Source organism: Companilactobacillus nodensis DSM 19682 = JCM 14932 = NBRC 107160, assembly GCF_000615905.1.
GTDB lineage: Bacteria > Bacillota > Bacilli > Lactobacillales > Lactobacillaceae > Companilactobacillus > Companilactobacillus nodensis.
This window is the reverse complement of the sequence record NZ_BAMN01000004.1, coordinates 1-115,343: the sequence shown is the minus strand read 5'-3', so window position 1 is coordinate 115,343 and position 115,343 is coordinate 1. Positions and strand designations below refer to the sequence as shown.

115 protein-coding genes, 1 other RNA gene, 4 pseudogenes, 1 CRISPR repeat array, 1 riboswitch and 1 other annotated feature (1 of these 123 running past the window's edge) are annotated in these 115,343 nt (G+C 38.5%); of the genes and pseudogenes, 102 read left to right on the top strand and 18 right to left on the bottom strand.

The window, feature by feature from the left end; translation table 11 throughout:
• The 24 genes and pseudogenes from JCM14932_RS04215 to JCM14932_RS04100 all read left to right on the top strand — a co-directional run.
• Positions 1-138, top strand: partial view of a BMC domain-containing protein gene (locus JCM14932_RS04215; RefSeq protein ID WP_025023783.1) — the 3' end only. 162 nt of this gene lie to the left of the window's left edge; 138 of the gene's 300 nt are visible here — the last part of the coding sequence; its start codon lies off the left edge, out of view; its stop codon occupies positions 136-138.
• An 18-nt stretch (positions 139-156) separates the two neighbouring features.
• Complete coding sequence (locus JCM14932_RS04210) at positions 157-465, top strand: BMC domain-containing protein (protein ID WP_025023782.1); 309 nt, start codon at positions 157-159, stop codon at positions 463-465.
• Positions 466-483: 18 nt separating this feature from the next.
• On the top strand, positions 484-1,938 hold the full coding sequence (locus JCM14932_RS04205) for an aldehyde dehydrogenase family protein (protein ID WP_025023781.1): 1,455 nt from the start codon (positions 484-486) through the stop codon (positions 1,936-1,938).
• A gap of 22 nt (positions 1,939-1,960) precedes the next feature.
• Complete coding sequence (cutC, locus tag JCM14932_RS04200) at positions 1,961-4,513, top strand: choline trimethylamine-lyase (protein WP_025023780.1); 2,553 nt, start codon at positions 1,961-1,963, stop codon at positions 4,511-4,513.
• Between the two features lie 25 nt (positions 4,514-4,538).
• Complete coding sequence (cutD, locus tag JCM14932_RS04195; RefSeq protein WP_025023779.1) at positions 4,539-5,492, top strand: choline TMA-lyase-activating enzyme; 954 nt, start codon at positions 4,539-4,541, stop codon at positions 5,490-5,492.
• Positions 5,493-5,647: 155 nt separating this feature from the next.
• Positions 5,648-6,001 carry a BMC domain-containing protein gene (locus JCM14932_RS04190; protein WP_025023778.1) on the top strand — a complete coding sequence of 118 codons (354 nt, stop codon included), beginning with the start codon at positions 5,648-5,650 and terminating at the stop codon, positions 5,999-6,001.
• The gene (locus tag JCM14932_RS04185; protein ID WP_025023777.1) at positions 5,998-6,429 is read left to right on the top strand and encodes a EutP/PduV family microcompartment system protein; all 432 of its coding nucleotides are present in this window, start codon (positions 5,998-6,000) and stop codon (positions 6,427-6,429) included. Before JCM14932_RS04190 ends, JCM14932_RS04185 begins: the two co-directional genes overlap by 4 nt.
• Before the next feature lie 15 nt (positions 6,430-6,444).
• Positions 6,445-7,587, top strand: a complete 1,143-nt coding sequence (locus tag JCM14932_RS04180) for a 1-propanol dehydrogenase PduQ (RefSeq protein ID WP_025023776.1) — start codon at positions 6,445-6,447, stop codon at positions 7,585-7,587.
• On the top strand, positions 7,587-8,159 hold the full coding sequence (locus tag JCM14932_RS04175; RefSeq protein WP_025023775.1) for a hypothetical protein: 573 nt from the start codon (positions 7,587-7,589) through the stop codon (positions 8,157-8,159). The genes JCM14932_RS04180 and JCM14932_RS04175 overlap by 1 nt, the downstream gene beginning before the upstream one ends.
• A complete protein-coding gene (gene eutJ, locus JCM14932_RS04170) occupies positions 8,143-8,982 on the top strand; it encodes an ethanolamine utilization protein EutJ (RefSeq protein WP_420834777.1) in 840 nt (279 codons plus the stop codon). Before JCM14932_RS04175 ends, eutJ begins: the two co-directional genes overlap by 17 nt.
• Before the next feature lie 14 nt (positions 8,983-8,996).
• Positions 8,997-9,299, top strand: a complete 303-nt coding sequence (locus JCM14932_RS04165; RefSeq protein ID WP_025023773.1) for a bacterial microcompartment protein — start codon at positions 8,997-8,999, stop codon at positions 9,297-9,299.
• Complete coding sequence (locus JCM14932_RS04160) at positions 9,293-9,556, top strand: EutN/CcmL family microcompartment protein (protein WP_025023772.1); 264 nt, start codon at positions 9,293-9,295, stop codon at positions 9,554-9,556. The genes JCM14932_RS04165 and JCM14932_RS04160 overlap by 7 nt, the downstream gene beginning before the upstream one ends.
• A gap of 14 nt (positions 9,557-9,570) precedes the next feature.
• Positions 9,571-10,305: a EutQ-related cupin domain-containing protein gene (locus JCM14932_RS14470; protein WP_369342635.1), complete on the top strand. Its 735-nt coding sequence runs from the start codon at positions 9,571-9,573 to the stop codon at positions 10,303-10,305.
• Entirely contained in the window at positions 10,208-10,882 is a 675-nt protein-coding gene (locus JCM14932_RS17540) for a BMC domain-containing protein (RefSeq protein ID WP_025023771.1), read from the top strand. The genes JCM14932_RS14470 and JCM14932_RS17540 overlap by 98 nt, the downstream gene beginning before the upstream one ends.
• A gap of 26 nt (positions 10,883-10,908) precedes the next feature.
• Positions 10,909-12,465, top strand: a complete 1,557-nt coding sequence (locus JCM14932_RS04145; RefSeq protein ID WP_025023770.1) for an acetaldehyde dehydrogenase (acetylating) — start codon at positions 10,909-10,911, stop codon at positions 12,463-12,465.
• A gap of 16 nt (positions 12,466-12,481) precedes the next feature.
• On the top strand, positions 12,482-13,171 hold the full coding sequence (pduL, locus tag JCM14932_RS04140) for a phosphate propanoyltransferase (protein ID WP_025023769.1): 690 nt from the start codon (positions 12,482-12,484) through the stop codon (positions 13,169-13,171).
• Positions 13,172-13,183: 12 nt separating this feature from the next.
• On the top strand, positions 13,184-13,483 hold the full coding sequence (locus tag JCM14932_RS04135; RefSeq protein ID WP_025023768.1) for a BMC domain-containing protein: 300 nt from the start codon (positions 13,184-13,186) through the stop codon (positions 13,481-13,483).
• Positions 13,484-13,581: 98 nt separating this feature from the next.
• Positions 13,582-14,912 (top strand): annotated as a pseudogene (nox, locus tag JCM14932_RS14465) (H2O-forming NADH oxidase).
• 133 nt (positions 14,913-15,045) lie between these two features.
• Complete coding sequence (locus JCM14932_RS04125) at positions 15,046-15,726, top strand: DUF4867 family protein (protein WP_025023767.1); 681 nt, start codon at positions 15,046-15,048, stop codon at positions 15,724-15,726.
• A gap of 765 nt (positions 15,727-16,491) precedes the next feature.
• Positions 16,492-17,466: a mannose/fructose/sorbose PTS transporter subunit IIA gene (locus tag JCM14932_RS04120; protein ID WP_025023766.1), complete on the top strand. Its 975-nt coding sequence runs from the start codon at positions 16,492-16,494 to the stop codon at positions 17,464-17,466.
• A gap of 31 nt (positions 17,467-17,497) precedes the next feature.
• Positions 17,498-18,307: a PTS mannose/fructose/sorbose transporter subunit IIC gene (locus tag JCM14932_RS04115; RefSeq protein ID WP_025023765.1), complete on the top strand. Its 810-nt coding sequence runs from the start codon at positions 17,498-17,500 to the stop codon at positions 18,305-18,307.
• 17 nt (positions 18,308-18,324) lie between these two features.
• On the top strand, positions 18,325-19,236 hold the full coding sequence (locus JCM14932_RS04110) for a PTS system mannose/fructose/sorbose family transporter subunit IID (protein ID WP_025023764.1): 912 nt from the start codon (positions 18,325-18,327) through the stop codon (positions 19,234-19,236).
• A gap of 111 nt (positions 19,237-19,347) precedes the next feature.
• The gene (locus JCM14932_RS04105; protein ID WP_025023763.1) at positions 19,348-19,728 is read left to right on the top strand and encodes a DUF956 family protein; all 381 of its coding nucleotides are present in this window, start codon (positions 19,348-19,350) and stop codon (positions 19,726-19,728) included.
• A 258-nt stretch (positions 19,729-19,986) separates the two neighbouring features.
• Positions 19,987-20,718: a CPBP family intramembrane glutamic endopeptidase gene (locus tag JCM14932_RS04100; protein ID WP_025023762.1), complete on the top strand. Its 732-nt coding sequence runs from the start codon at positions 19,987-19,989 to the stop codon at positions 20,716-20,718.
• 34 nt (positions 20,719-20,752) lie between these two features.
• Here the strand turns inward: JCM14932_RS04100 and JCM14932_RS04095 are convergent, their stop codons facing one another.
• The gene (locus JCM14932_RS04095) at positions 20,753-21,577 is read right to left on the bottom strand and encodes a DUF5067 domain-containing protein (RefSeq protein ID WP_025023761.1); all 825 of its coding nucleotides are present in this window, start codon (positions 21,575-21,577) and stop codon (positions 20,753-20,755) included.
• A 217-nt stretch (positions 21,578-21,794) separates the two neighbouring features.
• Between JCM14932_RS04095 and JCM14932_RS04090 the strand changes: the two genes are divergently transcribed.
• The 3 genes and pseudogenes from JCM14932_RS04090 to JCM14932_RS14460 all read left to right on the top strand — a co-directional run bounded on the left by JCM14932_RS04090 (position 21,795) and on the right by JCM14932_RS14460 (position 23,758).
• A complete protein-coding gene (locus JCM14932_RS04090; RefSeq protein ID WP_225423011.1) occupies positions 21,795-22,010 on the top strand; it encodes a hypothetical protein in 216 nt (71 codons plus the stop codon).
• A gap of 98 nt (positions 22,011-22,108) precedes the next feature.
• The gene (locus JCM14932_RS04085) at positions 22,109-22,987 is read left to right on the top strand and encodes a cation diffusion facilitator family transporter (RefSeq protein WP_025023759.1); all 879 of its coding nucleotides are present in this window, start codon (positions 22,109-22,111) and stop codon (positions 22,985-22,987) included.
• Positions 22,988-23,090: 103 nt separating this feature from the next.
• Positions 23,091-23,758: pseudogene (locus tag JCM14932_RS14460) on the top strand (2,3-bisphosphoglycerate-dependent phosphoglycerate mutase).
• A gap of 41 nt (positions 23,759-23,799) precedes the next feature.
• On the opposite strand, the gene JCM14932_RS04075 reads toward JCM14932_RS14460, so the two are convergent.
• The 5 genes from JCM14932_RS04075 to JCM14932_RS04055 all read right to left on the bottom strand — a co-directional run bounded on the left by JCM14932_RS04075 (position 23,800) and on the right by JCM14932_RS04055 (position 31,301).
• On the bottom strand, positions 23,800-25,884 hold the full coding sequence (locus JCM14932_RS04075; RefSeq protein ID WP_025023758.1) for a KUP/HAK/KT family potassium transporter: 2,085 nt from the start codon (positions 25,882-25,884) through the stop codon (positions 23,800-23,802).
• Positions 25,885-26,018: 134 nt separating this feature from the next.
• Positions 26,019-28,439, bottom strand: a complete 2,421-nt coding sequence (locus tag JCM14932_RS04070; protein ID WP_025023757.1) for a Xaa-Pro dipeptidyl-peptidase — start codon at positions 28,437-28,439, stop codon at positions 26,019-26,021.
• Between the two features lie 504 nt (positions 28,440-28,943).
• Entirely contained in the window at positions 28,944-30,284 is a 1,341-nt protein-coding gene (locus JCM14932_RS04065) for a C1 family peptidase (protein ID WP_025023756.1), read from the bottom strand.
• Positions 30,285-30,311: 27 nt separating this feature from the next.
• Complete coding sequence (gene rpiA / locus JCM14932_RS04060) at positions 30,312-31,001, bottom strand: ribose-5-phosphate isomerase RpiA (RefSeq protein ID WP_025023755.1); 690 nt, start codon at positions 30,999-31,001, stop codon at positions 30,312-30,314.
• Positions 31,002-31,301, bottom strand: coding sequence for a GNAT family N-acetyltransferase (locus JCM14932_RS04055; RefSeq protein ID WP_025023754.1), 300 nt, complete (start codon positions 31,299-31,301; stop codon positions 31,002-31,004).
• Positions 31,302-31,434: 133 nt separating this feature from the next.
• Between JCM14932_RS04055 and JCM14932_RS04050 the strand changes: the two genes are divergently transcribed.
• The 36 genes from JCM14932_RS04050 (at position 31,435) to csn2-St (ending at position 60,818) form a co-directional block, all read left to right on the top strand.
• Complete coding sequence (locus JCM14932_RS04050) at positions 31,435-31,977, top strand: dCTP deaminase/dUTPase family protein (protein ID WP_025023753.1); 543 nt, start codon at positions 31,435-31,437, stop codon at positions 31,975-31,977.
• A 24-nt stretch (positions 31,978-32,001) separates the two neighbouring features.
• Entirely contained in the window at positions 32,002-33,372 is a 1,371-nt protein-coding gene (gene radA, locus JCM14932_RS04045; RefSeq protein WP_025023752.1) for a DNA repair protein RadA, read from the top strand.
• A 17-nt stretch (positions 33,373-33,389) separates the two neighbouring features.
• On the top strand, positions 33,390-34,640 hold the full coding sequence (locus JCM14932_RS04040) for a PIN/TRAM domain-containing protein (RefSeq protein WP_025023751.1): 1,251 nt from the start codon (positions 33,390-33,392) through the stop codon (positions 34,638-34,640).
• Positions 34,621-36,117, top strand: a complete 1,497-nt coding sequence (gene gltX / locus JCM14932_RS04035) for a glutamate--tRNA ligase (protein WP_025023750.1) — start codon at positions 34,621-34,623, stop codon at positions 36,115-36,117. The genes JCM14932_RS04040 and gltX overlap by 20 nt, the downstream gene beginning before the upstream one ends.
• Positions 36,118-36,198: 81 nt before the next feature.
• Positions 36,199-37,602, top strand: coding sequence for a cysteine--tRNA ligase (gene cysS, locus JCM14932_RS04030; RefSeq protein WP_025023749.1), 1,404 nt, complete (start codon positions 36,199-36,201; stop codon positions 37,600-37,602).
• A complete protein-coding gene (locus JCM14932_RS04025; RefSeq protein ID WP_025023748.1) occupies positions 37,595-38,008 on the top strand; it encodes a Mini-ribonuclease 3 in 414 nt (137 codons plus the stop codon). The genes cysS and JCM14932_RS04025 overlap by 8 nt, the downstream gene beginning before the upstream one ends.
• On the top strand, positions 37,989-38,786 hold the full coding sequence (gene rlmB / locus JCM14932_RS04020; protein WP_025023747.1) for a 23S rRNA (guanosine(2251)-2'-O)-methyltransferase RlmB: 798 nt from the start codon (positions 37,989-37,991) through the stop codon (positions 38,784-38,786). Before JCM14932_RS04025 ends, rlmB begins: the two co-directional genes overlap by 20 nt.
• 192 nt (positions 38,787-38,978) lie before the next feature.
• Positions 38,979-39,533, top strand: coding sequence for a sigma-70 RNA polymerase sigma factor region 4 domain-containing protein (locus tag JCM14932_RS04015; protein ID WP_025023746.1), 555 nt, complete (start codon positions 38,979-38,981; stop codon positions 39,531-39,533).
• 84 nt (positions 39,534-39,617) lie between these two features.
• Complete coding sequence (rpmG, locus tag JCM14932_RS16255; protein WP_076613567.1) at positions 39,618-39,767, top strand: 50S ribosomal protein L33; 150 nt, start codon at positions 39,618-39,620, stop codon at positions 39,765-39,767.
• Positions 39,768-39,780: 13 nt separating this feature from the next.
• Positions 39,781-39,969 carry a preprotein translocase subunit SecE gene (gene secE / locus JCM14932_RS04010; RefSeq protein WP_025023745.1) on the top strand — a complete coding sequence of 63 codons (189 nt, stop codon included), beginning with the start codon at positions 39,781-39,783 and terminating at the stop codon, positions 39,967-39,969.
• Positions 39,970-40,066: 97 nt separating this feature from the next.
• Positions 40,067-40,606: a transcription termination/antitermination protein NusG gene (gene nusG, locus JCM14932_RS04005; RefSeq protein ID WP_025023744.1), complete on the top strand. Its 540-nt coding sequence runs from the start codon at positions 40,067-40,069 to the stop codon at positions 40,604-40,606.
• Between the two features lie 125 nt (positions 40,607-40,731).
• The gene (rplK, locus tag JCM14932_RS04000; RefSeq protein WP_025023743.1) at positions 40,732-41,157 is read left to right on the top strand and encodes a 50S ribosomal protein L11; all 426 of its coding nucleotides are present in this window, start codon (positions 40,732-40,734) and stop codon (positions 41,155-41,157) included.
• 90 nt (positions 41,158-41,247) lie between these two features.
• Complete coding sequence (gene rplA, locus JCM14932_RS03995; protein ID WP_025023742.1) at positions 41,248-41,928, top strand: 50S ribosomal protein L1; 681 nt, start codon at positions 41,248-41,250, stop codon at positions 41,926-41,928.
• 30 nt (positions 41,929-41,958) lie between these two features.
• Positions 41,959-42,076: a sequence feature (ribosomal protein L10 leader region), on the top strand.
• 49 nt (positions 42,077-42,125) lie between these two features.
• Positions 42,126-42,632, top strand: a complete 507-nt coding sequence (gene rplJ, locus JCM14932_RS03990) for a 50S ribosomal protein L10 (RefSeq protein WP_025023741.1) — start codon at positions 42,126-42,128, stop codon at positions 42,630-42,632.
• A gap of 33 nt (positions 42,633-42,665) precedes the next feature.
• Positions 42,666-43,034, top strand: a complete 369-nt coding sequence (gene rplL, locus JCM14932_RS03985; protein ID WP_025023740.1) for a 50S ribosomal protein L7/L12 — start codon at positions 42,666-42,668, stop codon at positions 43,032-43,034.
• 91 nt (positions 43,035-43,125) lie between these two features.
• Positions 43,126-43,728, top strand: a complete 603-nt coding sequence (locus tag JCM14932_RS03980) for a class I SAM-dependent methyltransferase (RefSeq protein WP_025023739.1) — start codon at positions 43,126-43,128, stop codon at positions 43,726-43,728.
• 4 nt (positions 43,729-43,732) lie between these two features.
• Positions 43,733-44,209, top strand: a complete 477-nt coding sequence (locus JCM14932_RS03975; protein ID WP_025023738.1) for a nucleoside deaminase — start codon at positions 43,733-43,735, stop codon at positions 44,207-44,209.
• 43 nt (positions 44,210-44,252) lie between these two features.
• Positions 44,253-44,335: signal recognition particle sRNA small type (gene ffs / locus JCM14932_RS16250), an RNA gene on the top strand.
• A 125-nt stretch (positions 44,336-44,460) separates the two neighbouring features.
• Positions 44,461-46,188, top strand: a complete 1,728-nt coding sequence (dnaX, locus tag JCM14932_RS03970; protein WP_025023737.1) for a DNA polymerase III subunit gamma/tau — start codon at positions 44,461-44,463, stop codon at positions 46,186-46,188.
• 35 nt (positions 46,189-46,223) lie between these two features.
• The gene (locus tag JCM14932_RS03965) at positions 46,224-46,532 is read left to right on the top strand and encodes a YbaB/EbfC family nucleoid-associated protein (protein ID WP_304515674.1); all 309 of its coding nucleotides are present in this window, start codon (positions 46,224-46,226) and stop codon (positions 46,530-46,532) included.
• A gap of 3 nt (positions 46,533-46,535) precedes the next feature.
• A complete protein-coding gene (recR, locus tag JCM14932_RS03960) occupies positions 46,536-47,135 on the top strand; it encodes a recombination mediator RecR (RefSeq protein WP_025023735.1) in 600 nt (199 codons plus the stop codon).
• Position 47,136: 1 nt separating this feature from the next.
• The gene (locus tag JCM14932_RS03955; RefSeq protein WP_025023734.1) at positions 47,137-47,424 is read left to right on the top strand and encodes a YaaL family protein; all 288 of its coding nucleotides are present in this window, start codon (positions 47,137-47,139) and stop codon (positions 47,422-47,424) included.
• A 241-nt stretch (positions 47,425-47,665) separates the two neighbouring features.
• Positions 47,666-48,316 carry a dTMP kinase gene (gene tmk, locus JCM14932_RS03950; protein ID WP_025023733.1) on the top strand — a complete coding sequence of 217 codons (651 nt, stop codon included), beginning with the start codon at positions 47,666-47,668 and terminating at the stop codon, positions 48,314-48,316.
• 1 nt (position 48,317) lies between these two features.
• Entirely contained in the window at positions 48,318-48,641 is a 324-nt protein-coding gene (gene darA, locus JCM14932_RS03945) for a cyclic di-AMP receptor DarA (RefSeq protein ID WP_025023732.1), read from the top strand.
• Between the two features lie 2 nt (positions 48,642-48,643).
• Positions 48,644-49,597 (top strand): DNA polymerase III delta subunit-related protein, encoded by a 954-nt coding sequence (locus tag JCM14932_RS03940; RefSeq protein WP_025023731.1) that lies wholly within the window; start codon positions 48,644-48,646, stop codon positions 49,595-49,597.
• Positions 49,598-49,608: 11 nt separating this feature from the next.
• Positions 49,609-49,959, top strand: coding sequence for an initiation control protein YabA (locus JCM14932_RS03935; protein ID WP_025023730.1), 351 nt, complete (start codon positions 49,609-49,611; stop codon positions 49,957-49,959).
• 97 nt (positions 49,960-50,056) lie between these two features.
• A complete protein-coding gene (gene rsmI, locus JCM14932_RS03930; protein WP_155832072.1) occupies positions 50,057-50,848 on the top strand; it encodes a 16S rRNA (cytidine(1402)-2'-O)-methyltransferase in 792 nt (263 codons plus the stop codon).
• A 1-nt stretch (position 50,849) separates the two neighbouring features.
• Positions 50,850-51,587: an acyl-[acyl-carrier-protein] thioesterase gene (locus JCM14932_RS03925; protein ID WP_025023728.1), complete on the top strand. Its 738-nt coding sequence runs from the start codon at positions 50,850-50,852 to the stop codon at positions 51,585-51,587.
• 83 nt (positions 51,588-51,670) lie between these two features.
• A riboswitch (THF riboswitch) is annotated at positions 51,671-51,767 on the top strand.
• A 69-nt stretch (positions 51,768-51,836) separates the two neighbouring features.
• Complete coding sequence (locus tag JCM14932_RS03920) at positions 51,837-52,361, top strand: folate family ECF transporter S component (RefSeq protein ID WP_025023727.1); 525 nt, start codon at positions 51,837-51,839, stop codon at positions 52,359-52,361.
• Between the two features lie 220 nt (positions 52,362-52,581).
• Positions 52,582-53,304: a tRNA (adenosine(37)-N6)-threonylcarbamoyltransferase complex dimerization subunit type 1 TsaB gene (tsaB, locus tag JCM14932_RS03915; protein WP_025023726.1), complete on the top strand. Its 723-nt coding sequence runs from the start codon at positions 52,582-52,584 to the stop codon at positions 53,302-53,304.
• Positions 53,288-53,824 (top strand): ribosomal protein S18-alanine N-acetyltransferase, encoded by a 537-nt coding sequence (gene rimI / locus JCM14932_RS03910; RefSeq protein ID WP_025023725.1) that lies wholly within the window; start codon positions 53,288-53,290, stop codon positions 53,822-53,824. The genes tsaB and rimI overlap by 17 nt, the downstream gene beginning before the upstream one ends.
• Before the next feature lie 33 nt (positions 53,825-53,857).
• On the top strand, positions 53,858-54,850 hold the full coding sequence (gene tsaD / locus JCM14932_RS03905) for a tRNA (adenosine(37)-N6)-threonylcarbamoyltransferase complex transferase subunit TsaD (protein WP_034542576.1): 993 nt from the start codon (positions 53,858-53,860) through the stop codon (positions 54,848-54,850).
• Between the two features lie 139 nt (positions 54,851-54,989).
• A complete protein-coding gene (cas9, locus tag JCM14932_RS03900; RefSeq protein ID WP_025023723.1) occupies positions 54,990-58,382 on the top strand; it encodes a type II CRISPR RNA-guided endonuclease Cas9 in 3,393 nt (1,130 codons plus the stop codon).
• 128 nt (positions 58,383-58,510) lie between these two features.
• Positions 58,511-59,479 carry a type II CRISPR-associated endonuclease Cas1 gene (gene cas1, locus JCM14932_RS03895; protein ID WP_369342658.1) on the top strand — a complete coding sequence of 323 codons (969 nt, stop codon included), beginning with the start codon at positions 58,511-58,513 and terminating at the stop codon, positions 59,477-59,479.
• Between the two features lie 11 nt (positions 59,480-59,490).
• Positions 59,491-59,799, top strand: coding sequence for a CRISPR-associated endonuclease Cas2 (gene cas2, locus JCM14932_RS03890; protein ID WP_034542574.1), 309 nt, complete (start codon positions 59,491-59,493; stop codon positions 59,797-59,799).
• The gene (gene csn2-St, locus JCM14932_RS03885) at positions 59,796-60,818 is read left to right on the top strand and encodes a CRISPR-associated protein Csn2-St (RefSeq protein ID WP_025023720.1); all 1,023 of its coding nucleotides are present in this window, start codon (positions 59,796-59,798) and stop codon (positions 60,816-60,818) included. Before cas2 ends, csn2-St begins: the two co-directional genes overlap by 4 nt.
• Before the next feature lie 21 nt (positions 60,819-60,839).
• Positions 60,840-61,403: a CRISPR direct-repeat array (repeat unit 36 nt; unit sequence GTTTTAGTACTCTCAAGAATTTAGTAACAGTAAAAC).
• 127 nt (positions 61,404-61,530) lie between these two features.
• Here csn2-St and JCM14932_RS03880 read toward each other — a convergent pair.
• Positions 61,531-62,388 (bottom strand): DUF368 domain-containing protein, encoded by an 858-nt coding sequence (locus tag JCM14932_RS03880; RefSeq protein WP_025023719.1) that lies wholly within the window; start codon positions 62,386-62,388, stop codon positions 61,531-61,533.
• 72 nt (positions 62,389-62,460) lie between these two features.
• Positions 62,461-64,377 (bottom strand): ABC-F family ATP-binding cassette domain-containing protein, encoded by a 1,917-nt coding sequence (locus tag JCM14932_RS03875; RefSeq protein ID WP_025023718.1) that lies wholly within the window; start codon positions 64,375-64,377, stop codon positions 62,461-62,463.
• Positions 64,378-64,517: 140 nt separating this feature from the next.
• Here JCM14932_RS03875 and JCM14932_RS03870 point away from each other — a divergent pair, with 140 nt between their 5' ends.
• The 3 genes from JCM14932_RS03870 (at position 64,518) to JCM14932_RS03860 (ending at position 67,761) form a co-directional block, all read left to right on the top strand.
• Positions 64,518-65,177, top strand: coding sequence for a redox-sensing transcriptional repressor Rex (locus JCM14932_RS03870; protein WP_025023717.1), 660 nt, complete (start codon positions 64,518-64,520; stop codon positions 65,175-65,177).
• 27 nt (positions 65,178-65,204) lie between these two features.
• A complete protein-coding gene (manA, locus tag JCM14932_RS03865) occupies positions 65,205-66,173 on the top strand; it encodes a mannose-6-phosphate isomerase, class I (RefSeq protein WP_025023716.1) in 969 nt (322 codons plus the stop codon).
• Positions 66,174-66,480: 307 nt separating this feature from the next.
• Positions 66,481-67,761: a cation:dicarboxylate symporter family transporter gene (locus JCM14932_RS03860; protein ID WP_025023715.1), complete on the top strand. Its 1,281-nt coding sequence runs from the start codon at positions 66,481-66,483 to the stop codon at positions 67,759-67,761.
• Between the two features lie 496 nt (positions 67,762-68,257).
• Here JCM14932_RS03860 and JCM14932_RS03855 read toward each other — a convergent pair whose 3' ends face one another.
• Positions 68,258-68,884, bottom strand: coding sequence for a CPBP family intramembrane glutamic endopeptidase (locus tag JCM14932_RS03855; RefSeq protein WP_025023714.1), 627 nt, complete (start codon positions 68,882-68,884; stop codon positions 68,258-68,260).
• A gap of 134 nt (positions 68,885-69,018) precedes the next feature.
• On the opposite strand from JCM14932_RS03855, the gene groES reads away from it, so the two are divergent.
• The 24 genes and pseudogenes from groES to trxA all read left to right on the top strand — a co-directional run bounded on the left by groES (position 69,019) and on the right by trxA (position 96,880).
• Positions 69,019-69,306 carry a co-chaperone GroES gene (gene groES / locus JCM14932_RS03850; protein ID WP_025023713.1) on the top strand — a complete coding sequence of 96 codons (288 nt, stop codon included), beginning with the start codon at positions 69,019-69,021 and terminating at the stop codon, positions 69,304-69,306.
• A 53-nt stretch (positions 69,307-69,359) separates the two neighbouring features.
• Positions 69,360-70,994 carry a chaperonin GroEL gene (gene groL / locus JCM14932_RS03845; protein WP_025023712.1) on the top strand — a complete coding sequence of 545 codons (1,635 nt, stop codon included), beginning with the start codon at positions 69,360-69,362 and terminating at the stop codon, positions 70,992-70,994.
• Positions 70,995-71,250: 256 nt separating this feature from the next.
• A complete protein-coding gene (locus tag JCM14932_RS03840; protein WP_025023711.1) occupies positions 71,251-72,060 on the top strand; it encodes a MerR family transcriptional regulator in 810 nt (269 codons plus the stop codon).
• Positions 72,061-72,134: 74 nt separating this feature from the next.
• A complete protein-coding gene (locus JCM14932_RS03835) occupies positions 72,135-72,812 on the top strand; it encodes a DUF554 domain-containing protein (RefSeq protein ID WP_025023710.1) in 678 nt (225 codons plus the stop codon).
• A 110-nt stretch (positions 72,813-72,922) separates the two neighbouring features.
• On the top strand, positions 72,923-73,900 hold the full coding sequence (locus JCM14932_RS03830; protein WP_025023709.1) for a ketopantoate reductase family protein: 978 nt from the start codon (positions 72,923-72,925) through the stop codon (positions 73,898-73,900).
• A gap of 118 nt (positions 73,901-74,018) precedes the next feature.
• A complete protein-coding gene (locus tag JCM14932_RS03825; RefSeq protein ID WP_025023708.1) occupies positions 74,019-74,825 on the top strand; it encodes a TIGR00282 family metallophosphoesterase in 807 nt (268 codons plus the stop codon).
• A gap of 28 nt (positions 74,826-74,853) precedes the next feature.
• A complete protein-coding gene (gene mutS, locus JCM14932_RS03820; RefSeq protein WP_025023707.1) occupies positions 74,854-77,508 on the top strand; it encodes a DNA mismatch repair protein MutS in 2,655 nt (884 codons plus the stop codon).
• A gap of 17 nt (positions 77,509-77,525) precedes the next feature.
• A pseudogene (gene mutL, locus JCM14932_RS15870) lies at positions 77,526-79,450 on the top strand (DNA mismatch repair endonuclease MutL).
• A 2-nt stretch (positions 79,451-79,452) separates the two neighbouring features.
• Complete coding sequence (ruvA, locus tag JCM14932_RS03810; RefSeq protein ID WP_025023706.1) at positions 79,453-80,043, top strand: Holliday junction branch migration protein RuvA; 591 nt, start codon at positions 79,453-79,455, stop codon at positions 80,041-80,043.
• 15 nt (positions 80,044-80,058) lie between these two features.
• Positions 80,059-81,078 carry a Holliday junction branch migration DNA helicase RuvB gene (gene ruvB, locus JCM14932_RS03805; RefSeq protein ID WP_025023705.1) on the top strand — a complete coding sequence of 340 codons (1,020 nt, stop codon included), beginning with the start codon at positions 80,059-80,061 and terminating at the stop codon, positions 81,076-81,078.
• A gap of 74 nt (positions 81,079-81,152) precedes the next feature.
• The gene (queA, locus tag JCM14932_RS03800) at positions 81,153-82,187 is read left to right on the top strand and encodes a tRNA preQ1(34) S-adenosylmethionine ribosyltransferase-isomerase QueA (RefSeq protein WP_025023704.1); all 1,035 of its coding nucleotides are present in this window, start codon (positions 81,153-81,155) and stop codon (positions 82,185-82,187) included.
• 63 nt (positions 82,188-82,250) lie between these two features.
• Complete coding sequence (gene tgt, locus JCM14932_RS03795; protein ID WP_025023703.1) at positions 82,251-83,393, top strand: tRNA guanosine(34) transglycosylase Tgt; 1,143 nt, start codon at positions 82,251-82,253, stop codon at positions 83,391-83,393.
• A gap of 90 nt (positions 83,394-83,483) precedes the next feature.
• A complete protein-coding gene (gene yajC, locus JCM14932_RS03790) occupies positions 83,484-83,993 on the top strand; it encodes a preprotein translocase subunit YajC (protein WP_025023702.1) in 510 nt (169 codons plus the stop codon).
• A gap of 614 nt (positions 83,994-84,607) precedes the next feature.
• Positions 84,608-86,050, top strand: coding sequence for a glucose-6-phosphate dehydrogenase (gene zwf / locus JCM14932_RS03785; protein WP_025023701.1), 1,443 nt, complete (start codon positions 84,608-84,610; stop codon positions 86,048-86,050).
• A gap of 18 nt (positions 86,051-86,068) precedes the next feature.
• On the top strand, positions 86,069-87,199 hold the full coding sequence (gene dinB / locus JCM14932_RS03780; protein WP_025023700.1) for a DNA polymerase IV: 1,131 nt from the start codon (positions 86,069-86,071) through the stop codon (positions 87,197-87,199).
• A complete protein-coding gene (locus tag JCM14932_RS03775; protein WP_025023699.1) occupies positions 87,196-88,152 on the top strand; it encodes a DHH family phosphoesterase in 957 nt (318 codons plus the stop codon). The genes dinB and JCM14932_RS03775 overlap by 4 nt, the downstream gene beginning before the upstream one ends.
• Positions 88,153-89,493: a DEAD/DEAH box helicase gene (locus JCM14932_RS03770; RefSeq protein ID WP_025023698.1), complete on the top strand. Its 1,341-nt coding sequence runs from the start codon at positions 88,153-88,155 to the stop codon at positions 89,491-89,493. It abuts the gene before it with no gap.
• A 236-nt stretch (positions 89,494-89,729) separates the two neighbouring features.
• Positions 89,730-92,369, top strand: coding sequence for an alanine--tRNA ligase (gene alaS / locus JCM14932_RS03765; RefSeq protein WP_025023697.1), 2,640 nt, complete (start codon positions 89,730-89,732; stop codon positions 92,367-92,369).
• A gap of 63 nt (positions 92,370-92,432) precedes the next feature.
• Complete coding sequence (locus JCM14932_RS03760; RefSeq protein ID WP_025023696.1) at positions 92,433-92,690, top strand: IreB family regulatory phosphoprotein; 258 nt, start codon at positions 92,433-92,435, stop codon at positions 92,688-92,690.
• Positions 92,690-93,124 carry a Holliday junction resolvase RuvX gene (gene ruvX, locus JCM14932_RS03755; RefSeq protein ID WP_025023695.1) on the top strand — a complete coding sequence of 145 codons (435 nt, stop codon included), beginning with the start codon at positions 92,690-92,692 and terminating at the stop codon, positions 93,122-93,124. Before JCM14932_RS03760 ends, ruvX begins: the two co-directional genes overlap by 1 nt.
• A gap of 31 nt (positions 93,125-93,155) precedes the next feature.
• Positions 93,156-93,464 (top strand): DUF1292 domain-containing protein, encoded by a 309-nt coding sequence (locus JCM14932_RS03750; RefSeq protein WP_025023694.1) that lies wholly within the window; start codon positions 93,156-93,158, stop codon positions 93,462-93,464.
• Between the two features lie 71 nt (positions 93,465-93,535).
• On the top strand, positions 93,536-94,069 hold the full coding sequence (locus tag JCM14932_RS03745) for a CvpA family protein (protein WP_025023693.1): 534 nt from the start codon (positions 93,536-93,538) through the stop codon (positions 94,067-94,069).
• Between the two features lie 67 nt (positions 94,070-94,136).
• Positions 94,137-96,491, top strand: a complete 2,355-nt coding sequence (locus JCM14932_RS03740) for an endonuclease MutS2 (RefSeq protein WP_025023692.1) — start codon at positions 94,137-94,139, stop codon at positions 96,489-96,491.
• A 77-nt stretch (positions 96,492-96,568) separates the two neighbouring features.
• Positions 96,569-96,880, top strand: a complete 312-nt coding sequence (gene trxA / locus JCM14932_RS03735) for a thioredoxin (RefSeq protein ID WP_025023691.1) — start codon at positions 96,569-96,571, stop codon at positions 96,878-96,880.
• Between the two features lie 74 nt (positions 96,881-96,954).
• Here trxA and JCM14932_RS03730 read toward each other — a convergent pair whose 3' ends face one another.
• A complete protein-coding gene (locus JCM14932_RS03730; protein WP_025023690.1) occupies positions 96,955-97,452 on the bottom strand; it encodes a DUF2507 domain-containing protein in 498 nt (165 codons plus the stop codon).
• Positions 97,453-97,577: 125 nt separating this feature from the next.
• Here JCM14932_RS03730 and murI point away from each other — a divergent pair, with 125 nt between their 5' ends.
• The 4 genes from murI (at position 97,578) to JCM14932_RS14445 (ending at position 99,844) form a co-directional block, all read left to right on the top strand.
• Positions 97,578-98,390: a glutamate racemase gene (gene murI / locus JCM14932_RS16950; RefSeq protein WP_025023689.1), complete on the top strand. Its 813-nt coding sequence runs from the start codon at positions 97,578-97,580 to the stop codon at positions 98,388-98,390.
• The gene (locus JCM14932_RS16945) at positions 98,387-98,986 is read left to right on the top strand and encodes an XTP/dITP diphosphatase (protein WP_025023688.1); all 600 of its coding nucleotides are present in this window, start codon (positions 98,387-98,389) and stop codon (positions 98,984-98,986) included. The genes murI and JCM14932_RS16945 overlap by 4 nt, the downstream gene beginning before the upstream one ends.
• 76 nt (positions 98,987-99,062) lie before the next feature.
• On the top strand, positions 99,063-99,470 hold the full coding sequence (locus JCM14932_RS03715; RefSeq protein WP_025023687.1) for a DUF948 domain-containing protein: 408 nt from the start codon (positions 99,063-99,065) through the stop codon (positions 99,468-99,470).
• Positions 99,471-99,472: 2 nt separating this feature from the next.
• On the top strand, positions 99,473-99,844 hold the full coding sequence (locus tag JCM14932_RS14445) for a YtxH domain-containing protein (protein ID WP_025023686.1): 372 nt from the start codon (positions 99,473-99,475) through the stop codon (positions 99,842-99,844).
• Between the two features lie 54 nt (positions 99,845-99,898).
• Here JCM14932_RS14445 and JCM14932_RS03705 read toward each other — a convergent pair whose 3' ends face one another.
• Positions 99,899-100,999 carry a M24 family metallopeptidase gene (locus JCM14932_RS03705; protein WP_025023685.1) on the bottom strand — a complete coding sequence of 367 codons (1,101 nt, stop codon included), beginning with the start codon at positions 100,997-100,999 and terminating at the stop codon, positions 99,899-99,901.
• 169 nt (positions 101,000-101,168) lie between these two features.
• Here JCM14932_RS03705 and ccpA point away from each other — a divergent pair, with 169 nt between their 5' ends.
• Positions 101,169-102,170: a catabolite control protein A gene (gene ccpA, locus JCM14932_RS03700; protein WP_025023684.1), complete on the top strand. Its 1,002-nt coding sequence runs from the start codon at positions 101,169-101,171 to the stop codon at positions 102,168-102,170.
• Between the two features lie 57 nt (positions 102,171-102,227).
• Here the strand turns inward: ccpA and JCM14932_RS03695 are convergent, their stop codons facing one another.
• The 5 genes from JCM14932_RS03695 to JCM14932_RS03675 form a co-directional block, all read right to left on the bottom strand.
• Positions 102,228-102,542 carry a hypothetical protein gene (locus JCM14932_RS03695; protein WP_025023683.1) on the bottom strand — a complete coding sequence of 105 codons (315 nt, stop codon included), beginning with the start codon at positions 102,540-102,542 and terminating at the stop codon, positions 102,228-102,230.
• Positions 102,543-102,565: 23 nt separating this feature from the next.
• The gene (locus JCM14932_RS03690) at positions 102,566-102,868 is read right to left on the bottom strand and encodes a hypothetical protein (RefSeq protein ID WP_025023682.1); all 303 of its coding nucleotides are present in this window, start codon (positions 102,866-102,868) and stop codon (positions 102,566-102,568) included.
• Positions 102,869-102,980: 112 nt separating this feature from the next.
• Positions 102,981-105,725, bottom strand: coding sequence for a transglycosylase domain-containing protein (locus tag JCM14932_RS03685; protein WP_025023681.1), 2,745 nt, complete (start codon positions 105,723-105,725; stop codon positions 102,981-102,983).
• A 118-nt stretch (positions 105,726-105,843) separates the two neighbouring features.
• Positions 105,844-107,241 carry a dipeptidase PepV gene (gene pepV, locus JCM14932_RS03680; protein ID WP_025023680.1) on the bottom strand — a complete coding sequence of 466 codons (1,398 nt, stop codon included), beginning with the start codon at positions 107,239-107,241 and terminating at the stop codon, positions 105,844-105,846.
• Positions 107,242-107,327: 86 nt separating this feature from the next.
• Positions 107,328-108,758, bottom strand: a complete 1,431-nt coding sequence (locus tag JCM14932_RS03675; RefSeq protein ID WP_025023679.1) for a glycerophosphodiester phosphodiesterase — start codon at positions 108,756-108,758, stop codon at positions 107,328-107,330.
• Positions 108,759-108,823: 65 nt separating this feature from the next.
• Between JCM14932_RS03675 and JCM14932_RS03670 the strand changes: the two genes are divergently transcribed.
• From JCM14932_RS03670 to JCM14932_RS03645, 6 genes and pseudogenes are all read left to right on the top strand, one after another.
• Positions 108,824-109,159, top strand: a complete 336-nt coding sequence (locus JCM14932_RS03670; RefSeq protein ID WP_025023678.1) for a hypothetical protein — start codon at positions 108,824-108,826, stop codon at positions 109,157-109,159.
• Positions 109,159-109,769 (top strand): annotated as a pseudogene (locus JCM14932_RS14440) (metallophosphoesterase). Before JCM14932_RS03670 ends, JCM14932_RS14440 begins: the two are co-directional and overlap by 1 nt.
• An 8-nt stretch (positions 109,770-109,777) precedes the next feature.
• On the top strand, positions 109,778-111,151 hold the full coding sequence (locus JCM14932_RS03660) for a bifunctional metallophosphatase/5'-nucleotidase (protein ID WP_025023677.1): 1,374 nt from the start codon (positions 109,778-109,780) through the stop codon (positions 111,149-111,151).
• 17 nt (positions 111,152-111,168) lie between these two features.
• The gene (locus JCM14932_RS16245; protein WP_025023676.1) at positions 111,169-111,726 is read left to right on the top strand and encodes a YutD family protein; all 558 of its coding nucleotides are present in this window, start codon (positions 111,169-111,171) and stop codon (positions 111,724-111,726) included.
• A gap of 21 nt (positions 111,727-111,747) precedes the next feature.
• Positions 111,748-112,527 carry a TIGR01457 family HAD-type hydrolase gene (locus JCM14932_RS03650; RefSeq protein WP_025023675.1) on the top strand — a complete coding sequence of 260 codons (780 nt, stop codon included), beginning with the start codon at positions 111,748-111,750 and terminating at the stop codon, positions 112,525-112,527.
• Positions 112,520-113,125 carry a TIGR01906 family membrane protein gene (locus JCM14932_RS03645; protein WP_025023674.1) on the top strand — a complete coding sequence of 202 codons (606 nt, stop codon included), beginning with the start codon at positions 112,520-112,522 and terminating at the stop codon, positions 113,123-113,125. The genes JCM14932_RS03650 and JCM14932_RS03645 overlap by 8 nt, the downstream gene beginning before the upstream one ends.
• Before the next feature lie 29 nt (positions 113,126-113,154).
• On the opposite strand, the gene JCM14932_RS03640 is transcribed toward JCM14932_RS03645, so the two are convergent.
• The gene (locus JCM14932_RS03640) at positions 113,155-113,799 is read right to left on the bottom strand and encodes a DedA family protein (RefSeq protein ID WP_162149786.1); all 645 of its coding nucleotides are present in this window, start codon (positions 113,797-113,799) and stop codon (positions 113,155-113,157) included.
• A gap of 93 nt (positions 113,800-113,892) precedes the next feature.
• Positions 113,893-114,885: an NAD(P)/FAD-dependent oxidoreductase gene (locus JCM14932_RS03635; RefSeq protein ID WP_025023672.1), complete on the bottom strand. Its 993-nt coding sequence runs from the start codon at positions 114,883-114,885 to the stop codon at positions 113,893-113,895.
• Between the two features lie 80 nt (positions 114,886-114,965).
• Between JCM14932_RS03635 and JCM14932_RS03630 the strand changes: the two genes are divergently transcribed.
• Positions 114,966-115,340 (top strand): CvfD/Ygs/GSP13 family RNA-binding post-transcriptional regulator, encoded by a 375-nt coding sequence (locus JCM14932_RS03630; protein WP_025023671.1) that lies wholly within the window; start codon positions 114,966-114,968, stop codon positions 115,338-115,340.
• Positions 115,341-115,343: the final 3 nt, after the last annotated feature.

Sequence of the window (115,343 nt, the reverse complement as noted above, 5' to 3'; positions counted from 1 at the left end):
GCCGCAGTTGAGGCATCCGTTGAAGCTGGAGCAATTGCAGCTGACTCAATCGGTAAGTTAACTGCCAAGAACGTAATTCCTAGACCAATCCCAGCAGTTGGCGATATCGTCTCAGTTCACGATATCGATCATCAGTAAAGTACGAGGAGAGAGAATATGAAGACATACCAAGCAATCGGTGCTATTGAAACATTCGGCCTCGTCTTTGTAGTTCAAGCAGCTGATGCAATGTGTAAAGCCGCAGATGTCGATGTAGTCGGTTATGAAAATACGGCTTCAGGTTATATCTCGGTAATCGTCCAAGGCGATGTAGCCGCATGTAAATCAGCCGTTGAAGCAGGGGTTAAAGCAGTAGAAAATATGGGAGCTGAAGTATACAGCTCAGTCGTTATCGCGAGTCCTCATCAAGACTTGAACAAGATTATCGACCGCTACTCATTAGACATATTATTGGATGAAGAATAATAGAAGGAGTTGGGCAAAATGCAGTTTGTGGATAAAGATCTGAAATCAGTCCAGGAAGCAAGGATATTAGTCGAATCTGCGCGCGATGCCCATGTTCTTTTGAAGGAATACGGTCAACAAGACCTTGACCGAGTAATTGATAAGTTAATGTCAGACATTCTCATTGAAATCCCTGAATTAGTGGATTTGGAAATTGCGGAAACAAAGGCTGGCGTTAAAAAAGACAAATTAAAACTATTTGAAGAATTTCTTCCTATTCTAGAAGACAAACTTAAAAATCAAAAAGTTATCGGAAGCTTGAAGGAGAATTCCCATAATCAAATCGAAACGATTGGTGTTTCACTAGGGGTCGTTGCAGTATTACTACCAACTGAAAATATTATTTTGAACAGTTTGTACGCAACACTGATTGCTATTAAATCCGGCAACACAGTTATCTTAGTACCACAACCAAGAACCGAAAAAGTCGTTGCAAGATTTTATAGCAAAGTAGCTCATATTTGCCAGGAATCGGGACTTCCACAAGGAGCCATCGGTTATATGGAGAACACAGCTGATGAAGGTGTTACACAGATACTTGCTCACCCCGATACAGCCCTTGTGATCGACATCGGTGTTCCAAAGTACTTCGACAACAATCAAGTTGTCAACAAGCCGATGATCTACGGTGGTACCGGATCAACACCAGTCTTCATCGAGCACACGGCTGATATTGTTCAGGCAGCAAAATCAGTTGTGGACAGTCGCTCATTTGATAACGGACTTTTACCAGCAGCTGAACAATTTGTTCTCGCCGAAGGCGTCATTGCTAACGAGGTCAAGTCAGACATGACAGAAGCAGGAGCTTACTTCTTGTCAGACAGCGAGGAAGAACAATTACTAGGCAGCTTATTCTTAGATGAAGATCATGTAAACCCATTATTCGTGGGACAAAGCGCCACATGGTTAGCCAAACAATCAGGATTCAGCGTACCGGAGAATACGAAGGTTCTTGTATCAGAGAAGCCTTACATCTTCGATGAGAATCCATTTACCAACGAGTTGAAGTGTCCGATCTTAACATTCTATGTTGAACCAGATTGGATGCACGCTTGCGAAAAATGTATCAGATTATTAAAGACCAAGAGAAACGGTCACACCTTAGCAATCTATTCAAAGGATGAAGCAGTTATCAAAGAATTTGCTTTGAAGAAGCCAGTCGGGAGAATGATTGTTAACGGACCAGCAAGTTTCTCAAGTATCGGAATAAATTCAACCTTACCAGTTTCATTGATTCTAGGCGGTTTAACTACTGGACGAGGATTCATTTCTAAGAACGTTGTAGCTGAGAACCTAACTTATCAAAGAGACATCGGGTATACAAAACCAAATATTCGTAACCATGTACAAGTTCAAGAAGTAACTCAAGAAAAAGATATTTCGGCAGACAAAGAATTATTAGCCAAAGTATTAAAGAAAATTATGGATCAATAAATTTAAGAAGTGAGGGAGTCAGATGGACGTTAAAGAATTTTCAACTAAACTCGCCGCAGCAACAGCTGATCTAAGCCAAGAAGAAAGAAATGCATTAATGAAGATGTTCTCATCAGTTTCAGATCATATTGAATCAACTGATGGAGCAATCGTAGCTGGTCAAGATCACTTAGACGATCAAACAACAACAGAAGTTCCAGATGGAATCACACCAAGATTGAGTGCCTTAAAAGACAACTACTTGGATCAAAAACCATCGATCACAACTTATCGTGCACGTGCCATTACTAAGATTGCTAAAGAAAATCCTGGTATGCCAAAAATTGAATTACGTGCTAAATGTTTCCGCTACTGTTGTGAAACAGCACCCCTAGTAATTCAAGACAACGAACTTATCGTTGGAGCACCTAACGGAGCACCTCGTGCCGGAGCATTCTCACCAGATATCGCTTGGCGTTGGATGGAAGATGAAATCGACACAATCGGTACTCGTCCACAAGATCCTTTCTATATCTCAGACGAAGATAAGAAGATCATGCGTGATGAACTCTTCCCATATTGGAAAGGTAAGTCAGTCGATGAATATTGTGAAGACCAATACCGTGAAGCCGGTGTTTGGGAATTATCAGGTGAATCATTCGTATCAGATTGTTCATATCACCAACTAAATGGTGGTGGTGATTCAAACCCAGGTTACGACGTAATCTTGATGAAGAAAGGTATGATCGATATCCAAAACGAGGCCAAAGAACACCTCGAAAAATTGGATTACGAAAACCCAGACGACATCGAAAAGATCTACTTCTACAAATCAGTTATTGATACTACAGAAGGTGTAATGATTTACGCTCGTCGTATGTCAGAATTCGCTGCAGAAAAAGCTGCTAAAGAAACAGATCCAAAACGTAAAGCAGAACTTCAAAAGATTTCTGAAATCAATGCTAGAGTACCTGCACACAAACCTGAAACATTCTACGAAGCAATCCAAGCTGTATGGACAGTTGAATCACTACTAGTTGTCGAAGAGAACCAAACAGGTATGTCAATCGGACGTGTTGACCAATACATGTACCCATTGTTCAAAGCCGATCTTGAATCAGGACGTATGAACAACTACGAAGCCTTCGAACTTGCAGGTTGTATGTTGATCAAGATGTCAGAAATGATGTGGATCACAAGTGAAGGTGGTTCTAAGTTCTTCGCTGGTTACCAACCATTCATCAACATGTGTGTCGGTGGTATCACAAGACAAGGTCAAGATGCTACTAACGATTTAACATACTTACTAATGGATGCCGTAAGACACGTTAAGGTTTACCAACCATCATTAGCATGCCGTATCCACGCACACTCACCTAGAAAGTATCTCAAGAAGATCGTAGATGTTGTTCGTGCCGGAATGGGATTCCCAGCATGTCACTTCGATGACACGCATATCAAGATCATGTTAGCTAAGGGTGTATCAATTGAAGATGCCCGTGACTACTGCTTGATGGGATGTGTTGAACCTCAGAAGTCAGGTCGTTTGTATCAATGGACATCAACAGCCTATACACAATGGCCAATCTGTATTGAGTTAACACTTAACCATGGTGTTCCACTATGGTATGGCAAGAAAGTTACACCAGACTTAGGTGACTTGTCACAATACAAGACATTCGAGCAATTCGATCACGCTGTTAAGGAACAAATCAAGTACATCACAAAATGGACTGATGTAGCCACAGTTATTTCACAACGTGTTCACCGTGACTTAGCTCCAAAACCATTGATGTCAATCATGTACGAAGGTTGTATGGAACATGGTAAGGACGTATCTTCCGGAGGCGCAATGTATAACTTCGGACCTGGTGTTGTTTGGTCAGGACTTGCTACATACACAGATTCAATGGCAGCAATTAAGAAATTAGTCTTCGATGACAAGAAATACACATTGGATCAATTAAACGAAGCTTTGAAAGCTGACTTCGAAGGATTCGAACAAGTACGTACAGATTGCTTGAATGCTCCTAAGTATGGTAACGATGATGATTACGCTGACCTTATTGCAGCTAACCTAATCAACTTTACTGAAATGGAACACAGACAATTCCATACATTGTATTCAATCTTGAGTCACGGAACATTGTCAATTTCAAACAACACACCATTTGGTCAAATGACAGGTGCATCAGCCAATGGTCGTAAAGCTTGGGTTCCATTATCAGATGGTATCAGTCCAACACAAGGTGCAGACTACAAAGGCCCTACAGCTATTGTTAAGTCAGTATCTAAGATGGCAAATGACAGTATGAACATTGGTATGGTTCATAACTACAAGATCATGGCCGGATTGTTGGATACACCAGAAGGTGAAGAGAGTTTGATCACATTACTTAAGACAGCAAATTCTCTAGGTTGTGGACAAATGCAATTCAACTACTTGGATAATCAAACATTGATCGATGCTCAAAAGCATCCAGAACAATATCGTGGTTTGATCGTTCGTGTTGCTGGATACAGTGCCTTCTTCGTTGAATTATGTAAAGACGTTCAAGATGAAATTATTAGTCGTACAATGCTAACGCAATTGTAGATTTTAGAGCTGGAGATGGGAAAGCATGGTTGATGAACAAGAAAAAGAACGGATAGAAAGAAAGGCCTTTGTTTTCAATGTACAAAAATATAGTCTGTATGACGGCCCGGGCATCCGAACCATCATCTTTCTCAAGGGTTGTCCACTACGTTGCAGATGGTGCGCTAATCCAGAAGGCCTTAATCGCAAATTCGAAGTAATGTACAAAGAAAGTATTTGTAGTCAATGTATGGCTTGTGTCGATGCCTGTCCAAAGGGTATCCACTACATTGATGAAAATGGTAATCACCAAGTACGTCGTGACATTTCATGTGACGGTTGTCGTAAATGTGAAGAGGTTTGTCCAATGAGTGCCATTCATATCACAGGTGAGATCAAGACAGTATCTGAATTAATGAAGATCGTTCATGAAGATGATGCTTTCTACGAAACTTCTGGTGGTGGCGTTACATTGAGCGGTGGCGAGTGTACTTCTCAACCTGATGCAGCCTTAGCAATTCTCAAGGCCTGCAAGGAAGATGGAATCAACACAGCTATCGAAACATGTGGACACAGTCGCATGGATCGTCTGATGGAAATGGCAGATTACATTGACTTATTCCTATTCGATATGAAACACATGGATCCAGTTAGACATAACGAATTGACTGGTATCAGCAACGAAAAGATTCTCGCTAACTTGAAAGAATTATTCAAGAGAGGATACAACGTTAAGATCAGAATGCCTATGTTGAAACAAGTTAATGATAGTCATGAAGAAATTCAACAAATCGTTGATTTCTTAACACCATACAAAGACTTGCCAAACTTCCACGGTATCGACTTACTTCCATACCACAAACTAGGAGTTGCCAAATATGGTCAACTAGGTATCGATTACCCAGTTAAAGAAGATCCAAGCTTGTCAGATGCAGATCTAACAAGAATTGAAGGATGGATCAAAGAATACGACTTCCCAGTAAGAGTTGTACGTCACTAGGCAGAGGGTGTTGAAAGTCGGTAACATCCGAGCATTACCTAGAATAGCGTGGGTGGCAACGCAGTTGGTACACTCGCTATTCGTAGTAAGCGGAAGATGTTGACTTTCAAAAGCCCGTTCAGAAGCGCAAGTTTCAAAGGAAAGGAGGAATTCCCATGGCAGTGGATAGCAAAGAAACCACTCAACGTATGATCGAAGAATCAATTCCAGGTAAGACAGTTACCTTGGCGCACGTGATTGCTTCGCCAATTCAAGATGTGTATCAAGCATTAGGCATCGAAGAAGATGGAGCCATAGGAATCCTCAACGTATCACCTTTTGAAACAGCAATGATTGCTGCAGACACAGCCGCAAAAGCAGCTGATGTCACAGTTGGATTCTTGGATCGTTTCACAGGTTCAGTAGTTATCTCAGGAGATGTACAAAGCGTTGAAGTCAGTTTGACCGAGGTTCTGCGAGTATTCAGAGATGTACTTGGCTTCGAAGTTGTCGGAGTAACGAAGACATGAGACCAAGAGTGATGCTCGTTGGGCCAAGGTTGAGCGGTAAAGCAACTATTGCTACATATCTTGAGCAATCAGAAGTGCCACTTAGAAAAGTTGACAATATCGTTTATCGCAAAGAGACAGTTACTGTACCGGATAATTACTTAGAATGTCCCTGGATGTACAACCACATCATAGCGTTACAACAAACAGCCAAATGTGGATTGTTCATTCAACCAATGAAAGCTCATAAGGATACTTATCCACCGAACTTCGCAAAAGTTTTCCGAATCCCCATATTTGGAATCATAACTTACCACGAATCATACACGGAGGACGAATATTCATACACCGAACGGCAATTAATGGAAACAGGGATCAAAGAAATAAATGCAATTATAAATCTGGATAAACCAGAAGAGTTAAGTAGATTAGATCAATTATTAAATTAGAGAGGAGGCGAAATAATGGGAAGTTTCAAAATGCCTACAAAGATTTATTCGGGACATGGCGCAGTTGATAAGATTCGTGACTTCGGTATCAACCGAGCACTCGTTATCTGTGACCCATTCATGGAAAAGTCCCACAAAGTTGACAATATCACCAAAGTATTTGATGAATTGAAGACACCATATGCAGTATTTTCAGAAGTAGTACCTGATCCAAGTATCGATGTTGTTTCAAAAGGAATCGCCAAAGCAATCGAGATCGAGCCTGATGCAATTATTGCTTTAGGAGGCGGTTCTGCATTGGACACAGCTAAGTCAGTTAGACATATTTATTACGGAGTTAAGAATGATAAGAAGATCCAACTGATCTGTGTTCCAACTACTAGTGGTACTGGTAGTGAAGTTACATCTTTCGCTGTAATCTCTGATCCCGCCAAAAACGGAAAATACGCATTAGTCGACGAATCAATGGTTCCCGATATTGCAATTTTAGATTCAGAATTTACATTAAGTGTACCTGCTGGTGTAACTGCTGACACAGGGATGGACGTATTGACCCATACACTTGAGGCCTACGTTTCAACCGATGCCACAGATTTTACAGATGCTCTTGCTGAAAAAGCAATGCGCATCATCTGGGAAGATCTAGTAGATGTCTACAAAGATGGAAGCAATGCTGAATTAAGAGAGAAAGTTCATAACGCATCTTGTTTGGCCGGAATGGCATTCAGTGAGGCATCACTTGGTATCAGCCACAGTTTGGCTCACGCCTTAGGCGGCAGATTCCACATTGCTCACGGAAGATGTAACGCTATGCTACTACCATACGTAGTCGCTTATAACGCTGGACTTGATCTACCAACTGATAGTGAACCAGCATTAGCTAAGTATCAACAAGCAGCTAAGATGTTGGGAGTTCAATCAGGAACAGCTAAGACAAGTGTTACCTTATTGATTTCCAGAATCCAAAGAATGTCCAAGCAAATGAATATTCCGAAGACGATCGAAGAATGCGGAATTGATAACGCTGAATTTATGGAAGCAATTCCAGATATGGCAGCGGCAGCTATGAACGACAAATGTACACTTACAAATCCAAGGCAACCTAAGAAGGAAGATCTCGAAGGGTTGTACAAGAGAATTTGCAGAGGTGGATTCTAATGCATTTCATAACAGAGCAAGACATTCAATTTGAAAACAGAAAAACTCCATTATCCAAATTCTTTCTTGCCTCTGACGATCGATTAACACCTGGAGCTCGACAATATTTGATAGATCATCAAATAAAAGTAGTTGATTCCAATTCCAAAGTTGATTCAGTGACGACCACAGTTGAGGACGTCGAAAAAAAGACCGAGGAGTTGAATCAAAACTTCCAATTGTTGGAACTAGAACTTCAAGATGCAGCTTTAAAGGCAAATGAAGTCGATCTAGCAGCCAGTCAGCGAATATTTTCACTGTCTGAGATGCCTGTGAAAATTCAACAAAACCAAGTAGTTGATTCATTAGAAGAAATTGTTCCAAGTAAGGAAGAACAATCTCAATTAAACAAACAAAACCTCCTTACACCACAAGGGAAGATTTTGATCAAACTAAAACGCAGCCAGGTGGTTGCCAATGGTTTGAAAGGTCAGACAACAGATTCCCAGAGTGATTCATTGGACAGTTTGATTCAATGTATCGACAACGAAATCCATTTATTGATAGGAGAAGGCCATGATGGTAGCGAATGATATGCAAAGATGCGACGAGCTGGTAAACCAATTCGAACAAGTGATCAAGAAGCCTATAAAGACTAAGACGAAGACTTATTACACCGGAGTCGATTTGGGAACAGCCTGCATTGTATTAGTAGTAATGGATGAAAATTATCAACCCGTCGCTGGAGCATATCGTTACGCAGATGTTGTCAGAGATGGAATGGTAGTCGATTACATCGGTGCTATTACGATAGTTAGAGAATTAAAAGAAAAGCTCGAAGAACAACTTTCCACAGAATTGATTTATGCAGCATCAGCAATACCTCCAGGGACAGATACCTTGGATGGAGGAGCAATTAAGAATGTTGTCCAAAGTGCCGGATTTGAACTGACAAATGTGCTAGACGAACCCACAGTGGCAAATCTAGTTTTGAATATCAAAAACGGTGCGGTCGTTGATATCGGTGGTGGTACTACCGGAATCTCGATTATCAAAGATGGAAAAGTTATCAAAGTAGCTGATGAAGCTACTGGTGGAACACACTTGACCTTGGTAACAGCTGGATCATACAAACTTCCATTTGACCAAGCAGAGTTGTTCAAACGCGATCCTAAGAATCAACCAGAATTGATTACAGTTCTAAAACCTGTAATTGAAAAGATTGCTTCTATTATTACAGAACAAATCGACGGATACGATGTCGACGGATTATATCTAGTAGGTGGAACGGCTTGTCTCGGTGGACTTGAAGATATCATTGAAGCCAGAACTAAGATTCCAACGTTCAAACCTGCAAATCCAATGTTTGTAACACCATTAGGAATCGCCTTAAGTTGTACGGATCAATTAATGTAAAGGAGAGGAAAATTATGGACTTAAGAATTATTAAATCACCTGGTGAAGGAACACTTGCCATTCTGAAACGTCGTAAGGGTTCAGGACCTAGAGAAGAAATTCCTACTCCTGATGCAGTAGGTTTGGTACAAGGTAAGTTGATCGAAATGGTATGTGCAGCAGATTTGGCTGAAAAAGCCGTAGGTGTAACTGTTGAAGATATTCGTGGGTCATGTCCACAAAACATGATCATGTTGGCAATCTTCGGTGATACCGCATCAGTAATGTCAGCGATGGAGACAATTGAAAAGGGAAGCAAGGCTCAAGAAGAATGGTAACAGCGAAACTAGTCGATAATATCTGGGCAACCAGAAAGTCCGACCGGTTAAACGGCTTGAAACTCATGCTTGCGGAATTGATCGGTGGCTCCCGTGATGGGGAACGATTGGTAGTCTGCGACGTGATCGGCGCAGGAATCGGTGATCGGGTAATTATTACCACCGGATCTTCTGCCAGAAGAATGCTGGAAGATGATGCGATTCCAGTGGATGCAGCTGTAGTCGGTATTATTGATGAAAATTGCGAATCTGTATAGGAGAGGGCTAGGCTATGAAAAAATTGATATGTGCTGACGATGTTACGAAGGCACACGAACAAGGCACTCAGACGATTTGTATTGATACTAAAAACACGATTATTACTCCTTCAGCAAGAGACATGGCTGATTCGCTAGATCTCAAGTTTGAAGAAGGAACAGCCAAAGAAGAGAATCCTCTGAATGTTGCCTTACCAAATGATTTGACTAAAGAGACACTCGTGGAAATGCTAAAAGCAATTTTAGCTGGAGATACGGCTAGTGATAAACCATTTATCTACAAGCAACATAGCAATGGCTTGAAGACCGTTGATGGGTCAAGCGTCAAAATGGATGTGTTCGATACAGGAAATCCAGAAGCAAACGTTCATTTTCAGGAAATTATTAGTAAAGAAGAATCTCATATAAGTGCGGGATTCCTGGAAATTGACCATTCACATTTTGATTGGGAATTGACTTATGAAGAAATCGATTATGTCATTGATGGAACATTAACCATCACGATCGACGGAAGTACATACACAGCTCATGCTGGAGATGTTGCCTTCGTACCTAAGGGCAGCAAGGTAACATGGGGCTCACCAGATAAAGTAAAGATTTTCTATGCAACGTATCCACCAACTGGGCCGATTTGGTCTAAAGGAGTAAGCGATGAAAGCATTAGGATTAGTAGAAACCCATGGTTTGATTGCTTCGATCGAGGCTCTCGATGTCATGTTAAAAACAGCAGAAGTACAGTTACACTCTAGAGAATTTGTCAGAGGCGGATTGGTGACGGTCACAGTTGTTGGCGATGTCGGCGCCGTTAAGACAGCTGTAGATGCAGCTGATTCTGCAGTCAGAAATCTCGGTGAAGAATTACTTTGTTCAACTCATGTAATTCCAAGGCCTGATAGTAGTATCGAGGGATTGTTTCCACAAGGACCTGAAACAATCAAATCAGACGAAGATGATGTAGAAGAATTAATGAAAGAAACAGAAAGCCAAATAGACGAGGTCAAATCCAGATCGAACCAAAACGATTCGGACGTAACTGATAAACATGATGAAGTTGATTCAGAAGAGCCATCGGCAGAAGAAGCAGACCCAACAGAGGATGTTTCGACAAATAATCCAACTGACAATGCGGATTCGGCAGATGTTCCAAAGACTGAAGAAACTTCTGAAGGTGCAATTACTGAAGAGGAATTGAAGAACATGAAGGTAGTTGATCTAAGAAACATGGCCAAAAAGCATTCGGATTTTCCGATAGCTAGAAAAGATATCTATCGAGTCAATAAAGAGAAGCTTATTAAGGCATTGTTCGACTACTTTAATAAAGATTGACCTGAGGAAGTAGAGGAGTATCAGTAATGAATAACTTTGACAAGGATTTACGCTCAATTCAAGAAGCACGTGATTTAGCAAGAGCAGGACATAAGGCAGCTGTAGAAATGGCTACTTTCAACGAAACACAAGTTAATGCAATTCTCGAAAGCATGAAGACAGCCGCAGAAAAGTTCTCAGTTAGCTTAGCTAAAGCAGCCGTTGATGAAACAGGTTTTGGTAAGGTAGCTGACAAAGCATACAAAAACCATGCCGCATCAACATTGCTATACGAACAAATCAAAGACGAAAAAACAGTTGGAATCATTCACGAGGACAAAGAAAAAGGTCTGATGGATGTTGCTGAACCGGTTGGATTAGTTCTTGGTATCGTACCTTCAACAAACCCAACTTCAACCGTAATCTTCAAAGCTATGATCGCCTTGAAGTCAAGAAATGCTATCGTCTTTGCTCCACATCCCGCAGCCGCTGAATGTACCAAAAAAGCTGCTGACATGATGAACCGTGCAGCCGTTGCTGCTGGAGCTCCTGAGGGTGTCATCAGTTGTGTTGGTAACTCAACAATGGGTTCAACTAACGAATTGATGCACGCTAAGGAAGTTAAGTTGATCATCGCCACAGGTGGTCCTGGAATGGTCAAGGCCGCATACAGTTCAGGTAAGCCAGCTATCGGTGTTGGTGCTGGTAACTCACCAGCCTACATCGAACGCAGTGCTAACGTTAAAGACGCTGTTGCTAAAATCGTAGCAAGTAAGACATTTGATAACGGAACAATTTGTGCTTCAGAACAATCAATTATCTGTGAAGAAGTCAACAAAGACGAAGTTATCAGTGAATTAAAGGCCAAAGGTGCATACTTCATGTCACCTGAGGAAACAAATATGGCAACCAAAGTTCTCTTCAAGAACGGTGGACATGCTATGAACGCAAAATTTGTTGGACGTTCTCCACAAACTATTGCTAACGCAGCAGGATTCACAGTTCCATCAACAGCAACATTGTTGATTGGAGAACAAGGCGGTGTCGGTGAAGGTTATCCACTTTCATACGAAAAACTTACAACTGTTCTTGGATTCTACGTGGTTAAGGATTGGGAAGAAGCTTGTCACTTGAGTATTGACCTACTACAAAATGGTATTGGTCATACAATGAGTATTCATACTAATAACCGCGACATGGTATTGAAATTTGCTGCTAAACCAGCATCACGTATCCTTGTAAATACCGGTGGTAGCCAAGGTGGTACAGGTATCAGTACTGGCTTACCAATTGCCTTCACATTAGGCTGTGGTACTTACGGTGGAAGTTCTGTATCAGAGAATGTTAGTCCTAAACATCTTCTTAATATCAAAGAAGTAGCATACGGCTTAAAGGACGTAACTACATTGGTAGAAGATGACAAGTCATTCAATCATCCAGAACTAGTGGATAGCTTTGGCGCAGATGAAGATTGTGAAGGTTCAAGCTGTCAAACAGCTCCGGCATCACAACCAGCAGCAGCTCCTAAGAAGGACTTCTCAGATGATGATTTGAAACAATTGTCAGATGTAGTTCGCAAGGTGTTAACACAAATGAACGCATAGAGAAAGGTGGGTCAGCATGGAAGATTATGAAGAATTATTAGGTACGCTTCTTGAGAAATTGAGCCCAAGTAGTAGTAATGCAGCGAAAATTACCAATGCAGCCGCAACTACAACAACGGCATCTAATGATCAAACGATTCCAGTAGGAATTTCTAATAGACATATTCACCTTTCTCAAGATGCACTAGATAAGTTGTTTGGAACAGGTTATCAACTAACTAAGTTGAAGGATTTGTCTCAACCAGGTCAATTCGCAAGTAAAGAATGCGTTATGATCTGTGGACCAAAAGGTATGATCAATAAAGTGAGAATCCTTGGTCCAGTCCGTCCCCAAACTCAAGTTGAGATCCTACAAGGAGACTCATTCAAACTTGGAGTTAAAGGAGTTCTGCGCTTGTCAGGCGACTTAAGCGGAACACCAGGGATCACAGTCATTGGACCTAACGGTTCACTTGAGATTCCAGAAGGTGTGATCGTGGCCAAGCGTCACATTCACATGCTTCCGGAAGAAGCAGCTAGATTCGGTGTTACAAATGGCAAATCAGTTGCCATCAAGTTCGATGGTCCAAGAGGCGGTACATTAACTGACGTTATCATTCGCGCTAAAGCGAATTCCGGCTTAGAAGTACATATTGATACTGAAGAAGCCAATGCACTAGGAGTTACACCAGGTACAAAAATCAAAATTATTAAGAGTGAAAATTAGGAGGAATAAAAAATGAAATCAGATGCATTAGGTATGATCGAAACTAAAGGACTAATCGGTTCAATTGAAGCAGCGGATTCAATGGTAAAGGCTGCTAACGTTACACTTGTAGGTAAAGAAAGAGTTGGCGGTGGTATCGTCACAGTTATGGTTCGTGGAGATGTTGGTGCTGTTAAAGCAGCTACAGATGCCGGAGCAGCAGCTGCACAACGTGTTGGAGAATTACTATCAGTTCACGTAATTCCTCGTCCACACGCAGAAGTAGAATCAATTTTGCCACACACAAACGCAGCCATCACAGAAGAAGACTAATCTAAAAAATTAAATTAAGAAGCTGACCGGATATCATTCGTAGATGGTTCAGCTTCTTTTTTCTTAATTAATAATAGGTAGATCAAGTAGGTGAAATAATGACAAAAACAATTATCATTGGTTCAAACCATGCCGCATCGCTGCCGCTAATACTTTGTTGGACAATTATCCTGATCAAGAAGTAACGATGATCGATCAAAACAGCAATTTGAGTTACTTGGGCTGTGGAACAGCACTCTGGGTCGGTCGCCAGATCGACTCATATGAGAAGTTGTTCTATACCAAGAAGGAAGACTTCGAAGCTAAGGGTGCCAAGATTTATTTAGAAACCTCCGTTTCAAAAGTTGATTTCATTACTAAAAAGATTTATTGCAATTCACTTGACGGCAAGTCATTTGTTGAGAAGTATGACAAATTGATCTTGGCTACAGGATCTGTTCCCATCAAGCCCAATATTCCTGGGGCTGACTTAGAGAATATCCATTTCTTGAAGTTGTTCCAAGACGGTCAAACAGTTGATAAATTGCTGGATCAATTTGATATCCGAAACATCGCCGTTATTGGAGCGGGATATATCGGAGTTGAGATTGCGGAAGCAGTTAAACGTCGTAATAAGAATGTTTTATTATTTGATACAGCTGATCGTTCACTATCGAGTTATTATGACAAAGAATTCACTGACAAGATGGATGAGAATCTGATCAAACACGGAATTGATGTCCACTTCAATGAACGTGCTCAGGAATATAAGGGAACGGATAAGGTTGAAGCGGTTGTAACTAACAAGGGTGAATATCCAGTTGACCTCGTTATCAATGCAATTGGCTTCTTACCTAATAACTTCTTAGGCAAAGATTATCTGGAATTATTCCGTAATGGTGCTTACTTCGTTGACAACCATCAACAGACATCTGACCCTTCTGTCTATGCTGTTGGTGATTGTGCAACAATCTATTCGAATGCCTTGGAGAAGACAACTTACATCGCCTTAGCAACCAATGCCGTTCGTTCAGGGATTGTTGCCGGTCATAATGTCGGTGGAACTAAGTTGGATGCAACTGGAGTGCAGGGATCGAATGGTATTTCGATTTTTGGCTTGAACATGGTCTCAACAGGGATGTCAGTAACTGCAGCTAAGAAGAATGGATTCAATGTCTTGTATACTGACTTTGAAGATACACAGAAGCCAGGATTCATGAAAGAAAATGCTGAAGTTAAGATTCGCATTGTCTATGACGCAGATAATCGCCGAGTTCTCGGGGCGCAGATGTGTTCAACTGCCGATATTTCTATGGGAATTCATATGTTCTCGCTGGCAATTGAACAAAAAGTTACAATTGATCAGCTCAAATTGTTAGATATCTTTTTCTTACCTCACTTTAATCAACCATATAATTACATTACAATGGCTGCTTTGAATGCCAAATAACGCTGATAAAATGGCGTTCATGAACTTTTTGCTGCTAGTTTGCTGCCAGAAGTTAGACTTGACTAAAACGTTTTCAGATGTTAGATTATGTTTGAAATGAACAACAACAAACAGTAAAAGGGGAAAGCATTTAATGAGTACATATGAAGATTTTCAAAAACTAAATCCAGATTATAAGATTTTAACGATCGATGATCCTGACTTTAAGAAGTATGGAACTGTTTATAATGACTATGATATTAGTGAGATCAACGACTTTATGAACAATAAGGTTAAGATCTCAAGTCCAGGTAATACATACGTACCTTCTAATCCAGCACTTGAGGAAATTAATACGATTCAAGAGATTGGAACGGATGTCTTCGCTGGTATGCCAATTGAAGCCGGTGAATGTACTGGACAATCAACTAGCTTTACAGCGATTGAATATCACCAAGGTAGTGAGTTGAACATCTTCCAAACAGATGTCATCATGGTTCTTGGTAAACGCCAAGTGTTAGATACAAAGGGCTTGTACAGCCCTAGCGAAGATGGACAAATCTTCTTTGTACCAGCTGGTACAGTGGTTGAATTCTACAGTGATACTCTTCACTATGCACCAATTAAGGTTCACGATTCAGGATTCAAGTTCATCGTTATGTTGATTGCAGGAACAAACCAAGAGTTACCCGCTGACTTCAAGAGCAACAATCCTCGTATTGTTAAGAAGAATAAGTTCCAAGTTGTTGATCCAAGCAGAAAAGATAAAATTGCCATTGGAGTTAAAGTTGGTTTGACTGGTAAATTAGTTACTATGAAACCTTTAGCTAAATAACAAAAAGTCTCTTCGTTCAAAAAAATGAGCGGAGAGATTTTTTTATTGTCCTATTTACCTGTTCATTCTGTGTACAAGTAATCCAGTGTATTTTTTAGAATGACAAGGTAGCCCTAGTTATTCAGATGAAGAAATATTGCGATTAAGTTAACTATTAAAATAGTTGTGGATTATTCCTAATTAAGAGGTAGTTACCACTTTCAGGAAATTAACTGGTCGCTACCAATTTTTAAAAATGCTATAACTATGGGATTAATAGGCGCAAGTAAGGTGCCATTACTAAATTCTATGAAAAACGACTTTAGAGAATCTTAATAAATAATTGGAAAAATGTAAAAAATTAGTTATTTCTCTAAAGTGGAACAAAAACATGAAAGTATCGGGGATCGTATGGCTTTTCAATACTGTTAGCTGACTACTATTGTTTATTTAGAACAATAGTAAACTTTGGGTTATACCGATACTAGTGCCGTCTGTAATACCTATTGCAGTAGGACTCCGTATCGTAACGAAGACGTAAAAAAATCAAAAAATGCGAATAATTATTCTTTGACGTTATGGCAATTTTTGTGCCAATTGATTTTTTTTGTTTAAAGTGGTGTTTTTTTTCTGAAAAAATGATATTATGAAAGGGTTCACATGAAGGGTGAGCTCATTAAAGCGTTTTGATTATGAAATAATTCAATTTTATTTTTGTGTACTCGTTACCATAAGGTAGCTGTTGTAAGCGCTTTAATACATATATAAATATAAGGAGGATTAAAGATGGTAGGGATTATCATTGCTAGTCACGGTGAATTCGCCAAGGGCATTAAGCAATCCGGATCTATGATTTTCGGTGAGCAAGAAGATGTACAAGCTGTTACATTGATGCCTGATATGGGACCTGATGACTTAAAAGCAAAGCTTGAAGAAGCAGTTGCTACTTTTAAAGACCAAGACCAAGTATTGTTCCTAGTCGATCTTTGGGGTGGTACACCTTTCAATCAAGTCAATGGCTTGTTTGAAGCACATAAGGACAAGTGGGCAGTTGTTGCCGGCTTGAACTTACCAATGTTGATCGAAGCATATGCTTCACGTCTATCAATGGAAAGTGCCCAAGAAATTGCCGCACATATCATTGAAACAGCAAAAGAGGGAGTTAAGGTTCGTCCAGAATCACTTCAACCAAAAGAAGCTAAAGCTGCCGCACCTGCTGATACTTCAGCTAATGCTGGTAGACCAGGATCATTTGATTACGTCTTAGCACGTATTGATTCACGTCTACTTCATGGACAAGTTGCTACTGCATGGTCAAAATCAGTAACACCTACACGTATTATCGTTGTATCTGATGCTGTTGCTAAAGATGATCTACGTACTCAATTGATTCAACAAGCTGCACCAGTTGGTGTTAAAGCTCACGTTGTTCCAGTTGACCAAATGATCAAATTAGCAAAAGATGACAAACACTTCGGTGGTCAACGTGCATTGCTATTATTCGAAACACCTCAAGATGCACTACGTGCTATTGAAGGTGGTGTTCCATTGAAAGAACTTAACGTTGGATCAATGGCTCACTCAGTTGGTAAAGTTCAACCTAATAAGGTTTTGGCTTTTGACCAAAATGATATCGATACATTCAAGAAACTTGAGGATAAAGGTGTTAAGTTTGATGTTCGTAAAGTCCCAACAGATTCAAAGGACAATATGGATGCCATCTTGAACAAAGCTCAAGATGAGATAAATAAGAATAAATAATTTTTAGATATATTATGGAGGGTTAATACTTATGCAATTAAATGCTATTCAAATTGTATTAGTCGTTCTAGTATCATTCCTAGCTGGTATGGAAGGTATTCTTGATGAATTCCATTTTCACCAACCCGTTATCGCATGTACTTTAATCGGCTTAGTTACAGGTAATTTAGTACCTTGTTTGATCCTAGGTGGTTCACTACAAATGATCGCCTTAGGTTGGGCAAATATTGGTGCCGCTGTTGCTCCCGATGCTGCTTTGGCATCTGTTGCTTCCGCAATTATTTTGGTTTTAGGTGGCGAAGGTAAGGCCGGTGTTACATCAGCCATTGCTATCGCTGTTCCTCTTGCCGTTGCTGGATTGTTACTAACAATCATCGTTCGTACAATCACAACTGGTATTGTTCATATCATGGATAAAGCTGCTGAGGAAGGTAGTTTTAGAAAGATTGAACTATGGCAAATTATTGCTATCTGTTTACAAGGTGTTCGTATCGCTATCCCTGCAGCTATGATTCTTGCTGTTGGTGCTGGTCCCGTTAGAGGTATGCTACAAGCAATGCCTACATGGTTAACTGACGGTCTTGCCGTTGGTGGTGGTATGGTTGTTGCTGTTGGTTATGCAATGGTTATCAACATGATGGCTTCTAAAGAAGTATGGCCATTCTTCGCAATTGGTTTCGTTCTAGCTACAGTTACACAGCTTACACTTATCGCACTTGGTACTATCGGTATCTCACTAGCCTTGATCTACTTAACTCTTTCTAAGAGTGGTGGTTCAAACAATGGCGGTGGAGGTTCAAACACCGGTGATCCAGTTGGCGACATAATAGATAATTACTAGGACGGAGGAAGAAAAAAATGGCAGAAGAAATAAAGTTATCTAAAAAAGATAGAATCTCCGTTTGGTGGCGTTCAACTTTCATCCAAGGTTCATGGAACTACGAACGTATGCAAAACGGTGGCTGGGCATATTCATTGATTCCAGCACTTAAAAAATTATATACAACTAAGGAAGACCGTGCCGCTGCTTTGAAGCGTCACTTGGAATTCTTTAATACTCACCCTTACTTAGCTTCACCTATCTTAGGTGTTACTATGGCCCTTGAAGAAGAACGTGCCAATGGTGCTCCTATTGACGACGTTGCTATCCAAGGTGTTAAAGTTGGTATGATGGGTCCTTTGGCTGGTATTGGTGATCCTGTGTTCTGGTTCACTGTTAAGCCTATTGTTGGTGCCTTAGCCGCTTCACTAGCTATGACAGGTAGCATCTTAGGACCAATCATTTACTTCGTAGTATGGAATGCAATTCGTATGGGATTCATGTGGTATACACAAGAACTAGGTTACAAAGCCGGTTCAGCTATCACAGAAGATATGTCTGGTGGTTTGCTACAAGACATCACTAAAGGTGCTTCAATTCTAGGTATGTTTATCTTAGGATCGTTGATCAACCGTTGGGTTGTTGTTAAGTTCACACCGACTGTTTCGACAGTTAAACTTGATAAAGGTGCCTTCATCGACTGGGCTCATTTACCAGCAGGTGCAAAAGGTGTTCAACAAGCTCTTATTCAACAAAAAGCTGGTTTATCACTAACACCTGACAAAGTTACAACATTGCAAGATAACTTGGATCAATTGGTACCAGGTTTGGCTGCTTTGTTACTAACATTCTTCTGTATGTGGTTACTAAAGAAGAAAGTTTCACCAATCATCATTATCCTTGGATTATTCGTTGTTGGTGTTGTTCTACACGTTCTTCACATTATGTAATAATTTAATCGAGCATTTGGCTCCTTATTGGATGGACTCTTATGGGTTCATCCTTTTTTTAGTTGTATAATATGAATAATTATTAATTGTCAAAGAAATGGAGTGGATTAAATGGTCCAATCAATCAACACAAAGTCCGATCTCGTCATCGATGGGACTTCTCACATGGGATTATCAGAATACGGTAAGATCATGATCGGTGATAAGGGATTTGAATTTTATAGTGATCGTGATAAGAAGAACTTTATTCAAATACCTTGGAAAGAAGTCGATAAAGTAATCGTCTCAGTTATTTTTGGCGGTAAGTGGATCCCACGTTATGCTTTCAAAACGAAGAAGAATGGTCTGTTTACTTTTTCATCAAAAGATCCCAAAAAAGCTTTGCGTACGATTCGCAAATATGTGAATCCTAATGATATTGTTCAATCGTTAGGATTCTTCCAAGTACTAGGTCGTAGTTTTAAAAATATTTTTACTAGAAAAAGCAAATAGACGCCGAATGGCGTCTATTATTTTTGAGTATTTATATTTTGGGGTCATTTACATGACCAACTTGAAAGTATCATTGAAGGGTGAGAATCTTTCAAGATTATCAAAGATTTGTTGGGATTACCGTCGAATAATGGTAACGACCACCACCAATCGACATGTATAGAGTACTATATCGAACGCGTTCCATGTCAAATAATTTTTAAAAATAATTAAAAATGTTAAAATTATTCAAAAATGAAAAGAGTGGCGTCAGATAAAATGAAAATAATTAAATCTTCACCCCTCAAGATAATTGTAGTTTGGTTGATATTTCCAATTATGTTGTACACTGCTGCGACAATCATACCGTCAGGATTGCCGACGAATACCAAACAAGGGTTAGCTGACCTGATTGTATTTTTAGTCGCATACTTCTTGAATCGACTGTGGTTTCACCAATCGATCAATTGGTTCAATGCAGATAAAATATTCGATCAGTTCAGTACTGCTTTACCCACAATAATTTTTGTAGCATATTCGAGTGCAGCAATGTTTTTTGTCAAAGACATGCGGTTCCAAATGGATGTACTGATCATGACGATTTTAGTCGGTTTAGCCGAAGAGTTTTGCTTCCGAGGGCTGTTGATCCCGTTGTTCTTAAAACAGTTCAGAGGTAATGCTTATTACGCTGTGGTCGGTTCTAGTATCTTATTTGGATTAATGCATTTGATCAATTTGAAAAGTATTTCCTTTGGATATGTTTCGATCCAAGTGATCTTCGCAATTTCCTTCGGATTACTGTTGGGTGCAATCTACGTTAAAACGAATAATTTGCTGCTTGTAGTGGCTTTGCATATGCTCAAAGACCTGTTCCCATTGTTGTCGCCAAGTACGCTTAGAGAGGCAGCTAAGATGCAATTCTCGATGGCAGCATTAATCATTTGTATCGTCTGGTTAATTTTGACAATTATTATTGCGCGTAAGCAAACTAAAGGCTTGATCATAAACTAAAAAGGATTCCCCGTGAGGAGAATCCTTTTTGGTGTTATTTTAGTTTGAATGGTTGCATCGTATCCATCAGGTCGTTCGTCTTAATATTTCTGAAGTACATGTTGACATCAGAATCAGTGTTATTTACTTTGACCAGTAATGCGCCGTCGAAGCTCTTACCAGGTTGAACTTGTTGCGTGTTGGAAGCATTGACTAGTCCAGCATAATCACCAGTTGCACCAGTGGGATCAAGTTGCTTATCATCTTGTTTTAAGATAATGGAATTGGCTTGAACTTGTTGCGGTATTTGTGCTGTTTGGGTCTTGTTAGTGTAATTATATTTGACTAGTAAAGCAGCTTCGCCATTGGCATCTTTGACAAGTTTGACATCGTTAGAAATCTTGAAAGTAAACCAGTCAGTGTCATAGCTGAGTTTGTTGTACGTACCAGCGTTATTGACGGAGTTTTCCTTTGAGTCATTCTTTTTATCAGCTTGTTTATCTTTGGTTTCATCGGTTGCTTTTTGAGCAGCCTGCTTGGTAGGTTTTTTAGCTTTAACTTTTTTCTTTGGCGTAGATTTTTTGCTCGATTGAACTTTTTCAATATTATTTGATTTAGGCGCAGTATCTTTTGAAGCGTTAACTCGCCAGATGATTAATCCAGCTACGATGATGACGATTGCCGCGATTATCATAGAAATAATAAAAGAGTTTTTTTGGTAAAAAGGTGTATTTTGACGCCGCATTGATCCGCGGGCAGAGCGGCTATTTGGAGCGGTGCTTCGTTCCATGTTTCTTTGAACTCTGCTTTGACTATTGTGATTATTATTTTGTGTATTAGAACTACGTTTACGGTTTTCTCTGTTAGTGCGTCTATCCATATTTTTCTCCCTAAATACGTATCCCATAAGTTAACTAAACAATTTTCTATTTATAGTCAATAATATCATATTTTTTTTCATGGAAAATAAGAACTATTGCACAAAGATTCTTTTTTAATGAATTTGATCAAAAGGTGTTGTAACGTCTTTTGAAAAGTGGTATAAATATCTGGTCGAAACATCAGGGGTATTTATCATTTTATAAAAGGGGGTCACAATGATGTTGTTTTTTGGTAATCATGGCGATTATGAAGTAACATGCAAATTCTTAGATAAGACAGGCCAACGAATTGCTAAGAAGCGCATTTGTCACAATGTTTCTAAGAAGGAAGCCAGTGACAGTATGAGAGATTATGTTACTAACAGATTCTCTGATATTATTGATGTAGCTCATCCAATTAAAGTTGTAGCTAAGCCAGCTATGACAAAATAAAGCGGAATAGTATTATGAAATAAGCTGAGTGTCAGATCAGCTTATTTTTTTGCATTTTTTTTGAAAATGGTAAGATGGAGTCAAAAGGAAGTGATGTCATGGATCATACAAAAATCACTGGAAAAAGATTTTTGGCTGTCACAGCTTTGAACCTTTTGATTACTGTTGCCGAATTCTTTGGTGGAATAATTTCTGGTTCTTTAGGATTGTTGTCAGATGCAATTCATAACTTGGAAGACTCGCTGTCGATCGTTATTTCATATGTCGCAAATGTGATCGGACGCCGTCAGAATAATTCAGAGAAGACCTTTGGTTACAAGCGTGCTGAGATCCTGGCAGCTTTTGTGAACTCTAGTATATTGATTGTCATTACAATATTTATGATCGTTGAATCTATTCGGAGGTTTCAAATACCACAACATATCAACGGTACTTTGATGATGGCAGTGTCAGTTATTGGTTTATTAGCGAATTTAGTATCGATGTTAGCACTGTGGTCAGGTTCCAAGAACAACTTGAATATCAAGGCGACGTTCTTACATATGTTGTCTGATACGTTGTCTTCAGTCGGAGTATTTGTTGCCTCGATTTTTGTGACATTATTTAATTGGAATTGGGTCGATCCAGCAATAACGATAATTATCGCCGTATGGCTCCTTAAAGAGGCTTTTGATGTAGTTAAGGAAACTATCAACATCTTGATGGAAGCTAGCCCCAAAATCGATTTAGAGGCTGTTAAGAAGACAGTTATGACTGTACCGGATGTGGTCGGTATACATCATGTCCATGTATGGATGATCGATGAAAATTTCATTATTCTGGATGCGCACATTAATGTCAGAAAAAAATGTAATATGGATCAACTGGAATCCGTCTATGATCAAGTGGACAAACTTTTGAAAGAAAAATTTGACGTCTCCCACGTTACACTACAGGCTGAATGTAGTCGTGGACTAGATGAACCGATGATTGACTAGAATTTTATAAATAAAAAAATGAATGAAAATCAATATAAGATTTTCATTCATTTTTTGTGATAATATAAGAGGGAATACGCAAGAAAGTTGGTAATGTCGGAATATGGTAAAACTTATCATGGTAAGACATGGACAAAGCACGGCTAATGCAACGAATGATTACACTGGCTGGAATGATGTTGAATTAACCCAAAAGGGAATCGATCAGGCACATGAGGCTGCTGATCAAATAAAGAACATAGACATACAAGAGGTCCATACTTCAGTTTTGAAGCGAGCAATTATGACGGCCTATATTATCCAAGATGATTTGGATATCAATTACGTTCCGATCATTAAGTCGTGGAGATTGAATGAACGCCATTATGGTGCACTTAGAGGACAGAACAAAGATGTAACTAGAGAAGAATATGGAGTTGAGCAGGTCAGACTCTGGCGTCGTAGTTATTACACAATGCCGCCTAAGTTAGCTGAGCCAGATCCGTTGGTAGGACCTTACAAGTATCTCGACCACGAGCAATGCCAGTCTCAGAGAGCTTATTTCAAGCATATAAGCGTATCGTCCCTTACTATACAGATGTTGTTGCTCCCCAACTACTTGATGGTAAGAACCAGTTGATCGTCGCACATGGAAGTACGATCAGGGCCTTGATCAAGTATTTGGAAGATGTTAGTGACAAGGATATCGATGGTATCGAAGTGGCTAATGGAGTTCCCTTGGTCTATGAACTGGATTCTAAGTTAAATATTATTAAGACTAATCGCAAATAAAAAGCTGATTTCCCAACGGAAATCAGCTTTATTTTTTACTATTATTCGTCATCATCGTCATCGATAGGTTGATCGATTGGGATATCTTGTAATGCTGAACGGTCCTTACGAACTAGACGAAGTCGATTCATTGAGACTTTGCCAAGAACTAATGGAACACGTTCTTCCATAACATCACTGTAAGATAATCCAAACCAACTGGCTGGTGAGATGAATTTTTGTAGAGCTAGACGAGCATGGATAATACTCTTCTTGATCCCACTGATCTTAGTGTCAGGGGAGAGCACTTCTTTGATAAGAACGAACGAGAAGTCGCCGACTTGACGGTCAGGGATCGTTGTATATTTCTGTGGTTGTGGCTTGATCTCACCGTTAGACATCATATCGTTGACGACTTGCCTTAGATAGACGTTAACTTTTTGATCGACACGGAAACCAAGATATAGTTGGACACTGACCATGTAGTCAGTATCGAAGGTTTCAACAGAGTAGGCGGCTGTATAAGGTTCATCGGTAACATTGACCGTTACGAACCAGTACACTTCAGCACGCTTAGGACGTTTATCAAGAATCGAGTAGAGGATATTCTTCTTGATACGATAACCATCATGGATCTTTGTTAGGTAAACCAAGTTAGTTGTATAGAGCGGATAACTTGGGTCTTTTCTAAGGTCATTCAATTGATGCTTGAATGCTAGTAGAGAAGCAAAGTGACTTCTGAACGTATTGTCGTCCATTAGACGGTCACCATATCTCCAGATGAACATAACACTGATAAGAACAGCAGCGATACCCATTGTGATATAGGCACCGTGAATGAACTTACTACTGTTGGTAACGAAGAAGATACTCTCGATGATGAAGAAGAAACTAATGATGATCGTAGTGAAGAAGCGATTAGCACGTTTCATCAACAACCATTGATGTAATAGGATCGTAGTCATCAACATAGTGATTGTGATTTCAAGTCCGTAAGCATTAGACATGTTTTCGGAAGTCTTGAAGAAGATAACGATGAATAGACAAACTACCCAGATAATTGAGTTGACAGTTGGAATGTACAATTGTCCCTTGAAGTTAGTTGGATAATATGTTTTCAAACGTGGGAAGATTCTTAGTTTTGTTGCTTCAGATACAAGTGTGTATGAACCTGAGATCAAAGCTTGAGAAGCAATGATAGCCGCAAAGGCAGACAACAAAATACCAAATAATCGTAGATTAGCAGGCATTGATTGGTAGAACGGATTCATAGCTGAACCCATTTGTTGCAATACCGTATTGTCCTTAAGACGCATCAGCCAAGCTGCTTGTCCTAAGTAGCTTAGTAACAAGCAGACTTTAACAAATGGCCAACTGGTATAAATATTAGGACGACCGACATGTCCCATATCGGAATAGAGTGCTTCGGCACCAGTTGTGGCAAGGAAGATACTTCCTAGAATAAAAATACCACGGATATTCATTGGACTACGTAATAGTTCGAAAGCGTAGTAAGGATTCAAGGCACGAATGATCGTCCAGTCGAATGAGATGTTGTAGATACCCATTAATCCGAGGAAGGAGAACCAAACTAGCATGATGGGTCCAAAGGCACGACCGATCAGCTGAGTACCGAATCTTTGAATGAAGAACAAGGTTGATAAGATGATCAAAGTAATGATGATAACTTGAGTTTGATTATTGATCAAAATATTATTATTGAACTTAACACCCTTCAAACCTTCAATTGCCGCCGTAACGGTAACTGCTGGTGTCATCATTCCATCCGCTAAGAAAGTGGCGCCACCAACCATCGCTGGTATGAGTAGCCACTTAGCGCGCTTCCTGACTAAGGTGTAAAGCGCAAAGATACCACCTTCACCACGGTTATCAGCACGTAAGGCGATTAACACGTACTTGATGGTCGTGACCAAAGTAAGTGTCCAGAATATTAAAGATACACTACCCAAAATAAAGTCGGTGGACATTTTTTCTAATCCACCATTACCCACCATCAATGAGTGCATAACGTATAGAGGTGATGTTCCAATATCTCCATACACGATTCCCAAAGCAATTAGGAAACCGGCAAAACTCATCTTTGAATGGGGATTACTCTTCAGTGAATTCAATTGATTTTTTTCCATATAAATAATCTCCAAATTAAACAGTTCAACGGCGATTATAACATTAGAAATGATTGCATGGAACCTTTTAATTTTGGTCTAGTCATGGCAACCTTGATGTCAATGTTAAAATCGATTTTTGGTTCAAATCGTTATTATTTGTGAATCGGAACCAAAAGATTAGATTCGCCAGTTTGAATTGAGTATTCAATATCTTGATTGCCACGAATAGTCATACCAAAGTCTGTTGCATAAACGATCAATCCTAGTTTGTGTCCCTCAGGAATGCGATAAAAAGTAGGTTGTAGTTCAACAGAAATTTGATAGAACTTATTTGGTTCAAGGTCGCTTACTCTATACGTATTTTCTCTGTTTTGCAAATTAATGTGACCCTTGGTTATCATCTTATAATTCGTTTCTGATCCAAGCTTGAATTCACGTAGATCATCTTCACGCCAATCATAAGTTTCAGCTAATCCATTATGAGCTAATAAAGCAGGTGAGACTTTGAATCGTTTGGCATTACCATAGTCAATCAATTGAAAGCTGAGCATACCCATATTCTGACTAGAAGCTACGTTCAAATTGACGTTTACTTTTCCATCAATAACAGTTTCTTCTATATTATTGGTTGTAAATAGGAGTCGGTGTTTTGACATTTTGTCGTTGTCCAAGTCTGCTAGATCTCGTTGCCATTCATCGTTATGGTTCTTGTAACGGTTAAATAAACTATCATCTAACTGGTCACTGAAGGTTAGTTTTTCACTGGTACGGTCGACTGTAGACAATTTATCACTTGATAAATTATATTTAATTTTAGGGTTATCGTCATTGCTCCAGTCTTCATAACTATTCCAAGTTTCAGGCTTGACGTTATCTTGGATTAGAACATCGGGAATTATTTTCTCAGCTTGATTATCTATTCCAAGCAGTTCGTGAGTTAACCAAAGATTGACGATATCGGTATAATCGACGGAACGAAAGGCATTGATGTAGATGTGTTGTCCTTGATGCAAAATTATTTTTTGTGTAACGCCGTTATGACGGATACCATTCCATAATCTTTCTACGTTTCGTGGCTTAACATTCCAGTCATTCAGACCGTGAACCATCAAAACATCAGCTTTGATGTTCTTAAAGTCCTTATGATAATTACGAGCATCCCAGAAGGTATTGTAGTCTCCGGTCGTTCGATCTTGTCCATTAGTAATTTCTTTAAGTTTTTTGTCCCATAGTGGCTTGATTTTGTGGAAGTCACCAGGTTGTAGGCGACGACTGAATGTTTCTTCAGCCAAGACATCCGCATCTTCACCGGGGAAGCCACCGGGAGCGATAACGAGTCCGCCATCACGATAATAGTCATACCAACTAGAAATGGCAGCTTCACTGATAACTGTCTTCAATCCTTCAACTCCTGAAGTGGCAGCGGCAGTTGCTAGTGTTCCCAGGTATGATCTGCCGGTCATACCGACTGACTTGTTAGACCACCAAGCCTTGATTTCGATATTATCGACCTTGTTAGTGAAGGCACGGCGATTTCCGGCTAACCATTCGATAATTGAGACAGTCGAGGTTGTTTCTTCGGGATCACCAGTTGTTCTCACACCATCAGAATCTTTTGTACCAATTCCGGCAGCATAGACGACAGCAAAACCACGTGCTAAGAAATAATCGTTCAAGGTATATGATTGTTCTCTGGCAAATGTTTCTTCGGCGACTTCATCTTGTCCAGTAACTGTTCTTGGTTCTGGTAATTTTTTGTCGGGTGCTTTGTATTCAATGTCCTCATACTTCAAGTTGTTTGGTTCTTTGTGCTCCAACGGAATGTTCACATTGTGCATTATTTTTTCGCCCGTTTCATCATTAGTTCCCTGATTATAAGGGCTAGCTGTATAAAGAACTGGAACCTTTAATCCGTCTTCTGTTTCAGCCGGGCGTAGGATCTCAGCCTTGAGTAGATCCAATTTACCATCGTTGTCAGTATCTTGGGGTGACTCAACGTAAACGACTTCACGAATTAATTTATGTGGATTAAAAACTGGCATTGATTTTCCGTTGAAGAGTAAAGGTTCACCGATCTCGCCATAGAAGGGAAGAAAGTATCCGTTAGCAGCTAATGAGTCAATGAATGTTTGCCCGTTCTTGTTGTGGGTTGCTAAAAGCCAATACCAAGCAGATTTTAATTCGTTGATTGTGAAGACATTACCTTCATGGTCAGCAATTTTTAATTGAATCTTCTTCATTGCAGCCAGAGGATCTTCGAATGAAAAATCTACATCGGGATTGAATTCCAGTAGTTGCAGGGCAATATTGTAGAATGCTTGAACTGACAGTTCATCGTTACTTTTTAGGTACTCCAGAGCATCTTGGTCAGGTGTTGCCATATAAGTGGATAATTTTTGTTCGAAGGCAGCCTTCGACTTAGCCTTTAAAAGACTAAGTCGCAAGAGATCTGTGTACAAATCGATCGGATCGTTCATCATTTCATTATTAGATGTTAAAAAATGAAGATTCTGTAATTCCTGAATCTGTGTGTCAAAGTCAGTTGGACGAATGGCAAATTGGTTATTTTTCATATGAACAACTCCTTCTTATTATAATTTTCATTATAGGGTATTGGAGTAACTAAAAAAAGGAGTTGTATCACACTTAATATAATCAGGTGTAATACAATTCCTCTTTGGATACAGTTAAATATTTAAATTTTGAATTTAGTGTAACAATTCAGTATAGATAATAATAAAGTATTTTAAAGAACAAACTAGTCGGAAGAGTGAGAATAGTTATCCGCTGTGAAAGTAGTGTTATGGCTTTAGCCATTTACACTATCGGGCGTGTTTTGAGACTTACCGATTTTGGGTAAGTCTCTAAACCGAGGGTCGAGACCGCTTCTTAGGCTCGAACCGTCCCGCATAGCGGTGAATATTCTCACTCTGGAGACGGATATAGTTTTATACGTTTTCTAAAACGAGTTGCGAAAGCCAGATTCCTGCGCCTGCTACAGATAGTAAATGCACCAACTTCGTTGGCACCTTCACTATCTTAGGCAGTGCTCAGAATCTCCCGGCATTCTCCACTCTCTATGCTAATGCTCCCATTGGATCCCAAGGTGCAAGCACTGTAGGTTCTTGAGATTCTGCCTCGAAGGTCTTCTTCAAATCATCACTCAAGTATTTCTTGTTGATAACCAATTGGTAAACATATTGATCGAACCATGAATCACTCATTACGAAGTAACCCTTTGTTCCGACTTTTTCACCCCATGAGTTTTCAACCTTCCACTTGGTTGGCTTGCCGTTTTCGTCTAAGTCAACACCCGTTAGTACCATGGCATGTGTCATCATACTTTCGGTGTAATCTAGTCTTTCAGCTTTGGTCATTGATAGGTCAGTGTTGAATAGTCCTTCAACGTCATAGATATTTGTATCCATGATACCGATCTTACGATCAGAGCTTTGACCCACATCACTACCGAACCAAACAGCTTCGCCGTCTTGTAGTTGTTTAACAGCAAGGCTCTTGAAGTCATTGATTTCAAGGTTCAAGTGACGTACTTGGCGTCCACCAAGTACATTACCTAACATTTCAACTGTGTAGACATGGTTGTATGGCTTGTCAGCTGTTGGTGCATTGATAGTTGAGATGTAGCTGTCTAGGTCCCAGCCAACGTACTTCTTGAAGAATTCTTGAGGTGTGATGTCTGTTTCCTTGTGATAGTTCTTGTCATCATCACGGTAAGCCCAGTCGAATTTAGTAGGTGGTTCACCGACTGTGTATACCAAAATCTTGTAGATTTCACTAAGCATTTCATTCTTAACGCGTTCGATATCTTCTTCAGACTTTCCGGCATTAACTAAGTCACGTAAGGCGATAGCATTTTTACGTAATTTAGTATTAAGAACTGTATTTAGTTCTGATGATTTAGTTCTACTGTATGTATCTGGCATCACGCTCTTAGGAACGACACCGTATTTTGCAACAAGTGCCATGATCATATCCCATTGGCCACCATCTTGTTGCGGTGTTGTCATCAAAAAGTCGACCTTACGATCGCCAACTGGAAGAGCAGCAGTGTTGATAACATTTTCGTAGAAGAAGTTAGACTTCTCTAGTTTGTCCCAGAATAGCATGTAGCCTTCTGATAATTCGAAGCCCTTGATCTTGAACTTAGCTTGGATAGGGTGTCTCATAGTGTTCAAGGCAGCGAATACCCAGCATAGTCCTGATTGCTTTTGATCAGATACTGATCCAGTATCTAATTCAACTGAAAAAGTAGGGTCCATTGCGATTTTAGAAGCGATAGTCTCACTTGATTGTAAGATGCCGTTGTTAGCAACTGCGTTCTTGATAGCGGATGAACCTGGTGTTTGTTCAAAGGCTGTTTGAAATTTTTCTAGTTCTTTTGAAGTAATTTCCTTCATAAAATCTCTCCCTCATTTATTAGTGTATTAACGTACGTCCTTGATAACTTCTGGGCCATCGTCACGTCCGACGATAACTGTATTGACCAAGTCTAGGAATAGACCATGTGCAACAATACCCACTTGGTGATCTAACCATTCAGCGAGTAAGTGTGGGTGATTGATCTCGCCCATCTTCAAGTCGATGACATAGTTCTTATTGTGAGTTAATACTCGCTTACCATTGTCATCCAAACGGAACTCGGGATGCAACTCTTCTGCCTGTAGGTCGGCAAAAGTCTTCTCACAACCGAATGGAATTACTTCGAGTGGTAGTGGGAAACTGCCAAGTTTGTCAGCCATTTTTGATTGGTCTACGATCCAAATATTCTTGTGAGAGTTTGTGGCAACCATTTTTTCAAGTAGGTGAGCAGCACCGCCACCCTTAATACCTTGGAAATTCTTGTCGATTTGGTCAGCACCATCGATCGTTAGATCAATGTGATCAACATCATTTAGATCTTTCATGGGAATGCCAAGACCTTCAGCTTGTTTTTGAGAACGTGAAGATGTCGCAACACCAACGATATTCTTGATCTCACCAGCTTGGTATCTTTTGCCAAGTTCTTCGATCATGTAATAAACAGTTGAGCCAGTACCTAATCCAACTACTGTGTTACTTTCAATGAAGTCAACGGACTTAATGCCGACGGCTTTTTTCAATTCATCTTGATTCAATTAACGTTCCTCCTCTAAGAGCTTTTGGTAATTTTCGGTTAATAAATAACGGATCTCTGGTTTGTTCTTGAATGCAAATTTGGCATATTCACACACAGGAACAATTTTTAAATTTTTCCCGTCTGCATAATCCAAAACTTCATTGAGCAATTTGCCAGCAATACCTTGTCCACGATAATTTTCATTCACAAAGGTATGATCGATCGAAATAACACCATCTTTGACTGGTGAATAGGTTATTTCACCGACAAGTTCATCTTCTTCAATAAAAAAACGACCGTCTTCTTGTTTTATTTCCATAAACTACCTTCTCTCTAAATATATTTACCTCAATATTACCGTATTAATGGAAGAAAGTCAGTCGAATCAATAGTTTTATAATGGTTTAAATGCTATTATTTTAGTTATCTAATGATAATGGGAGAGTTTCGATTTGACAAAAAAACGTGGCTTTGAAATTGTAAAAAAATATCAAAATAAGGGTATTAATTTACCAGTTCGTCAGACTAAAAACGCTGCTGGATATGACATTGAGAGTGCGGAAGACTTTGTTGTACCATCAATGTGGAAATTCGGTGTTTTGAATGTTATCAAATTTATTTTTGGTAAAGGTAAAATTGACGATACAAAAACAAAAGAAATTCAAAAAAATATTAAACCAGTTTTAGTACCAACTGGTGTCAAAGCATATATGCAAGATGATGAAGTACTGATCATCGCTAGTCGTTCAAGTAATCCTTTGAAACGTGGACTATCGATCCCGAACGGAATCGGTGTGGTTGACGCTGACTACTATAATAATGAAGGTAATGAAGGAGAATTGTTTATTCAATTGATCAATTTCTTCCCATTCGACTACACGGTTAAGAAAGGTGAACGTCTGGCACAAGGTATTTTTATCAAGTATCTAACAACTGATGAAGATGAGGGCGGCTTGAAGAAACGCCAAGGTGGTTTCGGTTCATCCGGCATATAATGTATTTAGAAAGGAATTATTTTATTGGCTAAATCAAAATCAAAGTTTGTTTGTCAAAATTGTGGCTATGTTTCACCTAAGTATTTGGGACGTTGTCCTAACTGTGGTGCTTGGAATCAAATGGTTGAAGAAGTAGAACACGCTGAATCAGCTAAGGCTACTCCGAGTCGTAGAACTAGTGACTTGGACTCCAAACCGATCAAAATAAACGATGTATCATTCCAAAAAGAACCACGTGTCAAAACTGATCTATCAGAATTGAATCGTGTCCTTGGTGGTGGAATTGTCCCAGGTTCACTTGTCTTAATCGGTGGTGACCCTGGTATTGGTAAGTCAACACTATTGACACAAGTTGCCGGTCAGTTGCAAAAGACTGGTGGCAAAGTATTATATGTGTCAGGTGAAGAGAGTGCTTCACAGATCAAGATGCGTGCCGATCGCTTAGATGTCCATGGGGATGAATTATACATTTATCCTCAAACCGATATGAGCTATATTCGTGACACTATCAATAGCATGAACCCAGACTATTTGATCATTGATTCGATTCAAACAATGGACGAACCAGAGATCTCATCAGCCGTCGGAAGTATTTCACAAGTGCGTGAAGTAACGTCTGAATTGATGAATATTGCTAAGCAACAAAACATCACTGTGTTCGTTGTTGGACATGTTACTAAGGGCGGTGCAATCGCTGGTCCAAAAATATTGGAACATATGGTAGATACTGTTCTATACTTTGAGGGAGATACTCATCACAGTTATCGAATTTTACGTTCAGTTAAGAATCGTTTTGGTTCGACTAACGAGATTGGTATTTTTGAAATGCAGACGAAGGGATTAGTTGAAGTTGCTAATCCGTCCGAAATATTTCTTGAAGAACGTCTAAAAGACGCCAATGGTTCGGCGGTTGTTGTTTCTATGGAAGGAACACGTCCAATTTTGGTTGAAATTCAATCATTGATTACACCTACTATCTTCGGTAATGCTAAGCGTACAGCAACGGGATTAGATCACAATCGAGTGTCAGTTATTATGGCGGTCCTCGAAAAACGTGGTAATTTAATGCTTCAGAACCAAGATGCTTATTTGAAGTCAACCGGTGGTGTAAAATTAGATGAGCCAGCTATTGATTTGGCATTGGCAATGGCCATTGCATCCAGTTATAAAAATATTGGTATTCCTGCCACTGACTGTTTTGTTGGTGAAGTAGGGCTTACTGGTGAAGTACGCCGAGTCAACCGAATCGATCAGCGTGTTAATGAAGCTGAGAAACTTGGTTTCCAACGTATTTTTGTACCTAAGAATAACTTAGGTGATTGGACTAAGAATAATAAGATTCAAATCATTGGTGTAAGTACTGTTCTGGAAGCAATGAACAAAATATTTAACTAGGAGGTATATATTTATATATGCGAAAATATATTATTAATGCAGTCTTCGCATTGTTTGGCTTAGCAGTCGGCGTTACGCTGTTGCCAGCATTGTGGATCGTTGCAGGATTAGATAGTGTGCGTTTATTAAATAACGGCTATGTTAACGGACTTATTGGATTAATTATATTTTATTTACTGTCGTTCCTATTTATTAAACCCATCACGGATTTAAATACTAGAATCGAAAAATATCTGAATTCTCGTTCACCGGGTTGGATTATTTTTGGTTCAGTATTCTTAATTGGAGGATTGGTTTTAGCAAACATCATTTCGATTCCTTTCTATATGATGCATAATTGGTTTGCTAATATCATTCCGGTTATCTTGATGATAATTTTTGGATTCTTAGGTTTTCGAATGGGAACTAGTCGTCGTAATGATTGGAAGAGCTTTTCAATTACCAAGCGTAAGGCGACTGAACCAGAAGACAATAAGAAGGATATGGATTACGATGGTGAGATCATGCGTCGTTCATCCAAGAAAGACTTTTATCCATACAAGATCCTTGATACATCAGTTGTTATTGATGGACGTATCCATCAATTAGCACAGACAGGATTCCTCGAAGGTAAGATCATGGTTCCAGACTTCGTTGTTCACGAACTTCAGCTTATCTCTGATTCTAGTGACAATCAGAAGCGTGAACGTGGTCGCCGTGGACTTGATATCTTAAATGAGATGAAGATGGATACAACCATCAATATCGAGACAACTACACGTGATTATGATAATATTCCTGAAGTTGATATGAAATTACTTAAATTAGCCAAAGAAATAGGTGGCGCTGTTTTGACTAATGACTATAATTTAAGTAAGGTAAGTGAATTTCAGAACGTTCAAGTGCTTAACATCAATGAATTAGCTAAGGTTTTGAAACCGATGGTTTTGCCAGGCGAAACAATGACTGTTAAAGTAATTAAAGAGGGTACTGAACGAGAACAAGGTGTTGCATATCTAGAAGACGGTACAATGGTCGTTGTCGAAGATGGTAAGTACTTCATCGACAAGTCGGTTGATGTCGTTGTAACTAGTGCATTGCAAACCGATGCTGGTAAAATGATATTTGCTAAGCCTAAGCATTCAATGAATGGTATCCAAAGCAACACAGGTAACAATAGTAATAAGAAGAATAGTTCTAAAGAGAATTCAAATAATGCCAATAAGAATTCTAAGAACAATTCTAGAAATAAAAGGGGAGAACGTAGAAATGGCAAACAAGTCAGATAATAAAATTCGTGTGAGATATGCACCAAGTCCAACAGGACATTTACACATTGGTAATGCTAGAACAGCTATCTTCAATTACCTATTCGCAAGAAGTCACAAAGGTACTTTTGTAATCCGTATCGAAGATACAGATACAAAGCGTAACGTTGAAGGTGGAGAACAAAGTCAGCTAGAAAACCTTAAATGGTTAGGCGTTGACTGGGATGAAGGTCCAGATGTTGGTGGAGATTACGGTCCATATCGTCAATCAGAAAGAAAAGATATCTACCAAAAATACATCCAAGAATTGCTTGATAAAGGTCTAGCTTACGAATCATATCTGACTGAAGAACAGCTTACAAAGATGCGTGAAGAACAAGAAGCCAACGGTGAAATGCCTCATTATGAGTATGAATTTGCTGGTATGAGTGAAGAAGAAAAGGCAGCTAAGATTCAAGAAGCAAAAGATGCCGGATTGACTCCAGTTATCAGAATTCATGTTCCAAAGGGTAAGACTTACGAATGGGATGACATCGTTAAGAGTAAGGTTTCGATCGATTCAGATACGATCGGTGGAGACTGGGTTATCCAAAAACGTGATGGAATGCCAACATATAACTTTGCCGTTGTAATTGATGACCACTTGATGGAAATCAGTCATGTTCTTCGTGGTGATGACCACGTTGCCAACACTCCAAAACAATTGATGATCTATGAAGACCTAGGTTGGGAAGCTCCTAAGTTCGGTCACATGACACTTATCATCAATACTGAAACTGGTAAGAAGCTAAGTAAACGTGATGAATCTATCCTACAATTCATCGAACAATATCGTGCTTTGGGTTACTTACCAGAAGCTATGTTTAACTTCATTACACTACTAGGATGGTCACCAGTTGGTGAAGAAGAATTGTTCACTCGTAAGCAATTCATCAAGATCTTTGATGAACACCGTTTGAGCAAGTCACCTGCTAAGTTTGACCAAAAGAAACTAGAATGGGTCAACAACCAATACGTTAAGACTGCCGACGTTAGTGAAATCACTGACTTGGTACTCGAGAACCTTATCGAAGGCAAACGTATTCCAGCCGATCCAGATACAAACACTATTCAATGGGTAAGACACTTAACAGAATTATATATGCCACAAATGTCATATACACAACAAATCGTTGAACTATCAGACATCTTCTTCAATCAACCAGATGTCTTGACTGGTGATGAACAAAAAGAACTTGTTGATGACGATTCACGTAAGGCTATCGAAGACTTACGTGGTAAGTTAGAAAAACTTGACCGTTTCACAGCTACACAAATCATGGCTGCTATTCAAGGTGTTCGTGCTGATACTGGTGTTAAGGGTAGAAAACTCTACATGCCAGCCAGAATTGCTGCTACGCGTACAATGCATGGTCCAGCAATTGCCGAAGCTATTGAATTGATCGGTAAAGAAAAGTCATTAGCTAATATTGATAAGACACTGAGTCAAATGAAATAAAAATTACATATCTTAAAAAAGAGGTTGAAGGAAAACTTTTGTTTTGCCTCAATCTCTTTTTTCTTGTAGAAAGGAGAATATATGCTCAAAATATTCAACACACTAACACGTGAAAAAGAAGAATTTAAACCACTAAACCCAGGCGAGGTTCACATGTATGTCTGTGGTCCGACTGTCTACAATTACATTCATATTGGTAATGCACGTTCCATCGTAGCTTTTGATACGGTGCGTCGCTACCTTGAATATTTAGGATATAAAGTTAAGTTTGTTTCCAACTTTACTGATGTTGATGACAAGATGATCAAAGAAGCTAACCGTGAGAATATCACTGTGCCAGAAGTAGCTGATAAGTTCATCAAGGCCTTCTTCGAAGACATTGATAAGTTAAATGTTCAACGTGCCACAGTCAATCCACGTGCAACTGAGAATATCAAAGAAATCGTTGATTTCATCGCTGACTTAGTTGATAAAGATTATGCATATGAGTCAGATGGGGATGTTTTCTACCGTGCTCGTAAGTTCAAACATTATGGTGAATTGTCAGATCAAAATATCGATCAATTAGTTCAAGGTGCTAGTGAACACGTTGGTGAGACTGAGTTCGATAAGAAGCAAGATCCAATCGATTTTGCTCTATGGAAAAAAGCCAAGCCAGGTGAGATTAAATGGGATTCACCTTGGGGTGAAGGTCGTCCCGGCTGGCATATTGAATGTTCAGTTATGTCGACTAAGTATCTCGGTGATACGTTTGATATTCACGGTGGTGGGCAAGATCTTGAATTCCCTCATCATGAGAATGAAATTGCTCAAAGTGAAGCTAAGACTGGCAAGAAGTTTGTTAATTATTGGATGCACAATGGCTTTGTCACAGTTGAAAATAATGAGAAGATGAGCAAGTCACTGGGCAACTTCGTCACGGTTCATGACATGGTCAAGGATATTGATCCACAAGTGCTGAGATTCTTCTTGTCTTCAACTCATTATCGTCGACCACTAGAATATTCGAAGTCTAACTTGCAAAAGGCTGCTGACAATTATGAAAGAATTAAGACAGCCTATAATAATTTGAGTTTCAGATTAGACAATGCTGATGGTCCTGCTGACGATGTTAAGTCAGAGGTAGATGCCATTGCTGACAAGTTTAAGACGGCTATGAATGATGATTTCAACGTTCAGAATGGAATAACTGAGATTTTTGAACTCGTTACATTGGCCAACAACTATAGTGCACAGGACAGCGTTAATGCTGACAGTGCTCAATATATTTTGAAGCAATTAGCAAGTTTATCAGGTATACTTGGAATTCAATTCGGTGAAAAAGAAGATTTGTCTGAAGAAATTCAAGCAATGGTCGAAAAACGTGATCAAGCTCGTGCCGACAAGGACTTTGCAACGAGTGATGAATTGCGCGATAAATTAAAGGAAATGGGAGTTATCTTGGAAGATACTCCACAAGGAACACGGTGGCATATAGATGGTTAAGATCGAACAATTAAACGGTGTGACATTGGCTTATTTGGGAGATGCTGTTTACGAAGTATTCATTCGTGAGCATCTGTTAGACTTAGATATCACCAAGGTCAACCAGTTACAAAACAAGGCGACACATTATGTTTCAGCCAAGGCACAAGCGGCTTTGATCACATTAATGATGGATGAGAATGCCTTATCAGAAGATGAAATCCGTATCTACAAGAACGGACGTAATGCTAAGAAATATACTAAGGCTAAAAATACAAGTGTTGTGACATATCATATGTCCACAGGCTTTGAAGCACTATTTGGTTATTTGGACGTCAGTGGGCAAAAAGACCGTGTAGCCGAACTTGCACAATGGTGTATCGACAAAGTAGAATCGGGGGAAACTGATGCAGAAGAATTCAAATAATAAGCGCGATAACGATAACGATCGTGATAATGATGATGAAGTAGAATTAATTTTTGGACATCATTCAGTAGTTGAACTATTGAAATCACCAACAGCTGGTCAACGTGTGAATAAGGTCTTGGTTCAAAAAGGACTTAAGAGCGCTCATATTGGTGAGGTCATCGAACTTGCCAAGCGTAGTAAGCTGATTGTTCAAGAAGTTCCTAAGAATAAGTTGGACGATATTAGTAATGGCGGTAATCATCAAGGGATGGCCGCATATATTGCTCCATATCAATATGCAGAATTAGATGATATTTTCAAGGCAGCTAAGAAGAAAAATGAAGATCCTTTTATTTTGATCTTGGATAGAATTGAAGATCCACATAACTTGGGTTCGATCCTAAGAACCGCCGATGCGGTCGGTGTACACGGAATTATTGTTCCTAAGCACCGTTCTACTGGATTGACTTCAGTTGTCGCTAAGACTTCAACAGGTGCCATTGAACACGTTCCTGTTGTCCGTGTGACTAACTTAGTTAATACGATCAATGATCTTAGGAAAGAAAATGTCTGGGTCTTTGGAACAGCTATGGAAGGTGACAATTACCGTACTTGGAATGCCAAGGGTGCAGTCGCACTTGTAATTGGTAATGAGGGTAAGGGAGTTTCACCACTAGTTCTCAAACAAGTTGATCAAACCTTGAGTATACCAATGGTTGGTCACGTTCAAAGTTTGAATGCCAGTGTTGCGACAGGTGTCTTGTTGTACCAAGCATTTGCTTCACGACACGCATAATTATAGAAAAGGATTTCATCAATTGATAACTGATGAAGTCCTTTTTTGGTATAAGAATGTTTTCATAGATAAAAATTGTAATTATCAAACGAAGTTTTTGTAAACAAATGTTCGCTATAAAACGGCATACGATACGTGATAATTTTAAATAGGAAAACCATTCTAAATAAATTATGAATGGGGCCCAAAAATATGAATGATCTAGAAATTAAACTTATAAAGTCGGTAAAGGAGGATAAGGATTCACCCGCATTGAAGTCGTTGGTTGACCGATATCGACCGATGATCGAGAATATGTATGGCCAGTACAAAATTGGTTTATATGATCAGAATGACTGGTACCAAGAAGCATTAATCATTTGTTATGCCACATGTAGTATCTTTGACGGAGCAAGTGGTTCCAAATTTGGCAGCTTCTTTAAACTTAAATTTAAAAATCATATTATTGATATTGTCAGAAAAGAAAATACCGTTAAACGGCAGGCCAATCAATTGGCGTGTTCTTACGAACAAATAATAAATGAGGAAAATTCTGATGAATTCGTTAGAAACTATGTTCATTTACTAGATACTTCGAGTCGACTGGAACAGGCGGTCGCAGAGCTGAGCAAACTGGAATTGATTGCATTACAATTTTTATTAGGAGAAATAAAAATGCAGATGGCGTGCGATATTGCCATGTGTGATTCCAGACAATTGAATCGTGCTATCAACAGGTGTAGACTCAAAATCGTGGAGTATTTATAATTTGTCATCTGTTTGTCATGGACTTTTGTGCTTTTAAAATCTATAATGTATGAGATATAAACTGCATAGAATGTGGAGAAACTCATGGGATTAAGAAAAGTAGCATTAGCTTGTAGCGTTTGTGGATCAAGAAATTACACGATTTCTGAGAATCCGAACCGTACAGAACGCCTCGAAGTTAAAAAATTTTGTAAGCATTGTGGTAAGCACACATTGCATAAAGAAACACGCTAATCTGGAGGACTAAATGAAATTATTTAAATTTTTTGGTAGTGTAAAAAAAGAAATGAAATTGGTTGTTTGGCCTACTGCAAAGGAAAACAGACGTGATACATGGACTGTTGTTGCTACATCTTTGATGTATGCTATTTTCTTCGCCGCTGTTGATTGGGGACTAGTAACATTGCTCCAACAATTTGTAATGGGAAGCAAATAAGATTGTAAGTATACAGATAATTTGATATTATTTGAGTAACGAAAGAAAACTTCGACCTTTGTTCGAGGTTTTTTTATTTTGATTTTTGGAGGAAATTATGGCTGAAGCTGGCGACAAACAATGGTATGTCTTGCATACCTACTCAGGATACGAAAATAAAGTTAAGGAAAATTTGGAATCACGTGCCTCATCAATGGGTATGGAAGACTATATTTTCAGAGCAGTAGTACCTGAAGAAGAAGAAACAGAAACAAAAAATGGTAAACAAAAGACAGAAATGAAAAAGACTTTCCCAGGATACGTATTAGTTGAAATGGTTATGAGTGACGAATCATGGTTCGTTGTTCGTAATACACCTGGTGTTACAGGATTTGTTGGAAGTCACGGTTCAGGAAGTAAGCCGGCACCATTATTACCAGAAGAAATCGATCATATTCTTGATGACCTTGGTATCAGCGTCAAAGCTGGTAATGACTTCGAAGTTGGTGAAAACGTAACTATTGTTAACGGACCATTCGCCAACATGACAGGTAAGGTTACTGAAATTGACGAAGATCATGACAAGATCAAGGTTGACGTTGATATGTTTGGCCGTATGACTAGTGCTGAAGTTGATTTCAGCGATGTACAAAAATAATAAATTATATTGATAAAGGGTAAGATCCGTGCTACTATAATACGGTATGTTTTTTGAACATACATGTGGGAGAGAAAATTTAAATTCTCAATATGACCACATCACGGATTAAGGAGGTATGCACCGTGGCTAAAAAAGTTGCTAACGTAGTAAAATTACAAATTCCTGCTGGACAGGCTACTCCAGCTCCACCAGTTGGTCCTGCTTTAGGACAAGCTGGTATTAACATTGTTGCCTTTACAAAGGACTTCAATGCTCGTACAGCAGATCAACAAGGAATGATCATTCCAGTTGTTATCTCTGTATACGAAGATCGTTCATTCGATTTCGTTACAAAGACACCACCTGCAGCAGTTCTTTTGAAGAAGGCTGCTGGCGTTGAAAAAGGCTCTGGCGAACCTAACAAGAACAAGGTTGCCACTGTCTCAAACGACCAAGTTCGCGAAATTGCTGAAACCAAGATGAAAGACCTAAACGCTGCAAGTGTTGAATCTGCAATGCGTATGGTTGCTGGTACTGCAAGAAGTATGGGCTTTACAGTAGAAGACTAGACAATAAGCAGTTTACAGGAATATGAAAGTATTCTTAACAAGTGGGAGGGGAAAATCCCCAATAGACCACAAAGCAAGGAGGAACTTAGCATGGCTAAGCATGGAAAAAAATATATTGAAGCTATGAAGCAAGTGGATAAGGATAAGACTTACACTGCTACAGAAGCTGCTGAATTACTTAAAAAAGTAAATTACGCAAAATTTGACGCAACTGTTGAGGTTGCTATTAACTTGGACGTAGATCCAAAACAAGCTGATCAACAAATTCGTGGTGCCCTTGTTCTACCTAACGGAACAGGTAAATCACAAAAGGTTATCGTTTTTGCTGAAGGTGCACAAGCTAAAGAAGCTGAAGCTGCTGGTGCTGACATCGTCGGTTCTGATGATCTTGTTGAAAAGATCCAAGACGGCTGGTTGGACTTTGATGTTGCTGTTGCAACACCACCAATGATGGCTAAAGTTGGACGTTTAGGTCGTGTACTTGGACCTAAAGGTTTGATGCCTAACCCTAAGACAGGTACTGTAACAATGGATGTTACAAAGGCTGTTAATGATATCAAGGCTGGACAAGTTACTTACCGTGTAGATCCTAACGGATTGATTCACGCACCTATTGGTAAGTTGTCATTCGATACTGACAAGATTGCTGCTAACTTTGACGCATTCTACGAAACTATCGCAAAGGCACGTCCTGCATCATTAAAGGGTAACTATATTGTTAGTGTTAATATGACATCAACATTTGGCCCTGGTCTAAAAATCAACGCTTAATGTTGACTAATAACCAAAATAATGATAATGTACAATAGTTGATTTCTACCGAAGACTCAGGTGATGTGAATCTTAATATCCTGCCGAGGCCAGAAGATTGTTAATTAATCTCTGTGTCTTTCGGGCGCAGAGATTTTTATTTTTAAGCCGAAATTTGTAGAATTAACTAAAATAAATTGTGGAGGTGAAACGTAATAATGAAGCAAGAAAAACTATCACAAAAAGAAGCACTCGTTACAGAAGTTGCTGCTAATCTTAAAGGCGCTAAGTCAGTTATCGTTGTTGATTACTTAGGTCTTACAGTTGAACAAGCTACTGCTATGCGTGCTGAATTACGTGAGCAAGGTGCTACTATGCAAGTTATCAAGAACACTGTCTTGAGACGTGCAGCAGAAGAAGCTGGACTAGAAGGTCTAGAAGAATTCTTCGTTGGCCCAACAGCTATCGCTTATTCTGAGGAAGATCCAGTTGCACCTGCTAAAGTTGCTGCTAAGTATGCTAAAGATGTTGAATCCGTTGAAATCAAGGGTGGAATCATCGAAGGCAAAGCTGCTACACTTGAAGAAATTCAAGCACTTGCAACACTACCAAACAGAGATGGCTTGCTATCTATGTTGGTATCTGTATTACAAGCTCCAGTTCGCGACTTCGCATTGGCTGTTAAAGCTGTTGCTGAAAAGAAAGACGACGAACCAGCTGCTTAATTAAAAAACAAACATAATTCGGAGGACATTAAAATGGCTTTAGATACACAAAAGATTATCGATGATTTAAAAGATGCTTCAATTCTAGAACTTAACGACCTTGTTAAGGCTATCGAAGAAGAATTTGACGTTACAGCTGCTGCTCCTGTTGCTGCAGGTGCTGCTGCTGGTGGCGACGATGCTGCTGAAAAGGATTCATTTGATGTTGAACTTACAGAAGCAGGTCAAGAAAAGGTTAAGGTTATCAAGGAAGTTCGTGGTATCACAGGACTTGGCTTGAAAGACTCAAAAGACCTAGTTGACGGCGCTCCTAAGGTTATCAAGGAAGGCGTTGCTAAGGCTGACGCTGAAGATATGAAGACAAAACTTGAAGCTGTTGGCGCAACAGTTACATTGAAGTAATAACCTTTTATAAGTTTATTATGATAAAATTAATCCTCGTAAGAGGATTTTTTTTTACCCTCATTTTTGCTTTTTTAGAAAGGAAACAAATATGGCTAACCAATATTTTGAAAATTCAGATGATCTGGAACATGAACTAAAAGATTTTAATTTTACTTTGAGAAATAATAATTTAACTTTTACATCAGATGCAGGAGTGTTTTCGCGACAAACAGTTGATTACGGTTCACGTGTCTTGATCGAAGCAATCAGCTTTGATGAGGTTCCGGCAGGGAATATTCTAGACGTTGGCTGTGGATATGGTCCCATCGGATTATCTCTCGCCAAGGAACAAACAGGTCGTTCAGTTGATATGACAGATGTTAACTTACGTGCGATGGATCTCGCAAAGAAAAATGCTGAAACAAATCGAATTAAGAACGTAAATGTTTTTGAATCGAATATGTATGAAAAAATTTCTGACAAGTATGCTTTGGTTATTTCTAATCCACCTATTAGAGCAGGTAAGAATGTTGTTTCAGGAATTATCAGTGGGGCAAAGGAGCACTTAGTTGCTAACGGTGAATTATGGATTGTTATCCAAAAGAAACAAGGGGCTCCTTCAGCTAAAAAATTGATGGATGCAACATATGGTAACGTGGAAATCGTTACTCGTGAAAAAGGTTATTATATTTTGAGAAGTAAGTTGGTTTAGTTATATGATTTTTTCGGAAGAACAAATAAACAATTACATGGATCAGGCAATTGGAGAGGCTCTGCAAGCAAAAGAGCGTGCGGAAGTTCCCATTGGCTGTGTTATTGTCGATAATCAAACGGGTGAGGTTATTGGTCGCGGATCTAATGAACGTGAAGAGACCCAAGATGCAATCAAACATGCGGAGATCATTGCCATTGAGCAGGCTTGTAAGGCGGTTGGCAGTTGGCGCCTGGAACATACTAGTTTGTTCGTTACACTGGAACCTTGTCCAATGTGTGCCGGTGCTATCATCAATAGTCGGATCGAAGAAGTTATTTTTGGTGCCAGCGATCCTAAGGCTGGATCAGTTGGATCAATTGTTAATTTGCTGACCGAGACGCGCTACAATCACCAGCCAGAAGTCCTAGCCAATGTTAAGGAACAAGAGACTGGAGACTTGTTACGTAATTTCTTTAGAGAAATCCGCCGTAAAAAGTAGCATTCATTCGAGATTTATAGTATTATAGTTAGTGCCGAAAGGCCTTAGGGCAATGGTGCTCTTGTGAATCGTGTCAGGTTCGGAAGAAAGCAGCACTAAGTGAGTTGTACCATGTGCCTTTTGTTATGTATATTAGCCTCCTAATCTTAATTGATTAGGAGTTTTTTTATTTGGAGAGTGGAAGAGAAACGGTCAGACAAAGTTGTTTTTTGTGGTAAAATTTAAGTACTGTGTTAAAGCAAGGAGGAAATATGGCATATCAAGCACTATATCGAGTTTGGCGTCCCCAAACTTTTTCGGATGTAATTGGTCAAGGCGTTATCACGCAGACCTTACGTAATGCGGTCGCAAGTAATATGACCAGTCATGCCTATTTATTCAGTGGACCACGTGGTACTGGTAAGACTTCTTGTGCCAAGATTTTGGCGAAGGCTGTTAACTGCTTGAATCCACATGATGGTGAACCTTGTAATGAGTGCGAGATCTGCAAGGCAGCTAATGAGAATCGTTTGAATGATGTGATCGAGATCGATGCCGCTTCTAATAACGGTGTTGAAGAGATTCGTGATATTCGTGACAAAGTAAAATATGCTCCAACTGAAGCTAAATTCAAAGTTTATATCATTGATGAAGTTCATATGCTTTCTCAAGGTGCATTCAATGCGCTTCTAAAAACACTCGAAGAACCACCGGCTAATGTTATGTTCATCTTGGCTACTACGGAACCACAAAAAATTCCGGCAACGATTATTTCTAGAACACAGAGTTTTACTTTTAGAAGAATCTCACGTCAGGATATTTTGGAACGTATGACTTACATCTTGGATGATAAGAATGTTAAGTATGATGAAGAAGCCCTAAACATTATTGCGGCTTCAGCTGAAGGTGGAATGCGTGACGCTTTGAGTATTTTGGATCAAGCCTTATCATATGGTGATGATGAGTTGACCTTAAAGAACGCTCAAGAAGTTACTGGTGCATTGAGTAATGAGCAGATCGTATCTTATATGACAGCCATTGCTGAAAACAGACCGGCTGATGCGTTGACTAGTTTGTATCAGATTCTTGCTAGTGGTCGTTCAGCAATGCGTTTTACCGAGATGATCATTCGTGTCTGTCGTAATTTGATTTTGTACAATTCTAATTCTGATCTATCTCAACAGATGGATAAGTCAGTTATGACGGATGAATTATTGGCGATTGCTGACAAGTTTGATAATACGAGATTGTTTTATATTGTTGATCAAGTCAGTGCCACGCAGAAGAATCTGAAAAATTCTAATCAGACGGATGTTTATATGGAAATCCTGACTGTGAAGATCAGTGAACCTAAGGTTGAGCAGAAGATATCTGCTGTACCAAATCAAGAACCTGTGGAAACTCCGGTTGATAACCAACGTGTTGATCAATTGGGGGACGAGGTTGCTAGTCTAAAACAAGAGATCAAGCAGTTATCAAATCAACCACAAGTCCAAAATAATGGTAATCAACAAACAGTTACCAAACCTAAACGTAATAATAAAAAGGGTACCCACCTCAACAAGACAGCAATTTATCAAGTTTTGGAAAGTGCTACGAAGAATGATCTTAATACAGCCAAGGATATTTGGCCTGATTTGATGAGTATGTTATCAATCACACAACGTTCGATCATGAGTATTTCTGAACCAGTTGCGGCTTCTGAAGCAGGAATTGTTGTCGCATTCGACTATGAAATGTGGTTTGAAACAGCTCAAGATGGTTTCTTAGATGAATTGACTAACAATGTTGGCAAGTTATTGAAGAAAGATTGCCAGGTTGTCTTGGTTCCAAAGGCACAATGGCCACAAATTCGTAAAGAATACATTGCAAATAATATTGATTCTGGTAATAGTAAAAATGTAAAATCTAAGTCAGAACAGAAACAAACTGATCCTACTGTCGATGAAGCTATGAAGTTGTTCGGCAACGATGGTGTGGTTGAAGTTAAAGACGATTAAAAGGAGAAATAGTTATGAGTAAAGGAATGCCAAATATGGGTGGAATGGGCGGAAACATGGCCAATATCATGCGCCAAGCCCAAAAGATGCAAAAAGAAGTTGCTGCTGCTCAAGAACAATTAAGCCAAACAGATTATGAAGGACATTCAGTTGACGACTTTGCAATTGTTAAAATGAATGGTGATAAAAAAATATTAGATATTAAAATCGATGAAAAGATTATTGACCCTGACGATCCTGATACATTGCAAGATATGCTTATCGATGCATTGAATGATGGTATGGCTAAGGTCGACAAAGATAAAGATGCTAAGTTAGGTAAATACACAAACGGGATGATGTAATCAATGAGATATCCAGAGCCAATTTCAAAATTAATTGATAGTTATATGATGTTGCCAGGAATCGGTCGCAAAACAGCGACAAGAATGGCATTCTTTACATTGGGCATGGATAAGAGTCAAGTGCAAGAATTTGCCGACAATCTCATGTCTGCTAAGAACGATTTGAAGTTCTGTAAGATCTGTGGAAATATTACGACAGATGAAGTTTGTTCGATCTGTACTGACAAGAATCGCGACCAATCAACGATCCTTGTTGTAGAGCAACCAAAAGATATAATGTCACTAGATGATATGAACAGCTACAATGGTTTGTATCACGTGTTGGGTGGAGTATTATCTCCAGTTGATGGCGTTGGTCCGGAAGACTTGAACATCAAACTACTGCTTAATCGCTTGCGTGAAAACAGCAAAGTTCAAGAATTGATTATTGCTACGAATGCAACTCCAGAAGGAGAAGCAACAGCGCAATACTTAGCCAAACTGGTAAAACCGGCAGGTATAAAAGTAACTAGATTAGCGCATGGATTAGCCGTTGGCTCTGACATTGAATATGCCGACGAAATGACTCTGAAGAGTGCCGTTCTAGGTCGCAGGGAGATCTAACATGTTTGGTAGAAAAAAAGCTAGTGTTGAAAAGATCGAAAATGATCGATTGATGGATAGCATTCATGGCATACAGCAACAAATCAGTAATGCACAGCATCTGATGAACAATTCGCTCGAAGTTTCCGATGAAGCACGACTGAATTTGAGAATAGATCGGGCCAAGTATCAGTTCTTGTACTTAGAAGCCAGACGCCGCAAGGCTCAGGCCAAACATACGACTGATATTATTTTTGGTGATGAAGATACATTTTTGAAGCAACCAAGTCGGGCTGAGAAGCATTGGTAGAGAGTGGAAAAGTGACGGTAAACCATGAGCATTACCTAGGATAAGTGATAATGCGGTTTTGGCATTCTCACTTATCCGTAGTAAGCGCAGTGGTTTGTCACTTTGCAACTCGTTTTAGAACCACAAACCAACAAACAAAGTCGTTACCTACAAAAGTAGATAACGGCTTTTTCAATACATGTTTACCCAAACAACAATATCAAGTAAAATAGAACCAATGCATTAAAAGGGAGAATACTAAATGTCAGGGATTTTTATATCATTCGAAGGCCCAGATGGGGCTGGAAAAACTACCGCATTAAATGCGTTGGTTCCATTATTAAAAGAACATACCAATAAAGAGATAGTTGAATCGCGTGAACCTGGTGGTAGCGAGATAGCTGAGCAGATCAGAAAAATTATTCTAGCTGTTCACGATGAGAAAATGGATGATAGAACTGAAGCTTTATTATACGCAGCTGCACGTAGACAGCATGTCATTGATGTGATTAGACCAACATTAGCCGCTAATAAAGTATTGCTGAGTGATCGGTTTGTTGATAGCTCAATTGCATATCAAGGTGGCGGTCGTGAAATCGGTACGAAAGAAGTTGCAGAAATCAATGATTTTGCTATCGATGGAACTATACCAGATTTGACGGTTTATTTTGATATTTCACCAGAAATTGGTTTATCAAGGATTCGTAAGGATCATGAGGGTGCAATGGATCGATTGGAACAAGAGGCTTTGAGCTTTCACCAACGTGTTCACGACTCATATCTTGACTTATTAGCTGCCAATCCTGATAGAATAAAGAGTATCAACGCAGATCAGAAACCAGAAAAAGTTGTTTCTGATGCATTAGATGTTATTATTAAAAGATTTCCAAATGTATTCAATGGAGGAAAATAAAATGAAAGTTATTTTAGCAATCGTTCAAGACAAAGATAGCCAACAATTACAAACACACCTCGTAAAAGCCGATTTTCGTGCAACTAGATTACCTTCAACCGGTGGTTTCTTAAAGGCTGGTAACTCGACTTTTATTATTGGTGTCGAAGATGACAAAGTTGATGATGCGCTTGAAGTTATCAAGAAAACTTGCCATACAAGAACACAGTTTGTTACTTCAACATTTGCGTTACCTGAAGCTGCAGGAATCAATGATCCAATCGAAGTTCAAGTTGGGGGAGCTACTTGTTTTATCCTACCTGTGGATAAATTTGTAAGATTTTAAAAATGGAAAATTTACTAGAAGAGCAGCCTAGAGTACTGCGTGAATTTCAAAAGATTATTCAGTCTAATATGTTGTCGCACGCTTATTTGATTGATAGTGCTTCTTCTAAGATCAGACAACAAGTTGCTATTTGGCTAGCTCAAAGCCAGTTCTGTGAGAATTTGCAGGATGGGATGCCGGATCAAACTTGTCAAAAATGTCAAACCATTGCTTTGGGTGATAATCCCGATGTGTTGGAGATAAGAACTGACAAGAATAGTATCGGTGTCGATGATATTAAGTATTTTAAAAAAGAAGCTAGTATGACAGCAACTCAAGGCAGCCGTCGTATTTTGATTATTGATGAAGCAGAGAAGATGACCAACGCCGCAAGTAATAACCTGTTGAAGACTATTGAAGAGCCAGAAGGTAATCTGATGATGATCTTATTGGCGGATTCAGCTAAGCAACTGCTTCAGACGATTAGATCGCGTGTGCAAACCTTTCACCTGTCTAATAAGAGTAATGAAGAAGAAATAGCTAGTTTGGCAGAGTTAGGTTATAAAGATGAACAAGCAAAAGCAGCATTAAAAGTTTCTGATATTAAATTTTTACAAGCCACGACTGGTGAAGATTATCAGAAGTTATCATCAGCTTTGGTTGTTTGGATGAAAGAGTGCAATCAGAAAAAAATAAATAGTTTTATAGATGTACAGACTGATATCATGCCTTTGGTAGAGAATAAGGATCACCAACATTTAGTTTTTGATATGATGAATCAGATGTTTAGTGATATATTATCAATTAGGTACAATTTAGATAAATCACTTCTTATTAAAGAAGATGTTCTTTCAAATAAGAGTATTCAACAGATCGTTAGTTTTTCGGATGAATTATTTAAAGCTGAGGAAATGTGGAAAAGTAATGTAGCATTTCAAGCAATTTTAGAGGATTTGTCATTAAAATTTGTTAGTTAGTAGGTGAAACAATGGCAGAAAAGGATTTGTATGATGAGTTTGAATCTATCTCGAATCAATTAGGTAGTTTGAGTGGTCAAATTGATGCACTCAAGGAGCAACTATCCAAAGATCTAGAAGAAAAAGAAGAACTCAAGATGGAGAATCATAACCTTCGTAAACAATTAGAAAAATTAGGTTATGAGGATAAAAGTTTCAACGAAAGTGAATTGCCTACTTCACGCTTGAACTTAGAAAAGCTGTATCACAAAGGCTTTCACGTGTGCCAACAATTTTATGGTTCTCATCGTAAGGAAAACGAGGAATGTGTTTTCTGTCTCGGGGTAATTTACGGGAATCACAGTAAACCAAATAAAAAATAAGTAAGGGAGCATTTTGAATGAATGAACAAAGGAGTTTTGTTAATAATTCGAAGGCTGCCTTTTTTTAGTGCCAACGCCAATTGGTAACTTAGATGACATGACCTTTCGAGCTGTCAAAACTTTGCAAGATGCAGATTTAGTTGCAGCTGAAGATACGAGAAATACAAAATTTTTATTGAGTCATTTTGATATCACGACGGATTTGATCAGCTTTCATGAGCACAATACAGCTCAGCGAATTCCTGAGTTGATCGAAAAGCTGAATGATGGAATCAATATTGCTCAAGTTAGCGATGCAGGAACGCCGTCGATCAGCGATCCCGGTAAGGAGCTAGTCAAGGCGGCTATCGAAGCTGATATAGCCGTTGTCCCACTACCTGGTGCTAGTGCATCCACTACAGCATTGATTGCCTCAGGCATCGAACCACAGCTATTCTACTTCTATGGATTCTTACCTCGTAAGGGTAAGGAGCGGACTGAAGCGTTGGAGAACTTGTCACAACGGGCTGAGACTTCGATCATTTATGAATCACCATATCGTGTCGTCAAGACAGTGGAAGATTTGAAGCAATACTTTGGCGGTGACCGCAGAATAACTTTGGCTCGAGAACTGACCAAGATTCATGAAGCTTTCCTTCGCGGAACAATTGATCAAGTTATTGAATATTATCAAGAGAATGATCCTAAGGGTGAATACGTCTTGATTTTATCAGGTAAGGAAATTGAAGAGGTCGATGATATGTCTGACTCTGAAATTATCAACTCAATTGATCTGTTGATACAGTCAGGTGAGAAACCTAATAAAGCAATCAAAGAAGTAGCCAGCCAAAATGATCTACGTAAACAAATTGTTTACAATCTATACCATGGAATTGGGAAGGAAGAATAAAGTGGCAGAACAAATATACTCACAGGAAATAGAATTTCCATTTTATTTTGCAAATTTAACCGGCGATATGCGCCTATCTTCGTTAGTTGATGCAATGTTATTGATCTCGGAGAAACAATTGCACGAGTCGGATTCAGATAGTTCTGAAATGGTACAACGCGGACTCGGCTGGGTCGTGGTTCAATATCACATGGACATTAAGAAGATGCCAACACTTGGCCAAAAATTAAAAGTTAGTACCCGTGCAACGAGCTATAATAAGTACTTCTTCTATCGTGATTTTTGGATCGACGACTTGGACGGCAATCGTATGGTCGACCTTTCAAGTGCCTTCGTTATTATTGATGTGAAGGCTCGTAAGATGGTCAGCGCTGCTGAAAAATTAACAGACGTGTTCGGTGCGGAAGAGATTACCAAGATCAAACGGTTTGCTAGATTACGTGAACCAAAAGATTATGATATTAAAAAAGGTCAGCACATCGGTTATTACAATATTGATGTTAATCGCCATGTGAATAATTCCTACTACTTCGATTGGATGGTCGATTCACTAGGGATCGAATTCGTCGAAAAGCATCGTGCCAAGAGTATGGATATTAAGTATGACAAAGAATTGAACATTCATAGTGAACCAGAAGTTTATGCTAAAATCGATTCTGATACCTTAGTAACGACTCATTGGATCAAGAGTGACGGGGAATTGAACGCCGTTGCCCAGATTACTTGGGAAGAAAAATAATTATAGTTTTGTATGAAAAAGGTTATGAGCAAAATCGATAGATGCTAAGAGGGACCTGTGGTAATATGTTCAAGTAAAATATTTTTGGGGTAGGATTCAAAGCGTAAAGTGCCGGCGGAACGGAATGTGAACACCGGACGAAGAGCTATTGCTTGCGATTTTGTTTCCGCATTCGTCACTTTATATAGTTAGTTAATTTTATTAGCCTCTAGTTATATGCTGTGGCAGCTCCTACAAGGAGATGTCGTTATGAATACGAACAGTCGTGTTATCAGTGTCCACGAAATGACGTGGATGGCTTTATTAATTGCAATGCAGATGGTGTTGAGTAAGTTGTCGATCGGTAGCAATACCTTGAAGGTCGGCTTCAGCTTCATTGCAATAGGACTAATGGGATATTACTTCGGACCATATAAGGCGGCAATCGCTAATGTGGTTGCTGATATTATCAGTAACGTTGTAATGCCAGCACCAGGAGGCTTCTTCTGGGGCTTCACATTTTCAGCGTTAGTAGCAGGTCTTATCTATGGTTTTGTATTATATAATCATAAGGTAACGATCTTGAGAACTTTTGTAGCGGTATTTTTGATCACGGTTATTGTCAATACGGGATTGAATACACTGTGGATCCAAATGATGACTAACTTGCCATATTGGACATTGTTAGTGCCAAGAATTGTTAAAGAACTATTTAGTTTGGTTTATCAAACAGGATTGTTATACTTTGTTCTCAAATGGATCAGTAATTCGAGATTTAACAGAATCGGCCGTTAGTGGTCGATTTTTTTGTTTGTGTATTTACGTGTTTTTCTCCACTCTCTGTTTAAAACGAGTTACGAAAGCCAGATTCCTGCGCCTGCTACAGATAGCAAACGCACCAACTACGTTGGCACCTTCACTATCTTAGGCAGTGCTCAGAATCTCCCGGCTTTCTCCACTCTCTGTTAAATCTAATTATGTGGTAAAATATTCCTATTAAGATCGAGGGGATTATATGAAAATTTTAGCTTTTGATACATCTAATAAACCGTTAAGTGTTGCGGTTGTTGAAGATGGTAAGGTTCTCGCACATGTTGAATCTTCTGAAAATAAGACTCACAGTGTTACACTCTTGCCTGACATTCAGGATTCATTGGCAGATGCCAGTCTTTCAGTGAATGATATAGATCGGATAGCTGTTGCCGATGGCCCTGGTTCTTATACTGGGGTTCGAATAGCTGTTACAGTTGCCAAGACATTGGCATTTACTTTGGACAAACCGCTTGTTGGTATTTCTAGTTTGAAATTACTTGCTGCCGATGGTGGGGATGATCGATTCTTGGTCCCACTGATGGATGCTAGAAACGATAATGCATATGCCGGTGTATATTCTAATGAACATGAAAGATTAGTTAATGTCGTCGAAGATCAACATATTACAATGACTAAGTTACTTGAGTTGTTGCAAGATTACGATGAGGATCAACTAGAGTTCATTAATGCTACCCAAAAATTAACCGATTTGATTAGAGAGAAATATCCGCATGCCAAAATAATATCTGATGAAGATAGTCTTCCAGATGCTACAAAATTGGCCAAGTTAGCCGAACACGCTGAACCTGTTAAGGATATCGATAGTTTCGTACCAACATACTTGCGTTTAACGCAGGCAGAGCATGATTGGTATGCAAAAGGTCATAAGGACGACGGCAATATTTCCTATGTTGAGGAAGTTTAAGGAAACACTTTGGCCAACAGGGCATGTAGACAAATATCCCTTCGAACAACAGTCGGTTAGTATTGATGGTAGAAACTTCATCTTACGCAAATCAGATCCAAACGATACTGGCAGTTTTATGAGTATTCAAGAAACGGTCTATCCTAAGCCAGTTCCATGGCCCGCTGATATTGTTGATATGGAGTTGAGAAATAAAAATGCTCTGTACTTGTCACTAGTTGAGAATGATGCTTGTGTGGCATTTATTGGAGTGTCCTTGAAAAATAAAAATGAAGCTCATATTACTAACATTGCTGTCATGCCTGACTTACAGCATTTGGGAATTGGACATTTATTCCTGAATCAAGTGTTTGACTACTGTCGCAAATATGAGTTTTCGTCCCTTTCACTTGAAGCAGACATTGAGAACGAATCCGCAATCAGTCTTTATCGAGCATTTGGGTTCAAAACGAGAACTATTCATGAGAAGTATTACTTTAGAAATCACCATGATGCGTTAGAGATGGTGGTGGATCTGTAGGTGGAAGAAATTTTGAAAAAAGATACATTGATAATGTCGTTTGAAAGTAGCTGTGACGAGACAAGTGTGGCTATTATTAAGAACGGGAAAGAAATACTATCGAATATAATTGCTACACAAATCAAGAGTCATCAACGATTCGGTGGAGTTGTACCAGAAGTTGCCAGTCGCCACCACGTTGAAGAGATCACACGTTGTATCGAGTTAGCTATGGATGAAGCTGCGGTAACTTATGACGACATTGATGCGGTCGCTGTCACATATGGACCGGGATTAGTTGGTTCATTGTTGATTGGAATCATGGCTGCTAAGACGGTTGCCTTCGCACATAACTTGCCATTGATCAAAGTAAACCACTTAGCTGGACACATTTATTCAGCCAACTTCGTGACTGATTTGCAGTACCCATTCATGGCACTATTGGTTTCAGGTGGACACACTGAATTAGTTCTTGTTACAGCACCAGGTGAGTTCCATACACTTGGCGATACTCGTGACGATGCCGTTGGTGAAGCCTATGACAAAATCGGCCGTGTGCTAGGAATCAACTATCCTGCGGGTAAGCAAGTCGATCAAATGGCTGCTGTGGGTAATGATGTCTTCAACTTTCCACGTGCCATGGTGCAAGAAGATAATTTGGACTTCAGTTTTAGCGGCTTGAAGAGCGCCTTCATCAACCGTGTTCACCATGCTGATCAAGTACACGAAGATTTGAGTAAAGATGACTTGGCCGCTAGTTTCCAAGGAGCTGTTTTGGATATCTTGAGTAACAAGACTTTCCGTGCCTTGAAACAACACCCAGTTAGTCAATTGGTAGTTGCTGGTGGAGTTGCCGCCAACCAGGGACTTCGCAAGAGATTGAAAGAAGAAATTGAAAAACGTAATATGGATATGGAATTAGTATTCCCACCATTAAGACTTTGTGGTGACAATGCTGCCATGATCGGTGCCATTGCTCAGATTCAATATGAGAAGGGTGACTTTGCTGATTTGAGTTTGAATTCTGATCCTAGTTTGGATTTTTAACTAAAAATTAAAGAGCTAATATGTTGAGATTGTTTCTCAATATATTAGCTCTTTTTTGCTTTATTTTATTGGATTTAGTCAGTATCATTTTAAAAATAAAAAATGATATTCGAACTATTGAATAGGAGAATAAAGAAATTTGGAAAACAAAATTAGCTTAGGATTAGATATTGGAGTTGCTTCTGTTGGTTTTAGTGTAATTGATGCACAAGAAGGTAAAGTACTGGAGTTAGGGGCCAGACTATTCAATAGTTCAGTTTCCGCGGAGAATCAAACTCGTCGAGATATGCGAGGGTCCAGAAGACTAAGTAATCGCAAGAAACAACGTCGTAAAGATGTAGCTCAACTATTTAAGACTTTTGGATTAATAAATTATTTTGATAAAGAAAATTATTTTGATAACTTTCAAAATAATTTAAATTCTTATGAATTGAGAGTTAAAGGATTATCAGAGAAATTATCAAAAGAAGAACTGGTGAATAGTTTGTATCATATTGTCAAAAGGCGTGGTATCAGTTATGACTTGGCAGATGCTGACACTGATTTCGATGGTTCTGATTACTCATCTAGTTTGAATCAGAATCAATTGGAATTACAGACGAAGACTCCAGCTGAAATACAACTTACTCGCTTGAATGTACATGGAGCTGTACGTGGAAAAGTTACGATCAATGGCGAGGATGAGGACACTATGCAAGTATTGTTGAATGTGTTCCCCACCAAATCATTTGTATCTGAAGCAAAAAAGATTATTCAAACACAACAACAATATTATCCTGATATTTTGACGGATATATTTGAAACTAAGTATTTAGAAATTCTAGAACGTAAAAGAGAATATTTTGTCGGACCTGGTAGCGAAAAATCTAGAACTGATTTTGGTATCTATAAGAAAGATGGTAGAACTTTGGATAATTTGTTCGAAGAGTTAATTGGTCATGACAAAATATATCCTGATGAGTTACGTGCGTCTGGTGCATCTTATACTGCACAGGTTTTTAATGTCTTAAATGATTTAAATAATTTACGTATTTCTAGTTATGAAAACGGGAAAATTTCTACGGAAGATAAAATAAAGATTGTTGAAGATTTAAGAAACAATATCGGCAATGTAATTATAATGAAAATCATTAAAAAGGTTGCCGGTTGTGAAGATGATGATATTAAAGGCTATAGATTGGATAGCAAGGACAAACCGGATATTCATTCAATGGCCGTTTATCGAAAAGTTCATCGTGATTTATTGAAATATGATGTGGATATTATTAAGTGGCCAACGGAATTTATTGATGAATTAAGTCCAATATTAACTTTGAATACGGAGAACGGTGAAATTCGGAAACAAATGGTCAATAAGTTGCAACCAAAGTATTCATTTTTAACGGATGAACTTATTCAAGTTATTATTAATAACAAATCTAGTTTTGACGTTACTTCCAATAATAAATGGCATCGTTTCTCATTGAAAACAATGAATGTTTTGATCGAAGAAATGTTCAGACGACCAGTTGAACAAATGACTCTTATTCAAGAACTGGGATTGATTAAAGACTCAGGTAAGAGATTTGAAAATTGTAAACTTTTGCCATATAGGGAAATCTCAAAGGATATTTTTAATCCGGTAGCGTCCAAGTCAGTTCGTGAGGCTCTTAAAATTGTTAATGCCGTAATGAAGAAGTATGGTCAAATTGATTATCTGGTTATCGAGATGCCTCGTGATAAGAATGAAGAAGAAATGAAGAAACAAATTGAAAAATTCCAAAAGGAAAATAATAAGCAAAAAGATGAAGCAATAAATGAGTTTGTTAAAAAAATTGGGAATAAGAATGCTGTTGATGATGGACTAAGACGATATGGTGGTAAATTATATTTCAAGATTAGATTGTGGTATCAACAAGATGGAATTGATTTATATAATGGCAAAGTAATTGAACCGTTTGACTTATTGAATAATATTAATAAATTTGAAGTGGATCATATTATTCCAGAATCAATTTCATTTGACGACAGTATTAATAACAAGACACTTTGCTATGCTGATATGAATCAAATCAAAGGACAAAAGACACCGTTTGAATTTATGAACGAGGGACATGGCCAGGGCTTTGCAAAAATGAAGGCTATGGTAAATAAGAATTCAAAGTTAAAAGGTAAACGAAAAAATTATTTATTTGATGAAAATATTAGTGATATTGAAACCAGAAAAAGGTTTATATCTCGTAACCTTGTTGATACTCAGTATTCGTCAAGAGTGGTTTTGAATAGTTTGCAAGAGTTCTTTAAGGAAAAAGAAACCGGAACTAAGGTGACTGTCGTCCGAGGTAAGTTTACTTCTAATTTACGCAAGCATTGGCATATCAATAAGACACGTGATACATTTCATCATCACGCCATCGATGCATCAATAATTGCCGCGACACCATTTTTAAGAATTTGGAAAAAAGATGCCAGTTTATTCCCCATGCATGTCTCTGAAAATACTGTTGATATTGAAACTGGTGAGATTCTTAATGATACTGAATTTAAAAAAGACTTTTACGGATTACCGTATAGCAGTTTTATTGAAGAACTGAACGGTGCTGATGACCGGATTAAGTTTTCGCATCAGGTTGATAGGAAGATGAATCGTAAGGTAAGTGATGCGACAATTTATTCGACACGTAAAGGAATGTTGAATAAAGATAAAGAAGAAACTGATTATGTCTTGGGAAAAATCAAAAATATTTATGATGTTAGTGAGTATAACAAATTCAAACGAATTTACGATAAAGATCCAAATAAATTTCTGTTGGCTCATCATGATCCAAAAAGCTTTGATGAACTTAGAAAAATCATGCAGGAATATCCTAGTAAAATTGATAAAGTAATGACTAATGGTAAAGTAAAATCTGTGGATATTTCTCCATTTGAATTGTATCGTCGCAAACATGGAATGGTACAGAAATACTCTAATAAAAATAAAGGCCCTGTTATTAAACAACTTAAGTATTTAGACAAGAAGTTGGGATCTCACATTGATATTACTCCGAAGGATACATTGAATGATAGGCATGTTGTATTACAGTCACTGAAGCCGTGGAGAACTGATGTGTATTACAATAGTGTGACCGGTGAATATGAAATTATGGGTATTAAGTATTCTGATTTGAAGTTCAATGGTGGTGAGTATGGAATCAAGATGAGCAAATATTTGGAAATAAAAGAGCGTGAACAGGTTTCAGATGAGTCTGAGTTTCTGTTTACTCTTTATAAGAGAGATAGAATCCAAATTATAAATTGTGAAAATGACGAAATTGTAGAAATGCTTTTCTGGTCTAGAAATAATTCTAATATTGGGTATGCCGAACTTAAACCGGTGTATAAATATAAAACTGAGGATGAAAGTTGGCCGGTATACGGATATGGAAAAAATCAAATCCTAAAAAGATTGGTACCAAAGAATTGTAAAATATTGAAAGTAAATACCGATATACTGGGCAATCCATACTATATTAAAAAAGAATCCAAAAACCCAAAAAATATTCTTGATTAATTGAATTCATCCTGTATAATAAGTTCTTGTAAGGGACGCCTTATATGTTTGAACATGTTCATTCGACTGAATTTAGTTTTACTGTTACTAAATTCTTGAGAACCTACTAAAATAAGGATTTATTCCGAATTTACCACCTATTTTTTAATAGGTGGTTTTTTTTTACAAAAATTTGGAGGTACGAACTTATAAATTGGAGAATTGTACACGTAAAGGAAAGTGAAATTCTTAGATTGAGATTAGATAACTTAGAGATAGTAAAAAAGGATAATAAATATCGCATCCCGATTTCTGATATCTCGATGGTTATTCTAGAAGGAAATCGAACTAAAATAACAACCAAACTGTTATCTAGTCTAAGCCAGAATAATGTTGGTTTGGTCATCTGTGATGATAATTATTTACCCGTAGGTTTGTATTTACCGTATGGCCAATATCACCATTATTCTAAGAGAGTTATTGAACAAGCAGCTTGGACTGAGAAACAGAAGGGGGATGCATGGCAAAGAATTATCAAACAAAAAATGGATAATCAGATAGCCTTTGCTGAATACAATGGTGTTGAACAGGATAGATTAGAATTAATGAAGGATTTGGTTGATGATTTGCAGTCAGGAGATAAAACCAATCGAGAAGGTCCAGTTGCTAAGGTATATTTTGATTCATTGTACGGCAATTCTTTTACCAGAGATAATGATGATGTGGTAAATGCCGCCATGAACTTTGGATATGCGGTTATAAGATCCTGTATGGCAAGAGTTGTAGTTGGTAATGGTCTTGTAACTATGCTGGGTATATTTCATCGAAATGAGTTTAACAGTTTCAATTTAGTAGATGATTTGATGGAACCGTATCGAGCATTGATGGATTATTGGATTAATACATTTGTAGTTTCTGATGAGAAATATTTGAGCTATGAAATGCGATTAAAGATAATTAAATTTATGATGCAAGAGATAATAGTCAATGGTAAAAAAATGAAAATTACTAATTCGATGGAGAGCCTAGTTGGAAGTTTTATTTCAACCATGAGTAGTGGAGAATTGGATACTATGATTAAAATTGAATTTAAAAATTTTGTGGGAGTCAAAGAGTGAAATATCAAATTATGGGAGTTATTTGTATGTTTGATTTACCAATGGATACGTCAAAAGAAAAACGACAGTACAGAATTTTTCGTAAAGAGCTAGTTAGAAACGGTTTTGAAATGCTACAATACTCTGTTTATTATCGAACAGTGCCTAATCGTTCGGCTGGTAAAAAATATATTAGTAATTTAAAGGATTTTTTACCGGAGCATGGGGAAGTTAGGTTGTTCAATATTACTGACAAACAATTTGATGATACGGTTTTACTAGTTGGAAGTAAGAGTCATCAGGAAAAAATAGTTGGTGCTAAGGAACTTGTGATTATATGATTCTAAATATTGAGTTAGAAGATCGAGAATTCTTAGATATCGACTTAGATGATATTGTTTATATAGTTGGACATAATCAAAGAAAATTGTGGCAATTGTATCGCAGCCTCTATTACTACTTTAATAAAAGTCCGAGCTTATCTACTAGTGTTTATGGTGATGATGATATTAATTTTGAGTTTGATGGCGATAATGTTCCGGCAAGAGGTTCTGAATCTTATTTTATTAGTAGTCGAGATAGTATTTATGATCAGATGCGGTACAAAAAAGGTAACATGCTATTTGATACTATCAATAGTTTTGGAAATGATTTTGATGTTACACAGAGTATTGAGAATATTACCGATGAGGTTTTAAAATTAGAAATACTTTTACAATCCAAGTTAGACAAGTATTCTAGTCATTTGAAAGTTAATTTTAATGATTTGAGTTACTTGGATATTTTGAAAAGTTATTTGTCGGTTGGTTATACGGATCATCGTAAAGATTACCCATTAGAGTTTATGGATACAGAAAGCTTACTAGATGAATTTCTGAATTTTTTACAATCCAAATTAAAAAGCAACGGTAATACAACTTGGTTGGTTCTGTACAATATTGACAGTGTAATATCAGGAGATACTCAACAATCTCTTTTTATAAAATTAAAAGAACTAATGGATGATTTCGATCTTAAGATTATTTGTTTGAGCCATAATTTGGAGAACATACCTATAGATCGAACCGATGTAGAAAAGATAGTTTTGTGTACCAAAAATTTTCATCAGTTGTTACCAATTGATGAATTAGTTAAATCTATTGAATCTAGATATCCTAATAAATTAAACATTGGGCACAATGAAATCTTGGAATCGATTGTAAGAACTGTTTCATATGTTGGAGATGAAAAAAATGTTTCTCTTGCTGGAAAAGATTTGGTAATATTGAAGATACTAAATGATATTTTGAATTATGAGACGTCATACTGTTTTGAAAATCATTTATTATCGGATGCTGAGGCCGAATTTCTACAAGATTAGACGTTAATTTTTAGATTTGAGGTTTTAGTACTCTCAAGAATTTAGTAACAGTAAAACGGATAACCCCAAATGTTGTAAGTCACTTCTGTTTTAGTACTCTCAAGAATTTAGTAACAGTAAAACAGACTTGCTCAAACTCGTAACCATTCCCGTGTTTTAGTACTCTCAAGAATTTAGTAACAGTAAAACCTATGCTCCCCGTATTGATATAGCAGACTTGTTTTAGTACTCTCAAGAATTTAGTAACAGTAAAACATTTAGCCCGGGTAACGCCGAAATGGTTGCGTTTTAGTACTCTCAAGAATTTAGTAACAGTAAAACTTCAATACGACAGCGAAAAATATAGACCAAGTTTTAGTACTCTCAAGAATTTAGTAACAGTAAAACTTAACACTCGCAGGTATATCGAAATCACCGGTTTTAGTACTCTCAAGAATTTAGTAACAGTAAAACTACTTGATTCAACCTGTCATAACGAAATTTGTTTTAGTACTCTCAAGAATTTAGTAACAGTAAAACAGAATTTAGCTCTTGATGACAGGACAAATTGTTTTAGTACTCTCAAGAATTTAGTAACAGTAAAACAGTTCAATATTGTACTTAATTTCATCTCGAGCTTTAGTACTCTCGAGAATTTAACAACAAAACCAAAAATACCACTCCAGTCCAAGCACAAAAGTGCAAAGACCAGAGCGGTATTTTTTATCCAAACTTATTTATATTTTTCTTCCAATCCACTCATCCAAAGTCCCAACAGGGTGCCAAGTACGAATGCGATCAAACTTAACGTAATAGTAGTACCAGTAACACCAGCATAAGAGATACTCTCAGCTGAATAGGGGTTAGGTACCAAGATCAGAATTGTACTTGCCAGCACGATTCCTAGAATAAAGTGATAAACACGTGAATGATGATTTTCAATCAAGTATTCCATCCCCTTGGAGAACAGTACCATGGCAACTATTCCACCAATAGTGATAGGCAAGAAGACGCCAACGATATCAAAGTTTTTGAATCCCGTCAGCATGGGTGTATACAATCCGAGTATCAATAACAGATTAGAAGGACTGAGTCCAGGGACCAGAACTCCCAATGCAATCAGTATTCCTGCCACAGTGAATCCTAGAAAGTTAGCGGGGATCGTTCCAAATATTTTACTCATGAAGAATAGGAATAATCCACCGAAGATCAACATGAAGAAGAACCACAATACATCGACTGTATCACGGCGGCTTCTTGAAGTGGAGGCGCGTATCAATGACGGCATAGTACCGATAATCGCTCCAGCAAATCCCCATAGTACGATTACCTGATAGTGTTCTAATAGGAATTCTAATGGCTTAGACAGAAGGCCAATTCCAACTACACCACCAATCCCAACAGGTAAGAAGTACATGAAGTCAGCTTTGAAGTTCTCACGAATATGCGCCATGAAGTGAAGTAAGCGTTCGTAGATACCTAATATGGCAGCCAGAACACCACCGGATACTCCCGGTAAAATAAACCCAAGGGCAATTATGACACCCTTAAAGAGTCGGATGAAAAAATTCTCTTGTCGTTTGTTTTGCATAATTTTTCTCAACTTGTTTTATTTGTAAGCTACAGAATATCAAAATATTTATAGCTAGGCAATTATTAGCGGTTATTCCATGTCCTCGAGTTCCATCGATAATTCAGTCCATTGATCTTCCAAGTCACTTTGTTTGGACTTGTTTTCTTCAAGTTCTTTTTGGAAATCAGCTAATTTAGTGTATGAAGAGAGATTTTCTTCTTTAGCCATTTCAACTTGAATTTCATTGTTGCGTTTATCGATTTCAGCAATTTGATTCTCTAAGTCTTCAACTTGTCTGTGTAATTTACGTGCTTGTTTTTGTTGTTCCTTAGATTGTTGATACTGAACCTTTTTCTCACTTACGTTATGGGTTTCAGCGGTCTCATCAGAAGCTGTATTGTCTTCAGTTGTTTTTTCGAGGTAATAATCATAATCACCAAGATAGATCGTACTACCGCTAGAACCGATATCAACTATTCTGTCCGCAAGTGTATTCAAGAGGTAACGATCGTGAGATACGAAGAGGACGGTTCCAGCAAATGAACTCAGGGCGTCTTCAAGAACTTCCTTACTGTCGATATCCAAATGGTTGGTCGGTTCGTCCATTACCAAGAAGTTATCGTGTTCCATTGATAATTTGGTCAATGTTAATCGAGCTTTTTCACCACCGGATAACCCGGCAACAGGCTTCAAGACATCATCACCACTGAATAAAAATGATCCTAGGGTATTGCGAATGACCTGTTCATCTAGCGTAGGATAGCGATCCCAAATTTCATGAAGAACGTCCTTGTGTCTATCGAGATTGTTCAAGTTCTGATCGTAGTAACCAATTTGAACGTTGGCACCGAATTGATAAGTTCCTTGTAAAATTGGAATCTGTCCCAAAATAGTTTTGAGTAAGGTAGATTTACCGATACCATTTGGGCCAATGATACCAACACGTTCACCTTTTTTGACATCAAGATTGATCGGTTGAGACATGACTTGGTCCTTTTCATAACCGATAGCAGCATCCTTGATCAAGAGGACATCATTACCACTTTCTTTGTCGATCTGGAATGAGAAGTGGACTGAACCTTGATCAGAATCAGGTCGATCCATAACGTCCATTTTTTCGAGTTTTTTACGGCGACTTTGGGCCATCTTAGTTGTTGAAGCACGGACGATATTTTTTTGGATATATTCTTCAGTTTTCTTGATCTCCGCTTGTTGCTCTTCATAATGTTTCCATTCAACATCTTGATTACGCTTTTTCTCTTTCAAGTAAAAAGTATAGTTTCCAGAATAGTGTGATGAGGAATGATGATTGATCTCGACGATTTCTGTAACAACTTTGTCTAAGAAGTACTGATCATGGGAAATAATAACTAGAGCGCCACGATAGTTCTTCAAATAGCCTTCTAGCCATTCGACAGTGTCGATATCCAAATGGTTGGTAGGTTCGTCAAGTAGCAATATGTCATGATGTTCCAGCAGCATTTTGGCCATAGCCAGACGTGATCTCTCACCACCTGATAGAGTAGAGATTTTTTCTTGCCAAACATCTTCGTCGAATCCGAATCCTTTGAGAACACTTCTGATTTCGGATTGGTAACCATAGCCGTTTTCTTGACGGAAGGTATTTTGAAGCTGGTCATATTGTTTGAGGATTTGATCATAGTCATTGACAGTGTTGTCGGCGAGCTTTGATTCAAGTTCATGCATTTGTTTTTCTTGTTTCTTGAGATATTCGAAGACTTTTTCCATCTCGTCGAATATTTTGTTATCGCTGTTCAGTCCAGAGTCCTGAGCTAAATAGCCAATATTTGTGTCTTTTTTGAGCGCAATGTTCCCGCTGTTGTAACTCTCTTGATCAGAAATTATCTTAAGTAGGGTAGATTTACCCACACCATTTCGACCAACGAGTCCGATTCTGCTGTTGTCTTGGACTTCAAAACTTACGTTTGAAAAAAGTTTTTTGGTACCAAAATTCTTAGTTATGCTTTGGGCTTGTAATAAAATCAAGTTAATAAACTCCTTTGTATATTCACAATTTTATCATTAATTCAAATTTTCTGCCTTTTCTAGCCGTAACCTGTTGCGTTTTCATCCGTTTTTAATTAGTATAATAGTTAGTGAAACTACGCACATAACGGTGGGATAATATGACAAAAACAACAGTACCAAACGCAACTATAAAACGTTTACCAATTTATTATAGATACTTCCAATTCTTAAAGGATGAAGGTACCAAGAAAATTTCTTCAGGTGAATTGTCTGAAGGTGTAAAAATCGATAGTGCTACTATCAGACGTGACTTTTCATATCTGGGTGCACTTGGTAAGAGAGGATACGGCTACGATGTTAATGAGCTTGTAGCCTTCTTCAAGAAGCTCCTGAATCAAGATAAGAGAACCAACGTCGCTTTAGTCGGTGTTGGTAATTTGGGTAATGCCTTATTAAATTATAACTTTTCTCGTACGAATAATGTGAGAATTGCCGCAGCTTTTGATATTGATGAATCAATTGTTGGGACAGTTAAGAGTGGCGTTCCCGTTTATCACGTTAATGAATTGAAGGAACAGCTCAATTTGCAACAGATCGATGTCTGCATCTTGACTGTTTCATCTAACGCTGCCCAAACCACAGCGGATTTGTTAGCTGAAGCAGGAGTTAAGGGTATCCTTAACTTTACACCCGTGATTATCAACGTTCCAAGTTCGATTCGTGTGCACTACGTTGACTTGGCCAACGAATTGCAGACATTGATCTTTTTCTTGGATCGCGATAAGTCACTTGAGGAAGAAAAGAACGAAGATCAATAACTATACAAAATACTGGAGGGTAATTGCATGAGTGAACCATTATTTTTGAAACCTGTTTTTCATAAGAAAATCTGGGGTGGACGTAGATTAGAGACAAAATTCGGCTATGATATTCCTGATGGTGATATCGGTGAATGTTGGGCTATCTCTGGCCATCCTCATGGTCATTCAGAAGTGAAAAATGGTGAATTTGCAGGACAAACCGTTGAGGATCTATGGAGTAGTCATGCAGAATTATTCGGCAATCCAAAGGGTAGAGTATTTCCTTTGTTAACTAAGATTTTGGATGCCAACGCTAGTCTATCTGTCCAAGTACACCCGGACAACGACTATGCCTGGAAGCATGAACATGAATTAGGCAAGACAGAATGCTGGTATATTATTGATGCTGAACCAGATTCATATTTGGTTTATGGCCATCACGCAAAGACTAGAGAAGAACTAGACAAGATGATCGAATCAGGTGATTGGGATCATTTGCTTAGAAAAGTTCCGGTTAAACCTGGTGAATTCTACTACGTACCAAGTGGTACAGTTCATGCCTTGAATAAGGGAATAATGGTTCTGGAGACACAACAAAGCTCAGATACAACATATCGTTTGTATGATTATGACCGTGTTGAAAAGAGCACAGGTAAGAAACGTGAGTTACATATTAAACAATCAGAAGATACGATTACAGTACCAAATAAAGATCCAAAGCTAGATATTCAAAGCAAGACTGAAGGTAAGAATAAATTTACAACCTTCGTTAAGCCACCAATATCACCATACTTCTCAGTTTATCGTTGGGAAATCAAAGAACCAGTTACATTGAAACATGACATCGGCAAGTACACATTAGTTTCAGTTATCAGTGGTAATGGAAAAGTTACTGTTGATGGCAAAGACTATGACCTAAAGAAGGGTGATCACTTGATCATGCCAGCTACCGTTGATTCATGGACGATTGATGGTGATTTGGATATTATTGCTTCGGAGTCTGGAGAAGAATAGAGAGTGGAGAAAGCCGGGAGATTCTGAGCACTGCCTAAGATAACGAAGGTGCCAACGCAGTTGGTGCATTTGTTATCTGTAGCAGGCGCAGGAATCTGGCTTTCGCAACTCGTTTCAGAACATCAAACAAAGCACCTCGTTACGACAAAAACAAGTAACGGGGCGCTTTTTATTGTTTAAAGATAAAATTATACATATTAATAAATATTCGAATAAGTTTACTAAAAATTATTAATATTATTCTAATATGATTAAATTTGTAAAAAATCTGCTATAATAAAAACCGACGTTTTAAGGGGGCATTAAATTGCAAAAGCAAAAGTTTTTTCGACTTAGTTTAGGCTGGCAAATTATTATCGGTCTAGTTCTAGGTATAATTTTAGGACAAATTTTCTACCACAATAAGGGTGCAATCACAGTTATGCAGAACATTGGTACAATGTTCATTTCATTAATTCAGATGATTGTTTTGCCTATTGTTATCTCATGTTTGACGGTCGGAATCGCCAATATGGGTGATATTAGAAAACTAGGTCGTATTGGTCTGAAGACTTTGGTCTACTTCGAGGTTATGACGACTTTGGCTATTATTATTGGTATTGTTGTTGCCAACATTACACACCCTGGTTCTTACATTAATATTAACGAACTAAAGGGTTCAAGCATTTCGCAATACACTGCCTCTGCTTCAGCTGCTAAGCATTCAGGTATTTGGTCAGTGTTGATGGGGATTATCCCAACTAATATCTTCGCCGCCATGGGTAAAGGTGATATGTTGCCAGTTATCTTCTTCTCAGTCTTATTCGGATTAGGAACGGCATCACTTGGCAAAGAAGGTAAGATCATTACTGACTTGCTCAATGCCGTTGCGAACGTAATGTTCAAAGTAACAAATTGGGTTATGCGTACGGCTCCTATCGGTGTCTGTGCTTTGATCGGTGTGACGGTCGCTGAAATGGGATTCGACTCGTTGAAGCCTTTGGCACTGTTCATCATTATTGCCTATGCAACTATGGCATTCTTCGTTTTCGTTATTATGTATTTTGTCGGAAGATTGTTCCATGTTGATTTCTTTGAACTATTTAGAATTATTGAAAATGAATTTGTCTTGGCATTCACAACTGCCAGTTCAGAAGCTGCACTACCTAAGATGATGGATAAGATGCAGAAGTACGGAGCAAGCAAGGGTATCGTTTCATTTGTTATTCCAACCGGATATACATTTAACCTTGATGGTTCCGCCATTTATCAATCATTGGCCGCATTATTCTTGGCACAGGCATATCATATTGACTTGTCGATCGGACAACAGATCACATTGATCGTTGTACTGATGTTGACATCAAAAGGTATGGCGGGTGTCCCAGGAGCTTCATTCGTCGTTCTGTTGGCCACTGTTTCAACTATCGGTGTCCCAATGCAAGGATTAACATTTATCGCCGGTATCGACCGTCTAGTCGATATGGGACGTACAGCTGTTAACGTTGTTGGTAATTCACTTGCCACAATTATTATTGCTAAGAGTGAAGATGAGTTTGATGATGATAAGCGGAAGAAGTATGTCGCTAGTTATAAGCGTGGTATGTAAAAAAGAATTACAACTTTATTGAAGTTGTAATTCTTTTTTTGCTTTGATTTTATGTTTTATGTCTACGGTTGAAAATGACGGAGCTTGCAGTGGGAACGACTTCAGCCAAGGAGCGGTCTGAAGTCTTACTTTTAAACTCCGCAGACTATGGATTTCAAAAACATCCTGTGCTGTACGAACGGGAAAATCCTCCGTTCTACATCACTGTCACTGCGGATCTCCGTCACTTTCAACCTCCGACTTATTGTGTGATAAATATTATGGATAGCCACTATTGAAGCTGAAGCTAACGTGTAAGATTTTAAATGTGAATGTATATGATACATAGAGCTGGAGGTGGTGAAAAATTACCAGCCTTAAAAGTGGCGGAACGCCACAGGATGAACTTTGAGATTTGCGAAGCAAAGCTTAAAGTCGAGGTGAGAGACCTTTGCTCGAACCGGTCCAACGGCAGGGAACTTTTTTACCACCGGAAGCGGCATTAGAAGTGCAAACCTTAGTGCATGCTAACCATAACCACCAAAGTATTCATAACCAAATGGCTAGCAGCGCTGACGTAAATATTTTTAGATTTGTAATAAATAAATGAGAACCACAATCCCATTGCGACATAAACCATAAATCTCGTATCTTGATGCATAAAGGCGAAGAATGCGGCTGAAATTGCGGCAGCCCAATAAATATTTGTTGGTTTGATCAAGTTTGCGAAGAATACACGTCGGAAGATTATTTCTTCCATAATTGGCGCACAGATCAAGACGTAAGCAAAATAATACGGATAAGCGTGGACCAGTGTCAGCAGCTGTAATGTATTGGCTGAAGTTGTGCTAGTGTGAAAAATCTGTTGATCAATAAATCCTAATCCCAGTTGAATGATTAAGGCCCCGACACTTCCGACGATGATCCACTGCAATTTATTATTGAAGTCAGTTTTAGTTTCCAATTCATTTGGAGAACTTTTTTGCGTTAGATAAATCATGATACTAGTGGCCAAAATTGCGGCAAAAGTTAGGGTGATAAAATACGCTGAACCAGTTATCTTAACCATTGATAGCAGCGAACCAATGAAGAGTAGTGCTACATATGTAGCAAGAGTTAAAAATTGATTTGTTGAATATTTCATAATTTCTCCTATTTTTTTCTAAAGGTAAATACTTGCATGTTCACAATAAAATGTTAATATAAAACATGTGATTAGCACAACAGAACTTGGAGTGCTAAATTAAAAATAAATATTAATCATCGGAGGCATTCAAATTGTTAAAACCACTTGGAGACAGAGTTATTGTAACAGTCGATAAAGAAGAAGAGAAGACAGTAGGTGGCATTGTTCTTGCTAACAACGCTAAAGAAAAGCCACAAACAGCCGAAGTTGTAGCTGTGGGTGAAGGCTCAATAACAGAAGATGGAAAGACATTACCAATGCACATTAAAGTTGGCGACAAGGTACTTTTTGATAAGTATGCTGGCTCAAATGTTAAGTTTGATGACACTGATTATTTAATCTTACACGAAAAAGACATCATGGCAATCGTTGAAAAATAATAATTTAAAATTGAGAAGTTAAATTACAAAAAATTTTATTGGAGTGTGAAAGCATGGCAAAAGAAATTAAGTTTTCAGAAGATGCACGTTCAAAAATGTTAGATGGTGTCAACAAGTTAGCTGACACAGTTAAAACAACTATCGGACCTAAGGGTAGAAATGTTGTTCTTGAAAAGAATTATGGTTCACCAGAGATCACAAATGATGGTGTTACTATTGCTAAGAGTATTGAATTAGAAGACCACTTCGAAAACATGGGTGCAAAGCTTGTTTCTGAAGTTGCTTCAAAGACAAACGATATCGCCGGTGATGGTACAACTACAGCCACAGTTTTGGCTCAAGCTATCATCAAAGAAGGTATGAAGAACGTTACTGCTGGTGCTAACCCTGTTGGTATCAGAACTGGTATCGAAAAGGCTACAGAAGCTGCAGTTGATCAACTACATAAGATTTCACACAAGGTAGCTGGCAAGTCAGATATCGCTCAAGTTGCTTCAGTTTCATCTGCTAGTGAAGAAACTGGTAGTTTGATCGCTGACGCTATGGAAAAAGTTGGTAACGATGGTGTTATCACAATTGAAGAATCAAAGGGTATCGATACAACATTAGACGTTGTTGAAGGTATGCAATTCGACCGTGGATATATTTCACAATACATGGTTACAGATAACGACAAGATGGAAGCTGACTTAGACAATCCATACATCTTGATCACAGACAAGAAGATTTCAAATATCCAAGATATCTTGCCATTACTACAACAAATCGTTCAACAAGGTAAGTCATTATTGATTGTTGCTGACGATATTGATGGTGAAGCATTACCAACACTTGTATTGAACAAGATTCGTGGAACATTCAACGTTGTTGCTGTTAAGGCTCCTGGCTTCGGTGACCGTCGTAAGGAACAATTACAAGATATCGCTACATTAACTGGTGGTACAGTAATTACTTCAGATCTTGGACTAGAACTAAAAGATACAACAATGGATCAATTAGGTTCAGCCGGTAAGATCACAGTTACAAAGGACAGCACAACAATTGTTGAAGGTGCTGGACAAAAAGAAGCTATTGACGAACGTGTTGAAACAATCAAGAAACAAATTTCTGACACAACATCAGACTTCGACCGTGACAAGTTACAAGAACGTTTAGCTAAGTTATCAGGTGGTGTTGCCGTTGTTAAAGTCGGTGCTGCTACTGAAACAGAACTAAAGGAACGTAAGTACAGAATTGAAGATGCTCTTAACGCTACACGTGCTGCCGTTGAAGAAGGCTACGTAGCTGGTGGTGGTACAGCATTCTTGAACATCATTGACTCAGTTAAGGCCGTTAAGGGTGAAGGCGACGTTCAAACAGGTATCAACATCGTCGTTAGAGCTCTTGAAGAACCCGTACGTCAAATCGCAGAAAACGCTGGTCTTGAAGGTTCAGTTATCGTTGAACACATGAAGAGTCAAAAACCAGAAGTTGGTTACAATGCTGCAACTGACAAATGGGAAAACATGGTTGACGCCGGAATCATCGACCCAACTAAAGTATCACGTTCAGCACTACAAAATGCTGCCAGTGTTGCCGCATTGATCTTGACAACGGAAGCAGTTGTTGCTGACAAACCAGAACCAAAAGATGCTCAACCAGCCGCAGGAGCAAATCCAGCAGCCGGTGGTATGGGCGGAATGATGTAGAGAGTGGAACAAAACGTTTAACTTCCGAGCATTACCTAGGATAGCGAAGGTGCCACGTAGTGACGCATTTGTCTTTCGCAACTCGTTTCAGCACCAAAAGCTCCAAACACCAAGCTCCAAAAACTTAAACAAACTACTATAAAAGTTACTTAGACAATAACTTAAAAACAAAACCAAAATGACTATCCCTACACCAACGTAGAGATAGTCATTTTTTTGGCTATGATAAAATTGAATTCGAAGCGGAGGTAACAATATGAATCAACTATTCACGATCGGTCAGCTATCCAAACTATTCAATGTCAAAATACCAACCTTACGTTATTACGATGAGGCTGGCCTATTAAAGCCAGCCAAGGTTGATTCAGCAACTAATTATCGTTATTATTCCACAGAACAATTCGAGCGGTTGAATGTCATCAAGTATTTTCGTGCTTTGAACTTATCGATCGAGTCAATCAAGGATTTTTTCGATGCTAGAGATATTTCAACTCTAGAAAAGCTTCTCAGGGAACAACAAATAAAAGTCGATCAGCAGATTCAAACACTTCAATCAGTTAACAAGCGGATCAGTACGAGGTTATCGCAAGTAGAGAGTGCTGAAAAGGCCGTTCTTGATCAAGTAGAATTAGTCAGTTTGCCGAAAATCCCGGTAATTTATCTGCGCCAAGATTATCAGTTGAGTGAAGATATTGAACTGCCATTGACGACTATGCGTCAACAATATAAATTAGATAAATCGATCTTTCTAGGGAAAATTGCTTTATCAATGGCTCGAGAAAATTTGATTGATAATAAATATGATCACTATAATGGTATCCTTTTGATCCTCGAAGCAGGGGATGAAGGAGAAGCTACTGCTACTTTACCAGCTGGATCATATTTGAGAGTCAGATTTCATGGTATGCATGACAATGCCGCCAAGTCTTATCAGCAGTTGATTCAATTTTGTGAGGATCATCTGTTGACGATTACGGGAGATGCTGTCGAAACAGCGTTGATTGATTATGGTATTACGAACGATTACGCGAAGTACGTGACAGAAATACGTCTGCCGGTCCGTTAAGTTGAATTGACCCTCTAGTTACTAGAGAGTTTATATTTAAACTATCGATTTTTTTATATGAGGGGAACAGTATTATGATAGGAACATTTTTTAACGTTGCAATGATTTTGGTTGGAAGTGTCATCGGCAGATTTTTGCACAAAGGAATCAAACCGGAGTATCAAAAAATCCTCACACAAGGATTAGGTTTGGCAGCAATGGTGATCGGTATCAACGCCGTAGTACAACATATGTCTGGTAGTAAATATCCAGTTTTGTTTATTGTCAGCTTGGCGGTCGGAGGACTGTTTGGTCAATGGGTAAACTTGCAGTCGCGTTTTGATAATCTGGTTGGTAAGTTCTCAGGTGGTGATCTAGCTGAAGGACTAGCTACTGCCATCCTGTTGTACTGTATTGGTTCATTGTCGATTTTAGGACCGATTGAAGCGGCCCTGAAGCAAGACTATACTTTCTTATTTACTAATGGGATGCTTGATGGAATCACGTCGATTGTTTTAGCATCAACTTTTGGGCTAGGAATAGCTCTGGCTGCCATTGCCGTTTTTGCTTGGCAAGGAAGTATTTATGCAATTGCCTTCTTCTTACAAGGTTCCATTAATACTAGTATGATCAACGAATTGACGATTGTCGGTGGAATTTTAATTTTGGCATCAGGTCTAGGCTTACTAGAAATCAAAAAAATTAGTGTTTTAAATCTTTTGCCATCCCTATTAATTCCAATTATCGTTGTTCCAATATTACAACTATTCTAATTTTATAAATCTATTTAAATAGCTTTTATAACTATTTTATTAAATACTATTGACATTAATTATAAAAAGTCTAATATTGCTTAACAATACAATATTGGAGGCGAAGATTTATGAAATATGGAGTACTAGGTGCTGGAGCTATGGGTTTGAGATTCGGAGTATTATTACAGAAAGCAGGTTTTCCCGTTGATTTTGTGGATATTTGGGATACACAAATTAACAAAGTCAAAGAACAAAATGGCGTTTATGTTTCAAGAGACGGTGAGAACAAACACCTGGTGCCGATTAATATTTTTTCGCCTGAAGACTACACTGGTAATCCTGATGTCTGGATCGTATTCGTGAAGCAGATGCAACTTGAGGATGCTTTGAAGCGCGCCGGTCATCTATTTACTAAGGAGCAATATGTAGTTTCACCGATGAATGGTATGGGTCATATCGAAAAATTAGACCAGTATTTTGATACTGACAAAGTTATCAGTGGTACAGCGATGATTGCAACTGTCTTGAATGGACCTGGGGATGTCGACTTCATGGGACCTGCAGGTTCAGGCAGTATGAAGATCGTTAATCAAAATGAAACACCTGATGAAATGACACATAAAATTGTAGAAGATTTCACCAAGGCTAATCTTAATCCTGATCTAACTACTAACTTTCAAGGGACATTGATGGCCAAAGTTATCTTGAATTCAGTCTGTAACACCTTGTGTACGATGTTTGGTATCAAGATGGGAGAGTTCATCCAAGCTCCAACAACCGAAGCATTGAGCAAGCAACTTATCAACGAAGCGTTCGATGTTTGTGAACGTGCTGGCATCAAGTTGTTGAATACTCGCGAACAGGAATGGCAGGCAATTGTGGCCGCAGCCACTAAAGCAATGCCACTACACTATCCATCAATGTATCAAGACATGTCCAAAGGTCGACCAACTGAGGTTGATTACATCAACGGCTATATCTATGAGTTGGGATTGAAGTATCACTATGAAGCAACGACACATGAGTTTCTACGTAATCTAGTACATCTATCTGAGTTCTCAAGGGACTTTGATCCGGATACTTTACTAGCAACCGTTAAAGAATAAATATAAAACACTTCTGAAAAAATTCAGGAGTGTTTTTGTTTAGTATAAGCACACTAGCTTTTTAATTCTTAACAATATTGATACAATATCATAGGTAAAGATGGGGGAATTATATATAATGAAAATACTTTTCGTTGGAGATGTCGTCGGCAACGTCGGACTAAAAACTGTGGAGACTTATTTGCCTCAGATCAAGCAGAAGGTCAAACCGCAATTGACGATTGTTAATGGTGAAAATGCCAATGGTGGTAAAGGAATCAAAGTTGACGACTACCAAAGAATTCAAGTTGCTGGAGCAGATGTTGTTTCTGGCGGTAATCATATTTGGGACAAGCGAGAGGTATTGGACTTTATAGATGATCCCAAGAAAAATATTTTGCGTCCCTATAATTTTTCAGGCGATAACGTACCGGGACGTGGAGTGATTGAGAAAAAAGTCAATCAAAAGAAAGTTTACATTATCAATATGCAAGGGACAGCTTTAATGCAGCCATTGGATAATCCATTCTTGGCGTTCGACAAATTATTGCCAACCTTGGATAAAGATGCTGTTAAGTTCGTTGACTTCCATGCCGAAACGACGAGTGAAAAGATTGCGACTGCCAAGTATTTGACTGGTCGTGTCTCTGCAGTCGTCGGAACACATACACACGTTCAAACTAATGATGCTCGTGTATTTGATAAGAAGACGGCTTATTTAACTGACGTTGGGATGACCGGATCATATGATGGTATTCTAGGTGTCAAAGACGAACCAATCATTACACGTTTTTTGACTCAACGGCCCACAAAATTCGACGTTGATGAAGATGGTAGAATGCAAATCGGTTTCTGTGTCATTGATATTAATGACCAAACAAATTATGCACGCAGTATCAAAAATTATGTTATAAGTCCTGATAATCAAAGCTTTTTAACTTTCTAAATTAATTTCAAAATGGTGGAGGAAATTCATGCCACAAAAAACTAAAGAGACACCAATGATGCAACAATATCTGGATATGAAAAAGGAAAATCCAGATGCTTTTTTGTTGTATCGTGTTGGTGACTTCTACGAAATGTTCTATGATGATGCAATCAAAGGTTCACAAATACTAGAGCTAACATTGACATCACGAAATAAAAAAGCGGATGAAGATATTCCTATGTGTGGAGTTCCTCACCGTGCTATCCAAGGATACATTGATACCCTTGTGGATAAAGGTTACAAAGTTGCTATCTGTGATCAACTGGAAGATCCTAAGCTCGCTGAAGGAATGGTTAAGCGTGGTATCACGAGAATCGTTACCCCCGGTACGATCATGGATGAATCAGCCAATACCGCAACTGAGAATAACTATATTACAGCTATCAATCGTGATAAGAACCGTTTTGGTTTAGCATATGCTGACTTATCAACTGGTGAAGTCAAAGTTACCTCAGTGGATAATTTTATGGATCTGACTAATGAATTACAGAATCTCAATACCAAAGAAACAGTTGTCGCTGAAGACTTTCCACAGAAGTTTCTTGATCCAATTAAGAAAATAGGTATTCTAGTTTCTACTATTGATAGTCTTGATGAAAACTTCGCCTTCGACTACAGTCATGTGACTGAAGAGTTGCAAGTCGACACTGTTAAGACGTTGATTAGTTATTTGGTTGATACGCAGATGCGTTCATTAGATCACTTGAAGGCTGCCGAGACGTATAAGACGACAGCTTATTTATCAATGGATCATACTGCCCAAAGCAACTTGGAATTGTTCAAAAACTTGCGAACAAATAAAAAGTCAGGAACATTATTGTGGTTGCTAGATGAAACCAAAACAGCCATGGGTGGACGTCTGTTGAAACAATGGTTGGCAAGACCATTATTGAATCAAACAGAATTAGAGAAGCGTCAACATATTGTCCAAGTATTCTTGGACAATTATTTTCAACGTTCATCATTCCAAGATTATTTGACCAAAGTATATGACTTGGAACGTTTGGCAGGTCGTGTAGCGTATGGGACAGTCAACGGTCGTGATTTGATTCAATTGAAGACTTCATTGGAACAAGTTCCAAAGATCAAAGAGATCCTCCTGGATATCGGTGATTATGACTTGGATGCCTATATTGAGCAGATCGATGATGTCAGTGATGTTCGCAAACTGATCGAAGAAGCTATTGTCGATGAACCACCAATTTCAACTACGGGTGGAGGACTTATCAAGGAAGGTTATAATGAACAGCTTGATAAGTACACAGATGCCTCGAAGAATGGTAAGAAGTGGATCGCGGAACTACGTGCTCAAGAGCAAGAAGTTACTGGAATCAGTAATTTGAAGATTGGTTACAACAAGGTTTTCGGTTACTACATTGAAGTTACAAAGTCTAATATTGACAAGGTTCCAGAAGGACGCTATCAAAGAAAACAGACTTTGACGAACGCCGAAAGATATATCACTCCGGAGTTAAAAGAAAAAGAAACTTTGATTCTTGAGGCTGAAGATAAATCTCAAGCATTGGAACATCAATTGTTCGCAGAAGTTAGAAAGGCTGTTAAGGAACAAATCAGACGTCTGCAATCGCTAGCTAATGTTTTGTCACAGTTAGATGTGTTGCAGAGTTTTGCTGTGATCAGCGAAACTTATCATTATGTTGCCCCTAAGTTTGTCGATGGACATGATTTAAAAGTTGTCAACGGACGTCATCCAGTTGTGGAAAAAGTCCTCAGTAATAATAGTTATATTCCAAATAATGTAACTTTCGACAACGAGACTGATATCCTGTTGATAACTGGACCTAATATGTCTGGTAAGAGTACTTATATGCGTCAGATGGCATTAACAGTCATCATGGCTCAGATGGGATGTTTTGTTCCAGCTGAATCTGCTACGATGCCGATTTTTGATCATATCTTTACACGGATCGGTGCAGCTGATGATTTGATCTCTGGTGATAGTACCTTCATGGTTGAAATGCGCGAAGCCAATGATGCCTTGAAGAATGCGACGAAGAACAGTCTGATAATCTTCGATGAAATTGGTCGAGGAACGGCTACTTATGATGGGATGGCGTTAGCGCAAGCTATCATTGAATATATCGACAAGAATGTTCAAGCCATGACGATGTTCTCAACTCACTATCACGAGTTGACTGAACTTGAGAGTCAGTTGCCAGGAGTTAAAAATGTCCACGTTGACGCATCAGAAGAGAACGGAACTTTGGTATTTTTGCACAAGGTTTTACCCGGACCTGCGGATAAGTCATACGGTATTCATGTTGCTAAATTAGCTGGATTACCGGATGAAGTTCTGAGCCGTGCAGATACGATTCTTAGCGGCTTGGAAGATACAGCTCCTAAGGGTATCAAAGTTGAAGATGCCAAACCGGTTGTGGAATCAGAAGTAAAACCACAGCCACAACCACAACCACAACCACAAGCAGATGTTGAAACAGTCAATGAACCAGAGCCAGATTCACAACTTTCACTTTTCCCAGAACTTGATGCCAAGCCAAAGGCTAAGCTAAATAAAGGTGAGAAGAAAGTTGTTGATGAATTACAAAATCAAGATTTGATGAGTGTTACACCAATTGACGCCATCAATCTGTTATATAAATGGCAAAAAGAACTTAAATAAAAAAGAAGGTGGAAAAGTTGGGGTTGATTCATCAATTACCAGTTGAATTGAGTAACCAAATCGCTGCAGGTGAAGTGATTGAACGTCCGGCATCGGTTGTTAAAGAATTAGTCGAAAACTCGATTGATGCACAAGCAACACAGGTGTTGATAACTGTTAAACAATCAGGAATCAAGTCGATTGAGATCAATGATAACGGTGTGGGTATTGCCGCTGATGATGTTGAGATTGCCTTTCAACCTCATACCACCAGCAAGATTTCCACCGATCACGACCTGTTCAATGTTAAGACGTTGGGATTTCGCGGTGAGGCTTTAGCAAGTATTGCTTCAGTTTCACGATTGACGGTCGTGACAAGTACTGATGGCAAGTCGGCTGTCAGAGCTGAATTTGCGGGTAATACCTTGTTGAACAAGGAGACACATGCTCGTTCAATTGGAACAACTATCAAAGTTGAAGATTTGTTCTTCAATACACCAGCACGGCTGAAATATGTGAAGTCACTGCACACAGAGTTGAACAAAATTGTGGATATCGTTGATCGATTAGCGATGGGGCATCCTGAGATTTCCTTCAGATTGATCCATGAAGGTAAAGATATTGTTTGGACTTCTGGTAACAGTAATTTGCAACAGACAATCGCTGGTATTTATGGACGAACGATTGCTAGTCACATGATGGAGTTTGAAAACTCTGATGAGGATTACACGATCAAAGGATATTTTTCGAAGCCTGATACGACGCGTTCAAATCGGTCTTATATTTCATTGATATTGAATGGTCGTTACATTAGAAATTATCAACTGGCTAATGCAGTGATCCGTGGTTATGGTTCGAAGCTAATGGTCGGAAGATTTCCGATCGCAGTAATCGACATTGGCTTAGACCCAAGTCTTGTGGATATCAATGTGCATCCCACTAAGCAAGAGGTTCGATTGACTAATGAAGGCCACATTGCGATCTTATTAGTGAAGGAATCAAAGCTAAGTTATCCACACAAAATTTGATTCCTGATGCAGTGAAGAATTTGAATCGCAAGACAACAACTGATCAAAAACCAAAAGTCAGTTATAAGTCAGAACAAATCAGTTTTGATGATTTGGCTATGATGAATAAAATAAGTGAACCATTACCAACGAAGTTACCTGAAAAAGTTGATAAAGTTGAATCTGAGAGTAATCCACAGGTGGAAAAGTCGACAAAACAATTGTTGGGTACACCGATATTTGAAGATCCTGAACATCTCAAGTCATGGGATGAACGGATGAAACAGGAGAAGCAAGTTAAAGTTATCGCTGATGAAGAAAATTCTGACCGAGAGAATAATACTTCTGATTTTCCAGATTTAAGATATATCGGACAGATTCACGGGACTTATTTGGTGGCTGAGAGTCCAGATGGATTTTATTTAGTTGATCAACATGCGGCCCAAGAGCGTGTTAATTACGAATATTATCGTAAAGAGATCGGCAAAGTCTCGAATGATCAACAAAGATTATTAGTACCAATCGTTCTGGATTATCCTAACTCTGAGAGTATCTTGATTCGTGAGAAGAAGGATATACTTGAGAGCATTGGTTTGTATTTGGAAGACTTCGGCCAGAATAGTTTTGTGGTCAATACTCACCCAACGTGGTTTGTTGCTGGTCAAGAAGAATCGACGATTCGTGAAATGGTCGACTATGTTTTGAATGATTCAAAAATAAGTGTGGCAGCCTTTCGTGAGAAGAATGCCATCATGATGAGTTGCAAACGTGCTATCAAAGCTAATCATCATTTGGATGAAGTTCAGGCTATTTCATTGTTGAAAAACTTGACCAAAGCAGAAAATCCATATAATTGTCCACATGGACGTCCAGTATTGGTAGAATTTAGTAACAAAGATCTTGAGAAGATGTTCAAAAGAATCCAAGATCCTCATGACACCAGAGAAAGTGAATAATTATGTTTGAATACTTAAATGGAGTAATTACTTATATTGATCCAACTTATGTCGTAGTTGACGTAGGTGGCGTGGGCTATAAAGTTCAAGTTGCCAATCCTTATCGCTATCAACAAGATGAAGAAGCTAAGGTTTATGTCGAACAAGTCGTTCGTGACAATGAACAGGCTTTGTATGGATTCTATGACATCAACGAAAAACGAATTTTCTTGCATCTGATCAGTGTGTCAGGAATTGGTCCTAAGAGTGCTTTGGCAATCTTGGCCGGTCAAGACTTAAACGGGTTGATCTCAGCAATTGAAAATAATGATGTTAAGTTCTTAACAAGATTTCCTAAGATCGGTAAGAAGACTGCTCAACAGATCATTCTGGATCTCGGTGGTAAGATGTCAGCTCAAGGTCAGATGGTCTTGGGTGAAGATCCAACACCTCTGAGTTCGGGCAATCAAGAATTAGAAGATGGTATGCTGGCACTAGAATCTCTGGGTTATACTGCCAGAGATATTGCTCGTATCAAGCCAAAATTACAAAAAGAAAACTTAGATTCAGCCGATGCATATTTACGTGCCGGATTAAGATTACTTACTAAATAATAAGGAGGTTAGCCAATGGAAAATGACGATGATCGTTTAACTGATGCAGATGCTTTGGATGAAGCTGAAGATATGGCGGAACAAACCATTCGTCCGAAAACATTTGATCAGTACTTAGGTCAGGAAAAGGCTAAAAAAGAATTAGAAGTTTATATCAAAGCTGCTAAACAACGACAACAGACATTAGATCATGTTTTACTATATGGACCTCCTGGGCTTGGTAAAACAACTTTAGCAATGATTATTGCCAATGAGATGGGCGTGAATATTCATACGACTACTGGTCCATCAATTGAGAAGTCTGGTGACTTAGTTGCTGTTCTCGATGAATTGGAACCGGGGGATGTCTTATTTATTGATGAGATCCATCGTATGCCTCGGGCAATTGAGGAAGTTCTCTATTCGGCAATGGAAGACTTCTATATTGATATTATTGTTGGCCAAGGAACGGAATCGCGTTCACTTCATCATGAATTAGTTCCATATACCTTGATCGGTGCGACGACGACTTCAGGTAAGCTGTCAGCGCCGCTGCGTGATCGATTTGGAATCGACATTCATATGGAGTATTATTCTGAAGAAGAATTGTCTAAGATCGTCTTCAGAACAGCCGGAGTTTTAAAAATAAACGTCGATGAAGAAGGCGCACATGAGATTGCACGCCGTTCTCGTGGGACACCTAGAATTGCCAATAGATTGTTAAAACGTGTCCGTGACTTCGCTCAAGTAGCTGGTAAGGACATGATCGACTATGATATTGCGGAATCAGCCTTGAATCAATTACAAGTTGATGATGCAGGACTAGATCGACTAGATCGTCGAATCTTATCGATGATGATTGAATTGTACAGTGGTGGACCGCTTGGTATTAAGGTCATCGCTGCCAATATTGGTGAAGATCAAGAAACCATTGAATCAGTCTACGAACCATATTTGATGCAAAAAGGATTTTTAAAACGGACAGCCAGAGGCCGTATCGTAACCAAAAAAGGTTATGAACATTTGGGCTATGCATACCCAGAGAAGAAAGAGTGAAACAAAACGGGTAACTTCGTAGTAGACAGAGGAAGTTGTTTTGTGTAACTCGTTTACGAAAAGAGAGAGTAGAAATGACATTAACAACCGAAGATTTTGATTATAATTTACCAGAAGAACTTATTGCACAAACACCTATCAAAGATCGCGACCATTCACGTTTGTTGGTCCTAGATCATGAAACAGGCGAATACCAAGACAAGCACTTTTATGATATTTTAGATTATCTAAATCCTGGGGATGCTTTGGTTATGAACAATTCCCGTGTTTTGCCAGCTCGCCTTTACGGTACTAAGGAAGATACTGATGGTCACGAAGAAGTATTGTTATTGAACAATATTGAAGGCGACAAGTGGGAAGTTCTAATGAAGCCAGCTCGTCGTGCCAAGGTGGGAACGAAAGTTCAATTTGGTGACGGTCAGCTGGAAGCTACAGTTATGGAAGAATTAGAGCACGGTGGCAAGATCATCGAATTCCACTACGATGGTATCTTTCTAGAAATCTTGGAGAAGTTAGGTGAAATGCCTTTGCCTCCATACATCAAAGAAAAACTTGACGACCCTGATCGTTATCAAACAGTTTATGCCAAGGAAAATGGTTCAGCCGCTGCACCAACTGCCGGATTGCACTGGACTAAGGACTTACTTGAAAAGGTACAGGAGAAGGGTATTAAGCTAGTTTACTTAACACTTCATGTTGGATTAGGGACATTCAGACCGGTGACAGAATCAGATATCAGCAAGCACATTATGCATTCTGAATTCTATCGTTTGGATGAAGAATCAGCTAAGACGTTGAATGAAGTACGTAAAAATGGTGGCAAGATTGTCGCTACAGGTACAACATCTATCAGAACCTTGGAAACAATCGGTACCAAATTCAATGGTGAAATCAAAGCTGATAGCGGTTGGACAGATATTTTTATAAAACCAGGATACGAATGGAAAGTTGTTGATGAATTCATTACTAACTTCCATTTACCTAAGTCAACATTAGTTATGCTAGTGGCTGCATTTACCGGAAGAGAAAATATTTTGAATGCTTATGAACACGCCATTGACGAGAAGTATCGCTTCTTTTCATTTGGGGATGCAATGTTCATCAAGTAGAGAGTGGAGAAAAACGGGAACTCGTTTAAAGAAAAAGCATAACCAGTTCAGAGAGGGGAATACATGGAACCAGCTGTTAAATATACTTTAATCAAAAAAGAAAAGCACACTGGCGCACGTCTTGGTAAATTAGAAACACCTCACGGTACTTTCGAAACACCAATGTTTATGCCAGTTGGAACAGAGGCATCAGTCAAGAATATGGCACCTGAAGATCTAGAAAAAATCGGTGCCAGCATTATCTTGGCTAACACGTATCACCTATGGCTTCGTCCTGGTGAGGACATCGTCAAGGAAGCCGGCGGACTGCACAAGTTCATGAATTGGGACAAGGGTATCTTGACTGATTCAGGTGGCTTCCAAGTCTTTTCACTAGCTAATACACGTGATATTACTGAAGCAGGAGTTCATTTCAAGAATCACTTGAATGGACGTCGAGAATTCCTATCACCTGAAAAAGCTATTAAGATCGAGAATTACTTGGGACCAGATATCATGATGAGTTTGGACGAATGTCCACCATTCTTCGAAAGTTACGATTATATCAAGAAGTCAGTTGCTCGTACTAGCCGCTGGGCTGAACGTGGACTGGAAGCACATCGTAATCCCGATTGGCAAGCCTTGTTCGGCATTGTCCAAGGCGCGGGCTTCGAAGATCTTCGTAAGCAAAGTGCTGCGGATCTAACAAGTATGGACTTCCCCGGTTATTCAATCGGTGGGTTGTCTGTTGGTGAATCGAAGGAAGAAATGAATCATGTATTAGACTTTACAGCTCCACTATTACCTGAGAATAAACCAAGATATTTGATGGGCGTTGGTTCAACTGATGCTCTGATTGATGGTGCTATTCGTGGTATCGACATGTTCGACTGTGTTTTGCCAACCAGAATTGCCAGAAATGGTACATGTATGACAACAAAGGGCCGTTTGGTCGTTAAAAACGCTAAGTACGCACGTGACTTCCGTCCAATCGATGAAGATTGTGACTGTTATGTATGTCGTAATTACAGTCGTGCTTATATTCGTCATTTAATTAATGCTAACGAATTATTCGGAACACATTTAACTAGTTATCATAATCTTTATTATCTATTGAATCTGATGAAGGGTGTTCGCCAAGCAATCCGCGATGACAATTTATTAGAATTTAGAGAGAATGTTTTTGAAGAATATGGTCTAAATGAAGCAAATGCACGAAATTTCTAATATTATTTTTAATTAAAAGGCAATGTATGTGGTTAGACCTTTAAATTTTTGATAACATATAGGTATGTAAACTATTAAGAGGTGGAAAATTTGAATTATTTAACATTAGGCGCTGCAGCAGGTGGATCATCAACAATTTTCTTAGTATTTATCGTAATCATGTTCGTTGGTATGTACTTTATTTCTATTCGTCCACAAAAGAAGCAACAACAAAAACGTCAAGAAATGCTTAGCAATATGAGCAAAGGCGACAAAGTTGTTACATTGGGTGGTATTAAAGGAACAATCGCATCTATCGATCGTGACAACAAAGAAGTTGTTGTTGATTGTGATGGTATTTATTTAACATTTGATTTGAACTTTATCCGTAAGGCAAGTCCAAAAGACAACGTTAAAGCATCAGACAACAAGAATAAGCCAGCAGCTAAGTCAGAAGACAAAGCTGAAGACAAGTCAACTGAAGAAGCTCCTAAGTCAGGAACTAAATCAGAAGAAAAAGTTGAAGAAGCTACATCAGATAAGGCTGAAGCTAGTGATGATGTAAAGGCTGATGATACTGCTGAAAAGACAGAATCAAAAGATACAACAGAAGAAAAATAATTTTTAGAACGTTTATTTAAGATTGAAATGTAAAAGTTTCAGTCTTTTTTCTTGCCTTAAAGTGGGCTCTAAGGTTTAGTATGGTTTTGTTGAGTGTCGTTCCGCCAGGCAGATATGGGGGCTGTGGGGAACGGTCATAGCCAAAGTGCGGTCTATGACCTCGCCTTGAAGCCGGAAGTCACGTCTTCAAGGTCGTCCCATGCACTAAGCCAGCATAAATCGCTGACTAACTGCATTTTCACTGCCCTCATATCTGTCTGGCTCCACTTGGGTTATAAATATAGGTGGTACTAGGTGTGAACGAACAGCGCGTTTAGCTGGAGAGCGACAGTGAAGGAACCAGCTGTGAAAGTTTTGTTAGGTCGGAGGTTTTCCGGCCTTACAAAACGGACGAGCTTGAAGATTTGCGAAGCAAAGCTTCAAGTCGAAGTCCCAGACCGTACTTCAGGCTGGGACTGGTCCCACAGCAGGTGGAATCACTGTCACTCGTAAGCGGCATAAAAAAACAACCAGAAAACAACCAAAAAAACAAAAACTAAAAGACAATATTAAAGATGTTTAATTGTACATGTTGTAAAATATAACTAATGACGTTATCTAAAGGGGTTTGGAAAATGGCAACAGAAAAATCAGCAGTTTTTATTATATTCGGAGGTTCCGGTGACTTAGCTCACAGAAAACTCTATCCTGCATTGTATCGTCTGTACCAGGCAGGAATGTTAAAAGATCACTTCGCAGTGATCGGTACTGCACGTCGTCCATGGAGTGATGAATACTTCCGTGAAACGGTTATAACTTCACTAGAGGATTTCGACGACGATAAAGAAAAAATGACAGCATTCGCACAACATTTCTTCTATCAATCACATAATGTTAATGATTCAGAACATTACATTGCTTTGAAAGAATTGGCAGCTAAGCTTGATGACAAGTTTGACGCTGGTCATAACCGTGTCTACTACATGGCAATTGCACCAAGATTCTTTGGAACAGTGGCTGAACACATTAAGTCAGAAGGTTTGAAGACTGATGGTGGATACAACCGTCTGGTTATCGAAAAGCCATTTGGTCGTGATTTAGCAAGTGCAACTGAATTGAATGATTCACTATCAAGAGTGTTCCCAGAAGATGAAGTCTATCGTATTGATCATTATTTAGGTAAAAAGATGATTCAAGAAATCTCTAATATTCGAATGAAGAATCCAACCTTTGAAGAAGCTTTGAATAGTAAGTATGTTTCAAATATTCAAGTTACTTTGGGTGAGTCGCTTGGTGTTGAAGATCGTGGCGGTTACTACGAAACTTCAGGTGCATTGCGTGATATGGTGCAAAATCATATTATGCAAATTATCGGATCGATTGCAATGGATAAGCCGGAGGAATTAAGTGCTGAGGCTGTTCATAAAGTTAAGACTGACTTGTTTGCTAGTCTGAAGGTCCTTCAACCAGAAGAAGTTAAGACAGAATTTGTTCGTGGACAATATGACACTGATAATTTGGGTGACCAAAAAGCTTATCGTGATGAAGACAATGTTGATGAAAACTCAAATATTGAAACGTACGTTGCTGGTAGAATCGAATTCAGTGATGATCGTTGGAATGGTACACCATTCTACGTTCGCTCTGGCAAGCGGATGCCCGCTAAGTCATCAAGAATCGATATTGTTTTCAATGACAAAGTTAAAGATTTAGGGATCAAACCCAATACAACAGTTAGCTTCTTGATCGAGCCAGAAGATGGACACAGTATCTTGATCAATGGAATTGATTATCTTGAAGCAAATCAAGATTTTCTCAAGTTTCCAGAGGATAAAACATATTTCGACAATGCTCGTGAGGCCTATGAGAGTTTGATCATCGATATTCTTGCCGGTGATCATGTTCACTTCACATTGTGGGATGAGCTTCAAAGTACATGGAAGTATATTGACGCTGTAAGAGAACAATGGGATGTTGAAGAACCTGATTTCCCTAATTATCTTAGTGGAACGATGGGACCAGAAGCAGCCGATACATTACTTGAACGTGATGGTAACTCATGGGTCTGGGACGACTAGACTAGGTGGTGCTGCACTATCGGATTTTTAAAAATACCAATTAGAATTGAAGAAAATCGAAAAATCATCCATGTTGACATGGATGCTTTTTTCGCTTCTGTGGAAGAGCGAGAACATCCACAATATAAGAAGAAATGTTTGCTCGTAGCACCTGATCCGCGAAAGAATCATCATCACGGAGTTGTCACCACGGCCAACTATAATGCCAGAAAATACGGCGCGCATTCAGCCATGCCAGCACAACAAGCAATAGAGCTAATTCCTAGGGATAAGTTGGTGATCGTACCACCTAATTTTGAGTTGTATCGCAAAACTTCAGATTATATCCATAGCATCTTTGGTGAAGTAACTGGTAATTATCAGTCGGTAGCATTGGATGAAGCTTATCTTGATGTGACAGTCAACAAATTAAATGAGCCGAATACATTAAAAGTTGCCAACTATATCCAACAGAAAATTGTTCGAGAAACCCACCTGACCTGTTCAGTCGGAATCTCATATAATAAATTTTTGGCCAAGATGGCATCTGATTATCGTAAGCCGTTTGGACGCACGATAATATTGGGGCAATATGCTGAGGACTTCTTGAGGCCAATTCCGATTGAAAAGTTCAACGGCATTGGCAAAGCTATGCAAAAGAAGTTACATGATATGGATATTTATACTGGTGGGGATCTGCAGAATCTGGATCAGGATGTCTTCATTAATACCTTTGGTAAAATGGGTTATGTGATGTTTCGAAGGGTTCATGGAATCGACGACGCGCCAGTTGAAGGTCATCGCGTTCGTAAGTCCATTGGTCGTGAGAGAACGTATAATCAGAATTTGGTTTTGAACGAACAAATCGAAAAAGAATTAAAATTTCTGGCTGATCTTGTCGGTAAGGATCTAAAGAAACAGCGGCAACACGGTAAAACAGTGGTACTAAAACTACGTAATTCTGACTTTGAAACAGTTACTAAGCGCATGACTTTTCAGGATTATGTCCAGGACAAAGGTGAAATATATCGTATTGCCAAAGAGATTTATGATAAATTAGACATAAGTGATCAAAAGATCAGGCTACTTGGGATTACACTCACTAACCTTGATCCTTTGTCTTATGAAGAAGTTTCATTAAAGTTATTTACCTCGGAGGGAAATAAATGAATAGTTTTTCAGATATTATCGAAACAATTAAAAAGTATGATAAAATTGTTATCTTGCGCCATCAGAATCCAGATCCTGATGCACTTGGTTCACAAACAGGACTTGCGACAGCATTACGTCAAGCATATCCTGATAAAAAAATCTTGATCGGTGGAAAGAATGCCGAAGGACTCAAATGGCTGTCGACCATGGACGAAGTCAGTGATGACGACTATAATGGAGCCTTGGTTATTTCTGTTGATACAGCTAACACTCCACGTGTTGATGATGATCGTTTTAACAGTGGTGACTTTTTGATCAAGATCGATCATCATCCTAATGATGAACCATACGGTGATCAATTATTTGTTGATACTGATGCAAGTTCATGTTCAGAGATCATTGCTGACTTAATTGATTCGACTGAAGAATTAAGTTTGACCAAATCCGTTGCGTATTATTTATATGCTGGTATAGTAGGGGATACTGGTCGCTTCATGTATCCAGCTACAACAGAGCATACATTGAATATCGCTGCTAAGTTGGTTAGTTTAGGTATCAACTTCTCAGGTATCAATCAGAGTATGAATGAAATTACTTTGGCACAAGCTAAGTTACAGGGTGAATTGTTTAATCGCTTAGACGTTGATGAATCAGGTGCGGCATTGGCCATCATTGACTTAGATTTAATGAAGAAATTGGGTATTAACCAAGAAAAGGCTAATTCAGTAGTTTCTACACCGGGACGCTTACATGAAGTAACTTCATGGTTAGAAGCTGTTCAAAAAGACGATGGTACTTTTAGAATGCACTTGCGTTCTCAAGGACCAATTATTAATGGATTAGCTAAGGAACACGATGGCGGTGGACATCCATTGGCTAGTGGTGCAAACGCTAAGGATTTGGATGAAGTAAACCAAATGTTTAAGGAATTGATTGAGATCGTTAAAGATTTCAAATCGAAGGGTGAATAGATGACTAAATTTTCACAATATAATTTTAATGATGCGATTAATAAATCGCTCAAGGAGATAGGATTCGAGGAACCAACACCGGTTCAAGAAGCTGTAATCTCACTTATTAATAAGAAGAAAGATATTATTGTCCAATCAGAAACTGGTTCTGGTAAGACACATGCCTTCTTATTGCCAATCTTGAATGCAATCACTAAGGACCAAACAGTCCAAGCTTTGATTGCTACTCCAAGTAGAGAATTGGCTTACCAAATTTATGAGGATACTCAAGCTATCCTTAAGAATTATTCAGAAGAATACAATGCTTTTATTTATGTCGGTGGTGCTGATCGTGACCGTCAAAAGAGAAAGCTTGATGCACACCAACCTCAAATCGCTATCGGAACTCCTGGTAGATTGTGGGATATGATTCGTGAGAACGACTTACACGTTGATGATGTTCAACGTTTTGTTGTCGATGAAGCGGATATGACTTTAGATATGGGATTCTTAGATGATATCGACCATATTGCTAGCAAGATGCCTGAGAACCACGAAATGATGGTATTCTCAGCTACTATTCCACAACGTCTAGAACCTTTCTTGAAGAAGTATATGAAGGGTCCACAACGTGTTGAACTTAAGAATTCTAGTATTATCGCTAAGAATGTTGATAACTGGTTAATGTTCGCTCACGGACGTGATAAGAAAGAAATGATCTATCAACTCATGACTTTGGGATCACCATACTTGGCACTTATTTTTGCCAATACTAAGAAGTCAGTTGATGAGATCTATAACTACTTAAAGTCTAAAGGCCTGAAGGTAGCTAGAATTCACGGTGGGTTGAGTCCTCGTGAAAGAAAACGTGTTATGAAACAAGTTGAGAACATGGAATATCAATTCGTTGTTGCTACAGATTTGGCTGCTCGTGGAATTGATATCAATGGTGTATCACATGTTATCAATGCTGAAATCCCTGATGACCTGGACTTCTTCATTCACCGTGTTGGTAGAACTGGCCGTAATAAGATGTCTGGTATTGCCATCACATTGTATAATCCTGGAGAAGAGAACAAGATTGCTGAATTGGAACACATGGGAATCAAGTTCTCACCAAAGGATCTGAAGAATGGTGAAATCGTTGAAGCTTATGATAGGGATCGTCGTACTCAACGTCATGCTACACATGAAAAACTTGAGCCAAAATTGGTCGGATTCGTTAAGAAGCAAAAGACTAAGAAAAAGCCTGGTTATAAGAAGAGAATTAGACAAGCTATTTCAACTGACAAACGTCAAAAAACCCGTATTAAGAATCGTCAAGCTATGAAGGCGCAAAGAGATAAGCGTCGTGGAAGTTAGTAGTTGACTTTTTTTCCATCGGTAGTTAATATTTTCATTGGATATATCTAACTGTCAACCCTATCAGAGAGGGCTAATTGGTGTGAACGCCTAGGTTGTTGTTCGTTAGATGCTGCCAATTAAAATGTAAATAATAATTGTTGAGAGGCTAACGAAAATCGTTGCAAACAAGGTGGTACCGCGCAGTAGCGTCCTTGGATATGCAACGGTTTTCTCTTTTTTTAAGGGGAGTAAAAATGAAAAATTTATCAAGTGCTGAAATCAGAAAGATGTTTTTGGACTTCTTTCAAACAAAGGGTCACACAATTGAACCCAGTGCATCACTAGTACCAGTCAACGATCCAACGTTGTTATGGGTCAACTCAGGTGTTGCTACATTGAAGAAGTATTTTGACGGTACAGTGATTCCTAAGAATCCACGTATCACTAATGCTCAAAAGTGTATTCGTACAAATGATATTGAAAATGTCGGAAAAACTGCCCGTCACCAAACATTCTTTGAAATGCTTGGTAACTTTTCTGTTGGTGATTACTTCAAGAAAGAAGTTATTCCTTGGGCTTTTGAATTCTTAACAAGTCCTGAATGGTTAGATATGGACAAAAATTTACTATATGTAACTACTTATCCTAAGGATACCGAAACTCAAAAACTTTGGGCAGAAGTAGGTATTGCTCAAGACCATATTTTGAAAATTGAAGATAACTTCTGGGATATCGGTGAAGGCCCTTGTGGTCCCGATTCAGAGATCTTTTATGATCGTGGTCAAAGCTTCAACAACTTGGCTGAAGATGATCCAGAGAACTATCCTGGTGGTGAGAACGAAAGATATCTTGAAGTTTGGAACATCGTTTTCTCAGAACTCAATCATTTGCCAAGTGGCAAGTATGTTGAACAACCACATAAGAACATTGATACGGGTATGGGACTAGAACGTCTGGTTTCCATTCTTCAAGGTACAAAGACTAATTTTGAAACTGACTTATTCAAGCCAATTATCGATCACGTTGAATCATTAAGTGATGGACGCAAGTATGATGCCAATAAGGAAGACGATATCTCATTCAAGATTATCGCTGACCATGCTAGAACTGTTTCCTTCGCTGTTGGTGATGGTGCATTACCTTCAAATGAAGGTCGTGGCTATGTTATCAGACGTTTGATCAGACGGGCGGTTCTTAATGGTAAGAAGTTAGGTATCAATGGACCATTCTTGTACAAATTAGTTCCAATCGTTGGTCAAATCATGGAGAGCTACTATCCAGAAGTTAGCCAACAAAAAGAATTTATTGCTAAAACAATTGAACTAGAAGAGAAGCGTTTTTCTGAAACACTTAATGATGGATTATCATTATTGAATGGTATAATTGATTCTCTTCATAAAAATAATAAAAAAATTATTGATGGCGCTGACGCTTTCAAGCTTTATGATACTTACGGATTCCCATTGGAAATGACTCGCGAGTACGCACATGATGAAGGTCTTGACGTTGATGAAGATGGCTTCAAGAAGAACATGGAAGAACAAAAGCAACGTGCTCGTTCTGCCCGTGGAAACTTACAATCAATGGGTATGCAAGATGAAACTTTGATGGAAATCAAGACGCCTAGTGAGTTCGTTGGTTATGATAACAATGAGATCAAGGCTACACTGAAGGATATTATTGTAAGTGATTCTGAAGTGGAATCTGTGGACGTTGGCCAAGCTCAATTGATCTTTGACAAGACGCCATTTTATGCTGAAATGGGTGGACAAGTTGCTGATATCGGTGGTATCTATGATATGAGTGGTAATCAAGTAGCTGAAGTTACCGATGTTCAACATGCACCAAATGGTCAAAATATTCATGTCGTTACTGTTTCAAGTACTTTGAACAAGAATGACGAATACGAACTTAAGATCGATGGAGATTTCCGTGAAAAAGTTCGTCACAACCACACAGCAACTCACTTGTTAGATCAAGCCTTGCGTGAAGTCGTTGGCGAAAGAACTCACCAAGCTGGTTCATTAGTTGAACCAGGTTATCTAAGATTTGATTTTAATAGTAACCAAGCCTTAACAGATGAACAGATCAGTCATCTTGAGAAGATCGTTAATGAGAAGATTTGGGATGCTATTCCCGTTAAGACAGAAGTATTACCTATTGAAGAAGCTAAAAAGAAAAAGGGTGCAATCGCCATGTTCAGTGAAAAATATGGTGACATTGTTCGTGTTGTTGAGATTGATGATTACTCAACTGAGTTCTGTGGTGGTACTCACGCCCGCAATACTTCTGAATTAGGATTATTCAAAATTACTTCAGAGTCAGCTATTGGCTCGGGTATTCGAAGAGTAGAAGCTGTAACTGGTGAGGAAGCATTCGAATACTTAAGTAATCAATTACAATTGTTACAAGAAACAGCCAGAAATATGAAAGTCAACCAATTGAAGGATGTGCCAGCCCGTGCTGCGCAATTGGTTGAAGATAACAAAGCCTTGAATCGTGATAACCAAAACTTGAAGGTAAAACTTACAAGTCAAAAATCAGCTGAAGTCTTCGACAAGATTGAAGAAATCAATGATTTTAAGGTTATCGCTAATGCGATTCCAGCTGATATGGCAACATTAAGACAAATGGCCGACAAGTGGAAGAATGATCAATCTTCTGACATCTTGGTATTAGGCGGTAGTGCTGATAAAAAGGCCAGTCTTGTTGTAGCTGTCAGCAAGGATGCTCAAGCTCGCGGTGTCAAAGCTGGAGATGTGATCAAGAAGATTGCAAAAGAAATTCAAGGTGGCGGCGGTGGTCGTCCGGATATGGCCCAAGCCGGTGGTAAAAATCCCGCTGGTCTTACAAATGCGTTACAATTAGCCAAAGATGTTATTAAATCTTATTAAAGTGGGCTATAATTGTAATGAATCTTTCTGGTCACTTAAATTTTTGCTATATGGAGGTTTGCCATGAGTTCACTTGATAAAACAATGAGTTTTGATTTTAATGAAAACAAAGGCAAGGACGTCAAAGAAACATTGCAAAGTGTTTACCAATCGCTAGAAGAAAAGGGCTATAATCCAATTAACCAAATTGTTGGATACCTATTATCTGGTGATCCTGCCTACATTCCACGTCATAACGACGCTAGAAACTTGATTCTAAAACACGAACGAGATGAGATAATCGAAGAATTAGTTAAGAGTTATCTCAACGAAGGCAAATAATGCGCTTATTAGGATTAGACGTTGGCTCCAGAACCGTTGGTGTGTCTGTAAGTGACTTATTGGGATGGACTGCTCAAGGTGTCGAGATCATTCGAATCAATGAGGATAAAGAAGAATTTGGTTTGGATAGATTAGGTGAGATCATTAAGGAAAAGCAAGCAACAGGGGTTGTTTTGGGATTACCTAAGAATATGAATAACACTGAAGGACCAAGAGCTGAGAAGTCCCGTGAATATGGACAAATGGTAGTAGATAGATTTAACCTGCCAGTTGATTTTATTGACGAGAGATTAACAACAGTCCAAGCGGAACGTATGCTAGTTGACGAAGCAAATGTTTCGCGCAGTAAAAGAAAAAAAGTTATCGATAAAATTGCGGCTGAGATGATTCTACAAAATTACCTCGATGCAAAAGGTAAATTAACGAAAGAATAATGAGTTTAATGACTCGTTTGAGGTGATATTTATGAATGAAAATCCAGAATCACCAAAAGATTTGGATGAAGTTACACTAAGTGATGATCAAGGTAATGCGGAAACATATAAGATTCTATTTACCTTTGATTCAGAGGATTATGGTAAGTCTTATGTCTTTCTATATCCCAAAGCAGATGAAGATTCTGATGAAGTAGAACTTCAAGCTTATTCATTTGAACCAGATGAAAACGGTGATGTTACTGCCGGAGACCTTCTACCAATTGAAGACCCAGAGGAATGGGACATGGTTCAAGAAGTTTTGAATACTTTTACGTCAGATGACGGTCAAGATCAATAGTTTATCAGAAACCATGGATCGATTTATTTATTGATCCATGGTTTTTGGAACTTTTTATTTAAGGGGATATAATGCTGAGTCTGTTACTAATTTTATTTTTAGTCTATGGTTTTTACGTTGGTGCCCGACGTGGACTAGTTATGCAAGCATTTTTTACAGTTGGATTTGCGATTTTCTTTGGGATCGCTTTGTTGTCCTTCAGAGCATTAGGACCAAAATTTGAAATGATTGTTCCTTATCCTTCTGCTAGTTTGGGGAGTGAATTTGCTTTCTTCTCAACTAAAGTAGGTCTGGAATTGGATGATGCATTTTATCGTGCCTTTGCTTTTATCTTTGTGTGCTTTATTGGATGGATCATCGTACGTTTTGTCGGACTTTACTTTAAGCGTCTGACATACTATCCAATGTTTAATGATATTAACCTATTGAGTGGTGGAATTTTGGGGCTGCTCGTTACTTATGTAGCGGTCTTTATGATTCTTTTGACACTTGCAATGATTCCCGTTAGCGGAATTCAAAACGCTTTGCAACACTCATTTGTTGCTTCAACGATGATTAGAAGTACGCCAGTTTTAACATCAGTGTTAACTGATTTATGGATATAAAATTTAATAATTGGGCTGAAACAATTTATTTTGTTTCAGCCTTCTTTTATAGGTATAGGGAGTAGATATGAATAATAAAGCTTTAAATGTGCTAGAGTTTGACAAAATCAAAGCTGAAATTGGCAAATTCTTGATCACATCACGTGGAAACACCCTTCTCAAAAAGCTTATGCCCATGTCTGTTGAGTCGATCGTTCAACGTTTGATCGATCAAACAAAAGATGGAATGGATATTGTTCGTTTTAAAGGGGAAATTCCAGTTAGAAAATTAGCTGATCTGCATGATCAAGCTAATCGTTTAAAGAAAGATGGTAATCTTAACGGAACTGAATTGGCAGCTATTGGTGAGGTTCTTAAGAATACTAGTGAACTAAAAGAATTCTTTGAAAAACTAAAAGATGATCAAATCGACTTACGCCAGTTATATGACTTAAATGAAAAATTGATCGATAATCCAGGTTTGACAACGCGTATCACCAAATCAGTCGATGATACAGGTCGAGTATTGGATACTGCTTCGGATGATTTGAAGTATATTCGTGAACAAATCAGTCGTCTGAATAGTGACATAAGAAGTTCAATGGAACGTTACACTCGTGGTAAGAATACTAAGTATTTGACGGAGTCAATCGTTACTTTGCGTGATGACAGATTCGTTGTACCAGTTAAAACGGAATACCGTGCCAAATTTGGCGGTGTGGTACACGATCAGAGTGCCAGTGGACAAACTCTTTATATTGAGCCAGAAGCCGTTGTAGGGCTTAATAATCGATTACACGATTCACAGACATCAGAGAAACTTGAAGAAATCAGAATCTTAAATCAATTATCTGATTTAGTTCGTCCGGAGATCGATGACATTGTTAAGAATAATGAAGTTTTGGGCGAATTTGATTTGATCAATGCCAAAGCTAAATATGCCAATGAAATCAAGGGAACTGAACCATTGATCTCAGATGATCACGTTGTGGATCTAAAAGATGCCAAACATCCACTGATCGATCCAGATCGTGTTATTGCCAACGACATTAAGATTGGTGATGATTACAAGACGATGCTGATCACAGGTCCTAATACTGGTGGTAAAACTATCACCATGAAGACCTTAGGTTTGATCCAAGCAATGGCTCAAGCAGGGTTATTCATCCCTGCTCATGAAGAGAGTCAAGTGGCAGTTTTTGATGAAATTTTCGTTGATATTGGTGATGAACAGTCAATCGAACAAAACCTAAGTACATTCTCATCTCATATGGATAATATTATTAATATTATGCATAAGGTTTCAGAACGTAGCCTTGTCTTGATCGATGAATTGGGTGCTGGTACTGATCCTCAAGAAGGTGCAGCTATTGCTATCGCCATTTTGGAGAAATTATCGAAGTCTGATTGCGTGATCATGGCGACGACTCACTATCCTGAATTGAAAGTTTATGCTTACAATACAACTGATACGATCAATGCCTCCATGGAATTCGATGAGAAGTCATTGAAGCCAACTTACCGTTTGATGATCGGTATTCCGGGATCAAGTAATGCCTTTAATATTGCGGCTAGATTGGGTATGGATCGAGAAGTTGTTGATCGTGGACAAAGTTTGATGAGTGGTGAAAGCCAAGATTTGAACAATATGATCAAGGATCTTGAAAATCGTCGTAAAGAGTTTGAAAAGAAAAATGAAGATTTGAATGCTCAACTTACTCACAATAAAGAAATTGAAGATGATTATGAGAAGAAGCGTACTGAATTAGACAACTCTAAGGAATCTGAAATTCAAGCTGCCAAAGTGCGTGCTAATCAAATCGTTTCTAAATCGCGTAAAGAATCCGATAAGATTATTGATCGTCTGCGTAAGTTGGAACAAGCTGGTGTAGCGGTTAAGGAAGATCAGATTATTTCTGCCAAGACCGGCTTGAAGAACCTTCATCAAGATGAAGCGGTTAAGAAGAATAAAGTTCTTAGACGTAATAAGCGCAAACAACAACTCAAAGTCGGTGACGAAGTTAAGGCTTTGACATATGGTCAAATTGGTACGATCGTCCGTAAGGATAAGAACAATCAATACGAAGTTCAATTAGGTATCTTGAAGATGAAGTTCTCAGAAGATGACTTGGAGAAGACAGATGCTAAGCCAGAAGAATCTGAGAAGAAACCAACAATGGTTAGAAGAACTAAGAGTTCAGGTTTATCAAGTAAGTTAGACTTACGTGGTAAGAGATATGAAGAGGCAATGACTGAGCTTGATCAATATATTGATTCGGCATTATTGGCTGGATATAATCAAGTTACGATCGTTCATGGCTTCGGTACTGGTGTAATCAGAAAAGGTGTTACTAAGTACTTACAGCGCAATCCACGTGTGAAGTCATTTGGATATGCACCAGCCAGTTCCGGTGGTTCTGGCGCAACGATCGTTGATTTGTAATCTCGAAACAAAATGTTTCCCAGAAAAGTAGCGAAGTGTTAATATTTTATGGACAGAGTATAAAGAGGAGTGATCTTATGGTTGATGAACTAACAGATAAGGATTTTACAGAGGAAACAAAAGACGGCGTTGTAATTACAGACTTTTGGGCAACATGGTGTGGTCCATGTCGTATGCAATCACCAGTTATTGAACAATTGTCAGAGGAAAATGACGCAGTTAAGTTTACAAAGATGGATGTCGATGCTAACCCTAAGACTCCAGAATCATTCGGAATTATGGCTATCCCAACACTAGTTATCAAAAAAGATGGCGAAGTGGTTGAGAAGTTGACAGGTTTCCACAGCAAGGCTCAACTTGCTAAGATTCTTGATGGTTACACTGACTAATTCGTTAATTAAATAAGTTGCACAAAAAAAGATGCTTAGGCGGTTTTGCCTAAGCATCTTTTTTGTTGTAAACTTTAGTTTCGATCAATTTGAACTTTAATTGAAACACTCTTTGCTTTGCTGTTGACGGTGTATGTACCCAAACAGAAAGCCTCAATAGTTTTTTCGACAGTTTCAGTAATTATTCCGGTTTCGAGCGAGAATTCTGGATTGTCGTTGTTAAGATTAAAACGTTGTTCTACTTCAGGACCAGTCAAAGTATATTGATAACTGTTTTTGGTTTGCTTAGTGATTTCTAGCTTACCTAAACCAGCTTTGGAAAATAATTCCGGTAGACTAGACATATCAAGAATCAATTGTCTACTCAGATTTTTCCCAGCCCAGTATAGTAGTTCCACAGTATCTTTGTCCAACAGATCGGGGAGAACGAAATCACGGAGTACTGAAACTGCAAAATAACTTTCAGTTAACTCATCTACGCTTTCACCGTTTTTGCCAGGTTTTAAAACGTCAGGGATGTCAGTTAACTCTTCTTCAGTATTTTTTGAAGCATCTTTAGATTTTGCGGCCATTATTTTTACTCCTTTTTCTAGACAATTTATTATATCATTAGACTATTAGGTTTTTAAGCTATTGTATAACACCAAGCATAAGAATTTTAATTAATCACAGAAATAAAAAAATTAGAAGGTGCATTATGAGTGATAAAAGACCAATCGGTTTATTGGATTCAGGATTAGGCGGTTTGACTGTCACCAAAGAAGTCATCAAGCAAATGCCTGATGAAGATGTTGTATTCATCGGGGATGAAGCCAGAATGCCATACGGTACTAAGACTAAAGAACAAATTACTGACTATACACGTGACTTGGTGAAATATCTTATCTCACAAGATGTCAAAGTTATCATTTATGCCTGCAATACTGCCACGGCCAACGCATTACCAACATTAAAGAATGAATTCTCGATTCCGATGTTTGGAGTTATTCAACCAGGTGCAGTTGCAGCAAGTTTAAGCACTAAGACCAAGCACGTTGGAGTAATTGGTACAGAGGCTACCATTAAGTCCAAAAGCTATAGCAAGGCGATTGCTGCGGTTGATCCGACAATTGATGTGTTGGATGTTGCCGCACAAAAATTTGTTTCTTTTGTTGAGAATGATGCTGCAGATTCAGACGTGGCCAAGAAGAATATTGCTGAAACATTAAGTCCATATAAGGATCCTAAGTTTGATACTTTGGTATTGGGGTGTACTCATTTTCCAATGCTAAAGCCACAGATTCGTGAGGTTCTGGGTGACGAGATCAAGCTGATCGATTCAGGTGTAGAGACTGTTTCATATGTTAAAGATTATCTTGAAACTAATCATCTGCTGACTGATGATACTAAGGATCGCAGCATTAAATTACATGCGACTGGTGGTATCAAAGAGTTTGAACGTTTGGCTAAAGAATGGTTACAAACAAATGTTGATGAGATCAGTCTAGTTGATGTAGGAGATAACAAATGAAAGAAATAATTATTGCTACCAAGAATCCTAATAAAGCCAAAGAATTCAAAAGAATCTTTGATGAGTCAGAGATTGAATTAAAAACACTTTTAGATTTCCCAGACTTTCCTGATGTTAGAGAGACTGGTTCGACTTTTGAGGAAAATGCTAAATTAAAAGCACATGCAGTTATGCAAAAGTTTAATTTGCCAACGATCGCTGATGATTCAGGATTGCAAGTCGATGCGTTATTTGGTCAACCGGGAATCTACTCAGCACGTTATGCAGGCGACCACAATGATGCCGCTAATAATGCCAAGTTGTTGTCTGAATTAGGCGGCATGCCAATGGAGAAGCGGACAGCTAGATTTGTTACGACACTTGTTTTCTCTAATCCTAAGAATGACGATGATCTGATTGTTGAAGGTGAAGTCAAAGGATTGATTGCTACTTTGCCAGAAGGTGATGATGGTTTCGGATATGATCCGTTGTTCTATGTACCAGAAATGGACAAGACTATGGGACAGATGTCGATGGATGAGAAGAACAAGATCAGTCATCGTGGCCGTGCCATTAGAAAACTAGAAGACGAGTGGCAAAGTTGGATTAATTGGTAATTAATTGCTGTAAAATTGTTATAATGCTAGTATAAAGTACGAGAATTAAAGAGAGCGTATACAGGAGGATTACATTATGACATTGGGACAAATTGCAGGACTTATAGCTGCTTTGGCTTTTGTAGCTTTGGTAGTATATTTAGCCAAAACTCTTATTTCAACAGCTAGGTTATTGAATGAGTTACAAGATACTATCAAGGAAACAACTAAGATGGTTGAAGTTCTTTCTAAGAATACTGATGACATCATGCAACAAACTAATCAATTAGTTGATAAGACTAATACATTAATGGACGATGTTAACAGTAAATCAAGTAAGTTGAACCCATTATTTGATACTGTTGAAAACTTGGGTAAGAAGTCAGCTAATGCTACTGCTGAGAAACCTAGTTCAGGTTTTGGTTTACAAAATATTTTGACAATCGGAAATGCGGCAACATTCGTTAAGGCAGTTGCTAAATTTATGCCAAGAAAGAAGAGATAATTATGAAGAATAATCAATTTTTACTTGGAATAGTTTTGGGGAGTGCAGCAGGATATGCTGCCTCAAAGTATTTAACTAGTGAATCTGGCCAAGCTGCACTAGAAAATATTAAAACCATTCGCGGTGATTTTAATAATGGCGGTGTTGGTTTTGCCGGTAACAATGATTTGGTCAATAATTTTAACGAAAAAACTGATGCTCTAAAGGAACAGATGTTAGCTACTGCTGATAAGATTCGTGAAGATGAAGATGCTTCAAATATTGTCTTCGACGAAGGTGATTTGGAGTCACAAGCTACTAAGCCAACAGATGATCCTGATACAGATGTAACTAGTGGTGCATCTGAAAACTTCGATAATGATTCAGATAAATAAATTTTGATAAACAAAAATCCATCCGACATAGTCAGATGGATTTTTTTGTACTTGTTAATCGATATACTTGAGTTCCTTTGATGTGTGAGTGAATGGTTCGCAGCCATCTTCTGTGATATAAACACAGTCTTCAATTCTAACACCTGCAACGTGTGGAATATAGATTCCTGGTTCAATTGAGAAGCACATGCCTGGTTTGAGGACCATGTTGTTGCCTTCCATGATTGATGGGAATTCATGCTCTGAAGTACCCATACCATGTCCAAGTCTGTGAATGAAGTATTCACCGTATCCTGCCTTAGTAATAATATCACGAGCAACTTTGTCTAATTCAGCAGCAGTAATACCGGGCTTGGCAGCATCCATAGCGGCTAAGTTAGCTTCGAGGTCTACCTTGTATATATCTAATGACTTTTCATCTGGTTTGCCGAAGGCTACGGTTCTAGAGGCATCACTGATATAACCATCATGAATCGTACCTAGATCGAATAGAACCAGCTCATTAGGTACGAGCGCGTTCTTCTCAGGACCACCATGTGGGTTGGCGGCATTAGCACCAGCTTGAACAATTGTGTCAAAGCTCATGTGCATGACACCCTTCTTCATCATGGCATATTCTATTTCAGCAACGATTTCTTGCTCTGTACGGCCTTCTTTGATGGCATTGAAGGCAACTTCAAAGGCGTAGTCAGCTTCAGCACCAGCGGCCTTTAATTTTTCGATTTCTTCATCAGTCTTAATTAACTTAGCGTTTTCCATATAGCGTGAAAGATTACCAGGGAAGACGGCATCTGGAAATTGACTCTTGATTGATTCCAGTTTGTCGACGGATAGGTCGTCTTTTTCTATTGACCATTTAGCAGGTGTGCCAGCGGCATCTTTGATGTGGCCAGCCATGAGTTCAAATGGATTCTCATGATCCAAGTAGCCGAAAACATCCTTATCCCAGCCAGCTTTTTTAGCAGCTTCAACTTCTAGTTGAGGGGCGAAGATAAATGGATCTTTATCAGGGAAAACTAAAAGTGCCAAAATTCTTTCTTCCGGTTCGCTGTAAAATCCAGTAAAATAGTTTATGTCTGTTGGATTTGACACATACGCAGCGTCGTAACCATTTTGAGATAAGTAATTCTGTAATTCAGTTAGTTGCTTCTTCATGAAAAAACACTCCTTTATAATTTTGTATAAGTATATCACTGAAAATGATTTTCTTTTTGAAAAAATATGAAAACTTACAACGATAATATGGAAACCGCTTGCAAAATGTGAAAACTTTTGATAAATTAGAGTTATCTAAATGGAAATTTGTTTGAGAGAGTGGATATTAATGGAAAAAAAAGTAGTAACAATATATGATGTAGCCGAGGCCGCTAATGTTTCCATGGCGACAATATCTCGTGTTGTTAACGGAAACGCAAATGTAAAAGAAGAAACAAGAAAGAGAGTTCTTGAAGTTATTGATCGTTTGAACTATCGTCCAAATGCCGTAGCTCGTGGTCTTGCTAGCAAGAAGAGTACAACAATCGGTGTTATTTTACCCGACATCACTGATTTGTACTATGCTTCCCTTGCTAAGGGTATTGATGATGTTGCTTCAATGTACAAGTACAATATTATTTTGACAAGTTTGCAAGAATCAGTTGGTGATGAGGAACAAATCTTGAATAACTTGCTTTCAAAACAAGTTGACGGTTTGATTTACATGGGTAAGCAATTATCAAAGAAGTTGAAACGTAACTTGTCTAATTCTAAGACACCGATTGTTTTGGCAGGATCAGTTGATAAGAACAACGAAACAGCTAGTGTAAACATCGATTTTGCAGATGCTGTCTACAGTGTTGTAAATCAATTAGTGCAAAATGGTCACAAGAAGATCGCCTTTGTTGGTGGTAGTCTTGAGAATCCTATTGATGGTAAGTTCCGTCTTGACGGATATAAGAAGGCATTGAAGAAGGCTCACATTAACTTCTCATCAAACTTAGTATTTGAAGCTGAATATTCAGTTAGAGCTGGAGAAGCAATTTGGGATGCTGTTAAGAATAGTGGTGCTACTGCTGCTTATGTAACAGAAGATTTGTTGGCTTCAGGATTATTGAATTCAGCAATTAAGTCTGGAGTTAAGATTCCAGAAGACTTCGAATTAATTACAAGTAACGATACGATTCTTTGTGAGGTAACTCGTCCTAAGATGAGTTCAATCGAAGAGCCACTTTATGATATCGGTGCTGTTGCCATGCGTCTATTGACTAAGATGATGAATCAAGAATCAATTGACGACAATACAATCAAATTACCATATTCAATCGTAAAACGTGAATCAACAAAATAATTCATGAGATATAAAAAGAACCGTAACCTCATTACGAAGTTACGGTTCTTTTTGTGTTTACTTTTTGGTCGATCGACGTTCCTTAGCAGAACGGTAAATGAATACAATGCAGACGACAATGAATATTAACGTGATAATCGTATTGACGATCTCAAGGCTGGCAGGGATGCTGACGAAACCGATGAAGGTCGTGTAGATAGCGTATATTACGATCAAGCTTAATAGAATAGTGTCAGTTGTAATTAGTTTTTCTTGCTTGTTCCATTTTGAAAATAAATAAATTGCATAAATAACGATCAATAAGACAGTTATGGCAATTGTTATGACGTCTTTGGCCAATTCAGGACCAGTGGCGTTACTAAATGTGTTCATGATGCTTCCCCCAATAATATTAATTATTTACTATTTGATATTTTTTTCTGCTTACGTAGTTCCCATAAAATAACTACGATGTAGCCAAACGCCACTAATGAAAGCCCACCGGTCACGATTGAATTTAATTCGTAAGGTAGATCGACAAATCTTTCTAATAGTGAATACAAAATATTGATCATTACGATAGTAGCCAGTGTGAATGACTTATCCCAAAACTTGATGTTGTGCTTAATCTTGTAGATAGATACGATAACCATAAAGATTAGCAGTAGTACGGCGACTATGTATAGTGAGTTTTGTAAAAATATTGGACTAAAGTACATATAATTCTCCTTAATTCTGACAATAAGAATAACGTTTTCATTCTATCATTACTGGCTCATTAAATCGAATAAATATTTAAATAAAAAAACCAAACCCCGAAGGATTTGGCTTTTATTCACCGATTGTTTCTGTGGTAGCACCGCCACCACCAATCCCAGTTTCTGTTCCGGCACTGTCACCAGTTAAACCAGATTCATCACCGGTTGAAGTGGTCGAGTCGCCTGTAGATGTGGAGCCGGTTGATGAGCCACTTCCAGAACCACTCGAACCAGTACCGGTTTCACTTGTACCGTTGCTGGTGGTTGAGTTGGTTGTTCTAGAGTTAGTAGTACTTGAAGTAGTTGTGTTTGTTGTAACATCGGATGAGTCACTGTTATTAGTACTGTTGCTGAATCCTGATGTACGTCCGCTTCCGTTTTCTGAAGCTAATTCTTCAGCAGACTTGGTGGTTTCACCAACAGTTGTAACAACACCATAGCCATTGCTACGACCGAAGTAATTATTCCAGAATAGTTTGTAATTCTTGGACTTGGCTCCGATGGCAAAGTTGCCATATGACAATGACGTTGGATGTCCTTTGTAATACAAGGATGTAGTTGTATGCTGGTTAACTTTGGCCGTCATGCCGTTGTACTTAACGCTACCGGTCTTAGTACCAGTTTCCTTATCAACCTTGTAGCTCGTGACGCCATCTGGCCTCTTGAATTGCTTGTGGACATTCATGGCTTCTGGATCTTGCTTGTAAACAGCATTTGCCATTCGTGACCATAGTTCTTGGTTGATATCAGTTGAGTTGCTGGAGAGGTTGTAAGTATGACGAGCAAGGTTGTCATAACCGATCCATGAAGCAAGAGTAATGCCATCAGTACTACCGATGAACCAATTATCACGATAATCATTAGAAGTACCAGTCTTACCGAATAGGTTCTTAGTACTGAAGTTAGATTCATATGATACAGCTGAAGCAGTACCTTTAGTAACGACACCGTGAAGCATGTTCTTAATAATGTAAGAGGTTTGCTTACTGAAGACACGATTCTTAGATGATTTGTGAGCATAAATTGTTTTACCAGATGGGTCGCTAATTTTAGAAACCACATATGGATTAACATGGACACCTTTGTTGGCAAAGGTTGAGAAGGCGCTGGCTTGTTGAAGAACGGTCACACCAGTTGAAGTACCACCAAGTGTAATACCTAATTGGCTATATTCTTTGTCAGAGAGGTCAATTCCCATCTTCGACATGTATTTACTTGAATCTACGCCTTGACTTCTAATGTAGTTGTATAAGTTAACTGAAGGAATGTTATATGATTCCTCTAGCGTTTCACGTGCTGATACAAAACGGTTTTGAATCGTTGAGCCGTAATCAGTAGGTGCGTAGTTCTTAAACTTGGTCTTGAAATCGGCCAGCATTGTTTGTGATCCAATCAAGCCATTTTCAATTGCTGGTGCAAAGGTGATCAGTGGCTTGATTGATGAACCAGGTGATCTAGTTGAATAGAAAGCGTGGTTCGTTTGTGATTGTTTGAAGTTAACACCACCAACGAATGATAGAACTTGTCCAGTCTTATTATCGAGAAGTACAGAGCCGTTTTGAACAGGCTGTGTAAGTTTGACGTTTTTACCGGTGATTGGATCTGTCGTATTATCGGTGTGACTAGTACCAAGATTCTCTTTGTATTGTTGAGCTTGTTCGTTCATCGCAATGTAGAGATCTTTATTAAGAGTACTTTCAACACGATAGTGCTTGTTGTGCAATTCAGTATCAGCTTGTTCAGAATATTTTTCTAGTAGACTAGAGTCTTTCTTAACGTCACTGTACTTAAGACCATCGTTTTTAACTAAACGTTTTACCAAGATAGTTCTTGCTTGTTCAGTCAATAAATTATAAACATATCCATATTTGATAGTCTTAGTCTTAGCTTTTGCGGGTTTGCGGAAGTCACTCGCTAAGTCAAAGCTTTTAGCATCGTTGTATTGTGATTCAGTTATTTGCTTATCACGATACATCCGATACAAAACGACATCTTTACGTTTTAGGCCAAGTTTATAGTCGTCTTTGAACTTACCATGTGATTCTCCGTCAGTAGTGTATGGCGTATATACGGACGGACTTTGAGGAAGTCCAGCAATGAAGGCTGATTCAGCCAGGTTTAGATCCTTAGCATTTTTATCAAATAGACCTTGAGCAGCTGCTTGAACACCTTGAATATTTTGACCTTTGTTATTACTACCAAAGGTTGCGGCATTCAAATAGTCCTGTAGAATTTCATCTTTGGTGAAGTACTTGTCAACACGCATGGCCAAAAAGATTTCGACAGCCTTACGTTTCCAAGTAGTTTCAGATGAAAGCATCTGCATTTTGACAGTTTGCTGTGTCAAAGTAGAACCACCGGTTTGAGCACCGATACCAGTCACGTCAGAAATAATAGCTCTAAAAATAGATTTGGGAACGACACCGTTGTGACGATAGAAATCACTATCTTCAGTTGAGACGATGGCCTTCTTTAAGTATGGTGACATTTCAGATAAAGGTACGCTCTTACCAGTAAGGTCTTTTTGCAGATCTTCAACTTTTTCGTTGTTAGCAAAATACAAAGAAGTTGATTTGTTGACATCTTGCAGTTCTGATTTCATTTCCTGCTTAGTTGGTACGGCAACTTGATTGGTCAATGCCGAAACATATCCCATTCCAAGTCCAACTGCCAAACTGAGCATAATGAATATTCCTGCAATAATATAAAGAATAATTCGTCGAATTACTTCGATGGTTAAGTTAGCTTTAGTAGCAAAGTCAGACCAGCTTTTAATGCTCTTAAAGCTGGAGACTATGCTATTCCATAAATTTTTCACTTTTAAATAAGCCCCTTTAAAAAGTTACATACACCAATTATATAATAAAATTTTATAATAAGTGCAAAAACAAAAAAGTTCTATGGAAAGAACCTTCCACAGAACTTCTATTGAATGATTATTTTATTAATCTATAAATTGCGTCAGCATAGATTGCTGTTGCTTTGAATAGCTTATCTAAGTTGATATATTCGTTTGGTTGATGCATGACATTTTCGTCACCAGGGAACATTGCACCGAAGGCAACTCCGTGTTTGAGGATACGTCCATATGTGCCACCACCAACAGTGAATGGTTCAGTGTCATCATCAGTGTGATCACGATATGCGCCAACTAATGCTTGAACTAGTGGATCGTCAGCTGCGACGAAGTGAGGCAATTGGTTGTGTCCTTCGATTTCAGCAGTTACGCCATCTGGTAAAGCAGCGTTGATCTTCTCAGTCAATGTATCACCAGTATCACCCTTAGGATAACGGATATTTAGTAAGACACTAGCTTCTGAATCATTTAGGACAAAAATATCTGGTGTCATAGTTAAGTCGCCCATGACGTCATCAGTATTTTGAATGCCAAGCTTTGATCCCGCAAAGTCTAAGTGTAGATTATTTGCGATGAAACTAAAGTATAGTTTTTGACTGTCATTTAAGTCCAATTCATTTAAGAACTTAGCTAGGTATGTTGCGGCATTGATACCATTGAATGGTTCCATTGCGTGAGCACCCTTACCTGTTATGTTCAATGTGGCTAATTCTTCATTGATTTCGATACTGCCTTTGATGTCAGTATTTTCACTCAAGAAGTTGTTAAAGGCTGACTTGATAGTATCTACATCACCGAAGTTTAAGTCTAATTCGGCTGTGGCATTTTGAGGTACCATGTTAGGTCTGATTCCAGCTTCAAAGTTCTTGACGAGACCAGTTTCTGGAGTAGGGAAGTTAACTCTAAATGAGACGATACCTTTTTCACCGTTGATAGCTGGGAATTCAGCATCAGGAGAGAAACCTGTTTCAGGCATTGTTTCCTTTTCCATATAGTGATTCATACCGACCCATTCGCTCTCTTCGTCAGTACCGAGAATTAGGTCAACTTTTTTAGTTGTGGGTAGCTTGAGTTCACTGATGATTTTTAGAGCATAATATGATGCCAAACTTGGTCCTTTGTCATCACTTGCACCACGAGCATATAAGTTGCCATCTTTGATTACTGGTTCAAATGGGTTAGTCTTCCAACCCGGTCCTTCAGGTACAACATCGACGTGCCCCAAGATAGCAATCGTATCGTCACCTTCACCGAATTCAATTCTACCAGCAAGATTATCGACGTTCTTAGTATTGAATCCGTCTCGATCAGCAAAGTGTAAGAATGTTTGTAGTGCCTTTGCAGGTCCAGGACCTAGTGGATAATCACTAGTCTTGTGTTCGATATCTCGTTGACTATTGATGCTTACTAATTCAGATAAGTCGTTGATCAATTCGTCAGAACGATGTGCGACCTCTTTTTCCCAATCTATAGACATATATCTATAACCTCCGCATGAAGTGTTTTCATTTATAAATCATTTTACCAAATTTTACCAAACGTTGTTACTATAAGCCAATGTCATTAGATATGATTTATGGAATCGTTCTCAGTATCGAAAACAAAAGGAGCAATATTTTTTTGCAGTTTTCTTATGAGAACAGTGTTATGAAGCTGTTTGTTTTGGATAGGCTCCCATGATTTTTCTGTTTCCAGTAAATCAATATTTCTGAATCTTTGACTATCTGGCAAGTTGTGATAACTCAATTTACTGTTATTACCGAGGTAATTCTCGTCGACTAATTGAATCAGAACATACTTGGCTTGAATCCATCCGCCACTTAGTTTGATCCAAGTATTTCCACCATTCTTTTCTACTGTCTGGATTTGTTCAGCTTTATTTGCGTCCATCCAATCGATGATTTGCGACGATTTCTTAGGCTCAGAGTATAAGTAATTATTTGGTTGTTGACCGCGATAGATGGCTTTGGCACCAAAGTATGGTTTTAGTTCACCCAATTCGTAGTCCGGATTGAATCCTTCAGAGTTAGCAAACTTATTTTCACCTAACTGAACGTATTCTTCACCATTGAATTTGACGATATTGGTAATATGGAATCCGTCTAAGGGATGTACTGACTTATCAGTTTTTATGAGACGATAAGGGTTTTCATAAATTGGTTCATCTTTATTGCTCATGTAGTAGACATTTTGATTTATCGTCTGACTCTTTGATTTGTCCTTGAGGTTCCGATATTCATTACCGGTCGCAGGGTAGTTAGTTACCACACCATCGATTGGCATATTGATGACTGTATTCCATTTTTTTGGACTTTCGTTCATTTCATCCCATATGTAGACTGACTTTCCCATATAATGAAGAGTGTTAATGATTTCTGGAGTAACAATTTTAGATGAAAGATTAACGCCAGTCACGTAGGAGAGAACTTCGAAGTTAACTCGCTTGATAGTTCCGGCAATAAAGATGCGAGGGATGTCAGGCATTAGCTCAGCTTCATTTTGCAAACTCTTAGTAGAGAAAGAATGGAACATGACTCGCTTTTGCATTCCATACTTATCGATACAAGTTTTCAAAAGTTCCTCCATATTTTGAGGATTACCTTTGCTAGTTTTTTTTGTTTCAATCAGGAACTTTGCGTTAGGATTATCTTTGTAGTGAGCGAACACTTCGTCCAAACTATGGATCGGTTCGCCGTTCTTTTGTGTCAATTGGCTTAGTTCAGAGAAGTTGTGCTGTGAAACCACATAAGACGTTCCCGTGATACGTTCAAGATTCTTATCATGTGAGACAACTAAGACGTTATCCTTGGAAACATGCAGATCTAATTCAACGTAATCGGCGCCTTCAGAGAATGCCGTATTGAAACTTTGAAATGTTTCTTCTGGTGCTTTGATGGGATCACCACGATGTCCGATGACGGTAAATCCACTAGCGAATAAAAACATCATGCTAGCAAGTAACAAAGTAAAAAGAGATTTATTTCTAGAATTCATAATTAACTCCCTATGGAACTGAATATTATATACTTAATAAATAGTAATAACTGTGAGGTACAAAAATGGATAATGAAAAACTATCACTCGATATCATCGAGCAGATAACACGTAATGATGGCACAAAATATTATGAAATGGCAAATGTGCTTATGAATGGTCGTGCCGAGAAGGCGGCTGAGTTGGGATTTATTAAAGAAGTGAGAATTCTTAAGCTCAATATTCCACATTCATCAGCTGTAATCATTTATGAAGATTACATTAATGAAAATTATACCGTACCACCGATGAATATGTCCGAATGGATTGAATGGAAGAAGCCTGAAGGTCGAATTAGTGATGCGTTTAATGATATTCTAAAGGCAAATAAAATTATTTCAAAGGAAGATCAGGCTGAATAATGAATTATTTCATCGCGGATACACATTTTTATCATTATCAATTACTAGAGCCGAATAACTTTGCACCAAGCATTTCGGTGATGTTGATCAAATGAATCAAGCTATGATAGATGCCTGGAATGCTCGTGTTGATGATAATGATACAGTTTATCACCTAGGTGACATATCAATGCGTCCTCAGAACACGCCCACCAATGAAGATACTTATGCGATGTTGAAACAATTGAATGGTCATATCGTGTTGATCAAAGGGAATCACGATTATCGTGAGCTATTCAAATATTTGGCAAAGCGTAATCCCACAATGCCTGATGGTAAACTTAAGTATACCTTCGAGGATGTTGGTGCGTTATTAAAATTTGATCATCATCAATTTTATTGTACGCATTATCCAATGTTGTTGGGTAAGGTTGACAAGATTATCAACTTGCACGGACACATTCATCATTATAGTGTTCCAATCGCTGAAAATATCAATGTTGGTGTTGATGCACCAGAACGTGACTATTTGTCTGAAGATTTACCTTGGGGATCACCTTTACGTGGTGAAGAGGTTTTGGAAATGTACGATAAGAAAAAAGTTGATATTGCAAAATTGAATAGAAAGTAGGGGCTTGTATGGAAACTATAAAAATCATGCACACCAATGATCTACATTCTCATTTTGAAAATTTTCCAAAAATAAAACGATTTATTGATGATTCACGAAAAAATCATACTGAAGATGAATTCTTATTGTTTGATATTGGGGATGCAATGGACCGAGCACATCCTTTAAGTGAAGCGACTAACGGTCAAGCTAATATCAAATGGATGGATCAATTGCATTACGATGCGGCGACAATCGGTAATAATGAGGGACTAGGTAATAGTCGTGAAGATTTGAATCACTTGTATGACAATGCCAATTTTCCAGTTATTGTTGGTAACTTGTATGATAAGAAGAGTCAGGAATTAGCAAAATTTGTCAAACCCTACATTATAATAGAAACAAAAGCTCATACTAAAATTGGGGTACTAGGTTTCACTGCTCCTTATATTTTGACATATCCTCTATTAGGTTGGGATATTCGTTTGATTCAAGAAATGATGCCTAAGTGGTTAGATGAACTTAAGAAGCAAAAGTGTGATGTAATAATTTTGCTTTCACATCTAGGTGTTTCAATGGATCGCTTGATTGCTAAGAAACGTCCGGAGATAGACGTCATAATTGGTGCCCATACACATCACTTGTTTAAGAATGGTGAAATGGATAATGGGGTCTTATTAGCCGCGGCTGGTAAGTATGGTTATTACGTTGGAACAATCAATCTGACTTTGGACGATGACGGGCATATTGTCGATAAAAAGGCTGTCACACAACAGACGTCAGAATTACCAGAACTAGATGGTGATCAGGACTGGATTGATGCACAGTTCGCAAAAGGTGAAAAATTATTAGATGAAAAGAAAGTCGCCAATATTCCTGATGATATGAGTCAGGATTTTCAAGCAGATAATGCTGTTATTGAAGAGGGACTTGATGCTATCATGGATTATACCCATGCCGATGCGGGTGTCCTTAGCTCAGGATTATTTCTTGAAAGTTTGCATAAGGGTATAATTACTGAAAAGGACCTGCATGATATACTCCCACACGCGATTCATGCTATGAAAACAACGATGCGTGGGGCGGATGTTTGGCGTCTAATCATGGAAATGGAAAAAAATCGTCCTTATTTACGTAATCATCAGCAAAAAGGACAAGGTTTCCGTGGTAAGATATTTGGCGAACTAGTTTATCGTGGCATTACGATTGATGAAAAGAGAAATGTTTATATTAATGGTAAAGAATTACAGATGGACCAAGAATATAGTCTAGCTTTGCTGGATCATTATTTGTTTGTTCCGTATTTTCCTTCAATTGAAATTGTTGGACAAAATGAGATCCTTTATCCTAAGTTTTTAAGAAATGTCTTTGGAGATTATTTGAGTAAAAAATATCCATTGTAAATTGTGAGGTGAAATTTTTGCAAGAACCTGAGGAAAAAGAAGTTACTAAACAGGCGGATGTTATCGTCCTAGCCGACAAGCTTATTACTATCAATGGTGAAAAATACGATATCGTTGAGGATCATGATGGCGGTTTTGACCAAGAAAAGGTGGAAGAACGCTATAACACGGTCTTGGATAAGTATGATTATATTGTTGGTGACTGGGGTTATGAACAGCTTAGATTTAAAGGCTTCTATGAAGATGAACGAAAAGAAAGTGGGATCGACAATCGAATTTCTCACTTAGAGGATTATTTACTAGAGTATTGTAATTTTGGCTGTGCTTATTTTGTGCTTGAAAAAGAAAAGAAAGCACCGATTGCTAAGCATCACCGTGGACATCGTGGTCCGCGTAAGCAGACAGGAAAAGTTCATACTAGTCATAGTTCGAACCATGCTCCAACTCATAAGAAGAATCATAGTTTCCACACTACCAAGATTAATAAGAACAAAAAGGGAACTGTTACACAACATACGCATCATAATAAGAAGAAAACTAACAGTTCTACCAAAACACGTAATTTTAAAAATTAGAAAAATAGGTGAGAAGAGCTAATGAAAAAGTACCAAACATACTTAATCGATCTTGACGGAACAATGTACCGTGGTAAGGACAAAATTCCTGAAGCTAAAGTTTTTATTGATAATCTAAATGCTAATAATTTAGATTATTATTTTTTGACGAATAACACTACTAAGACTCCACAACAAGTTGCGGATAATTTGATGAATAATCATCAGATCACAGCTACCGCTGAACAAGTGATCACACCATCATTGGCAACTGCCGATTATGTTAAAGGGATGTTTGACGATGGTACTGAGAATCACTCAGCATATGTTGTTGGTGAATATGGATTGAAGAGTGCTATTTTTGGTACAGGAATCCAACTTAATGAAGTTGATCCCGATGTTGTCATTGTGGGATTGGACTATGATGTTACTTATCACAAGTTTGAATTAGCTACTTTGGCGATCAAACGTGGTGCATTCTTCATTGGAACCAACGCAGATACTAATTTGCCTAATGAACGTGGCTTAGTTCCCGGTGCTGGTTCAGTTATTTCATTAGTCGAAACATCAACGCAGCAAAAGGCCAAGTATATTGGTAAGCCTGAACGAGATATTGTTGACTTTGCAGTATCTGCCAAAGGATTCGATCCATCTACTGCAATTATGGTTGGAGACAACTATAATACTGACATCAAATGTGGTTTGAGTGCAGGACTGGATACTTTGATGGTTTACACGGGTGTAAGTACTCACGAAGATATTGCTACACAAGTTAAGAAGCCGACTTATCAAGTAGAAAGTCTTGATCTGTGGAATGTCTAATTTTCAGAAGGATACATTATATACGGTAATCATGGCCTTTTTTATCCTGACGCTGTCGATAACTGTAACTATATTTGCTAGTTACATTCTTTTTTATATAAGTATTGGCCAGTTTAATTTGGATCAGATAGTTTATATGAGTACAGGTCGAGTGATGCATAACTATAATCAAATGATGAATTATTTGATCAATCCTTTTCATTCAACATTTAAACTAGATGATTTTCAGTCATCTGCTGCAGGTAGATTACATTTTGCAGACTGTAAGAAATTATTTATGTTAAATTTTGGAGTTTTCATCGTTTCAGGAGCTTATCTTTGGTTTCAAAGAAAGAAACGAGTTTATTTTCAGAAGGTATTTAAGTACATTGCTATCGTTGGAGTAGTTTTGGTTGTGCTTATGATGGTTGACTTTGATGGATTCTTTGTTGTATTTCATGAATTATTATTTAGAAACAGTGATTGGTTATTTGATCCAGGTAAGGATCCAGTAATTAATATTTTGCCAGAACAGTTCTTTACAGAATGCTTTGTACTATTCTTCGTTTTATTTGAAGGATTGAATATTTGGAAATCTAGAGCCAAAAAAAGAAGCTAAGACGTTATGTCTTAGCTTCTTTTGCTGTCTTAAGCAGCTTTTTTCTTACGATTTCTCAAAGCAGTGATTAAAATTGGAATTAATGATACGAGTACAATTCCAAGAATGATCATTGAAAAATGTTCTTGAACTGCAGGTATGTTTCCGAAAAGGTGACCAGCTAATGAACAAACCAGTACCCAGAGGAATGCTCCAAGTACGTTGAATTCTAGGAACTTTCTGTAATGCATCGTACCACTACCAGCTACGAAAGGTACGAAAGTTCTGATTAGAGGGATGAAGCGTCCGATGGCAATTGTCTTACCACCGTGCTTTTCGAAGAAAGCATGTGCTTCATCTAAGTGTTCCTTGTTTATTAGCTTACTCAAAACTCGATTCTCGGTGGCAAACTTCCCAAAGTGTTCTCCTATTTCGTAGTTCATGGAATCTCCAATCACCGCAGCAAATAGGAATATAAAGAACAAGGCAATACTTGATAAGTCATATTTAGGATTGGCTGCTAATGCCATTGCCGCAAATATTAGTGAATCACCAGGTAGGAATGGAAGAATAACAACACCAGTTTCGATGAATATGATCAGAAATAGTATAAGATATGTCCAAAGTCCGAAGTTATTCACGATATTGACCATGTGGCTATCAATGTGCAGAATAAAGTCGACCAGACTCATTATGTAACTCAATCAATCAACTCCAAAATTTTCAAATTAAAATACATTATACCAGCTTAGCTTAAAATAACTTTAAAAGGTATAGGAAATTTAAAATTATTTCTCGAATAATGAAGTACTATGTGCGAAGTAGTCACGGCCAGGGTAGATATTACGCAAGGCTTTGGTTACTGCCATCGGAGCTTCAGCAAAGGCAGTTGCAAGTAATTGAAGTTTGCCAGGATAAGTAACAATGTCTCCAATAGCGAAGACATTTGGTAAGTTAGTCTCTAATTCCTGACTGACTTTGATGAATGGACCTTCTAGTTCAATATTCCAATCGCGTAGGATTTTGGAGTCAGACATGAATCCATAGTTGACCAGTAGCTTGTCAACAGTAATAACCTTGATGTCATCAGATTTGATCATTTTCAAAGTGACATCTATCTTACTTTTATCGTCAGCGTTGAATTGTACGTCTTTGATGATATAGGGATTGAGTTGTTCAACGGTCGAATTATTCAATTCATCAACACTAGTTTCCATAGCACGATATCTGTTTCTTCTATGAATGATAGCTGTATGCTTGGTTAGATCATTTAAGTGAATGGCCCAATCAACGGCGGAATCACCACCACCAGCAACCGCTAGATCCTTATCACGATATTCTTCCATGTCATTAACAAAGTAACTGAGGTTGCTCTTCTCAAGTGCCTTGTCATAATCAAAGGTCAATTTACGTGGTTTGAATGATCCATTACCGATGGCAATTATAATTGCACTACTATAGATAGTTTCTTTATTAGTAGATACTTTCCAAATATCGCCTTCCTGTGTTAGACCTGTTACCGATGTTTCCAGATATTCATCGCATTTCAGATTATGTAGTTGCTCGATCAGTTTGTTAGATACGTCGGTACCAGATATCTTAGAGTAACCAGGCATATCATAAATGTTCTTTTGAGCATATAATGTTTCAGGTTGACCGCCTAGTTTTGGTAAGCTTTCTATTAAAGCTACGTTTAGTTTTCTAAGACGAGCATAATATGCAGCATAGATACCTGCGGGGCCACCGCCAATTATTGTAATGTCATAAGTCTGTTTATTCATATCGTCACCAGTTTCTGTTATATAATGTTTATTACAATATATTGTTGCATAGATTCAGTACAAAGTTAATGGAGGAAGTTATGAAAATTGGAGATAAAGTATCCGGGACTATTTCCGGAGTTCAACCATATGGAGTTTTTGTTAATCTCAATAATGGAGAACAAGGATTGATCCATATCTCAGAATTGAAGCATGGCTTTGTTTCTAATATAGATAGTAACTATATGGTAGGAGATAAGGTCAATGTAGTAGTTATGGGGATTGATGAATACAACGGTAAGATAAGTCTATCTATACGTGCATTGGACAAACGGAAGATAGGAAGACCTATTTTACATAAACATTTTTGGACAAATTATAAGAACAAGATAGGGTATAAGACGATTCAACGCCAAAAAGATGGGTGGATAAATGAAGCTATGACGGCGATTTCGAAAGAAAAACAAAAAAAATGAACA

What these genes read in the sequence shown, in the direction of transcription:
- JCM14932_RS04165 (WP_025023773.1), top strand. Translation starts at nt 8,997, where the DNA reads ATGGACTTAAGAATTATTAAATCACCTGGTGAAGGAACACTTGCCATT.
- recR (WP_025023735.1), top strand. Translation starts at nt 46,536, where the DNA reads ATGAGATATCCAGAGCCAATTTCAAAATTAATTGATAGTTATATGATG.
- JCM14932_RS03920 (WP_025023727.1), top strand. Translation starts at nt 51,837, where the DNA reads ATGAATACGAACAGTCGTGTTATCAGTGTCCACGAAATGACGTGGATG.
- JCM14932_RS04160 (WP_025023772.1), top strand. Translation starts at nt 9,293, where the DNA reads ATGGTAACAGCGAAACTAGTCGATAATATCTGGGCAACCAGAAAGTCC.
- cysS (WP_025023749.1), top strand. Translation starts at nt 36,199, where the DNA reads ATGCTCAAAATATTCAACACACTAACACGTGAAAAAGAAGAATTTAAA.
- csn2-St (WP_025023720.1), top strand. Translation starts at nt 59,796, where the DNA reads ATGATTCTAAATATTGAGTTAGAAGATCGAGAATTCTTAGATATCGAC.
- mutS (WP_025023707.1), top strand. Translation starts at nt 74,854, where the DNA reads ATGCCACAAAAAACTAAAGAGACACCAATGATGCAACAATATCTGGAT.
- JCM14932_RS03715 (WP_025023687.1), top strand. Translation starts at nt 99,063, where the DNA reads ATGACATTGGGACAAATTGCAGGACTTATAGCTGCTTTGGCTTTTGTA.
- murI (WP_025023689.1), top strand. Translation starts at nt 97,578, where the DNA reads ATGAGTGATAAAAGACCAATCGGTTTATTGGATTCAGGATTAGGCGGT.
- rsmI (WP_155832072.1), top strand. Translation starts at nt 50,057, where the DNA reads ATGACCTTTCGAGCTGTCAAAACTTTGCAAGATGCAGATTTAGTTGCA.
- JCM14932_RS03690 (WP_025023682.1), bottom strand. Translation starts at nt 102,868, where the DNA reads ATGTACTTTAGTCCAATATTTTTACAAAACTCACTATACATAGTCGCC.
- JCM14932_RS14470 (WP_369342635.1), top strand. Translation starts at nt 9,571, where the DNA reads ATGAAAAAATTGATATGTGCTGACGATGTTACGAAGGCACACGAACAA.
- JCM14932_RS04065 (WP_025023756.1), bottom strand. Translation starts at nt 30,284, where the DNA reads ATGAAGGAAATTACTTCAAAAGAACTAGAAAAATTTCAAACAGCCTTT.
- rplJ (WP_025023741.1), top strand. Translation starts at nt 42,126, where the DNA reads ATGAAGCAAGAAAAACTATCACAAAAAGAAGCACTCGTTACAGAAGTT.
- cas2 (WP_034542574.1), top strand. Translation starts at nt 59,491, where the DNA reads ATGGGAGTTATTTGTATGTTTGATTTACCAATGGATACGTCAAAAGAA.
- tmk (WP_025023733.1), top strand. Translation starts at nt 47,666, where the DNA reads ATGTCAGGGATTTTTATATCATTCGAAGGCCCAGATGGGGCTGGAAAA.
- darA (WP_025023732.1), top strand. Translation starts at nt 48,318, where the DNA reads ATGAAAGTTATTTTAGCAATCGTTCAAGACAAAGATAGCCAACAATTA.
- groL (WP_025023712.1), top strand. Translation starts at nt 69,360, where the DNA reads ATGGCAAAAGAAATTAAGTTTTCAGAAGATGCACGTTCAAAAATGTTA.
- rimI (WP_025023725.1), top strand. Translation starts at nt 53,288, where the DNA reads ATGTTGAGGAAGTTTAAGGAAACACTTTGGCCAACAGGGCATGTAGAC.
- tsaB (WP_025023726.1), top strand. Translation starts at nt 52,582, where the DNA reads ATGAAAATTTTAGCTTTTGATACATCTAATAAACCGTTAAGTGTTGCG.
- tsaD (WP_034542576.1), top strand. Translation starts at nt 53,858, where the DNA reads ATGTCGTTTGAAAGTAGCTGTGACGAGACAAGTGTGGCTATTATTAAG.
- JCM14932_RS03770 (WP_025023698.1), top strand. Translation starts at nt 88,153, where the DNA reads ATGACTAAATTTTCACAATATAATTTTAATGATGCGATTAATAAATCG.
- ccpA (WP_025023684.1), top strand. Translation starts at nt 101,169, where the DNA reads ATGGAAAAAAAAGTAGTAACAATATATGATGTAGCCGAGGCCGCTAAT.
- JCM14932_RS03775 (WP_025023699.1), top strand. Translation starts at nt 87,196, where the DNA reads ATGAATAGTTTTTCAGATATTATCGAAACAATTAAAAAGTATGATAAA.
- cutC (WP_025023780.1), top strand. Translation starts at nt 1,961, where the DNA reads ATGGACGTTAAAGAATTTTCAACTAAACTCGCCGCAGCAACAGCTGAT.
- JCM14932_RS03650 (WP_025023675.1), top strand. Translation starts at nt 111,748, where the DNA reads ATGAAAAAGTACCAAACATACTTAATCGATCTTGACGGAACAATGTAC.
- JCM14932_RS04070 (WP_025023757.1), bottom strand. Translation starts at nt 28,439, where the DNA reads ATGAAAAATAACCAATTTGCCATTCGTCCAACTGACTTTGACACACAG.
- JCM14932_RS03705 (WP_025023685.1), bottom strand. Translation starts at nt 100,999, where the DNA reads ATGAAGAAGCAACTAACTGAATTACAGAATTACTTATCTCAAAATGGT.
- JCM14932_RS04075 (WP_025023758.1), bottom strand. Translation starts at nt 25,884, where the DNA reads ATGGAAAAAAATCAATTGAATTCACTGAAGAGTAATCCCCATTCAAAG.
- JCM14932_RS03835 (WP_025023710.1), top strand. Translation starts at nt 72,135, where the DNA reads ATGATAGGAACATTTTTTAACGTTGCAATGATTTTGGTTGGAAGTGTC.
- JCM14932_RS03675 (WP_025023679.1), bottom strand. Translation starts at nt 108,758, where the DNA reads ATGAATTCTAGAAATAAATCTCTTTTTACTTTGTTACTTGCTAGCATG.
- zwf (WP_025023701.1), top strand. Translation starts at nt 84,608, where the DNA reads ATGGCAACAGAAAAATCAGCAGTTTTTATTATATTCGGAGGTTCCGGT.
- JCM14932_RS03670 (WP_025023678.1), top strand. Translation starts at nt 108,824, where the DNA reads ATGGATAATGAAAAACTATCACTCGATATCATCGAGCAGATAACACGT.
- JCM14932_RS03645 (WP_025023674.1), top strand. Translation starts at nt 112,520, where the DNA reads ATGTCTAATTTTCAGAAGGATACATTATATACGGTAATCATGGCCTTT.
- JCM14932_RS04105 (WP_025023763.1), top strand. Translation starts at nt 19,348, where the DNA reads ATGGTCCAATCAATCAACACAAAGTCCGATCTCGTCATCGATGGGACT.
- gltX (WP_025023750.1), top strand. Translation starts at nt 34,621, where the DNA reads ATGGCAAACAAGTCAGATAATAAAATTCGTGTGAGATATGCACCAAGT.
- eutJ (WP_420834777.1), top strand. Translation starts at nt 8,143, where the DNA reads ATGATGGTAGCGAATGATATGCAAAGATGCGACGAGCTGGTAAACCAA.
- JCM14932_RS03760 (WP_025023696.1), top strand. Translation starts at nt 92,433, where the DNA reads ATGAGTTCACTTGATAAAACAATGAGTTTTGATTTTAATGAAAACAAA.
- JCM14932_RS03825 (WP_025023708.1), top strand. Translation starts at nt 74,019, where the DNA reads ATGAAAATACTTTTCGTTGGAGATGTCGTCGGCAACGTCGGACTAAAA.
- manA (WP_025023716.1), top strand. Translation starts at nt 65,205, where the DNA reads ATGAGTGAACCATTATTTTTGAAACCTGTTTTTCATAAGAAAATCTGG.
- JCM14932_RS03730 (WP_025023690.1), bottom strand. Translation starts at nt 97,452, where the DNA reads ATGGCCGCAAAATCTAAAGATGCTTCAAAAAATACTGAAGAAGAGTTA.
- JCM14932_RS03660 (WP_025023677.1), top strand. Translation starts at nt 109,778, where the DNA reads ATGGAAACTATAAAAATCATGCACACCAATGATCTACATTCTCATTTT.
- tgt (WP_025023703.1), top strand. Translation starts at nt 82,251, where the DNA reads ATGGAACCAGCTGTTAAATATACTTTAATCAAAAAAGAAAAGCACACT.
- JCM14932_RS04125 (WP_025023767.1), top strand. Translation starts at nt 15,046, where the DNA reads ATGAGTACATATGAAGATTTTCAAAAACTAAATCCAGATTATAAGATT.
- JCM14932_RS03955 (WP_025023734.1), top strand. Translation starts at nt 47,137, where the DNA reads ATGTTTGGTAGAAAAAAAGCTAGTGTTGAAAAGATCGAAAATGATCGA.
- nusG (WP_025023744.1), top strand. Translation starts at nt 40,067, where the DNA reads ATGGCTGAAGCTGGCGACAAACAATGGTATGTCTTGCATACCTACTCA.
- JCM14932_RS17540 (WP_025023771.1), top strand. Translation starts at nt 10,208, where the DNA reads ATGAAAGCATTAGGATTAGTAGAAACCCATGGTTTGATTGCTTCGATC.
- JCM14932_RS04025 (WP_025023748.1), top strand. Translation starts at nt 37,595, where the DNA reads ATGGTTAAGATCGAACAATTAAACGGTGTGACATTGGCTTATTTGGGA.
- cutD (WP_025023779.1), top strand. Translation starts at nt 4,539, where the DNA reads ATGGTTGATGAACAAGAAAAAGAACGGATAGAAAGAAAGGCCTTTGTT.
- JCM14932_RS04120 (WP_025023766.1), top strand. Translation starts at nt 16,492, where the DNA reads ATGGTAGGGATTATCATTGCTAGTCACGGTGAATTCGCCAAGGGCATT.
- JCM14932_RS03840 (WP_025023711.1), top strand. Translation starts at nt 71,251, where the DNA reads ATGAATCAACTATTCACGATCGGTCAGCTATCCAAACTATTCAATGTC.
- JCM14932_RS03940 (WP_025023731.1), top strand. Translation starts at nt 48,644, where the DNA reads ATGGAAAATTTACTAGAAGAGCAGCCTAGAGTACTGCGTGAATTTCAA.
- JCM14932_RS03980 (WP_025023739.1), top strand. Translation starts at nt 43,126, where the DNA reads ATGGCTAACCAATATTTTGAAAATTCAGATGATCTGGAACATGAACTA.
- JCM14932_RS04115 (WP_025023765.1), top strand. Translation starts at nt 17,498, where the DNA reads ATGCAATTAAATGCTATTCAAATTGTATTAGTCGTTCTAGTATCATTC.
- JCM14932_RS04210 (WP_025023782.1), top strand. Translation starts at nt 157, where the DNA reads ATGAAGACATACCAAGCAATCGGTGCTATTGAAACATTCGGCCTCGTC.
- trxA (WP_025023691.1), top strand. Translation starts at nt 96,569, where the DNA reads ATGGTTGATGAACTAACAGATAAGGATTTTACAGAGGAAACAAAAGAC.
- JCM14932_RS04040 (WP_025023751.1), top strand. Translation starts at nt 33,390, where the DNA reads ATGCGAAAATATATTATTAATGCAGTCTTCGCATTGTTTGGCTTAGCA.
- JCM14932_RS04015 (WP_025023746.1), top strand. Translation starts at nt 38,979, where the DNA reads ATGAATGATCTAGAAATTAAACTTATAAAGTCGGTAAAGGAGGATAAG.
- JCM14932_RS03830 (WP_025023709.1), top strand. Translation starts at nt 72,923, where the DNA reads ATGAAATATGGAGTACTAGGTGCTGGAGCTATGGGTTTGAGATTCGGA.
- JCM14932_RS04190 (WP_025023778.1), top strand. Translation starts at nt 5,648, where the DNA reads ATGGCAGTGGATAGCAAAGAAACCACTCAACGTATGATCGAAGAATCA.
- JCM14932_RS03630 (WP_025023671.1), top strand. Translation starts at nt 114,966, where the DNA reads ATGAAAATTGGAGATAAAGTATCCGGGACTATTTCCGGAGTTCAACCA.
- JCM14932_RS04180 (WP_025023776.1), top strand. Translation starts at nt 6,445, where the DNA reads ATGGGAAGTTTCAAAATGCCTACAAAGATTTATTCGGGACATGGCGCA.
- JCM14932_RS04110 (WP_025023764.1), top strand. Translation starts at nt 18,325, where the DNA reads ATGGCAGAAGAAATAAAGTTATCTAAAAAAGATAGAATCTCCGTTTGG.
- JCM14932_RS03965 (WP_304515674.1), top strand. Translation starts at nt 46,224, where the DNA reads ATGGGTGGAATGGGCGGAAACATGGCCAATATCATGCGCCAAGCCCAA.
- JCM14932_RS04085 (WP_025023759.1), top strand. Translation starts at nt 22,109, where the DNA reads ATGGATCATACAAAAATCACTGGAAAAAGATTTTTGGCTGTCACAGCT.
- JCM14932_RS03750 (WP_025023694.1), top strand. Translation starts at nt 93,156, where the DNA reads ATGAATGAAAATCCAGAATCACCAAAAGATTTGGATGAAGTTACACTA.
- JCM14932_RS03635 (WP_025023672.1), bottom strand. Translation starts at nt 114,885, where the DNA reads ATGAATAAACAGACTTATGACATTACAATAATTGGCGGTGGCCCCGCA.
- rplL (WP_025023740.1), top strand. Translation starts at nt 42,666, where the DNA reads ATGGCTTTAGATACACAAAAGATTATCGATGATTTAAAAGATGCTTCA.
- JCM14932_RS03745 (WP_025023693.1), top strand. Translation starts at nt 93,536, where the DNA reads ATGCTGAGTCTGTTACTAATTTTATTTTTAGTCTATGGTTTTTACGTT.
- JCM14932_RS04205 (WP_025023781.1), top strand. Translation starts at nt 484, where the DNA reads ATGCAGTTTGTGGATAAAGATCTGAAATCAGTCCAGGAAGCAAGGATA.
- JCM14932_RS03695 (WP_025023683.1), bottom strand. Translation starts at nt 102,542, where the DNA reads ATGAACACATTTAGTAACGCCACTGGTCCTGAATTGGCCAAAGACGTC.
- JCM14932_RS04090 (WP_225423011.1), top strand. Translation starts at nt 21,795, where the DNA reads ATGATGTTGTTTTTTGGTAATCATGGCGATTATGAAGTAACATGCAAA.
- JCM14932_RS04185 (WP_025023777.1), top strand. Translation starts at nt 5,998, where the DNA reads ATGAGACCAAGAGTGATGCTCGTTGGGCCAAGGTTGAGCGGTAAAGCA.
- JCM14932_RS03880 (WP_025023719.1), bottom strand. Translation starts at nt 62,388, where the DNA reads ATGCAAAACAAACGACAAGAGAATTTTTTCATCCGACTCTTTAAGGGT.
- rplA (WP_025023742.1), top strand. Translation starts at nt 41,248, where the DNA reads ATGGCTAAGCATGGAAAAAAATATATTGAAGCTATGAAGCAAGTGGAT.
- JCM14932_RS03740 (WP_025023692.1), top strand. Translation starts at nt 94,137, where the DNA reads ATGAATAATAAAGCTTTAAATGTGCTAGAGTTTGACAAAATCAAAGCT.
- JCM14932_RS03855 (WP_025023714.1), bottom strand. Translation starts at nt 68,884, where the DNA reads ATGAAATATTCAACAAATCAATTTTTAACTCTTGCTACATATGTAGCA.
- alaS (WP_025023697.1), top strand. Translation starts at nt 89,730, where the DNA reads ATGAAAAATTTATCAAGTGCTGAAATCAGAAAGATGTTTTTGGACTTC.
- JCM14932_RS04095 (WP_025023761.1), bottom strand. Translation starts at nt 21,577, where the DNA reads ATGGATAGACGCACTAACAGAGAAAACCGTAAACGTAGTTCTAATACA.
- pduL (WP_025023769.1), top strand. Translation starts at nt 12,482, where the DNA reads ATGGAAGATTATGAAGAATTATTAGGTACGCTTCTTGAGAAATTGAGC.
- rlmB (WP_025023747.1), top strand. Translation starts at nt 37,989, where the DNA reads ATGCAGAAGAATTCAAATAATAAGCGCGATAACGATAACGATCGTGAT.
- JCM14932_RS04100 (WP_025023762.1), top strand. Translation starts at nt 19,987, where the DNA reads ATGAAAATAATTAAATCTTCACCCCTCAAGATAATTGTAGTTTGGTTG.
- JCM14932_RS03935 (WP_025023730.1), top strand. Translation starts at nt 49,609, where the DNA reads ATGGCAGAAAAGGATTTGTATGATGAGTTTGAATCTATCTCGAATCAA.
- JCM14932_RS14445 (WP_025023686.1), top strand. Translation starts at nt 99,473, where the DNA reads ATGAAGAATAATCAATTTTTACTTGGAATAGTTTTGGGGAGTGCAGCA.
- JCM14932_RS03870 (WP_025023717.1), top strand. Translation starts at nt 64,518, where the DNA reads ATGACAAAAACAACAGTACCAAACGCAACTATAAAACGTTTACCAATT.
- ruvB (WP_025023705.1), top strand. Translation starts at nt 80,059, where the DNA reads ATGGAAAATGACGATGATCGTTTAACTGATGCAGATGCTTTGGATGAA.
- ruvX (WP_025023695.1), top strand. Translation starts at nt 92,690, where the DNA reads ATGCGCTTATTAGGATTAGACGTTGGCTCCAGAACCGTTGGTGTGTCT.
- rpmG (WP_076613567.1), top strand. Translation starts at nt 39,618, where the DNA reads ATGGGATTAAGAAAAGTAGCATTAGCTTGTAGCGTTTGTGGATCAAGA.
- JCM14932_RS16945 (WP_025023688.1), top strand. Translation starts at nt 98,387, where the DNA reads ATGAAAGAAATAATTATTGCTACCAAGAATCCTAATAAAGCCAAAGAA.
- JCM14932_RS04135 (WP_025023768.1), top strand. Translation starts at nt 13,184, where the DNA reads ATGAAATCAGATGCATTAGGTATGATCGAAACTAAAGGACTAATCGGT.
- secE (WP_025023745.1), top strand. Translation starts at nt 39,781, where the DNA reads ATGAAATTATTTAAATTTTTTGGTAGTGTAAAAAAAGAAATGAAATTG.
- JCM14932_RS04055 (WP_025023754.1), bottom strand. Translation starts at nt 31,301, where the DNA reads ATGGAAATAAAACAAGAAGACGGTCGTTTTTTTATTGAAGAAGATGAA.
- JCM14932_RS03975 (WP_025023738.1), top strand. Translation starts at nt 43,733, where the DNA reads ATGATTTTTTCGGAAGAACAAATAAACAATTACATGGATCAGGCAATT.
- dnaX (WP_025023737.1), top strand. Translation starts at nt 44,461, where the DNA reads ATGGCATATCAAGCACTATATCGAGTTTGGCGTCCCCAAACTTTTTCG.
- queA (WP_025023704.1), top strand. Translation starts at nt 81,153, where the DNA reads ATGACATTAACAACCGAAGATTTTGATTATAATTTACCAGAAGAACTT.
- ruvA (WP_025023706.1), top strand. Translation starts at nt 79,453, where the DNA reads ATGTTTGAATACTTAAATGGAGTAATTACTTATATTGATCCAACTTAT.
- JCM14932_RS04145 (WP_025023770.1), top strand. Translation starts at nt 10,909, where the DNA reads ATGAATAACTTTGACAAGGATTTACGCTCAATTCAAGAAGCACGTGAT.
- JCM14932_RS04175 (WP_025023775.1), top strand. Translation starts at nt 7,587, where the DNA reads ATGCATTTCATAACAGAGCAAGACATTCAATTTGAAAACAGAAAAACT.
- pepV (WP_025023680.1), bottom strand. Translation starts at nt 107,241, where the DNA reads ATGTCTATAGATTGGGAAAAAGAGGTCGCACATCGTTCTGACGAATTG.